Origin of the sequence: Ferruginibacter albus (assembly GCF_020042285.1) — a bacterium.
In the GTDB taxonomy this organism is placed as follows: Bacteria; Bacteroidota; Bacteroidia; order Chitinophagales; family Chitinophagaceae; genus Ferruginibacter; species Ferruginibacter albus.
In genome coordinates, this window is record NZ_CP083388.1 from 3,422,890 (window position 1) to 3,538,232 (window position 115,343).

General features: G+C 36.7%; 98 protein-coding genes (2 of these 98 only partly in view). 50 read left to right on the forward strand and 48 right to left on the reverse strand.

Annotated elements, in window-relative coordinates; genetic code table 11:
• From ileS to K9M53_RS14655, 3 genes are all read right to left on the reverse strand, one after another.
• Nucleotides 1-1,263: the 5' portion of an isoleucine--tRNA ligase gene (gene ileS, locus K9M53_RS14645; protein WP_224016310.1), read on the reverse strand. 2,094 nt of this gene lie to the left of the window's left edge; 1,263 of the gene's 3,357 nt are visible here — the first part of the coding sequence; the start codon lies at nt 1,261-1,263; the stop codon falls past the left edge of the window.
• Between the two features lie 664 nt (nt 1,264-1,927).
• Nucleotides 1,928-2,980 carry a 2-oxoacid:ferredoxin oxidoreductase subunit beta gene (locus tag K9M53_RS14650; RefSeq protein ID WP_224016312.1) on the reverse strand — a complete coding sequence of 351 codons (1,053 nt, stop codon included), beginning with the start codon at nt 2,978-2,980 and terminating at the stop codon, nt 1,928-1,930.
• 169 nt (nt 2,981-3,149) lie between these two features.
• Nucleotides 3,150-4,847 carry an N-acetylmuramoyl-L-alanine amidase gene (locus K9M53_RS14655; protein WP_224016315.1) on the reverse strand — a complete coding sequence of 566 codons (1,698 nt, stop codon included), beginning with the start codon at nt 4,845-4,847 and terminating at the stop codon, nt 3,150-3,152.
• Between the two features lie 197 nt (nt 4,848-5,044).
• Between K9M53_RS14655 and K9M53_RS14660 the strand changes: the two genes are divergently transcribed.
• The gene (locus K9M53_RS14660; protein WP_224016318.1) at nt 5,045-6,193 is read left to right on the forward strand and encodes a GAF domain-containing sensor histidine kinase; all 1,149 of its coding nucleotides are present in this window, start codon (nt 5,045-5,047) and stop codon (nt 6,191-6,193) included.
• Nucleotides 6,194-6,218: 25 nt separating this feature from the next.
• Here K9M53_RS14660 and K9M53_RS14665 read toward each other — a convergent pair whose 3' ends face one another.
• The 3 genes from K9M53_RS14665 to K9M53_RS14675 all read right to left on the reverse strand — a co-directional run bounded on the left by K9M53_RS14665 (nt 6,219) and on the right by K9M53_RS14675 (nt 9,231).
• The gene (locus tag K9M53_RS14665; RefSeq protein ID WP_224016320.1) at nt 6,219-6,743 is read right to left on the reverse strand and encodes a CPBP family intramembrane glutamic endopeptidase; all 525 of its coding nucleotides are present in this window, start codon (nt 6,741-6,743) and stop codon (nt 6,219-6,221) included.
• A gap of 208 nt (nt 6,744-6,951) precedes the next feature.
• Nucleotides 6,952-8,733 carry an acyl-CoA dehydrogenase family protein gene (locus K9M53_RS14670; RefSeq protein WP_224016323.1) on the reverse strand — a complete coding sequence of 594 codons (1,782 nt, stop codon included), beginning with the start codon at nt 8,731-8,733 and terminating at the stop codon, nt 6,952-6,954.
• Between the two features lie 57 nt (nt 8,734-8,790).
• The gene (locus tag K9M53_RS14675) at nt 8,791-9,231 is read right to left on the reverse strand and encodes a MarR family winged helix-turn-helix transcriptional regulator (protein WP_224016326.1); all 441 of its coding nucleotides are present in this window, start codon (nt 9,229-9,231) and stop codon (nt 8,791-8,793) included.
• A 137-nt stretch (nt 9,232-9,368) separates the two neighbouring features.
• Here K9M53_RS14675 and K9M53_RS14680 point away from each other — a divergent pair, with 137 nt between their 5' ends.
• Nucleotides 9,369-10,505 carry a glycosyltransferase gene (locus tag K9M53_RS14680; RefSeq protein WP_224016328.1) on the forward strand — a complete coding sequence of 379 codons (1,137 nt, stop codon included), beginning with the start codon at nt 9,369-9,371 and terminating at the stop codon, nt 10,503-10,505.
• A gap of 41 nt (nt 10,506-10,546) precedes the next feature.
• On the opposite strand, the gene K9M53_RS14685 is transcribed toward K9M53_RS14680, so the two are convergent.
• On the reverse strand, nt 10,547-11,203 hold the full coding sequence (locus tag K9M53_RS14685; RefSeq protein ID WP_224016330.1) for a DUF2490 domain-containing protein: 657 nt from the start codon (nt 11,201-11,203) through the stop codon (nt 10,547-10,549).
• Between the two features lie 70 nt (nt 11,204-11,273).
• On the opposite strand from K9M53_RS14685, the gene K9M53_RS14690 reads away from it, so the two are divergent.
• Nucleotides 11,274-12,371, forward strand: coding sequence for an ABC transporter permease (locus K9M53_RS14690; protein WP_224016333.1), 1,098 nt, complete (start codon nt 11,274-11,276; stop codon nt 12,369-12,371).
• Here the strand turns inward: K9M53_RS14690 and K9M53_RS14695 are convergent.
• Together K9M53_RS14695 and K9M53_RS14700 are read right to left on the reverse strand one after the other, a co-directional pair.
• Complete coding sequence (locus tag K9M53_RS14695; protein WP_224016335.1) at nt 12,368-12,844, reverse strand: Lrp/AsnC ligand binding domain-containing protein; 477 nt, start codon at nt 12,842-12,844, stop codon at nt 12,368-12,370. The genes K9M53_RS14690 and K9M53_RS14695 overlap by 4 nt on opposite strands.
• Nucleotides 12,845-13,213: 369 nt before the next feature.
• Nucleotides 13,214-13,945 carry a metallophosphoesterase gene (locus K9M53_RS14700; RefSeq protein WP_224016338.1) on the reverse strand — a complete coding sequence of 244 codons (732 nt, stop codon included), beginning with the start codon at nt 13,943-13,945 and terminating at the stop codon, nt 13,214-13,216.
• 171 nt (nt 13,946-14,116) lie between these two features.
• Here K9M53_RS14700 and trmB point away from each other — a divergent pair, with 171 nt between their 5' ends.
• Both trmB and K9M53_RS14710 read left to right on the forward strand, forming a co-directional pair.
• Nucleotides 14,117-14,824: a tRNA (guanosine(46)-N7)-methyltransferase TrmB gene (gene trmB, locus K9M53_RS14705; protein ID WP_224016341.1), complete on the forward strand. Its 708-nt coding sequence runs from the start codon at nt 14,117-14,119 to the stop codon at nt 14,822-14,824.
• Nucleotides 14,799-15,206: an MGMT family protein gene (locus tag K9M53_RS14710; protein ID WP_224016344.1), complete on the forward strand. Its 408-nt coding sequence runs from the start codon at nt 14,799-14,801 to the stop codon at nt 15,204-15,206. Before trmB ends, K9M53_RS14710 begins: the two co-directional genes overlap by 26 nt.
• Nucleotides 15,207-15,284: 78 nt before the next feature.
• Here the strand turns inward: K9M53_RS14710 and K9M53_RS14715 are convergent, their stop codons facing one another.
• Nucleotides 15,285-16,133 (reverse strand): polysaccharide deacetylase family protein, encoded by an 849-nt coding sequence (locus K9M53_RS14715; protein ID WP_224016346.1) that lies wholly within the window; start codon nt 16,131-16,133, stop codon nt 15,285-15,287.
• A gap of 274 nt (nt 16,134-16,407) precedes the next feature.
• Between K9M53_RS14715 and K9M53_RS14720 the strand changes: the two genes are divergently transcribed.
• The 12 genes from K9M53_RS14720 (at nt 16,408) to yidD (ending at nt 26,644) form a co-directional block, all read left to right on the forward strand.
• Nucleotides 16,408-17,184: an alpha/beta fold hydrolase gene (locus K9M53_RS14720; protein WP_224016348.1), complete on the forward strand. Its 777-nt coding sequence runs from the start codon at nt 16,408-16,410 to the stop codon at nt 17,182-17,184.
• A gap of 67 nt (nt 17,185-17,251) precedes the next feature.
• Nucleotides 17,252-17,914 (forward strand): CBS domain-containing protein, encoded by a 663-nt coding sequence (locus K9M53_RS14725; RefSeq protein ID WP_224016349.1) that lies wholly within the window; start codon nt 17,252-17,254, stop codon nt 17,912-17,914.
• Between the two features lie 125 nt (nt 17,915-18,039).
• Nucleotides 18,040-18,918, forward strand: a complete 879-nt coding sequence (locus tag K9M53_RS14730) for an NAD kinase (protein WP_224016351.1) — start codon at nt 18,040-18,042, stop codon at nt 18,916-18,918.
• A 90-nt stretch (nt 18,919-19,008) separates the two neighbouring features.
• Complete coding sequence (gene porG / locus K9M53_RS14735) at nt 19,009-19,869, forward strand: type IX secretion system protein PorG (RefSeq protein WP_224016353.1); 861 nt, start codon at nt 19,009-19,011, stop codon at nt 19,867-19,869.
• A gap of 87 nt (nt 19,870-19,956) precedes the next feature.
• Entirely contained in the window at nt 19,957-20,703 is a 747-nt protein-coding gene (locus K9M53_RS14740) for an isoprenyl transferase (RefSeq protein WP_224016355.1), read from the forward strand.
• Nucleotides 20,704-20,875: 172 nt separating this feature from the next.
• Nucleotides 20,876-23,608, forward strand: coding sequence for a BamA/OMP85 family outer membrane protein (locus K9M53_RS14745; protein WP_224016357.1), 2,733 nt, complete (start codon nt 20,876-20,878; stop codon nt 23,606-23,608).
• 25 nt (nt 23,609-23,633) lie between these two features.
• Nucleotides 23,634-24,146, forward strand: coding sequence for an OmpH family outer membrane protein (locus K9M53_RS14750; RefSeq protein WP_224016359.1), 513 nt, complete (start codon nt 23,634-23,636; stop codon nt 24,144-24,146).
• A 65-nt stretch (nt 24,147-24,211) separates the two neighbouring features.
• Nucleotides 24,212-24,751, forward strand: coding sequence for an OmpH family outer membrane protein (locus K9M53_RS14755; RefSeq protein WP_224016361.1), 540 nt, complete (start codon nt 24,212-24,214; stop codon nt 24,749-24,751).
• 67 nt (nt 24,752-24,818) lie between these two features.
• The gene (murI, locus tag K9M53_RS14760; protein WP_224016362.1) at nt 24,819-25,643 is read left to right on the forward strand and encodes a glutamate racemase; all 825 of its coding nucleotides are present in this window, start codon (nt 24,819-24,821) and stop codon (nt 25,641-25,643) included.
• A gap of 137 nt (nt 25,644-25,780) precedes the next feature.
• Complete coding sequence (rpmH, locus tag K9M53_RS14765) at nt 25,781-25,948, forward strand: 50S ribosomal protein L34 (RefSeq protein ID WP_224016364.1); 168 nt, start codon at nt 25,781-25,783, stop codon at nt 25,946-25,948.
• Nucleotides 25,949-26,022: 74 nt separating this feature from the next.
• Nucleotides 26,023-26,439, forward strand: a complete 417-nt coding sequence (gene rnpA / locus K9M53_RS14770; RefSeq protein WP_224016366.1) for a ribonuclease P protein component — start codon at nt 26,023-26,025, stop codon at nt 26,437-26,439.
• Nucleotides 26,414-26,644, forward strand: coding sequence for a membrane protein insertion efficiency factor YidD (yidD, locus tag K9M53_RS14775; protein ID WP_224016368.1), 231 nt, complete (start codon nt 26,414-26,416; stop codon nt 26,642-26,644). Before rnpA ends, yidD begins: the two co-directional genes overlap by 26 nt.
• Nucleotides 26,645-26,789: 145 nt before the next feature.
• Here the strand turns inward: yidD and K9M53_RS14780 are convergent, their stop codons facing one another.
• The 3 genes from K9M53_RS14780 to dusB form a co-directional block, all read right to left on the reverse strand.
• The gene (locus K9M53_RS14780) at nt 26,790-27,389 is read right to left on the reverse strand and encodes a superoxide dismutase (protein ID WP_224016370.1); all 600 of its coding nucleotides are present in this window, start codon (nt 27,387-27,389) and stop codon (nt 26,790-26,792) included.
• A 79-nt stretch (nt 27,390-27,468) separates the two neighbouring features.
• Nucleotides 27,469-27,906: a tRNA adenosine(34) deaminase TadA gene (gene tadA / locus K9M53_RS14785; protein ID WP_224016372.1), complete on the reverse strand. Its 438-nt coding sequence runs from the start codon at nt 27,904-27,906 to the stop codon at nt 27,469-27,471.
• 112 nt (nt 27,907-28,018) lie between these two features.
• Nucleotides 28,019-29,059 (reverse strand): tRNA dihydrouridine synthase DusB, encoded by a 1,041-nt coding sequence (gene dusB, locus K9M53_RS14790; protein ID WP_224016374.1) that lies wholly within the window; start codon nt 29,057-29,059, stop codon nt 28,019-28,021.
• A gap of 81 nt (nt 29,060-29,140) precedes the next feature.
• On the opposite strand from dusB, the gene K9M53_RS14795 reads away from it, so the two are divergent.
• The 3 genes from K9M53_RS14795 to K9M53_RS14805 all read left to right on the forward strand — a co-directional run bounded on the left by K9M53_RS14795 (nt 29,141) and on the right by K9M53_RS14805 (nt 32,267).
• Nucleotides 29,141-30,133 (forward strand): CPBP family intramembrane glutamic endopeptidase, encoded by a 993-nt coding sequence (locus K9M53_RS14795; protein WP_224016376.1) that lies wholly within the window; start codon nt 29,141-29,143, stop codon nt 30,131-30,133.
• Nucleotides 30,124-30,828 carry a phosphatidate cytidylyltransferase gene (locus K9M53_RS14800; protein ID WP_224016378.1) on the forward strand — a complete coding sequence of 235 codons (705 nt, stop codon included), beginning with the start codon at nt 30,124-30,126 and terminating at the stop codon, nt 30,826-30,828. The genes K9M53_RS14795 and K9M53_RS14800 overlap by 10 nt, the downstream gene beginning before the upstream one ends.
• A gap of 95 nt (nt 30,829-30,923) precedes the next feature.
• Nucleotides 30,924-32,267 (forward strand): Gfo/Idh/MocA family protein, encoded by a 1,344-nt coding sequence (locus K9M53_RS14805; protein WP_224016380.1) that lies wholly within the window; start codon nt 30,924-30,926, stop codon nt 32,265-32,267.
• Nucleotides 32,268-32,336: 69 nt separating this feature from the next.
• Here the strand turns inward: K9M53_RS14805 and K9M53_RS14810 are convergent, their stop codons facing one another.
• From K9M53_RS14810 to alaS, 6 genes are all read right to left on the reverse strand, one after another.
• Complete coding sequence (locus K9M53_RS14810; RefSeq protein WP_224016382.1) at nt 32,337-32,777, reverse strand: carboxymuconolactone decarboxylase family protein; 441 nt, start codon at nt 32,775-32,777, stop codon at nt 32,337-32,339.
• A 60-nt stretch (nt 32,778-32,837) separates the two neighbouring features.
• Nucleotides 32,838-33,413, reverse strand: a complete 576-nt coding sequence (locus tag K9M53_RS14815; protein WP_224016384.1) for a Crp/Fnr family transcriptional regulator — start codon at nt 33,411-33,413, stop codon at nt 32,838-32,840.
• A gap of 14 nt (nt 33,414-33,427) precedes the next feature.
• Nucleotides 33,428-34,558: a TlpA disulfide reductase family protein gene (locus K9M53_RS14820; protein WP_224016386.1), complete on the reverse strand. Its 1,131-nt coding sequence runs from the start codon at nt 34,556-34,558 to the stop codon at nt 33,428-33,430.
• Nucleotides 34,559-34,655: 97 nt separating this feature from the next.
• Nucleotides 34,656-36,221 carry an Asp-tRNA(Asn)/Glu-tRNA(Gln) amidotransferase subunit GatB gene (gatB, locus tag K9M53_RS14825; protein WP_224016388.1) on the reverse strand — a complete coding sequence of 522 codons (1,566 nt, stop codon included), beginning with the start codon at nt 36,219-36,221 and terminating at the stop codon, nt 34,656-34,658.
• Nucleotides 36,222-36,358: 137 nt separating this feature from the next.
• Nucleotides 36,359-37,378: a PDZ domain-containing protein gene (locus K9M53_RS14830; RefSeq protein ID WP_224016390.1), complete on the reverse strand. Its 1,020-nt coding sequence runs from the start codon at nt 37,376-37,378 to the stop codon at nt 36,359-36,361.
• A 202-nt stretch (nt 37,379-37,580) separates the two neighbouring features.
• Nucleotides 37,581-40,202: an alanine--tRNA ligase gene (gene alaS / locus K9M53_RS14835; RefSeq protein ID WP_224016393.1), complete on the reverse strand. Its 2,622-nt coding sequence runs from the start codon at nt 40,200-40,202 to the stop codon at nt 37,581-37,583.
• 238 nt (nt 40,203-40,440) lie between these two features.
• Between alaS and K9M53_RS14840 the strand changes: the two genes are divergently transcribed.
• From K9M53_RS14840 to K9M53_RS14850, 3 genes are all read left to right on the forward strand, one after another.
• Complete coding sequence (locus K9M53_RS14840; protein ID WP_224016395.1) at nt 40,441-41,412, forward strand: M23 family metallopeptidase; 972 nt, start codon at nt 40,441-40,443, stop codon at nt 41,410-41,412.
• A gap of 224 nt (nt 41,413-41,636) precedes the next feature.
• A complete protein-coding gene (locus tag K9M53_RS14845; protein ID WP_224016397.1) occupies nt 41,637-42,188 on the forward strand; it encodes a MerR family transcriptional regulator in 552 nt (183 codons plus the stop codon).
• 23 nt (nt 42,189-42,211) lie between these two features.
• Nucleotides 42,212-42,730, forward strand: coding sequence for a thioredoxin family protein (locus K9M53_RS14850; RefSeq protein WP_224016399.1), 519 nt, complete (start codon nt 42,212-42,214; stop codon nt 42,728-42,730).
• 99 nt (nt 42,731-42,829) lie between these two features.
• On the opposite strand, the gene K9M53_RS14855 is transcribed toward K9M53_RS14850, so the two are convergent.
• From K9M53_RS14855 to rsfS, 7 genes are all read right to left on the reverse strand, one after another.
• On the reverse strand, nt 42,830-43,930 hold the full coding sequence (locus K9M53_RS14855) for a mechanosensitive ion channel family protein (protein WP_224016401.1): 1,101 nt from the start codon (nt 43,928-43,930) through the stop codon (nt 42,830-42,832).
• Between the two features lie 19 nt (nt 43,931-43,949).
• Nucleotides 43,950-44,762, reverse strand: a complete 813-nt coding sequence (locus tag K9M53_RS14860; protein WP_224016403.1) for an NHL repeat-containing protein — start codon at nt 44,760-44,762, stop codon at nt 43,950-43,952.
• A complete protein-coding gene (locus tag K9M53_RS14865; RefSeq protein WP_224016405.1) occupies nt 44,759-45,511 on the reverse strand; it encodes a UDP-2,3-diacylglucosamine diphosphatase in 753 nt (250 codons plus the stop codon). Before K9M53_RS14865 ends, K9M53_RS14860 begins: the two co-directional genes overlap by 4 nt.
• A complete protein-coding gene (locus tag K9M53_RS14870; RefSeq protein ID WP_224016407.1) occupies nt 45,512-46,282 on the reverse strand; it encodes a nucleotidyltransferase domain-containing protein in 771 nt (256 codons plus the stop codon).
• Nucleotides 46,283-46,287: 5 nt separating this feature from the next.
• On the reverse strand, nt 46,288-46,908 hold the full coding sequence (locus tag K9M53_RS14875; RefSeq protein ID WP_224016409.1) for a LutC/YkgG family protein: 621 nt from the start codon (nt 46,906-46,908) through the stop codon (nt 46,288-46,290).
• A 10-nt stretch (nt 46,909-46,918) separates the two neighbouring features.
• A complete protein-coding gene (gene ftsH / locus K9M53_RS14880) occupies nt 46,919-49,006 on the reverse strand; it encodes an ATP-dependent zinc metalloprotease FtsH (RefSeq protein WP_224016411.1) in 2,088 nt (695 codons plus the stop codon).
• 61 nt (nt 49,007-49,067) lie between these two features.
• Nucleotides 49,068-49,472, reverse strand: a complete 405-nt coding sequence (gene rsfS / locus K9M53_RS14885) for a ribosome silencing factor (RefSeq protein WP_224016413.1) — start codon at nt 49,470-49,472, stop codon at nt 49,068-49,070.
• 116 nt (nt 49,473-49,588) lie between these two features.
• Here rsfS and K9M53_RS14890 point away from each other — a divergent pair, with 116 nt between their 5' ends.
• The 5 genes from K9M53_RS14890 (at nt 49,589) to K9M53_RS14910 (ending at nt 54,556) form a co-directional block, all read left to right on the forward strand.
• Entirely contained in the window at nt 49,589-50,335 is a 747-nt protein-coding gene (locus K9M53_RS14890) for a biotin--[acetyl-CoA-carboxylase] ligase (RefSeq protein ID WP_224016415.1), read from the forward strand.
• 70 nt (nt 50,336-50,405) lie between these two features.
• A complete protein-coding gene (locus K9M53_RS14895) occupies nt 50,406-51,785 on the forward strand; it encodes a LutB/LldF family L-lactate oxidation iron-sulfur protein (RefSeq protein WP_224016417.1) in 1,380 nt (459 codons plus the stop codon).
• A 22-nt stretch (nt 51,786-51,807) separates the two neighbouring features.
• Nucleotides 51,808-53,106, forward strand: a complete 1,299-nt coding sequence (locus K9M53_RS14900; protein ID WP_224016419.1) for a polysaccharide deacetylase family protein — start codon at nt 51,808-51,810, stop codon at nt 53,104-53,106.
• A gap of 40 nt (nt 53,107-53,146) precedes the next feature.
• Nucleotides 53,147-53,776, forward strand: coding sequence for a phosphatase PAP2 family protein (locus K9M53_RS14905; RefSeq protein ID WP_224016421.1), 630 nt, complete (start codon nt 53,147-53,149; stop codon nt 53,774-53,776).
• Nucleotides 53,777-53,806: 30 nt separating this feature from the next.
• A complete protein-coding gene (locus tag K9M53_RS14910) occupies nt 53,807-54,556 on the forward strand; it encodes a glycosyltransferase family 2 protein (RefSeq protein ID WP_224016423.1) in 750 nt (249 codons plus the stop codon).
• Nucleotides 54,557-54,617: 61 nt separating this feature from the next.
• On the opposite strand, the gene K9M53_RS14915 is transcribed toward K9M53_RS14910, so the two are convergent.
• From K9M53_RS14915 to K9M53_RS14940, 6 genes are all read right to left on the reverse strand, one after another.
• Entirely contained in the window at nt 54,618-56,090 is a 1,473-nt protein-coding gene (locus K9M53_RS14915) for an IPT/TIG domain-containing protein (protein WP_224016425.1), read from the reverse strand.
• A gap of 240 nt (nt 56,091-56,330) precedes the next feature.
• Nucleotides 56,331-57,710, reverse strand: a complete 1,380-nt coding sequence (locus K9M53_RS14920) for an alpha-amylase family glycosyl hydrolase (RefSeq protein ID WP_224016427.1) — start codon at nt 57,708-57,710, stop codon at nt 56,331-56,333.
• Between the two features lie 48 nt (nt 57,711-57,758).
• The gene (locus K9M53_RS14925; protein ID WP_224016429.1) at nt 57,759-58,862 is read right to left on the reverse strand and encodes a SusE domain-containing protein; all 1,104 of its coding nucleotides are present in this window, start codon (nt 58,860-58,862) and stop codon (nt 57,759-57,761) included.
• Nucleotides 58,863-58,885: 23 nt separating this feature from the next.
• The gene (locus tag K9M53_RS14930) at nt 58,886-60,487 is read right to left on the reverse strand and encodes a RagB/SusD family nutrient uptake outer membrane protein (RefSeq protein ID WP_224016431.1); all 1,602 of its coding nucleotides are present in this window, start codon (nt 60,485-60,487) and stop codon (nt 58,886-58,888) included.
• Nucleotides 60,488-60,505: 18 nt separating this feature from the next.
• Nucleotides 60,506-63,442: a SusC/RagA family TonB-linked outer membrane protein gene (locus tag K9M53_RS14935; RefSeq protein ID WP_224016433.1), complete on the reverse strand. Its 2,937-nt coding sequence runs from the start codon at nt 63,440-63,442 to the stop codon at nt 60,506-60,508.
• A 331-nt stretch (nt 63,443-63,773) separates the two neighbouring features.
• Nucleotides 63,774-65,441 (reverse strand): DUF6377 domain-containing protein, encoded by a 1,668-nt coding sequence (locus K9M53_RS14940; protein WP_224016435.1) that lies wholly within the window; start codon nt 65,439-65,441, stop codon nt 63,774-63,776.
• A gap of 108 nt (nt 65,442-65,549) precedes the next feature.
• Between K9M53_RS14940 and K9M53_RS14945 the strand changes: the two genes are divergently transcribed.
• Nucleotides 65,550-67,217, forward strand: coding sequence for an ArnT family glycosyltransferase (locus K9M53_RS14945; protein ID WP_224016436.1), 1,668 nt, complete (start codon nt 65,550-65,552; stop codon nt 67,215-67,217).
• 1 nt (nt 67,218) lies between these two features.
• Here K9M53_RS14945 and K9M53_RS14950 read toward each other — a convergent pair whose 3' ends face one another.
• The 4 genes from K9M53_RS14950 to K9M53_RS14965 all read right to left on the reverse strand — a co-directional run bounded on the left by K9M53_RS14950 (nt 67,219) and on the right by K9M53_RS14965 (nt 72,244).
• Nucleotides 67,219-67,614, reverse strand: a complete 396-nt coding sequence (locus tag K9M53_RS14950; RefSeq protein WP_224016438.1) for a hypothetical protein — start codon at nt 67,612-67,614, stop codon at nt 67,219-67,221.
• Nucleotides 67,615-67,715: 101 nt separating this feature from the next.
• Nucleotides 67,716-68,561, reverse strand: a complete 846-nt coding sequence (locus K9M53_RS14955; RefSeq protein ID WP_224016439.1) for a 2OG-Fe(II) oxygenase — start codon at nt 68,559-68,561, stop codon at nt 67,716-67,718.
• Nucleotides 68,562-68,597: 36 nt separating this feature from the next.
• Nucleotides 68,598-70,109 carry a bifunctional phosphoribosylaminoimidazolecarboxamide formyltransferase/IMP cyclohydrolase gene (gene purH, locus K9M53_RS14960; RefSeq protein ID WP_224016440.1) on the reverse strand — a complete coding sequence of 504 codons (1,512 nt, stop codon included), beginning with the start codon at nt 70,107-70,109 and terminating at the stop codon, nt 68,598-68,600.
• Nucleotides 70,110-70,159: 50 nt separating this feature from the next.
• Nucleotides 70,160-72,244, reverse strand: coding sequence for a ComEC/Rec2 family competence protein (locus K9M53_RS14965; RefSeq protein WP_224016442.1), 2,085 nt, complete (start codon nt 72,242-72,244; stop codon nt 70,160-70,162).
• Between the two features lie 360 nt (nt 72,245-72,604).
• On the opposite strand from K9M53_RS14965, the gene K9M53_RS14970 reads away from it, so the two are divergent.
• The 6 genes from K9M53_RS14970 (at nt 72,605) to K9M53_RS14995 (ending at nt 79,284) form a co-directional block, all read left to right on the forward strand.
• Complete coding sequence (locus K9M53_RS14970; protein WP_224016443.1) at nt 72,605-73,087, forward strand: hypothetical protein; 483 nt, start codon at nt 72,605-72,607, stop codon at nt 73,085-73,087.
• A 547-nt stretch (nt 73,088-73,634) separates the two neighbouring features.
• Nucleotides 73,635-75,359 carry a DUF262 domain-containing protein gene (locus tag K9M53_RS14975; protein ID WP_224016445.1) on the forward strand — a complete coding sequence of 575 codons (1,725 nt, stop codon included), beginning with the start codon at nt 73,635-73,637 and terminating at the stop codon, nt 75,357-75,359.
• Between the two features lies 1 nt (nt 75,360).
• Nucleotides 75,361-76,281: a protein kinase domain-containing protein gene (locus tag K9M53_RS14980; protein ID WP_224016446.1), complete on the forward strand. Its 921-nt coding sequence runs from the start codon at nt 75,361-75,363 to the stop codon at nt 76,279-76,281.
• A 286-nt stretch (nt 76,282-76,567) separates the two neighbouring features.
• Nucleotides 76,568-77,155, forward strand: coding sequence for a hypothetical protein (locus K9M53_RS14985; RefSeq protein WP_224016448.1), 588 nt, complete (start codon nt 76,568-76,570; stop codon nt 77,153-77,155).
• Nucleotides 77,156-77,318: 163 nt separating this feature from the next.
• Nucleotides 77,319-78,686, forward strand: a complete 1,368-nt coding sequence (locus K9M53_RS14990; RefSeq protein WP_224016450.1) for a glycine-rich domain-containing protein — start codon at nt 77,319-77,321, stop codon at nt 78,684-78,686.
• Nucleotides 78,687-78,861: 175 nt separating this feature from the next.
• Nucleotides 78,862-79,284, forward strand: coding sequence for a hypothetical protein (locus K9M53_RS14995; RefSeq protein ID WP_224016451.1), 423 nt, complete (start codon nt 78,862-78,864; stop codon nt 79,282-79,284).
• On the opposite strand, the gene K9M53_RS15000 is transcribed toward K9M53_RS14995, so the two are convergent.
• Together K9M53_RS15000 and carB are read right to left on the reverse strand one after the other, a co-directional pair.
• On the reverse strand, nt 79,285-79,734 hold the full coding sequence (locus tag K9M53_RS15000) for a hypothetical protein (RefSeq protein ID WP_224016453.1): 450 nt from the start codon (nt 79,732-79,734) through the stop codon (nt 79,285-79,287). It abuts the gene before it with no gap.
• A gap of 231 nt (nt 79,735-79,965) precedes the next feature.
• On the reverse strand, nt 79,966-82,809 hold the full coding sequence (gene carB, locus K9M53_RS15005; protein ID WP_224016455.1) for a carbamoyl-phosphate synthase large subunit: 2,844 nt from the start codon (nt 82,807-82,809) through the stop codon (nt 79,966-79,968).
• A gap of 242 nt (nt 82,810-83,051) precedes the next feature.
• Here carB and K9M53_RS15010 point away from each other — a divergent pair, with 242 nt between their 5' ends.
• The 4 genes from K9M53_RS15010 (at nt 83,052) to K9M53_RS15025 (ending at nt 89,928) form a co-directional block, all read left to right on the forward strand.
• On the forward strand, nt 83,052-87,257 hold the full coding sequence (locus tag K9M53_RS15010) for a gliding motility-associated C-terminal domain-containing protein (protein WP_224016456.1): 4,206 nt from the start codon (nt 83,052-83,054) through the stop codon (nt 87,255-87,257).
• A gap of 70 nt (nt 87,258-87,327) precedes the next feature.
• The gene (locus K9M53_RS15015; RefSeq protein ID WP_224016457.1) at nt 87,328-89,061 is read left to right on the forward strand and encodes a M23 family metallopeptidase; all 1,734 of its coding nucleotides are present in this window, start codon (nt 87,328-87,330) and stop codon (nt 89,059-89,061) included.
• Entirely contained in the window at nt 89,061-89,621 is a 561-nt protein-coding gene (gene bcp / locus K9M53_RS15020) for a thioredoxin-dependent thiol peroxidase (protein ID WP_224016459.1), read from the forward strand. Before K9M53_RS15015 ends, bcp begins: the two co-directional genes overlap by 1 nt.
• A 13-nt stretch (nt 89,622-89,634) precedes the next feature.
• The gene (locus K9M53_RS15025) at nt 89,635-89,928 is read left to right on the forward strand and encodes a DUF4157 domain-containing protein (RefSeq protein ID WP_224016460.1); all 294 of its coding nucleotides are present in this window, start codon (nt 89,635-89,637) and stop codon (nt 89,926-89,928) included.
• A gap of 60 nt (nt 89,929-89,988) precedes the next feature.
• Here K9M53_RS15025 and K9M53_RS15030 read toward each other — a convergent pair whose 3' ends face one another.
• From K9M53_RS15030 to K9M53_RS15040, 3 genes are all read right to left on the reverse strand, one after another.
• On the reverse strand, nt 89,989-92,706 hold the full coding sequence (locus K9M53_RS15030) for a PKD domain-containing protein (RefSeq protein WP_224016462.1): 2,718 nt from the start codon (nt 92,704-92,706) through the stop codon (nt 89,989-89,991).
• 110 nt (nt 92,707-92,816) lie between these two features.
• The gene (locus K9M53_RS15035) at nt 92,817-94,343 is read right to left on the reverse strand and encodes a D-alanyl-D-alanine carboxypeptidase (RefSeq protein ID WP_224016464.1); all 1,527 of its coding nucleotides are present in this window, start codon (nt 94,341-94,343) and stop codon (nt 92,817-92,819) included.
• A 27-nt stretch (nt 94,344-94,370) separates the two neighbouring features.
• The gene (locus K9M53_RS15040; protein ID WP_224016466.1) at nt 94,371-95,498 is read right to left on the reverse strand and encodes a formimidoylglutamase; all 1,128 of its coding nucleotides are present in this window, start codon (nt 95,496-95,498) and stop codon (nt 94,371-94,373) included.
• A 95-nt stretch (nt 95,499-95,593) separates the two neighbouring features.
• Between K9M53_RS15040 and pheS the strand changes: the two genes are divergently transcribed.
• From pheS to K9M53_RS15055, 3 genes are all read left to right on the forward strand, one after another.
• Entirely contained in the window at nt 95,594-96,625 is a 1,032-nt protein-coding gene (gene pheS, locus K9M53_RS15045) for a phenylalanine--tRNA ligase subunit alpha (RefSeq protein ID WP_224016468.1), read from the forward strand.
• Between the two features lie 91 nt (nt 96,626-96,716).
• On the forward strand, nt 96,717-97,685 hold the full coding sequence (locus K9M53_RS15050; protein ID WP_224016469.1) for an NAD-dependent epimerase/dehydratase family protein: 969 nt from the start codon (nt 96,717-96,719) through the stop codon (nt 97,683-97,685).
• Between the two features lie 49 nt (nt 97,686-97,734).
• Nucleotides 97,735-98,826, forward strand: coding sequence for a carboxypeptidase-like regulatory domain-containing protein (locus K9M53_RS15055; RefSeq protein WP_224016471.1), 1,092 nt, complete (start codon nt 97,735-97,737; stop codon nt 98,824-98,826).
• Between the two features lie 4 nt (nt 98,827-98,830).
• Here the strand turns inward: K9M53_RS15055 and K9M53_RS15060 are convergent, their stop codons facing one another.
• Nucleotides 98,831-99,772, reverse strand: a complete 942-nt coding sequence (locus K9M53_RS15060) for a UDP-3-O-(3-hydroxymyristoyl)glucosamine N-acyltransferase (protein WP_224016473.1) — start codon at nt 99,770-99,772, stop codon at nt 98,831-98,833.
• Nucleotides 99,773-100,197: 425 nt separating this feature from the next.
• On the opposite strand from K9M53_RS15060, the gene K9M53_RS15065 reads away from it, so the two are divergent.
• The 6 genes from K9M53_RS15065 (at nt 100,198) to K9M53_RS15090 (ending at nt 104,957) form a co-directional block, all read left to right on the forward strand.
• The gene (locus tag K9M53_RS15065; protein ID WP_224016475.1) at nt 100,198-100,785 is read left to right on the forward strand and encodes a pseudouridine synthase; all 588 of its coding nucleotides are present in this window, start codon (nt 100,198-100,200) and stop codon (nt 100,783-100,785) included.
• A gap of 52 nt (nt 100,786-100,837) precedes the next feature.
• Nucleotides 100,838-101,713, forward strand: a complete 876-nt coding sequence (locus K9M53_RS15070) for a YicC/YloC family endoribonuclease (protein ID WP_224016477.1) — start codon at nt 100,838-100,840, stop codon at nt 101,711-101,713.
• Nucleotides 101,714-101,723: 10 nt separating this feature from the next.
• Nucleotides 101,724-102,215, forward strand: coding sequence for a gliding motility lipoprotein GldH (locus K9M53_RS15075; RefSeq protein ID WP_224016479.1), 492 nt, complete (start codon nt 101,724-101,726; stop codon nt 102,213-102,215).
• Between the two features lie 67 nt (nt 102,216-102,282).
• A complete protein-coding gene (locus K9M53_RS15080; protein WP_224016481.1) occupies nt 102,283-103,260 on the forward strand; it encodes a sensor histidine kinase in 978 nt (325 codons plus the stop codon).
• An 8-nt stretch (nt 103,261-103,268) separates the two neighbouring features.
• Entirely contained in the window at nt 103,269-103,973 is a 705-nt protein-coding gene (locus K9M53_RS15085) for a response regulator transcription factor (RefSeq protein WP_224016482.1), read from the forward strand.
• 411 nt (nt 103,974-104,384) lie between these two features.
• Nucleotides 104,385-104,957: a L,D-transpeptidase family protein gene (locus K9M53_RS15090; RefSeq protein ID WP_224016484.1), complete on the forward strand. Its 573-nt coding sequence runs from the start codon at nt 104,385-104,387 to the stop codon at nt 104,955-104,957.
• 26 nt (nt 104,958-104,983) lie between these two features.
• Here K9M53_RS15090 and K9M53_RS15095 read toward each other — a convergent pair whose 3' ends face one another.
• From K9M53_RS15095 to K9M53_RS15115, 5 genes are all read right to left on the reverse strand, one after another.
• Nucleotides 104,984-106,216, reverse strand: a complete 1,233-nt coding sequence (locus K9M53_RS15095) for an S-adenosylmethionine:tRNA ribosyltransferase-isomerase (RefSeq protein WP_224016486.1) — start codon at nt 106,214-106,216, stop codon at nt 104,984-104,986.
• 9 nt (nt 106,217-106,225) lie between these two features.
• A complete protein-coding gene (locus K9M53_RS15100; RefSeq protein ID WP_224016488.1) occupies nt 106,226-107,173 on the reverse strand; it encodes an alpha/beta hydrolase in 948 nt (315 codons plus the stop codon).
• Nucleotides 107,174-107,187: 14 nt separating this feature from the next.
• A complete protein-coding gene (gene acs, locus K9M53_RS15105) occupies nt 107,188-109,089 on the reverse strand; it encodes an acetate--CoA ligase (RefSeq protein ID WP_224016489.1) in 1,902 nt (633 codons plus the stop codon).
• A gap of 205 nt (nt 109,090-109,294) precedes the next feature.
• On the reverse strand, nt 109,295-110,620 hold the full coding sequence (locus K9M53_RS15110) for an OmpA family protein (RefSeq protein WP_224016491.1): 1,326 nt from the start codon (nt 110,618-110,620) through the stop codon (nt 109,295-109,297).
• Between the two features lie 123 nt (nt 110,621-110,743).
• Entirely contained in the window at nt 110,744-112,426 is a 1,683-nt protein-coding gene (locus tag K9M53_RS15115; RefSeq protein WP_224016493.1) for a glycoside hydrolase family 3 protein, read from the reverse strand.
• A 124-nt stretch (nt 112,427-112,550) separates the two neighbouring features.
• Between K9M53_RS15115 and mutL the strand changes: the two genes are divergently transcribed.
• On the forward strand, nt 112,551-114,401 hold the full coding sequence (gene mutL, locus K9M53_RS15120) for a DNA mismatch repair endonuclease MutL (protein WP_224016495.1): 1,851 nt from the start codon (nt 112,551-112,553) through the stop codon (nt 114,399-114,401).
• A gap of 33 nt (nt 114,402-114,434) precedes the next feature.
• On the opposite strand, the gene K9M53_RS15125 is transcribed toward mutL, so the two are convergent.
• The gene (locus K9M53_RS15125; protein WP_224016497.1) at nt 114,435-115,133 is read right to left on the reverse strand and encodes an SDR family oxidoreductase; all 699 of its coding nucleotides are present in this window, start codon (nt 115,131-115,133) and stop codon (nt 114,435-114,437) included.
• A gap of 68 nt (nt 115,134-115,201) precedes the next feature.
• Between K9M53_RS15125 and K9M53_RS15130 the strand changes: the two genes are divergently transcribed.
• Nucleotides 115,202-115,343, forward strand: partial view of a YjjG family noncanonical pyrimidine nucleotidase gene (locus K9M53_RS15130; RefSeq protein WP_224016499.1) — the 5' end (the start) only. It continues 557 nt past the right edge of the window; 142 of the gene's 699 nt are visible here — the first part of the coding sequence; the start codon lies at nt 115,202-115,204; its stop codon lies beyond the right edge, outside the window.

Genomic DNA, 115,343 nt, shown 5'->3' on the forward strand with positions numbered 1-115,343 from the left:
TACACAGATGTCAACGTTTACGTCGACATAGTTCGGTTCATTACGATAATCTTTTACAAAGCGACCGCTGAATTCACCTACGCCATTTATAAATTTTCCTTCTTTGTCAACCAATATCAATATACCCAGGTTATTTTTCTTCCCTGCTTTAAAATCATCTGCACCAAATGCAGGAGCTGTATGTACAATCCCGGTACCATCTTCTGTAGTTACAAAATCGCCGGTAATAACACGGAAAGGGTTTCCTCCACTATGTTCTTTGGTATTGGCTTCATAAGGTAGTAATTGCTCATATTTACACTCTTCAATATCTTTTCCTTTAAAGGCTAATACAATTTTCCAGGGAAGAATTTTTGCTTTTTCGTTGTAATCCTCAAAACCAATATTCTCTCCTTCGGGCTTAAAATATTTGCCTAATAAGGCTTTTGCAAGAATTACATTAACCGGAAGATGTGTATAAGGGTTGAATGTGTTCACTAATACATAGTCAATATTAGGACCAACAGTTAACCCTAAATTAGAAGGCAATGTCCATGGAGTAGTCGTCCATGCCATAAAGAAAACCTCATCGCCGTTCACTGCATCATGCAAAAATTTGCTTTTTGCATCTTGCTCAGCACGGAACATCACAACAGCACTAGTATCTTTTACATCTTTGTAAGTACCCGGTTGGTTTAACTCGTGAGAGCTTAATCCCGTTCCTGCTGCAGGTGAATAAGGTTGTATGCTCACATCTTCATACAACAATCCTTTTTTATATAGTTCACTCAAGCACCACCAAAGTGATTCGATGTAATTGTTTTCAAATGTGATGTACGGGTCGTTCAAATCAACCCAGTAACCCATTTTTTTTGTGATATCATCCCACTTGTCTTTGTATTTTAAAACCTCTTTGCGACAAGTAGCATTGTATTCCTCTACGGATATTTTTTTACCAATATCTTCCTTTGTAATACCTAATAATTTTTCAACGCCTAATTCGACAGGTAAACCATGCGTATCCCAACCGCCTTTTCGCTTTACCTGGTAACCTTGCATAGTTTTATAGCGGCAAACCAGATCTTTTAATGTGCGGCTGATAACGTGATGAATACCTGGCATTCCATTAGCGCTTGGAGGGCCTTCATAAAAAACAAATGGAGTTTTTCCTTCTCTTAACTCGATACTTTTTTCAAAACTGTTATGTTTTGACCATTTTTCGAGTATTTCTTCACCTATTGACGGTAAATTAAGCTGTTGATATTCTTTATACTTTGCTGACATTAACTACTTTCTTGAATAAGGGTGCAAAGGTAAGGAAATAGGCTGTTGATGTATTCCTGCTTACAGTAAGTAAATCATCTTTTAAATTCAGGACTATTTAAAGTTGCAACATTAATTGAGCCGCCAATTTGCAATGCTTGAAAGCAAAAGTTATTATTTTACAGCAGTAATTATATTATAAAAAAATAGAAATCATGTAGTTATGCAAAATATTTTTTGCGTAATAAAGCATTTTGGCATAAAATTAGCTATTAAGAGGGTGCTAACGATTGCAATTTATTAAAGGCTGGTCTATGAAAAACACCTAAATTTCTAAGCTGTCTTAATAAATTCAAATAGCGCTAAGCTCCAAATACATTGAAAACCCACAATTGCAACGCTATTTTTTAATAGCTGCTGTTCCGTTTTAAGATCCTAAGTCTAATGTAATTGTGTTTGTATCTCCAATTCCCACCTTTAAAAACTTTAAACCAATATCACCGAAAATATTTTTTTAGAAACCTCCCTTTTTCAAGGTTTCAGCTAACACACTCACACATGAATTGAAAGCAACTCTTTTAGGGTTGCTTTCGTATTTTAATTCCATTAAGATTGGCATCAATAATAAAACTCAATAAAAAAGCCCCTTTGCGATCGGGGCTTTTTATTTAATTATTTAAAAGGATCAATTAATGACCCAGGTTTCATTACCTCTTAAAAGCTTATCCAAATTACCTTTCCCTTTTTTAGCAATGGCTTCTTCGATCTGCATTGCCATTACATCTTCATAACAAGCTCTGTCATTTTCATAGAACACACCAAACGGACGAGGCAAATGCCCTTCAATTCTTGGATCATCAAACATACGAACCAATATCTGTGCTTTATAAAAATCTCTCTCATCATGCACCCATAATTCGTCAATGCTGGCATCTTTTCCAATTTCTACCACTACAGGGTGGAAACCATCCAGCTTAATTCCTTTATTATTTTCTGCACCAAAAACCAATGGCTTACCTTGCTCTAAGAATAAGGTTTCATTTGCTTTAGTTCCTTTTTCGGTAAATACTTCAAACGCACCATCATTAAAGATGTTACAGTTTTGATATATTTCTAAAAGAGAAGCACCCCTGTGCTGTTGTGCACGAATTAACATTGCCTGCAGATGTTTAGGATCGCGATCCATGCTGCGTGCAATAAAGCTACCATCTGCGCCCAATGCCAGTGCCATCGGGTTAAATGGATGATCGATACTTCCCATTGGAGTACTCTTGGTTACCTTATTTTCTTCGGAAGTTGGCGAATACTGACCTTTTGTTAAACCATATATCTGGTTGTTAAAGATCAGCATGTTGATATCGAAATTTCTACGTAAAAAATGGATGGTATGGTTACCGCCGATACTTAAGCTATCTCCATCGCCGCTTACTACCCAAACGCTCAATTCAGGACGGGAAGCTTTTAAACCGCTGGCAATTGCTGCCGCACGACCATGAATGCTATGCATTCCGTAGGTATTCATATAATATGGAAAACGGCTGCTACAGCCAATTCCAGAAACTATTACAATATTTTCTTTTGGAATACCTAATGTAGGCATCACTTTTTGCACTTGAGCTAAAATAGAATAATCACCGCATCCGGGACACCAGCGAACTTCCTGGTCGGTAGCAAAATCTTTAGCGGTAAGAGGTTGTTTGACTGTTGTTTCAGCAGGAGCTGTTGCAATCGCACTCATAATAGGTCTTTATTTTTAAGAAACGCAAAGTTAGTAAGAATACAATATTTAATGAAGAAATAACGCTTTTTTGACTGTTATATTACGCAAACGTTGCCAACATGGTTGAGCCTAATTTCTCACAAAACAAAGAGCAGACAACATATAAACAACATCAGTGAGCCTTTATTTACTTACAGTTATTTAAAAAATCCTTAATGCCCAAAACCATTTTATCAACCATTTGCTGCTGAAAATTTTCATCTAATGCCTTTTCTTCTTCTGCAGGATTGCTTAAAAACAAGGTTTCTATTAATGCATTGGGATACTCTGTAGGGCTATTCAACATAAAATTAAAGGAGCCGGTATTACCATACTCTTTCAATCCTAATTCCAGCATTCGTTTGTAAATAAAATTACTTAATGGCTTAAACGAAATATAGCGATAGTATGTGCTTACACCACTAACATTTATCGGATCTTCCGATGAATTCAAATGAATGCTTAGCAACAGATCGGGCATGCTGTCCCGGTAAAAAAGTATACGTTGATGGTTGTCTACGTATTGTTCCTGGGTTCTTGTCATAATGACCTTTGCTCCTTCTTTTTGTAAAGCAGCTTGCAGTTTTAGTGCAATCGGCAATGTTATATCTTTTTCAAAAACGCCTGTTGCACCAACAGCTCCAGTATTTGTTCCCCCATGACCTGCATCTACAGCTATTGTTAAATTTTTTAATGCCAGGTTATCAGGCTGATGTTTTACCTGGATAACCAGGTCGTTGTAATTATTATAGTAGATACAATAACCCCATAATTGCTGGTGTTTTAATTCGATCGTAATACGATAAACATCATCTTCCATCTGTTCATAATAGACATTCTTAACCTCTTTTGCGCTTTCAAATTGCTTTATCCAGTTGGTGTTATTGGTAGCGCCAAAAACATCCACTACAATTTTTGAAGGATCAATTAATTGAAACGATTGATATGGCAGCCGTTTCGACAAGCTTACAGTTACATAATCAAACTTATCATCACCATATACTTTCCAGTTACCTGTAAGCGATCGAGGGACAAGCGTTCCGGCAGGCATAAAAGTTAATAAGTCTTCATCCGGTACATATGCTGTTCTTGTTTTAGATAATTGTACACGGTATTTATACCCGATCTTTCCGGTAATATTTAACAATATATTGCTATCTAAATAACCAATTTTGGAGCCCCCCAATCTATCACTTCCTAACCCAAACTCTATATAAGATAACCTTCCTTTTGTAACAGCAATATTAGAAGCAGGTGCAAAAACAGAAAATGTATCTTTTGTATAAGCCGATGATTTTCGATTATCCTTATCCGTTAGCACTACCGGAAATCGAAAGTTTTTAAAGCTGTCCGTAGCTTTAATCGTGTATTCACCCTGATAAATACCCGGCATTCCATTGGTCTGGGATGCGGGCAATTCATTTAAAACAGTGTTGCCTACCCTAACCGTACAATTAGGCAATGCTTTTACCTTAAATTGAATTTTATCTCCTGCCTGCAAACTCGAATTTCCTTCAGGAAAGCTTTGCACAGACGCAATGGTTAATGCTTTAACTGTATCTGCAGGCTTAGGTATAGAAAAGGAATAATGTATCTTTTTGTTTATTGTATTTCCTTTATTAGAAGCAGCAATGATAAAGTCACTATCTCCAACATTAAGATTTAATTGATAAGCAAAGCCGCCGGTGCTATAAACTTTTACAGGCGTATCATTAATAGTAATTGTACAACCCTTGCAAGTTGCGCCGGCAATAAATTGTTTTGAGTAGTTGGTATAGATGGTTTCTTTCGTAGGCTGCTGCAAACGGATAAATAATTTGCCTGCATCTTGAGCAATAGAGTTCAAACTTATTAGTAAACAAAAAAATAAAATGGGTTTTTGCATAAGTAAAGTTAGCAGAAAAGCCTATGAATACTATTGATATACAACCTCATTTTTAGTTAAAATACCGTCGACACCTTCGAAGTTCTTCTATATGGCAACTCGGAATAATCGTTGAAATTTGCATCTTAGTTTGACCCGAATCACAAAATAATCCGGAAATGAAAATAGCTCCCTTACCCATCAATGAGGAATTACGTTTAAAAGATCTTTACTCCTACAACATTCTTGATTCTGAAAAAGATCAAAACTTTGATGATCTTGCTCAATTAGCAGCCGATATCTGCAACTGTCCGATCGTTGGATTATCTTTTATTGACAAAGAGAGAATATGGGCAAAGGCTGCAGTAGGAATGGAAACAGCCAGCATAAGCCGTAATGTGGGCTTATGCGCTTATACAATTTTGCAAAATGAAGTATTGATCGTTAAAAATGCCCGTGTCGATAAACGGTTTTATAATAACCCATTAGTAATCGCCGGGCCAAAAATCGTTTTTTATGCAGGCGCCCCTATTGTCAGCTCTAATGGATTTGTATTAGGCGCTGTAGGTATTGTAGACACAAAGGTTCGGGAAGACTTTAACGAACAGCATGTTCATGCGCTTGAGCTAATTGCGAAACAGGTTTCTCTTTTATTAGAGCTAAGACTTAAAAATATGCAGATAAGTGAAACGGCGGAAAGGCAAATTGCCAACGAAAAACGGATCAAGCAATTAGCTATGAAAGATAAGGATAGTGTTAAAAGTTCTATTGCATATGAATTACATGAAAACCTGCTACAAACCCTTGCTGCTACTAAACTGTTTGTACAATCTTCCCAGGAAATAACAGATATGCAGCCTTATTTTCTGCAAAAGACAAAACAAAGCATAGAACAAATGATCAGCGAGGTAAAAGCTCTATCGAAATCTATTTCACCCACTACTCTTACTAATGCAGATTATTCTGATTATATAAGAGACTTTGCTAAACAATTCGGACAGGAACACGATATAAATGTACGCGTTGGCAAAGCGGATGCAATAAAAAACGCATTACAAAGCGTAGGACTCAACTTATTTCGTATTACGCAATATCAGTTAGAGATCGCTAAAAATTCGTTTGCTAAAAATATTTTTATTGCTGTTAAAAACGAAGATGGAATTACTTTGGATATTAACGATGATGGTGTTACCAAAAACGAGGGCAATATAGACAATATCAATTTGTATAATAAAATATTAACCCGTGCTGAAATTATAGAAGCCAAGATCAAACAAGCATCTTCTTCTTTTGGTAATTCATTACAAGTGAAAGTGGGGCTTATATAAGATGCAAAACCTTTCTTTATATAAATTATTTAGGCAGGTGGTAATGAGTTGAAACGTAAAGCAATGCCAGGTCCCAAAAGAAATGACAGAAAATAAGCACTTTGATATTCTTATATTTCCAATAAAAAGTGGCGAAAACAATTCCTATACAAAATGGACCTACAATATTTTTTACAGTTCCATAACCGATATGAATTGAAGCAAACAAAGCAGCGGAAACTAAAATTGCCGCAAAAGCATTTTTAAAAAGCATTTCCAGCCGAGGCTGTAAATATCCCCTAAACAAAAGCTCCTCAGTAATTCCTGCTGTTACTGCCGCAAACAATAAAAGCAAATTATTCCCTTTAAGCATATGCAATACTTCTTCAAGTTTGGCGCTATGCTCTTTTGTCTTCATTAATACTTGCAGAATAAGAATAACGATTGCAGGAAAGATGAGGTTAATCAATAAAATAACAAAAACGTATAAAAGGTATTTCGAGAACTTATATTTATTTTCTTGCCATAACAAGAATTTTTGTTTCTCAACTTTATCGGCATACAACCACATGGCACCGGCAACTAACCAACAATAGAACCGGGTAAGCCAAAATATGCTGCTATCGATTTTTTGTATTGATTTGGAAACACATAACGGGATGAAAAGCATTAATACAAGCAGCAATAAAATGCCGCCAACAATTACATAAGTTTTTTTACCAAGGGTAAAATTCATAGATTCTTTGTTTCAAAAAAGAAACGAATATATCTGAAAATCATCACCAGGCAAATCTTTCTGCTTCAATCAATTTATCCGCAATTCGCCTGCGGGCATCTTTACTGTTAAAAGATTCTGTTTTGGTAAAACGTTTTATCCCTAATAACATCATACGTTGTTCATCCCCCGAGGCAAAAGAATTAACAGCTTCCTTTGCATATTTACTAATATTATCAGCGGTATCGTATAAAAGCGTTTGCAACATATCAGACTGAACGGAAACATTATTCCCTAGTGCAGTTAATTTCTCTACCCTTAATAAAGCACTTTCTGCAACAAACGTTTCAATAGCCATATCAGCAATGTTCATGATGATCTCTTCTTCACTTTGCAAATTCATCATCAACTTTTGAACAGCAGCACCGGCAACCATTAAAATACATTTTTTAAAGTTGATGATCATTTTCCTTTCTTTAGTAAAAGCAGTCTCATCATCATTTCCAAATTCAGGAATGCTCATTAATTCTTTTGCAATTGCCGTGGCAGGACCCAATAAATTCAATTTGCCTTTCATTGCTCTCTTTAAGATCATATCCACTATCAGCAAACGATTAATTTCATTAGTACCTTCAAATATTCTATTAATACGACTATCCCTATAAGCACGACTAATAGCATATTCATCGCTAAACCCATTGCCTCCGTGAATCTGCACGCCTTCATCCACCACGTAATCCAGCGTTTCACTTCCATTCACTTTTAAAATGGCGCATTCTACTGCATATTCTTCCGCTGCGCCCAGTAATGCTTCATTAAATGGTTTGGCTGAATGTATCAATTCGTTCTCTTTATCATCTATCCATTTAGCAGTTCTGTACAATGCACTTTCTGATGCAAATATTTTTATAGCAGATGCTGCCAGCTTATGCTTGATGGCGCCAAAATTGGCAATAGCCGTTTTAAACTGTTCCCTTGCTTTTGCATATTGAACTGTTGTTTCCAATGCAGCCTTAGAGCCACCTAATGTTGCAGCACATAATTTTAATCTGCCAATATTTAAAATATTAAATGCTATGATATGCCCCTTTCCGATCTCTCCCAGTAAATTTTCAACAGGCACTTTACAATCCTGGAAATAGAGTTGTACTGTTGACGATCCTTTAATTCCCATTTTATGTTCTTCCTGTCCTTGAGTAAATCCTTCAAAGCCACGTTCAACAATGAAACAGGAAAATTTATCACCATCAATTTTTGCAAACACGGTATATACATCGGCAAAACCGCCATTGGTTATCCAACATTTTTGTCCATTCAATAAATAATATTTTCCATCGGCAGATAAAGCCGCTGTTGTTTTAGCACTTAATGCATCACTGCCGCTATTAGGTTCAGTTAAGCCATAAGCGCCTTTCCACTCGCCTGTCGCCAGTTTTGGAATATACTTTTGTTTTTGTGCTTCGGAACCAAAATATAAAATGGGCAATGTGCCGATTCCAGTGTGAGCAGCTAATGCAACACTAAACGAATTGCCACCACCCAATCCTTCATTTACCAATGTAGATGTAATAAAATCTTTCCCTAATCCATTCAACTCTTCAGGAACGGCAGTGCCTAACAATCCTTGTTCACCGGCTTTGTCCAATAAAGATTGCATTAAGCCCGGCTCCTGCTTATCGATCTTATCCATAACAGGAATTACTTCCGAGTGAAGAAATTGCAGGCACATTTCCTTCACCATTTTTTGTTCTTCGTTAAAATCTTCGGAGATAAAAGTTTCAGAGGCAGCGCTTTCTTTGATAAGCCATTCACCACCTTGTGTTGATGTAAGCGATGTTGTTTCCATAAAAAACTATTTTAATTGAGCAATCGATTTTCAGTTTTTACGGCAGTTATTCGGTAATTATCTTAAGTTCTCATATACAACCTGTAATACTTCTTTAGCTATTTCAATTTGTTGAGGTTTTACATTTTTTAATGCTTCGCCTAATGTTGAGGCTGCAATCGTCATTGTTTTTTCCTGCAATTGCTGCGCTTCTTTTGTAAGAAATATTTTATTGATACGTCGGTCATTTTTAGAAAGTGTTCGTTTCACCAATTTTTGTTTTTCTAAATTATCTACCAGCCTGGTGATACTGGGCTTATCTCTAAATGTACAGTCACATAATTGTTGCTGACTTAGTCCATCTTCTCTCCATAAATGATACAGAACACTCCATTGTTCAATAGTTATATCAATACCGGCTTGTTTAAAATTTTTCTGCAGCCTTCTGGCAATAGCAGTGGATGCTTTACCGGTCATAAAAGCATACAGTTCTCCGTTTGAAAAATAGTTGTTGGGCATATAGTTGTATAAGCAACTATTCAAATATAAAGCAAATTGTGTTTATTTTTAAAACAATAATTAAATATTTTTTCATTGTTGATTTTTAATGCAACATTCTTGTGCCGCTCAATTGTACCCCATACCTTTGAACATACATGTTAGCAGCTATTCTTCTTATTACAGTTATTTTTTTCTTAGGGTATGCAGTACTGATAGGCTATTATTACAAGGGTTGGAAACAATCAAAAGAAGTGATAATTACCAGTACACATTTTAGTGCATCCATTTCCGTTATTATACCTGCAAGAAATGAGGAAAATAATATTAAAGCTTGCCTCAACGCTGTTTTATCACAAAATTATCCCGCTCATTTATTTGAAGTAATTGTAGTAGATGATCATTCTGATGACAAGACCGCAGAGATAGTGCGATCATTCAATACTATACGACTGATATCATTAAAAGATTTTACAGGAAACGAAAAATTAAATTCTTATAAGAAAAAAGCGATCGAAACGGCTATCGCTCAAGCACAAGGTGATCTGATTGTAACAACTGATGCAGATTGCATTCCTTCAAAAAACTGGCTTTCTGCCATTGCATCGTTTTATGAACAAAAAAAATCAGCGTTTATAGCTGGGCCGGTTTGCTATTTCAATTCCGATAAACTAAATTTTATTGAAACCTTCGAGTCCCTCGATTTTATGAGTATGCAGGGAATAACTGCTGCATCTGTAAATCAAAAATTTCACAGTATGTGCAATGGTGCAAATCTGGCTTATGAAAAAAAAGCATTTATAGAAGTAGGCGGCTTTAAGGGAATTGACAATATTGCCAGCGGCGATGATATGCTTTTAATGCATAAAATTTATACCCGCTATCCAGACAGAGTAGATTATTTGAAATCGAAAGATGCTATTGTTGAAACACAACCCATGAGCACATTATCGGCTTTTTTTAACCAACGCATACGCTGGGCAAGCAAGGCAGATAAATATGATGATAAAAGAATTTTTTGGGTATTGTTGTTTGTGTATTTATTTAATTGCTGGTTTATTATATTATTCATCTATTCACTATTCACCATCCATTATTCACTATTACTTGGTTCATTAATTACAAAAACCGTTATTGAATTAGTGCTAATGATTCCAGTAACAAAGTTTTTTTCTCGCCAAAAACTATTGTGGTGGTTTCCAATAGCTCAACCTTTTCACATCCTGTATATAATCATTGCAGGTTGGCTCGGCAAATTCGGTAGCTATAAATGGAAAGACAGAAAAATAAAATAGAACGTTTTCTTCTTATTTCTTTTCTCTTTTGCATAAAAAAATTACAAATCAAAATTGTGAAAAGCAATCAGGTTAAATTGACCTCGTGAAGTATTTTCCTGTATTTGTGTCATTGCTCCCGCTTCCATTCTAAATCTATTACTGAATACATAACCCAATCCACCGTACAAGCGATTCCTGTCAAACACCGGTTTATCTGCGTGTAAAAAAATTTCGTTGTAAGCAGAAAAATAAACAGCCCCCTTTCCCATTTTCTTTTTATTTATCGGAACATTTGCCGATAAAAAATAACGGAACCGCATACGAAACCTGCTTGCTAAAAAACGTTCTTCAATACGATAACGATGTGATATGCTTACACGATTTATTTTTTGCTTTAACAACACTTGTTGATACAAACGATGTTCTGTTGTATGAGTTACTTTGCCTCCTGCATTATACACTCTGCCTGAAACAAAAGCATACCCTTGTGCAACACTTACATCAGGTGTTATATTATACATAGCTGCAGTACGAAGCAATAATTGTTCTCTGTCGTCAATAATATTATAGCTACGGTATTGAGCTTCCGTCCAGATACTCCATTTATCACTTATTTTCCCATTACCGAAATAAATAAGCCAGTTGCCAAATTTTGATTGTTGTGCGAACGTATGTGTTGCAGCAAGAAGTAATACAGCTAAAAGTATTTTTCTCATAGTCTTTTATTGATTTGCAAAAATGCTGCAAAGATTCTTTTAAATTCGTTAAAACTTATTTGTCATCTAAATGTCTTCGATTTTATTATTACCGGGATTATGGAAGCGCCTGAAAAAAAACAAAGGAGCTTTATTTGGTTTAATAATAATTATAGTTGCCGTATTGATGGCAATATTCGCTTATTACCTGGCTCCTGATTCTTCTCCTAACGCAGATCTGCAAACAGTAGAAATACAAGCCAAAAAACCAGGCTATCAGCAACTTTTCTTAAAAATTCCAGATATAAGAAATAACAATGCTAATTGGTTTCAATATTTATTATCCGGCAGACAAAACCAATACAGGTTAATTCCAATAACCGCTTATACTATTAAAGGAGATATAATAACTGTAAATAAATATGTTGATGAAGACACAACAGTTTTACAAACCTATTCTGTTAATCAACTCACTAATCATCATCCTGAAAAATTAAATCAAGAAAATATAATTACTAAAAAATATTGGTTAGGTACAGATAAATTTGGTCGTGATATTTTAAGCAGGCTAATTATTGGTACAAGAATAAGTTTGGCCGTGGGTTTAATTGCTGTACTTATTTCTCTTACTATCGGAATTATTTTAGGCGCTTTCGCCGGGTACTACCGTGGATGGATAGACGAAATTATCATGTGGCTGGTAAATGTAACCTGGAGTATACCAACTTTATTATTTGTATTTGCTATTACGCTGGCTTTAGGCAAGGGCTTCTGGCAAATATTTATTGCTGTTGGACTAACCATGTGGGTGAGTGTTGCACGTTTAGTACGTGGGCAGGTAATTGCTGTTAAAGAATTGGAATATGTTCAGGCAGCAAAAGTATTAGGCTTAAATGATGTTAGAATTATTGTAAAACATATCCTTCCTAATATACTAGGACCTGTAATGGTTATCGCAGCTGGAAATTTTGCAACAGCTATAATTATTGAAGCGGGACTGAGCTTTTTAGGCATCGGTATTCAGCCGCCACAACCTAGCTGGGGATTAATGATAAAAGAGAATTATAATTTCATTATTACGCACAATCCTTTGCTGGCACTTATTCCGGGATTTGCTATCATGTTACTAGTACTGGCGTTCAATTTGTTAGGGAATGGATTGAGAGATGCGTTGGACGTGCGGGCTTAATCTTCTTTTGGCGCTACCTGAACATTTCTGTAAAAGCTTTCTTCCAACGAAATAAAAGTTTCGGTGCGTTCAATCCCTTTTATTTTTTGTAAGGCATCATGTAACACGTAACGCAATTGAGTAATATCCTTGCAGACAATTTCAATGAACATACTATAGTTACCTGTTATATAATTAAGACGAACAATTTCCGGAATGCTTTGCAAATCCTTGGCAACAGAATCATACAAGGAGCTTTTTTCTAAATAAATACCAACAAATGCAGTAATATCATACCCTAATTGTTTGAGATCTACATTGAGTTTTGTACCTTTAACAATACCGAATTCCTGAAGTTTTTTAATGCGTACATGAATCGTTCCACCGCTGACAAATAACTTCTTCCCCAAATCAGCGTAGGATATTTCCGCAGTTTCCATCATTTCATGAATGATCTGTAGATCCAGTTTGTCGAGATTTAATTTTGATGCCATTTTACAAAGACAATTTCGTTGTGATTCAACAATAATGCTAATTTATTGAATAAATTCTATATTTACAAATTTTTTATTAAAATATTTTTAATGTACAGGCATTTTTATATAATTTTGTCTTATCAAAGTTCTTATTACATCTGCTGATGTAGAAAATTGTGGGGTGATGAAATCTTTGGCAGACATGCCCTCTTGTCTCGGGGGTGGAGATTACGGGATAAACTTAGTGTAGAGCCGACCGTCAGGCCGACCAGGATTGACCACTAAATCTTTGCACTATAGCTAACTGCTCCGTGGAGGTTCGACCCCTCCCCCTACAGCAAAAAGCCTTTGTGAAATTCACAAAGGCTTTTTTATTTCCAATAAGTTCTAGATATACCTGCCATGTTCATTTGGATAAAAACTAAACACAGGCTTGCTTTGCCAAAATTGTTTTGACTGAACATTGATTGCCGAAAGCTTTCCTTTAAAAGCGGCGCCGGTATCAATATTCCAAACATTATACGCCTGTATAGGAACATCTATTTTATACTTCACCGTAGGCGTGTGTCCAATATATATCTCGTTAAAAAGCTGTAACCGTTTAGGAAAAAAAGGAGAACTGACCGGCAAGCTTTTATCCATAGCGATCGCCATTTCCCAAAGTGTTCTATCCCATGTATAATTAGCCGGATACCGCTCATGCTGCGGACCTCTTAACGAGGAAAACCCTGCATGTATGAACAACTTATTATCATCATCTACATAATAATCCCGTAAGCGTTCCAAGAAATTAATATGTTGTTTCTTTTTTGTTTTCGTTATCCCAGCATAACTTTTTATAGTTGCTTCACCCCCACTCGAAAACCAAAGCTCATTTACAGTTCCTGTTTGCAACCATTCCAGGCACCATACATCATGATTGCCTTTAATGAATATGCAGGACTGTTTTGATTCCAACTCCATTAAAAAATCAATTACGCCTGAAGCTTCGCTCCAGCCATCTACATAATCTCCTAAAAAAATAATGGTATCTTCTTTTTGTAAAGGCATAACAGCCAAAAGTTCCTGCAATGCTTTTAATCCACCATGAATATCACCAATAGCAAATACTTGTCTCATAATTATTGTAAGCAATAGTTTTCAACTTAAATATGCTAACATCAATTTAAGAGAAAACAAGTTGATCAATTTACCTTAAATATTTTATATATATAATGCGAGAAAGATAGATGATATGCATTTCATTACCAAATTGTTTACTCATACGCAGAGGTTTTATATTTGCAGGTTATGGGTCAAAAAAAACTGCTGCGTTTTGCCGCAATAAAAACTTTTGCCAATGTTTTGGAATATCCTGAAGGAATGCAGGGACAATGGAATACTTTTTTTAAAAATGATCATCCTATTGTATTGGAGTTGGCTTGTGGCAGAGGAGAATATACCGTTAACCTTGCGAAATTATATACTGATAAAAACTTTATTGGCATAGATATCAAAGGAAACCGTATTTATATTGGTGCAAAAAAATGTTTGGATGAAAATATTACCAACGCTGCTTTTGTACGTACGCAAATAGAAAAATTACCGGATTATTTTTCGGTGAATGAAGTAGATGAAATATGGATAACTTTTCCTGATCCGCAATTAAGAACTTCCCGTGCAAAAAAACGCTTGACCCACCCACGCTTTTTACGTTTATATAAAAAACTTTTAAAGCCGGATGGCTTTATTCATTTAAAAACAGATTCTCCCGATCTGTATAATTTTACGAAGTTGGTAATAGAATTGTATCAATTAATATTAATTGATGATTGCGATGATGTATATGCAAAAAGCAATAATGAAGAATTAAAAATCAAAACTCATTATGAAGGATTGGACATTGCACAAAGCGATAAAATATTTTATCTTAAATTTAAATTGCCTGAGATCATTATTGATAAAGATGAAGCATTAACACAGTTATTACAGCATGAGCAAAGTAAAATTGAAGGATAAAAAAACACCGATCAAAAAAGCCATTGATCTTCCTGTTGAAGGGAAGGCAAAAGAATATTCTTTTTTTAAAGATGTATATGATGTAGTACGTCAAATTCCCAAAGGGAGGGTAACCTCATATGGTGCTATTGCTACTTATCTTGGAACAAAATTATCTGCCCGCATGGTAGGCTGGGCAATGAATGCAGCAGGTTTTGCCAAACCAAAAGTTCCTGCTCACCGGGTAGTTAACCGTAATGGAATGTTAACAGGTAAGCATCATTTTGCTACACCAACACTAATGGAAGAATTATTGAAAAAAGAAAAAATTGAAGTAAAGAAGGATACTGTTGTAAAATTTAAAGAACTGTTTTGGGATCCTGCAACAGAATTATCTATATAAATATAAAAAGCCACAGTTCTACAACTGTGGACTTAGCTTTTACGTAGAGTTTTAGATAGGCGTACGGATAACAATAATTTACTTCAATCCCGGATAATTAGAAATGATATCAAAATCATATTCATCTTTTGCTTTTAATTTTTTCACCAGGTCGCTTAATTGAGAAGAGTCATCTGCATCTGCGTAAACCTGGTCGTGCGCCAATAATACCAACTGATCGGGAGTTTTGGTTTTACCCTTTGCAAATACACTATCTATTTGTTGTAAAACTTCATCGCTGGTACTTTCAAGCTTTAAGTTCTTATCAAAGTGCCATTCAAGGTCCCATCCAATTGCAGTAAAACCTTTGCTTCGCAAACTATCCGCAGTTGCAGTACTTGCTTTAATATCGGTAGCAGTAATGTTTTCTGTTCGCCAGATATTTCTACCGGGAGTTCGTACTATTTTATCGGTTAAATGAAGACTATCGGCACATCGGATAAAATCCTTAACAGCAGAATCACTGCAAGTATAAAATTTTACATACCGATTGTTGAAGGCATGAGAGAAACTATGATTCTCCAATTCAATCATTTTACATTGAACAAGACTGTCAAAAGTAGTTGTTTGTTCCCTGCTTGCATATACATGTTCGCCAATAATGAACATGGTAATAGGAATTTGCTCCTTCTCTGCAATATGCATCACTTTACGGGTGCCTTTGTTAGGTCCATCGTCAAACGTTAAGTACAGCGTTTTGCGCTTTTTCTTTTTAGGCGCAGGCTTAACAGCAACTTTTACAGTAGTGTCTTCGTGTGAAATTTTAATTGGATGAACTGTAGTAGTTGTTTCATTCTCACGATAGTGACAGGCAGAAAGAACAACAGTAATAAAAATGTTTTTGAAGATGATTGAAGCGGCCTGCTCAGCTTCGGAACCTTGGTTCATAAATGTTTGGGTAAAATTTGGTACTATGAAGATATTATTGCAAACAGGTGTTTTGCAAGTTTTTGATGTTAAGAATTATGTAAAGCATGTTTGCAACAAACTGTACCATATTTTGTTCTTCATGGCAAACCTATTAGCAATTAAATGAATGTTGATGACTGGAATTGACTTTAGCAACACTTATTAATTTATTAATAATGCACTATAATTTTAAATAGACTTTTTTGCAGTAAATCAGTTATTTTGCAATCTATTGACATTGCTTTAAATCAGAATGAGTTACGAAATTAAACAAGACGGGAAATTTAAGTTTATTGAAGAGGGCGAAGGCGAGCCATTGTTATTACTTCATGGATTGTTTGGTGCATTAAGCAATTTTAAAGACCTGATTGAATATTTCAGCCGGTCTTATAAGGTAATTGTACCGATGTTACCGTTGCTGGAAATGGATCTGCTGCATACATCTGTTGGCGGTTTACAAAAGTTTGTTCAAAAATTTGTTGAGCATCGCAAGTATAATAACATTCATTTGTTAGGCAATTCATTGGGTGGGCACGTTGCGTTGGTGTATATTTTAAAACATCCCGAAAAAATAAAAACGCTGACCCTTACAGGAAGCTCTGGTTTATTTGAAAACGGCATGGGTGATACTTATCCCAAACGCGGCGACAAGGAATACATCCGTAAAAAAACTGAGCTTACGTTTTACGATCCTGCCATGGCAACTGATGAATTGGTGAATGAAGTATTTGAAATAACCAATAATCGTATAAAGGTTATCAAAATAATTGCCCTGGCAAAAAGCGCTATTCGCAATAACCTGGGTGATGAATTGAAAGAAATAAAACAACCTACCTGTCTCATTTGGGGTAATAACGATGGTATTACACCTCCATTTGTAGCAGAAGAATTTCATAAATTAATTCCTAATAGCGAGCTGCATTTTATCGATAAATGTGGTCATGCTCCTATGATGGAAGTGCCGCAAGAGTTCAATAAAGTGCTGGAGACTTTTTTGGCAAGCCATAAAAAAGAATTACCCGTAGTTTAACATATTTTTCTTTTTAATACTTTAAACAGGAGAATTGCGTTACTATCTTAGCAGTAACATTCTTATTATGTTAACCACAGATTTCATAAACAACTCAATACCTCGCTTACACCCGAACGACTCGGTAAATAAGGCATTGCAGCTGATGAATGATTTTAGGGTAGAGCATTTACCTGTTGTTTCCAACGAAAAATATTTAGGATTGGTTAGTGAAAACAATTTGCTGGAAGCAGAAGATGAAACCATTACATTGGAAACTTTACAGGAAAGTTTTTTGCTACAGTATGTAAATGAGAACGAACATTTTCTTTCTGCAGTAAGTTTCTCCAATCAATTTGATACTTCTATTGTACCGGTCATTAACGAAGAAAAAGAATTGACCGGCGTTATTACTACGGCTAATCTTTTAAAGTTATTAGGTAATTTTTCAGGAGCGGATGCAATCGCCGGGATCATTGTGCTGCAAATGGAACGGCACCAGTTTGCTATTTCAGAGATCAGCCGTATTGTTGAAAGCAACGATGCTACCATATTGCACCTCAATACTGTTATCCACCCCGATACTGGCATACTAACGGTTACGCTTCAGTTAAATAAAAAGGAAGTAGCTTCTATTGTTAACACCTTTGAACGGTATGAATATAATATAGTCGGCTACTTCGGTAATGAAAAATTTGAGAACGACATTCACAGTAACTTCCGCCATCTAATGAATTACCTCGACATTTAATTTCTATTTCACGTAACTAAACAAAGAATACAAGTACACAAAGCAAACCTTTGTTACATTATGTTTCATTGTGAACTTTGTGAAATAAACATATTTTTACGTTAAGATTCAGTATTTTACATTACATGCGTATAGCAATTTACAGTCGCGGAATAGAAAATAATCAGCATAACGATATGGCGTTGTTGTTGAAAGAATTGAATTCATATAAAGCAGAGCCGGTTTTCTCGCAAGATTTCTTCAACCAGTTTTATTCTGCCATCAATATAAAAGGTAAATATTCCACTTTTACCTCTGCAGACGATTTGAATGAATCCATTGATTGCCTTATCAGCCTTGGTGGTGATGGCACTTTGCTGGATACTGTTACCATGGTTAAAGATAAAGGCATCCCTGTATTAGGCATTAACTATGGACGCTTGGGATTTTTAGCAAATATTGGTAAAGAGGAATTACATTCTGCCATCCAGTCGTTAGTTGAGAGAACATATGTTTTAGATAAAAGAACATTGATTCACCTGGATGGTGATATTCCATTGTTCAATGGAATGCCCTATGCACTGAACGAATTTACGCTTCAGAAAAAAGATTCATCATCAATGATAAAGATTCATACTTATTTGAATGGTGAATTTCTAAACACTTATTGGGCTGATGGATTGATTGTTGCCACACCAACCGGCTCTACAGGTTATTCCTTAAGCTGTAATGGCCCCGTTGTTTTTCCTGAAAGCAAAAGTTTTGTAATTACACCTATTGCACCCCATAACTTAAACATACGTCCCATCGTAATTCCTGACGATAATATTATTTCATTTGAAGTAGAAGGAAGAACAGACAGCTATATTTGTACATTGGATAGTCGCAGGCAGGTTGTTCCAAAAGAAGCGCAGTTAGCAGTTAAAAAAGAGAGCTTCGAAATAAACCTTATCCGCTTAAACGAAAATAATTTCCTCCAAACACTTCGCAACAAATTAATGTGGGGAGCAGATAAAAGAAATTAAAATGTTGCAGGCTTGTTAATCTCTTTTATAACATGGCAACAATATTGCTATACATACGTTTTTGAGCAACAATGCGTTATTTTTGCAACCATGAAAAAGAAAACCATTATCATCCTTTTCGCCGTTGTGGTAGGTTTTAATGCCCATGCACAATTTGGCGAATTTTTACAGGGTGAATTTGGTTTTACTGCGGGCGTGTCGAATTATTTTGGCGATCTAAACCCCAGCTCCTCCTTTAGCCATCCGAAACCTGCAGTTGGTATCTTTTACTTAAAGCAATTTAATAATTACCTCGGCATGCGGGTAAGTGCACATTATACCCAATTAGGATACAGCGATATCTATAATAATAACAGTTTTCAAAGATTAAGAAACTTAAGCTTCAATACCGATATCTGGGAGCTGGCAGTGCATGGCGATTTCAATTTTTTTAAATTCGTTCCTGGAGATGATAAATATTTTTTCACTCCTTTTATATCTATTGGTGCCGGCATTTTTACGTATGATCCTTATGCCTATGTACAAGGCCGCAAAGTTTATCTTCGTCCACTCGGTACCGAAGGACAAAATATTAATTATAAAGATGCAGAAGGAAATGTTCGCTCTCCTTATGGCTCAATGGCCTTTTGTTTCCCTGTTGGTATTGGCATAAAATATAATATCAGCAACCGAACTAATCTTTCTTTTCAAATAACACATCGCCTTACTAATACTGATTATATTGATGATGTAAGTACCACTTATGTTGGTGCGGATAAATTTCCTACCCTACCCAATGGTCAACCTTCGGATGCGGGCTTATTACAAGACCGCAGCTATAATTATGGCACTCCTATTGGTGTTGAAGGGCGTCAAAGAGGCTGGAGCAAGCAAAAAGATCAATATATTATTGCAGAAATAGGGCTTTCTTTTACTTTTAGCGATTATCGTTGTCCTTCGGCAGAATATTAATGGCTAACCCTTTATTGCAACTAAATTTCATTACTTTTGCCCGCCAGAGTCAGGTGTAAAAGCCTGACCTGCTAATTTTTAGACTTAATGAGTTTGAAAGATTCTATAAATAAAGATCTTCTGCCATCGCACATCGCAATTATTATGGATGGCAATGGACGCTGGGCAAAAGAAAAAGGTGAAGACAGGCTATTTGGACATTTCCATGGAGTTGAGAGTGTGCGGGCTAATGTAGAAGGTTGCGCAGAATTGGGTGTACAATATCTTACTTTATACGCATTTAGCACCGAAAATTGGGACAGACCTGAATATGAAGTAAAAGGACTAATGGAATTATTGGTAGATACCATCCGTAAAGAAGTACCTACGCTTAACAAAAACAATATTAAGCTGCATGTAATTGGCGATATCAGCATGTTGCCCGGCAATGCTCAAAATGAGTTAGCAGAAGCAATAAATGAAACAAGCGCCAATACCGGCTTGAACCTGATAATGGCATTGAGTTACAGCAGCAAATGGGAAATACAACAAGCACTTAAGCAAATTGTAACAGAGGCGGCAGATGGAAGATTGACACCAGGTGATGTAACCCAGGAAACATTTAAAAATTACCTGGCTACCAAAAATTTTCCTGATCCCGAACTGATGATAAGAACCAGTGGCGAACATAGAATTAGTAATTTTTTATTATATCAACTGGCTTATGCAGAATTGTATTTTACAGATGTTCGCTGGCCTGATTTCAGAAAAGAAAATTTATACGAGGCTATCATAGATTTTCAAAACAGGGAGCGTCGTTTTGGTAAAACCAGTGACCAGGTACAGGCACAATAGTGAAAACGTGAGAGGTGAAACGTGAGAAATGAATACGTCAACATTAACAGCTCACTGCTTACGATTCACCCTTAAAGTTTTAAGTCATTGATTCTAAAAAAGCTAAACAATTTTCATTTAACAATTCGTTTTCATAATTGCAAGTAATTTGCCGACCGTAAAAAAACAGTTAATGCACCGGATCTACCAGAGTTTTATATTTATTATCATAGCATTTGTAAGTAGTAAGGCAACAGCTCAGATAGATTCGATACCACCAGCCTCCGCTTCTGTTAACCCTGCCTTGGTACACATTTTCGAATCACGAGTTCCTAAAGAATATGTTATTTCTGACATTGTTGTAACAGGAACAAAGGCTTTTGATAAAAATCTTATCATTTCTATTTCAGGTTTACAAGTTGGCGATAAAGTACAGATACCTGGTACCGATGTCTTCAGCAAAGCCATCAATAAGCTGTGGAATCAGAATTTAATTGCAGATGTGCAATTGTATTTTACCAATTTAGTTGGTAATAATTTAAGCATTGAAATTGATATTACTGAGCGCCCACGTTTAACCTCGGTAAAATTTGTTGGAGTTAAAAAAGGAGAAGCTGAAGACCTAACTACAAAATCAGCATTAACAAAAGGCAGAGTAGTTACCGAAAATATGAAGCTGAATGCTTTAGAAGCGATCCATAAGTTTTATGTAGAAAAAGGATATGGTAATGTAAGTGTGGAATTAAAAGAAGAAATGGACTCTTTAGCTAATTCGGAAACAATGACCTTTTACGTTAATAAAGGAGGCAAAGTAAAAGTTAACTCTGTTAATATTTCAGGAAACCATACCATCAGCTCTATCAAGCTAAAGAAACAAATGAAGGGAACAAAAGTGATGAACCGCATTACGCTTTACCCTGAAAAAATCGTAAATCCTTTTGGAGACTCAACTCAACCATCAACTTCATTTAAAGACTACGTAAAGAACTTGGATTTCTTATCTCCTCCAAAAACAAAAGAGATATTGGATCCATATCTTCATTTAAAACTTTTCAGCTCTGCCAAATTCAGTCAGAAAAAGTATGATGAAGACAGAGATAAAATAGTTGATTATTATAACTCACAAGGTTACAGAGATGTATCTATTATCGATACTGCCTCTAACAGAAATAAACAAGGCAACCTTAATTTATTTATAAAAGTAAATGAGGGAGGTAAATATTACTTTGGCAATATCAGCTGGAAAGGAAATACAAAATATGCCGATTCATTATTGTCTCAGTTCTTAGGTATAAGAAAAGGTGATATCTATAATGCTGAATTATTAAATAAGCGTTTAGGTAAAGAATTAACAGCAGAAGGTGGCGATATCAGCAGCTTGTATATGGATGACGGATACCTGTTTTTCCGTATCGATCCTGTTGAAACGGCAGTTTATAATGATACAATTGATTTTGAAATAAGAATCCAGGAAGGACCACAGGCAACTATTGGTAAAGTAGATATATCAGGAAACGAAAAAACAAAAGAATATGTTATCCGCAGAGAACTAAGAACAGTTCCCGGAGAAAAATTCAGTCGTGCCGATATTATCCGTACACAAAGAGAGCTATCCCAATTAGGATTTTTTAACCCTGAAAAGATAACACCGAACGTAGTACCGAATGCAGATAATGGAACCGTAGATATTGGTTGGCAGGTAGAAGAGAAATCGAGTGATCAGCTAGAGCTTTCTGCAGGCTGGGGTGGTGGTATTGGGTTAACCGGTACACTGGGCGTAACCTTTAATAACTTTTCCATCAATAATATTTTCAAAAAATCTACCTGGGACCCTTTGCCTTCTGGTGATGGACAACGTTTAAGCGCCCGTGTTCAATCTAACGGTAAAGCATATAGCTCTTACAGCTTTTCGTTTACCGAACCATGGTTAGGCGGCAAAAGAAGAAATTCATTAACTGTAGCATTATCCAGCACAAAATATTCAAATGCTGTAGATCCTTATGGTAATTATTGTTCTGCCTGTGCCGATACTTCTTTTATCAGAACAATGGGTGTATCAGTTTCATTAGGCAAACAATTAAAATGGCCGGATGATTATTTCTCTTTGATTTATTCATTAGAATACCAACGGTATGATCTAAAAAATTATTCCGGAATATTTTCAGGACTTAGCAATGGCAACTCCAATAACATCAATTTCAAGGTAACATTAGCACGTAATGCCACATTAGGAAATCCTATTTTCCCAATAGGCGGGTCTAACTTTTTCTTAAGCGGACAGTTTACATTGCCTTATTCTTTATTAGGCTGGACAAAAACTACAGCCAATCAATACGCATGGCCTGAGTTTCATAAATGGCGTTTTAACGGCGAATATTATGTACCTATTGGCCGAGGGCACGGAGCAGATAAAAATCAGCAGTTGATATTAAAGTTTGCTGCCAAATATGGCTTTATAGGTAAATACAATAGCAAATTGCAAGTATCTCCATTTGAGCGTTTTCAATTGGGCGATGCTGGTTTAAGTAATAGTTTTGCATTATTGGGATATGATATCATTGCTCAAAGAGGGTATCCTGTTTACTCCTCTTCTGATCCAAAAATAAACCCTGAGAATGTTACTCCGTCTCAATTCTTTACTATCTTTAACAAGTACACCATGGAGTTGCGTTATCCGTTTAGTACCAGTCCGACAAGCACCATTTACGGATTGGCATTTTTTGAAGCAGCAAATGGTTGGTACGATTTTAAAGATTATAATCCTTTTAAATTGCGTCGTTCCGTTGGTGTAGGTATGCGCTTTTTCTTACCAATGTTTGGTTTGCTAGGATTTGATTATGGTATTGGAATTGATAAGATCGGTCCGAATGTAGGTTTTACAGATGCTGCTAAATTTACATTCATGTTAGGCCAGGAACCAGAATAATTGAAGCTGATAAATATTTCTGTTTATGAAAAAATTATTAATTATTTCAATTGCGTTGTTGTCTTTTTGTTTTGTTGGCACCGCACAACGATATGCTGTTATCGACAGTAAATACATTTTAGATAAAGTTCCCGAATACAAACAGGCACAGGCAAAATTAGATTCCATTAGCGTACAATGGCAAAAAGAGATCGACTACAAACAATCTCAATTGGATAGTATGCTAAAAAGCTATGATGCAGAACAGGTGATGCTTAGCGATGAATTAAAGCAAAAACGGGAAGACGAATTATACAATCGCCAGAAAGCTTTAAGAGACCTACAAAAAAAGCGTTTTGGCTTTGAGGGCGATCTTTTTAAGAAAAGACAAGAACTGATAAAACCAATACAAGACAGAGTTTACTCTGCTATTCAAAAGCTGGCAGTGGAAAAATCCTTTGATTTTATTTTGGATAAAAGTGAAGGAATTACCGTTATATTTGCCGACCCAAAATTGGATAGAAGCGACGATGTATTAAAGAATTTAGGCATTAAATAAACTTACCTATACATAGATCGTCCATTACAAAACAAAAAATAATACGTAAATATTAAAATCAGGAAATGAAAAAACTATTCGTAGCAGGCGCATTGGTGTTAAGTGTATTTGGAGCATCTGCGCAAGGTAAAATTGGTTACATCAGTACAGAAGATTTAATATCGGCAATGCCTGAAGCTGCAGATGCCAATAGTAAATTACAGGATTATCAAAGTTCATTACAACAACAAGGCAATGAATATTTGCAGGAACTGAATGAAAAAGACAGCTTGTTTGTCAGAGATTCTATCAAACTATCTTCAGCAGCAAAAGAATTAAGAAGAAACGATTTGATCGCATTGTATCAAAAAGTTCAGAACTGGAATCAAACTTCACAACAGTTATTACAGGAAAAACAACAAACATTGTTGGCTCCTATACGTTCTAAAGCATTAGATGCCATTAAAGATGCAGCAAAAGATGGTGGCTACACTTACGTATTAGACGCAGCAGCATTAATTGTTAGTCCTCCGGGAGATGACATTTTACCATTGGTAAAAAAGAAATTAGGCATTAAAGATGTCCCGTCTACAAAAACACCGGTAACAAAGCCCATCGGACAATAATTAATTATAAATAATAATTATACAAAGCCATCTTATTAAAACAAGATGGCTTTATTATTTTTGATGAATGAAAGAATATCAGCCTATTGGTGTATTTGATAGCGGTTATGGTGGTTTAACAGTTTTAAAAGAAATTGTTGCAAAGCTTCCTGAATACGATTATTTGTATTTGGGTGATAATGCCCGTGCTCCTTATGGTCCCAGAAGCTTTGAAACTGTTTATCAATATACATTGGAATGTGTAGAGTGGTTTTTTAAACAAGGGTGTTCGTTGGTAGTGCTGGCCTGTAATACAGCTTCTGCCAAAGCGTTGCGAACAATACAGCAAAATGATCTTCCTAAGTTAGACGGCAGTAAAAGAGTGTTAGGCGTTATTCGCCCCACAACAGAAATTATTGGCAATTTTACCAAAACAAACGAGATTGGTATTCTGGGTACTAACGGTACTGTACAATCGAATTCCTATCCCATTGAAATAGCAAAGTTTTATCCAGACATAAAAGTCCACCAGGAAGCAGCTCCAACCTGGGTGCCATTAGTAGAGAACAATGAATACGACACTCCGGGAGCAGACTACTTTGTAGAAAAACACATTCGTAATTTATTAGCTCAATCACAAAATATCGATACGATTTTATTGGCTTGTACCCATTATCCTTTGTTGATCGATAAGATCAAAAAGTATGTGCCTGAAAAGTTAAGCATTGTTTCTCAGGGAAAAATTGTTGCGGATAGTTTGTCAGATTACCTGGAGCGTCATTCAGAGATAGAATCAAAATGCAGCAAAGGTGGAAAAATCTCATTTTATACCACCGATTCTACCCAAGATTTTGACAATCATGCAGCTGTTTTCTTCGGAAAACCAGTAAAATCAACCCATTTACATCTTTAAATCACAAAATTCTTAGTTATTAATTACCAATTTTTAATTAAAAACCCTACCTTTGCCGTCCTTTCACAAACAGCAGGGATGGTGCCCTGGTGGATGTAAACAGAAAAAATATTTTGTAAAAGGAAAAACTTAAAACAATGCCTGGTAAAAAAAGGACCTATCAACCTCATAAACGTCGCAGAAAAACAGTACATGGCTTTCGCAAGCGCATGCAAACTGCAGACGGACGTAAAGTATTATCTGCACGCCGCAGAAAAGGACGCAGGAAGCTAACTGTTTCAAGCGAACGTGGTACTAAAAAATAAACCCTAAATTCCCCTAAGGGGACTTTGAAATAAATTATAGCCCTCTTGCAGAGGGCTTTTTTAATTTTGCATAATTGGAAGAAAGAATACGATATACACTTAATAAGAACGAGCGACTTAAAAGTCGTAAAAAAATTGAGCATTTATTTAAAACAGGAAAGAGCATTAATGCTTTTCCCGTACGAATGCTTTATGTATTAAGTACAAATGAAACAAGCGATAATACATTACTGGCAGGATTTAGTGCAAGCACGAAAAATTTTAAAAAAGCAGTTGATCGTAACCGGATCAAACGCTTATTAAGAGAAGCTTATCGTTTACAAAAAACCGAGTTGGAAAAACAACTCAAATCTTCCAATAAAAACATATCGCTTTTTTTTATTTATAGCGGAACCGAATTGCCCGAATACAAGTTGATTTATGAAAAGGTGCAAACATTGATCAAGCGACTGCAAAAAAACTTTCATGAGAACAGTACTGCTACTTCTTAGCCTTCCTTTTATTGCATTGATAAAATTATATCAATGGATAATCTCTCCCTGGCTGGGAAGTAAATGCCGCTATACCCCTACCTGCTCTCATTATGGCATTGAAGCATTTAAAAAATACGGACCCATTAAAGGTTTTTGGTTAACTGTTAAACGGATTGCTCGATGTCATCCCTGGGGCGGACATGGGTATGATCCTGTACCGTAATAAAAAACTGCAACCATTTCTGATTGCAGTTATGAATTAAATAAAAAGAGGTATAACGGTATGCTGTACAAGAGAGTGATCCTTCGTGCCTCAGGATAAACTTCACGATGTTCAATAAAGAACAAATATTGATCACATCATTATCCTAAGCACCAAAACGTTCAGCTACTTTTGTCCAGTTCACTACATTCCAGAATGCAGCTAAATAATCGGCACGTTTGTTTTGATACTTTAAATAATACGCATGTTCCCAAACGTCAACACCCAAAATTGGTGTGCCTTTTACTTCAGCAACATCCATTAAAGGGTTGTCTTGATTAGGAGTAGAAGAGACTTCCAGCTTACCATCTTTCACAATTAACCAAGCCCACCCGCTACCAAAACGAGTCATTCCTGCTGCAGCAAATTTTTCTTTGAATGCATCGAATGAACCGAATGCAGCATTGACAGCATCCGCTAATTTTCCGGTTGGCGCACCGCCTGCATTGCCGGCTAAGCTATCCCAAAAGAAAGTATGATTCCAATGTCCACCACCGTTGTTACGTACAGCAGGACTAATACTTCCTGCAGCAGCCACCAACTCTTCCAACGATTTGTTTTCGTTTGGTGTGCCGGCAATGGCTTTGTTTAAATTATCAACATAAGCCTGGTGATGTTTATCGTGATGAATTTGCATGGTAGTAGTGTCGATATGCGGTTCCAATGCATCGTACGCATATGGAAGCGGCGCTAATGTAAATGCCATAGTTTGTATTTTTTAATTTATGATTGTTTAAATGGATAACAAATGTACAAGGTATTGGTTGAAAAAACTGTGCCGATTCTTATCTTCTCTCTTTAAAAAAATCTTTCATTAATTGCGCACATTCTTCTTTTAAAATGCCCTTTACAATTTCTGTTTTGGGATGAAAAGGATTATTCGGAGCAGTATTTTTTTTATAGCCGTTCTTTTCGTCATCAGCGCCATAAACAATTCTCCCGATTTTGCTCCAATATAAGGCACCGCTGCACATTAGGCAAGGCTCTACAGTTACATATAAAGTAGCTTCCGGTAAGTATTTGCTGCCTAAAAAATTAAATGCGGCAGTTAATGCAATGATCTCTGCATGAGCAGTACTATCAGTGAGTTTCTCCACCTGGTTATAACCTCTGCCGATTATTTTATTATTCATTACAACTACAGCACCTACAGGTACTTCGCCTTCTTCGTAAGCACGCTGCGCCTCTTTAAAAGCTTGTTGCATATAATGTTCGTCGGTCATGTAGTTGTGTAATTTATTGCACGAATTATTTTGGGACAATCATTAGTTCTATATTGAACATCGTGAAGTTTATCCTGAGACACGAAGGATCTCTCACTGCAACGGCATATCATTAATCAACAGAGCATTTCTCATGATAGTTAATAAGCTCTATAGGAAGTCTTTCAAATGTATAACCATTGTATGCTTTACTGATCTCTTCCAATACTTCATCAATCTCTTCTACCGTTTTTAATGTAACCAATTTATATCGAAATTCTTTTATGCCCGGTAATCCTTTTAAATAGTTTGTATAATGACGACGCATTTCATTTATGCCAACAACAGGTCCTTTCCAATCAACTGATTTGTATAAATGTTTTCTGCAAACATCAATACGCTCCTGTAACGTAGGCGGAGCCATTATCTGCTTTGTTTGAAAATAATGCTTCACTTCTCTAAATATCCACGGATAACCGATAGCAGCTCTTCCGATCATAATCCCGTCAACACCATAGCGGTTTTTATATTCCGATGCTTTTTGCGGGCTATCAATATCTCCATTACCAAAAACAGGAATATGAATACGTGGATTATTTTTCACTTTAGCGATCAATGTCCAGTCTGCTTCTCCTTTATATAGTTGGTTTCTTGTTCTGCCATGAATGGTGATCGCTTTTACTCCGATATCCTGTAAGCGCTCGGCCACTTCTTCAATATTTTTTGTTTCATCGTCCCAGCCCAACCTTGTTTTTATGGTAACAGGAAGCGTGGTGCCTTTAATAACGGCTTCGGTTAACCGAACCATTAACGGCACATCTTTTAATACGCCGGCTCCAGCGCCTTTTGACACTACTTTTTTTACCGGGCAGCCAAAATTTATATCTACCAGGTCCGGGTTAACGGTTTCGCATATCCGGGCGCTCATTTCCATAGCATCCTCATCTCCGCCAAATATTTGTATGCCAAAAGGACGTTCTTCTTCACTAAAATCCAGCTTATGCTTACTCTTAATGGCATCTCTTATCAACCCTTCGCTGCTAATAAATTCACTATACATCAGGTCTGCACCGTTTTCTTTACAAACGGCACGAAACGGCGGATCACTCACATCCTCCATAGGAGCTAATAATAAAGGAAATTCAGGCAGTTGTATATTACCGATAGAAGGCATGGTGCAAAAATAAAAACTAAAAACGGTTTTCCAGTTAACGTTAGGTATTAATGTAAATTGCAACCCTATTTGCAACCGATTATGCAGTATAAAAACAATAAAGGATATACCGGCTGGGCACAATTGGCTTTCCTGTTCCTTTTTATTGCAATAGGCATTGTATTGTGGCAATTCACGGCTTTTTTTTTAGAAAACAGGTTATTGGGCACCAACGGAGGATCGTATATTGATCGTTCAATAGCCATGTCGCAGGCATTAATGCGCCCTGAAAATGCTACCTATGCACAATTATTTCAAATAGGAGGCACTTTCTTTCTTTTATTTTTTCCTTCGCTTTTATTTATACTGGTATGTTATAAAAAGATGCTGTGGGGTGGATTCAGTAAGCATTTCTCATTTTTACAAGTTGTGATCGCTTTTTTTATTTTCATAACCGCTAATATTTTTGCCATTCCTTTTGAAAAAATCAGCAAAATTATATTGGCACACTTTCCATATTGGGATTCATTGGCAAAACAAGCAGAACATTTATATAATGAGCAGGTAACTACTTTAAGCATACTTAATACCTGGCCGCAGTTTCTTTTGGCCATATTTATTATGGCTTTTCTGCCAGCCTTATTCGAAGAATTTTTTTTTAGAGGAGTCATTCAGAATTTATTGGTTCGCTGGTTAAAAAAACCTGTAGTTGCAATTGTAATTGCATCGTTACTTTTTAGTCTTATACATGCCTCTTATTATTTATTTATAAGTCGATTTATTTTGGGGTATGTACTAGGCTTGCTTTTTTATCAATCTAAAAATATATGGGTAAACATATCGGCTCATTTTTTCAATAATTTAATAGTGGTTACACAGTTGTTTATCTTGAATATAAGCCATACTGCAGCCAAGCCTGATCTAGATGCAACGAATCCCTCGATACCAGCCTGGTCGCTTATTATTTCATTACCTGTTTTAATTGGCTTATTTATCCAGTTTAAAAAAGCAAGCCAATTAAAAAGACAAAACATTGAAGAAGAAGAAAATAAAGAAATCAATCTTGCTAATACAACACATCCTGCATGGCATTAAATATTCAAACTTTTAAAACCCGTTCACTGACTGCTATTATTTTTGTAATTGTAATGTTAGGCGGATTACTCATAAATCAATGGGGCTTTATTGCATTGTTTACTATCATTCATTTTGGCTGCTGGTACGAGTTTGTGAAGCTGATGAAAAAGATCAATACAGATAAATACATTGGCAATAGCTTTTTAGGACTGACCTATATAACCATACCTGTTTTAATGATGCTTTTTTTGGGTCTTTATAAGCCAAGTTATAGTTATGATAAAGGATATGAATCTTTTCAATATTCCTATCTTATTCCCTGCGCTATTATATTTTCAATATGGATAAATGACACCATGGCTTACATTGTTGGTTCCTTTATAGGCAAGACCCCTTTTTCAAAAATATCTCCTAAAAAAACATGGGAAGGAACATTGGGTGGAATTATTTTATGTGTGGTAGTTATCACTTTACTGGGATATGCTTTACCGCTAGCGCAATCTATAAAACCAATTCACTGGATCGTTATCTCATTGCTGTGCGCCATCGGCGGTACTGCCGGGGATCTGTTGGAAAGCAAAATAAAACGTATGGCTGATGTAAAAGACAGTGGCTCCATAATGCCCGGCCATGGTGGATTTTTAGACAGATTTGATTCTTTACTAATTGCTACTCCGTTGGTTTGGTTGTATGTGAATTTGTTTATGTTTTAAAGTATTCCTGTTACCTTCTCCGATAACGTTGCCGTACATTCTCATAAAATTTGTCCGGGATATTTTTATATTCGTAACAACTAAATCGATTGCTTATGTTTTCTCGTAGAAAATTTATTGCTACTGCCGGAACAACGCTTGCCGGCTCTTTATTACTAAAACCTTCTTTAGTAAATGCTGCTGAATTTTTTAACGGAACTAAAAAAAGATATGCCATGGTTGGCACCGGCGACAGAGGTACCAGCATGTGGGGAAAGGACGTAATGGACGCTTACCCTGACCTGGTAGAGTTTGTAGGGCTCTGTGATAAAAACAAAGGACGTGTTGAATATGCAAAAAAATATATGGGTGTGAGTTGTCCAACGTTTACAGATTTTGATGAGATGATGAAAACTACCAAGCCCGATATTTTAATTGTAACCACTATGTGCTCCACACACGATCAATTTATAATTCGTGGGATGGAATTGGGTGCGGATATCATTACTGAAAAACCGATGACAACGGATGAAACAAAATGCCAGGCAATACTCGATGCAGAAAAACGTACCGGCAAAAAAGTTACGGTAACATTTAATTATCGCTATTCTCCGCATCGTGCTAAAATATGGGAGTTGTTACGAGCAGGAGCTATTGGCAAGATGACATCAGTAGATTTTCATTGGTATCTCGATATTCATCACGGAGCAGATTATTTCCGTCGCTGGCACCGTTTGCGTGAAAACAGCGGAACATTGTTAGTACATAAAGCCACTCATCATTTCGATCTGCTGAATTGGTGGATCGACTCCGATCCTGTTGAAGTTTTTGGTTTTGGCGACCTGGAATTTTATGGAAAGAATCACTCTTTCCGATCTACCAATTGTCGTCCGTGCACCTATAAAGATCAGTGTAAATTTTATTTTGATGTTTCTAAAAAGCAGCGTTACGTTGACCTGTACGTAAATAACGAACAATACGATGGCTATTTGCGTGATGGTTGTGTATGGAAAGAAGACATCAATATTTTTGACAAGATGAACGCTTCGATAAAATATGCCAATAATGTTGAAGTAAGTTATTCATTAACTACCTACTCTCCATATGAAGGTTATCGCATTGCATTCAATGGTACAGAAGGCAGGCTGGAAGCATGGATCAAAGAAAGTAACCCGCCGGAAGAACAGGATTATGATGAGATAATGATCACTAAGAATTTTCAGAAGCCCGAGTTTATTCGTGTACCGAAAGGTGGTGGCGGACATGCTGGTGGAGATAAGCTTTTAAAAGATAAAGTATTTGGTGTTGACAAATCAGATGCATTGCGACAAACAGCCGGAACAAGAGATGGCGCTTTATCCTGTTTGATCGGAATTGCCACACGCAAAAGTATTGACAGTGGTAAGCCGGTGCGTATTGAAGACTTGACAACGATCAAGCCGCAGGAGAAAAAAATGTAAAATAGAAGAATAACAAAGTATTATTCTTCTATTCTTTCTAAGAAGTAATGTTCTACTAAATTACAGATCTTAGTTTTCAATTGGCTTATGTGTACTTACTGCTATTCTGTTCCAGGCATTTATTACAATGACCAACATGATTATTTCGCCAATTGTTTCAGCGCTGAAAAATTTTTCCGCCTGTTTATAAGTAGCATCTGTAACGCCTTTTTTACTAATAACGGTTACTTCTTCTGTAAGCGCTAACATTGCTTTTTCTTCTTCTGTAAAAAGGTCCGTTTCTCTCCAGGCGCTTAACAAGAATAAGCGTTGCTGAGTTTCTCCGCTTTTTAATGCATCTTTCCTGTGCATATTAATGCAAAATGCACAGGAGTTAATTTGCGAAGCTCTCACCATTATCAAATGTTTTTGAATAGTTGTCAAGGAAGACCTGTGTACTATGCCCGACAAGCCATATAATGCTTTCCACGCATCAGGCTGCGTTTGTTCAATATTTACTCTTTGTTCCATTTTATTGATTTTTATGGAGCAAAGCTATTGTGCACCTATAATGCAATTGCTTAAACAGGTTTAAGAAATTCGTTTGTTTCTTATTTCACTTAAATATTCGGGAGTAAATCCTAAGTAAGAAGCCAGCAGGTACTGAGGTATGCGTTGTACAAATTCAGGAAAGGATCTGCTGAAGTCATTATAGAGCTCTTCTCTTGAAAGGTCATACAGGAATTTAATTCTAAACTGAAATGCCGAATGTGCTCTTTGATGAATTAAACGAAAGTAACGTTCCATTTGCGGAAAACGTTGCAGCAACTCTTCCTGCCTCGAAAAATCAAGCGTTATTATTTCACACTTTTCAACTGCCTGTATATAAAAACCGGAAGGTTGCTGAGAAGAGAAAGAGGTGTAATCTGCCAGCCACCAGTTTTCTAATGCAAATTGTATGGTTTGTTCTATTCCTTTGTCATTAATAAAGAACATACGTAAGCAACCCTTGCTTACAAAATAATTGCTCTTGCAAATCTTACCCTCTGTTAATAAATTTTGTTTTTTGGAAACATTGATGATAGTGAAGTATTCTAACACTTCTGCATAATCCTTTTCATCGATCTCAACAAAGCGGGCGATATGATCCTTTAATTTTTGAAACATTGCAGAAAACTAAATTATTTTATAACCTCTGCCAGCTTCATCTCCAGTTCTTTTCCTGTTAAGCCTACCGCAATAATTTTTCCTTCCGGGCTCACCAAAACATTATACGGGATAGCATTAAATCCATATAAGCTCACGGCTTTACTGCTCCAGTTTTGCAGATCGCTGATATGCGTCCACGTTAGTTTATCTGCATTAATAGCATGTATCCATGCCTGCTTATCCTGGTCCAGCGATACCCCTAATACGGTAAAGCCTTTATCTTTATATTCATTATACGCTTTTACTACATTAGGATTTTCGCCACGACAAGGTCTGCACCAGCTTGCCCAAAAGTCTACCAGTACATATTTGCCACGCAGACTGCTTAAAGAAAATACTTTCCCGCTTGTATCAGGCAGGCTGATATTAGGAGCTATGCCACCGATATGAGGTGTTCTGTTGTATTGATCTATCAGTTGCCTGTATTGCTCCGCAATGGAAGTAACAGTAACATTTTTAGGAAAATGCCTTCCCATATTAACAACAGATTTTGCCAGATCATTAGGATCAAAATGACCAGTATAGCCTAATGCATATACTGCATTTATGGGATCGGAAACAGAATCAATAAAAGAGATCACATATTCCTTGTAGGCGTTATTTTTTTCATCGAAATTTTTTGATGCGACAGCAACAGCACTATCAGATGCGTTTTGTGTCTTTAATTGATGCACTTGTCCGTCTGCATCTTCCAACGCATTTCTAAACGAGTTTGATTTAATAAAGAAATTTTTCAAGATAGAATTGGCGTAAGAACCGAACGAAGTATTTTCAACAGTAGGATTATTATAATCTGTGGTAAAAACAATATTATTCGTATCGTTAATAAAAACAAAACCGTTGTTGTTCCTATTGTTTTCCAGCCGAATACGATACAAGCCTTCTTCCTGTGCCAATGCCGACAAACTGAATTTGCCATTTTTTATTTCAGCAGTATCTAGCACTTCCGGGTTTTGCTGGCTAAAAAATAATTGCTCGATATAAATTTTTTGATCTGGAGCGTTCTTTATTTCCCCTGTAATAGTGAGTTGTTGCTTACCTGATTTGCTTTTGCAGGATGACAGACAAAAGACGATCATCGCAAGCGTTAGAAGTTGTTTCATTACACTAATTTATTGTGAACAGTGAATGGTCAATAGTGAAAATATGAAGACCAAAATAATTGTAACAAAGATTGGCAATTCATTATTGACTATCCACTTAATTTAATTTCTCTGCCAGTAATTTATTTACCAACTGCATGTCGGCTTTACCTTTGCTGATCTTTTTTACTTCGCCGGCAAATAAACCGATCAATCCTTTTTTACCACTTTTATATTCTTTTACTTTATCAGGCATTTTGGCAATTACTTCATCTACCCAAACAGCAAGGTTATCAGCGTTGCTATCTTGTATAAGATTTAATTCGGTAGCTATTTGCAACGGCTCTTTGTTCGTTTCTTTCAGCAATGCTTCAAATATTCGGGTAGAAGCAATATTGAAGTTTACTTTTCCATCATCGATCAACTGTACCAATGCCGCAATTTGTTGCGGTTTTAACGCAAAGCCATTCAGTTCTATGTTGTGATGATTGAGATAAGACTTTACAGGTCCGATCAGCCAGTTCACTACTGCTTTATAATGATTGCTGTGCTTGATCGTTGCTTCAAAATAATCTACCATTGTTTTATCCTGGCAGATCATTTGTGCATCATAATCCGACAATTGAAAAACATCTTTATATTTTTTCTCCAATGCTTCGGGCAATGCCGGTAATGATTCTTTTACCTGCTGTAAAAATTCATCAGTAATATTGAACGGAGTCAGATCCGGCTCGGGGAAATAACGGTAATCATCTGCTTCTTCTTTGCTGCGTAAAGAGAACGTAGTATTGTTATCTGCATCAAAGCTTCTTGTTTCCTGTATTACTTTATTACCGCTTTCAACAATTTCTATCAGTCGTTTTATTTCAATATCAATGGCACGTTTTACATTACGGATGCTGTTCAAGTTCTTTACTTCTACTCTTGTTCCCAATTTAATATCGCCTTTTAAACGAACAGAAACGTTGGCATCGCAACGCAGACTGCCTTCTTCCATATTACCATCACATACTTCTACCCAACGCACGAGCTTTCTTAACTCCGTTAAATAAGCAAAAGCTTCATCGCTGCTATGCAGATCGGGTTCAGAAACTATTTCCAATAAAGGAACTCCTGCACGGTTCAAATCGATGGCAGTAAAATTTTCATCTACATCATGCAGGCTTTTACCGGCATCTTCTTCAATATGTATTCTGTTTAGTCGAATGTTTCTTTCTGTATCTTCTACCTTGATCTTTACATGTCCGTTCTTACAAATAGGTGTAGTATGCTGACTAACCTGGTAACCTTTCGGCAGATCAGGATAGAAATAATTTTTACGTGCAAAATAGTTTTGCTGTTCAATATCGCAGCGCAAGGTTAAGCCCAACTTAATGGCGTGTTCAATTGCCTGTTTATTCATCATCGGCAAAGTGCCGGGGTGCGCCAATGTTATGGGGCTTATATGTGTGTTGGGATCTCCGCCAAAAGCAGCGCTGTCGCCGCAGAAGAGTTTACTTTTTGTAAGTAGCTGGGCATGTACTTCCAGCCCTATTACCGCTTCGTATTTATCGTATTGTATCACGGCGCAAAGGTAAGCAATGAGGTATACAATTTCAGGCAAATTATAGCAATACAAATGATTCGCCTCTACAACCGGCGGGCTACGTAACCGCAACGGCGTTGATTTTACTTTTTGTTTCAAGACAAAAAGTTAAATGAAACCCTAAAGCAAAGAAAAAAGGCACCAGAGAACTGATGCCTGTATTATTCGCAAAGTTTGACAACCTTTAAAAATTATTAATAACGTAAAACAAAGCCAGGTTGCCAAACATAACGAGCTTATAAATTCGCCGTTTTTAGTTTACGTGGGATTTTTACGTCGAAGCTTATTTCTTTACCGCTTCGATTAATTTTAATATTGTAAGACATTTTCCCTTCTTCTGGATGTAACTGCTCTCTTGCCTCGTCGGTATTATCAATTTTTTCACCATCTATCTCCGTGATGATATCATCTTTTTTAATGCCTGCATTAGCAGCGGCAGAGCTATCTTCTACATTGATCACTTTTACCTTTCCATCTTCTGTGTCCTGAATTTTTATGCCGATCTTTTTACGTTGTGGCATCCCCATATCAGCCATATCGGGCATATCAGGCATATAAGGAATATCGTTTTCATCCATTTCATCCGGCGATGGTATGGAGAACGAACGCATCATCGGTGCATCAAAAGTAATGGTACGTGTTATTTTTTCTTTGTGTTCACCCAATTTGATCTTCATTGAATTTTCCTTACCTCCTCTTTTGTAATAAACTTTTATTTCCTGTTGTGGTTTTTTAGACCTGATAACAGATGATAATGTTTCAGGATTACTGATATAGTCATCATCCACTTTAGTAATGATGTCACCTTCTTTCAACCCTGCTTTTTCTGCAGCGCCGGAAGGTACCAGCTCATCGATCTTTACACCGTCTTTTACTTTATCAGTAGTTACTCCTAAAAAAGGATAGGAAGATGCTTTACCCAGTTGGTCATACATGTTCTTTAATCCCCAATCGCCACCATTCATGTTATTGAAATCGAGTGTCATGTTTCCATCACGTACCATCATTTTGCGCTTATTGATAGTAACATCTGCATCTTTAAAATCAGAAAGCGGTTTTCCATTAACTGTAATAGAATCGCCGTTGATCTGAACAGTTATGTTCATTTGCTTATCACCTTTATTGCAGATAACAATTTCTTCGCCGTGCTTATTTTTCGCCGGAGGTGGCGGAGCAGGTGCATCCGGTGGTGTATCCTGACCAAATAAGAACTGGCTGAAACCTATAATACACAAGCTTAATAATAACTTTCTCATATCTTATGATTTAATGTACGAAGAATTTAGTAGTTCAAAAATAGAAATAAATTTTGAATTACGAAATGTTTCGGAAATAAAATATTTGCTTTAACAAAATTTTAGAGAGAGAATATTTCACACAACGAAACAAAGAATACTAAGTGCACAAAGAAATAATCGTTGTTACGTTGTATTCATTGCGCACTTTGTGTGAAACACCTTATAATAACGATTTTACCTTTTCAATAACCGCTTTTAAATTACTTGTATCCTGTCCCCCGGCTGTAGCTAAATTCTTTTGTCCGCCGCCACCGCCTTTAATTAAAGGAGCAATATGTTCTTTAATGATCTTGCCAGCATCTAAGTTTTTTGCAGCAACAACAACATCGCTGATACCAACCGCCACAAATGGCTTACCATCTATATTGCTGCAAAGCACCGCCACATGATCGTGTATGTGGTTTTTAAGATCGAAGCATAATTTCTTTAATGCATCAGCATTGGGCACTTCTATTATGGAGCCGATGAAGGTTACATTATTAATGATCTCATCTTTCTGTAATAATTCATTACGAATTCCTACGAGTTGACGGGCTTCTAAATTTTCAATACGCTTTTTCAACTCTGCATTTTCCGATTGAAGATTTTCAATTGCTTTGGAAAGCTCTTTCGGGTTTTTGAGTGTTTCTTTTATTGTATTTAATACTCCGAAAGCTGCATCAATATATTCTTCTGCTGCTTTACCACAAACGGCTTCTACCCGGCGAACACCGGCAGCTACCGCACTTTCATGCTTGATTTTAAACAAGCCTAATTCTCCGGTGTTACCTACATGGGTACCACCGCAAAGCTCTACAGAATAAGCTGGATCAATGATCACAACACGAACCACATCCCCATATTTTTCGCCAAACAAAGCCATAGCACCGAGTTTTAATGCTTCTTCTTTTGGTAATTGTTTTATTACAACGGGAATGTTCTCTCTTATTTTTTCGTTCACTATTTTTTCTACTGCAATAATTTCTTCATCAGCCATTTTTGCAAAATGAGAAAAATCGAAACGTAGATGTTCTTCATTTACCAATGAACCTTTTTGCGCTACATGCGTACCTAATACTTTACGTAAAGCTGCATGTAATAAATGCGTAACACTATGATGAACGGTGATTGCCTTTCTTCTGTCCACATCAACTTTAGCAATTACTTCACCGCTTAATTCCGCCGGAACGGCATCAGCAAAATGAATGAATAAGTTATTTTCTTTCTTGGTATCATTAATTATTAATGGTGAATTATTAATGATTAACTGACCTGAATCTCCCACCTGTCCACCACTCTCTGCATAAAACGGAGTTTCAGCTAATACCAATTGATACGATTCTTTACCTTTTGCTTTTATTTTCCTGTAGCGTAAAATTTTTGTTTTTGTTTCCAATGAATCATAACCAATGAATTTCGATTCACTGCCTTCATTTATGATTATCCAATCTTCTGTATCCAATGCAGATGCAGAACGTCCTCCTTCTTGTTGGCCTTTTCTTTCTTCTTCGTAACCAATCTCATCAACACCCAATCCATTTTCTGTTGCAATCAATTTTGTAAGGTCAATAGGAAAGCCATAAGTATCATGTAATTTAAAAGCACTTTTACCATCAATTATTTTCGATGCTTTCGACGCTTCTATAACTTCCTGTATAAGCTTTAAACCTTTATCCAATGTTCTTAAAAACGCTTCTTCTTCTTCCTTAATTACTTTGCCAACAAAATCCTGTTGTTTTATCAATTCAGGAAAAACATTTTCGAATTGCTTCGCAATAACCGGTAATATTTGAAATAACAACGGTTGCTTATAATCCAAATAAGAATAATAATAACGCACTGCACGTCTTAAGATACGACGTATAACATAGCCTGCTCCTGTGTTTGAAGGTAGTTGTCCATCTGCAATGGTAAAAGAAATGGCACGAATATGATCTGCTAATACACGAAACGCAATGGCTTGTTTGCTGTCGCTGTAATCGTATTTTTTATTGGTAATGGTTTCTATTGCTGCGATGGTTCCGGTGAAAACATCCGTATCGTAATTGCTTTGCTTTTGTTGCAATACTCTTACCAAACGTTCAAAGCCCATCCCGGTGTCAACATGTTTTTCAGGTAGCAATTCTAAGCTTCCATCTTTTTTACGGTTGAATTGAATGAATACATTATTCCATATTTCAATTACCTGTGGGTGATCGTTATTTACCAATGTTTTTCCATCCACTTGTTTTCTTTCTTCATCCGTTCTGCAATCCACGTGTATTTCGGTGCAAGGTCCACATGGGCCGGTATCACCCATTTCCCAAAAATTATCTTTTTTATTGCCTAATAAAATCCTGTCTTCCGGTATCCATTTCTTCCATTCGTTCCAGGCTTCTTCGTCTTTCGGTAAATTTTCTTTTGCATCCCCTTCAAAAACGGTAACGTATAAACGAGATTTGTCTAGTTTCAATACTTCTGTCAATAATTCCCAGCTCCATTCAATGGCTTCTTTTTTAAAATAATCTCCAAAGCTCCAGTTGCCCAGCATTTCAAACATGGTATGATGATACGTGTCAACACCTACTTCTTCCAGATCGTTGTGCTTACCGCTTACCCGCAAACATTTTTGTGTATCGGCAATACGGGTATTGGGGGCTTTTTTGTTGCCTAAAAAGTAATCTTTAAACTGGTTCATGCCCGCATTGGTAAACAACAAAGTAGGATCATCTTTTAAAACAATAGGAGCCGAAGGCACAATGGCATGTCCTTTTGATTTAAAAAAATCGAGAAACTGTTGTCGTATTGCGGCGCTCGTCATCATAGCCATTCCTGTTTTTAGGTTGATTTTTGCGTTTTAAGAGTCTATATTTGTAACCTTTTTTAAGGGTGGGTGCAAAAGTAATTCTTTTATTGTTTGTGTGAATGAGGAAGGTTTCACACAAAGCGCACAAAGAAAACGACGAAACAACGATGATAACTTTGTGTACTTTGCATTCTTTGTTCCGTTGTGTGAAATTTTCGCTTAAAAAACTAATCTTATCCAATGAAGACCATCTTGCATGAAAAAAATAAAATATTACTATAACACCAATACGCTTCGATACGAAAAGCTGGTAACGCCTTTGCGGGTAAAGCTGTTGCGTGTGTTTGGTTTTTTTTCTGCATTGATCGTTAGCTGTGCCATTGTGATCTTTTTATACACCAAATTCTTCCCGAATCCTTCTGATATTGAACTGCATCACCGCTATGATAATCTGAAAGATGATTATACAGCGCTAAATGACCGTGTACAGCAGCTTCAACAGCAAATGGCGGAGCTGGAGCAGCGTGACAACAAAGTATATCGCTCCATTTTTGAAGCCACGCCACTACCGGATAGCGCAAGAGCCAAACTAATCGAAAAGAAAAAAGAAATTGAGAAAGTACAGGTAATGGCGGATGATGCACTGGGAACCGATATTGCCAAGACATTGAACAATTTGGCTGCACGTATTGCCTTTCAGCAAGACAGCTATACTGATATTGAAAAATTAATTAACAACCAGGGAGATAAACTGGCTTGTATCCCGGCAATACAACCGGTGAGCAATAAAGACCTTACCCGTATCGGCAGCGGTTTCGGTATGCGCATCCATCCCATTTATGGAATTGCAAAAATGCACTATGGCATCGATTTTACTTCGCCGCAAGGAACACCAATTTATGCTACCGGCAACGGTACAGTGATAACTGCCGGCGAAGGAACAGGTACAGGAAACCATGTGATCATTAATCATGGGTATGGGTATCAAACAGTTTATATGCACATGGTGCGCATTAAAGTTCATGTGGGACAAAGGGTAAAACGAGGCGAAGTAATTGGCTGGGTAGGCAGCACAGGTGCCAGTACCGGACCTCATTGCCATTACGAAGTACATATTGATGGAACTCCTGTTGACCCTGTTTACTTTTTCTATAATGATCTGAGCGCAGAACAATACGATCGTTTGCTGAAGATCGCTGCAACAGGCAGTGCAAAAAGCTTTGACTAGCTGCATTCTCCTAAAAGAGAAAGAAACTGAAAAATTAAAAAGGAGATCAGGTTTTTATATTTTATGTAATGAGCATTAGTTCCCTGTTTAAACATCGTTGTGTCACTCACTTCATCTGATTACTACTATTTAACTTTTATTAAACGTAGAATATAGATGCACATTGTATTCACAACTAATAAACCAATAAACAACTAAACAAATAAACCATTAACTTTAGGGTAATGCCACTTCAACAAATAGCTTTTGATTTTGATGCACCGCCGGTAGAAAAAGAACCGGAGAAAAAAGTTGTTGACAAAAAAGTGGAAGAGGAAAAAGCAAAAGTTGAAAGCGAAAAGCCGAAGGCAGAGACCAAAAAACAGGTTGTTGTTAAACAAAAAAAATCAACAAGAGGCAGAAAGAGCTTAAAGGAAATTGCCATTACAGCCGACCTGATAGAAGTACCCGAAGATGAGATCCTGTTTCAGAAAATGTATTATTCTATTGGAGATGTAGCGAGAATGTTTAAAGTAAACCAATCGCAGATACGTTTTTGGGAAAATGAGTTTACGGTATTAAAACCAAAGAAAAATGGTAAAGGCGACCGGTTATTCAGGCCGGAGGATATTAAGAACCTGCAGATGATCCACCACCTTGTCCGTGAAAAAAAATATACAATGGAGGGCGCCAAAGATTTTTTTAAGAATAATAAAAAGGCAGAAGAAAAATTCGCAGTGATAGAATCGCTTAAAAAGATCAAAGCTTTTTTAAATGAATTAAAAGCGAACCTTTAAGTGATAATAGCTGTTTTAAGCCTATGAAACTTTATATAACTTTCTTTTCTTTTTTACTTCTTTCTCTTACATCTCTGGCACAGGTTCAATATGAAATAAGTAAAGACCCCAAACATCCTGAAGTAAAAGTTTTAAAAGGAATCATCAGCAGATCAATTATTGAAAACGATACTTCTTTTCAGTGGTATGCTCCGAATAAGAATTTGTATACACCTGATGCTGCTGTTGTTGACGCTTTTAAACGTTCAAAAGACAGCCTCTCTTTTGTAGTGTTTGGTGGAACCTGGTGCGAAGACACGCAGTTTCTATTACCGAAATTCTTTAAGCTGTTAGAACTAAGCGGCATGCGAGATTCGTCTGTTAGCTTGTTTGGTGTTGACAGAAATAAACAAACTTTGGGCAATATCGCTGCTGCCTTTAATATTACCAACGTTCCTACATTTATTGTTATGAAAAACGGAAAAGAAATTGGTCGATTAGTGGAGTATGGAAAGACGGGTAAGTGGGATAAAGAGTTGGCAGATATTATTAGTGCGAATTGATTTCACGCAAAGATGCGAAGGAAATAAGACGAAAAGTTTTGTTTCTCACAGAGGCAAGGATATTTTGAATACGGCATTCTTTGTGCACTCTGTGAGACACTACTCTTCTTTATTCTCGTTGCTTATTATAATAGTACTTGTTTCTCCGGCTAACTGAATTGAATTTTCCTCTATCAGTTTTTTAATAGAAAAATTTATTTGTTGTTTGAATGTATCCACCTCTTCCTGCGTAAAGGTTTCAGTAAAATATTCTACACTTATCAATAAAGCAACCTTGCTCAATTCTTTAAAATATACAGTGGAGGAAATGATTTGAGCCCCATTAGATGCCAATAGCTTTTTTATAGCATCAATAAATGTTTGTGCTGTAACGGAATGAGTGGTTGGAGAGAGCTCAATATTTATCAGTGTCCTTCGCTGTGTGCGCATGCTTTGGTTATCTACCACCGAATCCACCATTTGTTTGTTAGGAACGGTTACCAAAGTTTTATCAGCAGTACGGATACGGGTGCTACGCAAACCTATCTTTTCTACCTTGCCTGTTATGTTATTAATTTTCACTACATCATCTGTAAAAAAAGGTTTATCAAAAAAGATGATGAAAGATGCTATTAAGTTCTCTAAACTTTCTTTGGCAGCCAATGCCAATGCAGCGCCGACAATACTTAACCCCGTTAATAAATTTCCAATGTGCTGGTTAAAACAGGCTTTTATGATCAATAAAATCCCAACAATCCCGATGATAACTTTTAAAAAATCCCTGAAGAAAATGATCAACTGGTTGTCTTTAACATCCGAGGCATGATGCGCCTGTTCTTTTAATGCTAATGCAACAAAATCTATCAATCGCAATAACAACCAGATAAATGCTACGATAATAATAGCAGTTCCGGTTCTTGTTATAATATCCTTAATAGAATGCCCATATATTTCATAATTGAGTTCAACAGGAAATTTTAATTTGTCTAAAGAGAAAACAGTAATGGCAATTACCAGTACCATTTCAATGGGAGCTATCACCAGGTCGATGAACGCTTTGCCATTTAATGTTTTCCAAATACGTTTGGATAATTTTAAAACAATAGAGGCAATATAGCGGGATATAATTCTTTTAAGAACAATGGCAGCGAGGATAGTGCCGCCTACCATTAGGTAGGCTTTTATGGTATTGTCGAGATATACATGATTTAATAACTCCATAGCCAAAGTTACTGTAACACTATTTTACAGAGAAAACATAAATTCCGTCTTGCTTTAAAACGTAGATCTTATTTATGCCTGCTTCTATCTGCAATGCATTATTAAAGCTCTCAGGCAGTGCATATTCTTTCAAATTTAATGAGCCCAATTGGTATTCATATACTTTAGTATCGGTAAACCCATAAATGCTTGTTTTCACCACGTCTATGTTTTTCCAATGCAAAAAAGAAAGCTTGTTCTTAAGCGAGCCATAGTAATCAAAAATATAAATGCCTTTATTGGGATCGTATAAATAAACAAAACCATCCCGGTCAATGATCTGCGTAGGTGAAGGAATAGAGTCAAACAATAAACGGAAATCGACTGTTTCTGAAATCACATTACCATCACCATCCATTTTTTTCAGTTTACTATCTCCCTCATCAAACAGCCATATATTATTGTCATAAGAAGTAGCAATGCTGTTTACATTAAACACGCCTTGCTTACGCAGGTTGATCGTATTGAGCGTATTTAAAAACCGATCTAAAACCAGCACTGAAGCAAAGTTTTTATAGAACAATAATAACTTTAAGGAATTGGATGCATCAATAGAAGATAGCTGCCCATGTCTTCTTACTTCATTAAACACACCAACAGAATCGCCGCTGCTGTTTATTTTAATAAGCTGATTGGAATTTGTAAGCGCATAAATATTGTCCAAATTATCAACGGTAAAATAGCTATAATCGCCGGGTATGGTTTTTACAAATTTAAATGAAGAATCATTCTGCGCTTTTGATAGCAGGGGTAAAAAAAAGAAAACAAATAATATTTTTTTTAGGTGATTCACTTTTTATAATATTTCAATTCAGTTGTATTGCCATCAAAAACTGCATAAGAGTCGTACCTGATCCAATCTCCTAAATTAATATAGCGGCTGTTATCGGGCAATGCAAAATCGATAGGTAAATGCCGATGCCCGAAAATAAAATAATCAAAATGTTCCTTTTGCAAGATCTCTTTACAATAGATGATCAACCATTCTTTGTCTTCTCCGTAAAATTTTTCTGCTTCAGCTGCGCCGGCCTCACGACTTCTATTGGATGAATAATTAGCAATCCCCATTCCTATCTGTGGCGGTAATATGCCAAACAGCCATTGGCAAATTTTATTTCTAAAGATCTTCTTTAAAAATTTATAGCCGTGATCGCCGGGACCTAGCCCATCGCCATGCCCTACATAAAATTTTTTATTGTTGAACTCAAACGTCTTAGGCTCAAAGTAAACAGGAATGTTTAATTCTTTTTGAAAATAATCTGTCATCCACATATCGTGATTACCCACAAAAAAATGAACAGGAATACCGCTATCAGTGATCTCTGCAAGCTTACCTAAAATACGAACGAATCCTTTAGGAACTACTTTTTTATACTCATACCAGAAATCGAACAGATCGCCAACAATGAATATTGCTGCGGCATCTTTTTTTATTTCATCCAAAAAATCAACGATCTTTTTTTCACGTTGCAAACTTGAAGCTGCATCGGGAGCGCCGAGGTGAAAATCGGAGAGAAAGTATATTTTTTTGTTGCCATTCATTTATGACCATGCTTGTTTTAAAACACTTCTAAATAGAAGATTTAATTCATAATTAGAAATTTTTGGTTCAAAACTAAACTCTTTAAGATATTTAGAAAAATAATCAATCCTATCAACTATATAATTATTAAGGATCTCTATTTTAGGTTCTTTATCTAATTCTTCTCCCTCTTTTTTTCGTGACAAAAGTTGATTAATAGCATTTTTCAACTCCCCATTTTCTACAACATTATTCAAATTAATTTCAAACTCCATAGGAGGCATTTTCTCATTTTTCTCTACCCATGCACAAGCTAATAAAGGACGTAAGACATAAAAATACTTCTTCACCTTCACCATGTCCTGTTGTAAATAATCTTTATAATTATTAACTGCCATACTCAAATAATGATACATGCACGACTTAGGGTTAAAATAAGTGCTACTTAAAGTTCTTGCTTGTTCAACAAAAGATGTTTGCTGATAATAGACAATTGGGCTAATTAGCCATTCAAATAAAGGAGGATTTGATTTTCGAAAAAGCTTTAAAGCTTTACGAAGTTCCCAGCCTGACAAATCAATATCATTAGGTAATATAAACTCTATATTTTCCTTTCTCTCATCTATAGATAAATACCAGTCTTGCACATGAACATAAATAAACCGAACATCCCAATCACTATCTTTCGATGCAAATCCCCAAGCTCTACTTCCAGATTCCACTGCATATAAAATTTTAATGGAATGTTTAACCTCAAGCTTTTTTAATTCTTCTATAATTTCATCATGCATAATATTTATGAAGATTTATCTATCAAAAACAAATAAACCTCTTTTGGCCCGTGTACGCCAACTACCAATGTTTTTTCAATATCAGCAGTTCGGCTTGGCCCGGTTGCAAAAGTTATTAATGAAGGAATATTGTTTTGATATTTTTCTTTCAATAATTGCAATGCTTCTTTAATATCGTACACTAACTGATCAGTATATGCAATGCAAATATGTACAGGCGCATAAACACTGGTTGTTCTTCCGCTTTGTTGTGCTGCACTCATTACAATAGAACCTGTTCTTGCAACTAAAAATTCACAACCGGTAACAGCAGCATCACTGCTTTCCAGGTTAATGGTATTACTGAAGGCATCGTTCCATTTATCCTCGTTGCAGTAGATTTTTGTCCATTGTTTTTCAGCAATTAATTGTTGCAGCTGTTCCTGCATATCTTTTTCATCTATGCAAAAAGCAAATCTTCCTTGCAGCTTGGTAAACTCCTGCGCAAATGTAATTTCCAGTTCATCTGCTGCAGGTTGAAAAACAGAATTATTCCCTTCGCTATCTATAAAAGGTAAAGGCGCCGGGTTACTCAGCGCCTTTCTTATTTTTTTTAAAATATTTTCTTTAGCAGGAGAAACTGTCATGCTTTATATTTTACAAAGGACTTTTATCATCATCAAAAATGGTTTTTTCCGGTGGTGCTTCAGTGATGCCATCCTTCATATCAATGTCCAATAATTTCTTTTCTCCAAACGGACGTTTACCGATCAATGCTTCCACATCACTTTGGAATAATACTTCTTTTTTTAATAATTCCTTAGCTAATGTTTCTACTTCCGATTTTTTGTCTGTTAATAATTTTTTTGTTTGCTGATAAGCACTCTCGATCAATTTACGTACTTCTTCATCGATCATTTTACCGGTTTCTTCACTATATGGTTTGGTAAAATAATTTTCCTGCTGTGGATCGTAGAAACTTATATTGCCTACTTTACTATTCATACCATACATGGTGATCATACCATAAGCGATCTTGGTAATTTGTTGCAAATCGTTGCTGGCTCCTGTGCTTATCTTTCCAAAGAAAATGTCTTCTGCAGCTCTTCCCCCTAGTGTCATACAAATCTGATCCATCAATTGATCCGTATTGTACAAGTATTGTTCTTTGGGTGTGTATTGCGCATAACCTAACGCAGCTGTACCTCTTGGCACAATGGTAACTTTTAATAACGGGTACGCATGTTCGAGGAACCATCCGCAGATGGCATGACCTGCTTCGTGATAAGCAATGATCTCTTTTTCTTCCGGAGATATAATCTTGTTCTTCTTTTCCAAACCACCGATCACCCTGTCGATCGCATCCTGGAAATCAGCCATATCAACCGCTTCTTTATTCTTGCGTGCTGCTATCAATGCTGCTTCGTTACATACGTTTGCAATATCAGCGCCCGCAAAACCAGGTGTTTGTTCTGCCAGTTTATGAATATCTAATGTCTGAGAAATTTTTATTGGTCCTAAGTGTACTTTAAAAATTGCTTCCCTGCCTTTCAGATCAGGACGATCGATAGATATTTGTCTATCAAATCTTCCGGGGCGTAGCAACGCACTGTCTAAAACATCAGGACGGTTGGTAGCAGCTAAAATGATAATCCCTAAATCAGTTCCAAAACCATCCATTTCAACAAGTAGTTGATTCAAGGTGTTTTCTCTTTCATCATTACTCATCATCATGTTCTTGCCACGTGCTCTACCAATTGCATCGATTTCATCAATGAAAATGATACAAGGAGCTTTTTCTCTTGCTTGTTTAAACAGATCACGAACACGACTAGCACCAACGCCCACAAACATTTCCACAAAATCACTACCGCTTAAACTAAAGAAAGGAACCTGAGCTTCACCCGCAACGGCTTTTGCCAATAAGGTTTTACCGGTTCCGGGAGGTCCGATCAATAAAGCACCTTTTGGAATTTTACCTCCAAGTGCTGTATATTTTTTGGGATTTTTAAGGAAGTCAACGATTTCCATTACTTCCACCTTTGCCTCATCCAAACCGGCAACATCTCCAAAGTTGATGTTCACACGGGTGGTTTTATCAAATAAAGTAGCTTTTGATTTTCCGATATTGAAAATACCGCCGGGTCCGCCGCCACCACTTGGTCCGCCAACCTTTCGCATCATCAATATAAATAGTAAGCCAATTAACAGGAAGGGGAGCAAATTCAAAATGATAGAATGGACGATATCGCCCTCTTCTCCCGCATCTGAAACAACATTGGCTGCAGTAGGATGTGCCTTGATAAAATCAGACATATCATTATTAAACCCTAATATGTCTGAAATATTAAAAACAAATTGAGGTGCCTGGGCTTTTTTAGCGTTCTCATAATCATTGTTATGACCATCTCTGTTGGTAGCCAAAATAGTTTTGTAAAAAGCTGGTTTGTTATTTAAGCTGTCTTTTTTTACAGACACTCTAACATACTTTATATTACCATTGGTGATCACTTTGTAGGCATCCACATCACCTTGTATCAACATTTGCTTAAATGCCTGAAGGTTGGTTTCTACGCTGCTTCCGCTTGTATCTCTAAACACCTGGTAAGCTATTAATGCAGCAAACGCAATAGCATATATCCAATAGATATTAAAACGGGGTTTGTTATTTTTTGCCTGGTTTTCATCTCCCGGAAGATTGGGTCCAAATTTTCTTCCGAGGTTAGGTTTATTCTCTGTTGCCATAAGTTCTTATTACAAATTTGTTTTTATATAGTTTAGCAGACGTATATCGATTGAATATATTTTAACTCTTGTGTTCCATCATCGGGGCATCGCTCCACATTTCTTCCAGCTGATAAAATTTTCTTGGTTCGGGAAGCATTACGTGTACTACCACATTCACGTAATCTATCAAGATCCACTGCAATGCTTGCCTGCCTTCGTGTTTGTATGGAATCTCAAGACATTTGCTTTTTACTTCTGCTTCAACTGAATCAGCAATTGCTTTTAATTGAATATTGTTATCAGCTTCGCAAATGATAAAAAAATCAGCAACAGCTTCGGGGATCTTACGGAGGTCAAGGCTTATAATGTTTTGTCCCTTTTTCTCCTGTATGGCATGTATGATGGTTTTTATGATCTTGCTGTTACGGGTTAAGCGGGTAACACTGCTTTTTTTTCGTGAATCCAATAATGTCAGTTTATTCAAATGCTAAAAATTTAGATTACAGATAACAAATATCATTAACTCTGTTTTGTTTTTTAATTGACAGACCTTAGCTTGCAATTAAACCCAAAAATACTACTTCTTTATTCAATCGCCTAATGCCTTTACACAGATACCCCATAACCATCTTAAGCAGCGTTGACAGCACAAATAATTATGCTATGGCACAGGTGCATGCAGGATTGGCCAAGCACGGGTTTGCCTGTTTTGCACATAAGCAAACTGCCGGAAGGGGACAAAGAGGGAAAAGCTGGCATACCGGCCATTCTCAAAATATTGCTTTAAGTGTGGTTATTGACCCGGGAAAATTAAAATTAAATAACCAGTTTTATCTGTCAGCTAGTGTAGCATTGGGCTGCTACGATCTTTTTTCAAAATATGCGGGTGATGAAACAAGCATTAAATGGGCAAACGATATATACTGGCAAAACAGGAAGGCAGGCGGTATTTTAATTGAGAACATCACTCGTGATAAAAGCTGGAAATGGTCTATAGCAGGGATCGGCATCAACATCAACCAGTCAAGATTTTCTAAAGAGCTGAAAAACCCCGTTTCTTTAAAACAAATAACAGGAAAAGATTTTGATATAGAAATAATGGCGAAAGAACTGCATAAAGCTGTTATGAAAAGAATTGATGAGCTGAATGCTGCCAACTATAAAAGTATCTTGACAGAATATAATGAGCACCTCTATAAATTAAACGAACCGGTACGTTTAAAAAAGAACAATGCCGTTTTTTCTACTGTTATAAAATCTGTATCTGCTAACGGAGAACTACATACGAAAGACACCCTGGAAAGACATTTTACCTTTGGGGAAGTGGAATGGATAATAAATGTGTAAGCGCATAGGTAATTTTATAATCTTAGATATAATTAAGTTTCCCTACGTAATTTTGTTATAGCACACCATTATGACAGAAGCCGCCGATTCCTTTACAGCAAAAAGCACTATAAAAGCCGCCGATCTGGAGCATCGACGCAAGATCAATTTTAATATTGGTAAATACAATGCTGCCGTTCCTAACGGAAAAGCGCAGTTCGCTGATCTGCATTTAGCAAGAGAAAGAGCCAAAAATATTAAGTGGCGTGCTATAGAAACATTAGATAAACAACTGGAAGATTTTGAGCTTAATTTTTCCAAACGCGGCGGCAAAGTGATCTGGGCCGAAACTGCAGAACAAGCCATCGAAGAGATTCTCACTATTTGCAAAGAAAAAAATTGTAAGACAGTAGTGAAAAGCAAAAGCATGGTTACGGAAGAAATTCACTTGAACGATGCCTTGCAACAAAATGGAATTGAAAGTATAGAAACAGACCTTGGAGAATACATACAACAGTTAGATGGAGAACCGCCTTATCATATTGTTACTCCTGCCATGCATAAAAGCAAGGAAGATATTGCCAAGCTTTTTGCCAATAAATTAGGCACCGATCCAAAACTAACACCCGAACAATTAACATTAGTTGCCCGAAAGATATTGCGTGAAAAATATACAAGAGCGGAAGTTGGTGTAACCGGCGCTAATTTTATCATCAGTGATATTGGTGGTATTGCCGTTACCGAAAATGAAGGCAATGCAAGATTAAGTTGCGCTTTTCCTAAAACGCATATTGTAATTGTGGGTATTGAAAAAATGATCCCTTCTGTTACTGATCTCGGATTGTTTTGGCCATTGCTTTCTACTTTTGGCACCGGGCAAAAAGTTACTGTTTACAATACCATTGTTACAGGACCAAAACAGGAAAATGAAACTGACGGGCCGGAAGAAATGTATGTGATATTGTTAGATAACGGAAGAACCAACATCTTACAAAATCCTAAACAAAGAGAAAGCTTGTATTGCATACGTTGCGGCGCCTGTTTAAATGCCTGCCCTGTCTATAAAAATATTGGTGGACATGCATATGGTGTTACCTACAGCGGACCGATCGGCAGTGTTATTACACCTCATTTAAAAGGAATAGATGATTATAAGCATTTAAGTTATGCCTCTTCCTTATGCGGTAACTGTACCGAAGTGTGTGCAGTTAAAATAAACCTGCATGAGTTATTGTTAGAAAATCGCCACGAATCGGTGGAAGAAGGCTTTACGAGCTTCAGTGAAAATACTGCGTGGAAATTATGGAAAATAGCAAGTCTTAAAAGAGGAATGATGAACATAGGCAACGGTAATATTAAAAATAAAGTAGTGAACGGATTATTTAAAGGATGGAAGAAACACAGAAGTGATCTGCATTTCAGCGGCAAAACCTTCAATCAATTGTGGAAAGAAAGGTTTAATGTAAAATGATCTTATTCAGCTAAACCAACTAATGGTATTACTATATTCCTCATCATCAACATCACGCCTGCAATACATCTGCAATTTTATTTTTAAAGAATTGCTGAATACCGATGTTGCCATTACAACGGATACTATCGAATTTGAAAACAATACCGGCGTTAAAATAAATTATAGCAACCGGGAATTTTCGTCTTCCTCCTTTACTCTTATACCTGCTGCCTTATTGTTTGAAACTGATATTAAAGAGCAACCAATTGAATGTTTTGAAACCAATAGCTATAAAGCTTTTTTTAAAACAATCGGTAATTTTTCGTTCGATATTTTTGCCGCATCTTTTTATTTATTGAGTCGATACGAAGAATACCTGCCTCATGAAAAAGATATGTATGGAAGATACTCTCATGAATCTTCATTAGCTTATAAAGAAGAATTTTTAAAGCTGCCGTTGATCAATATCTGGGTACAAGATTTTGCAAAAAACTTAAGATCTAAATTTTCACTTTTCTCGTTTCAATTTTCCCCTTTTACGTTTATTCCTACTTATGATATTGATATAGCTTATGCTTACAAAGGCAAAGGATTATTAAAAAATATCGGAGGATCAGTACGGTCATTTTTCACCTTTAAATTTTCGGCATTTAGCGAAAGGATAGCTGTTTTAGCAGGTATAAAAAAAGATCCTTACGATACATTTGAATGGCTGGATAAGCTGCATAAAAAATATAACTTAAGTCCTCTTTATTTTTTTCTGGTTGCCGAAAAAAATTATCTCTACGATAAAAACACGTTGCCTCATACCAAAATAATGAAGCAGTTGATAGCTGATCATGCAAAAAAATATCCCATCGGCATTCATCCTTCCTGGCAAAGCGGCGATGATCTTTCTTTACTAAAAAAAGAAATCAGCTTTTTGCAAGAGGTGTCCGGAAAAGAGATCAAAGAATGTCGGCGTCATTACCTGCGCTTTAATATTCCTGAAGGATATTATAAGTTACTTGACATCAATATGCTAAGCGATCATTCCATGGCATACGCCACAGTCAATGGATTCAGGGCTTCTATAGCTAACTCCTTTTATTGGTACGATCTTAAAAATGAAAAACAAACAGCCTTAAGAGTTCATCCTTTTTGTTATATGGAAGCCAACTCCTTATTTGAGCAAAAAGTTTCTGCCGAAGAAGCATTTACTGAAATGGTTTATTATGCCAATATTTGCAAACAGGTTGGCGGCACCATGGTAACATTATGGCACAACCATATGATAAGCAGCGAAAAAACATACAAAGGCTGGGCAGAAGCGTATGAAAAATTCTTAGCTACTTTGTAAATCATATTCATCGATCTAAATTAAAATCATAGTTTAACGAATGAAAAAAACAATTGCAGATAACTGTATTTTTTTTACCGGTTATATTGTATTTGTACTGTGTGTGGTTGTTTTTATAACTGCTTACAACAAGGTGGATGGATTTTTATTACTAAACAACTTTCATTGTAAACCGTTAACTGCTTTTTTAAATATTTATACCAATGCCGGCGATGGAGTTTTTTCTTTAGCATTGGTTCTTTTGTTTTTTCTTTTTAAAAACCGCTCTATTGCCATACAGATCTTATTATCGTTTTTATTGTCGGGAGCAATAGTACAGATAATAAAACACAGCTACACTATGCTACGTCCAAAAGCTTTATTGCTGCAAGAACACATTTCTTACTCATTGATCGATACCATACAATTAGCCGGCAATAACAGTTTCCCTTCAGGTCACGCTACCTCTGCATTTGCATTGGCAACCATATTGGCTATCAACATAAAAAACAAATGGTGGGGATTGTTGTTTTTACTATTCGCTATCAGCATTGCTTATTCAAGAGTGTATGTGGGAGATCATTTTCCCGTAGATACTTTAGGCGGCTCAATGGTGGGTGTTTTAACAGCTTTGTTGATCCATCAACTTACATTAAACAGGTTTTATATAAAGCGGCAAAACCTGCAATAATTCGTAGGTTTGCGCACTTGTTTTACTATTATGATCCTTGGAAAAAAAATCGTTATTGTATTACCTGCTTATAATGCAGCACTTACGTTACAACAAACGTATGCAGAAATCCCTTTTGATATTGTTGATGAAGTAGTATTGGTAGATGACAACAGTAAAGACGAAACTGTTATAGTCGGGCGTCAGTTAGGCATTCAGCATATAATAAAGCACGAACAAAATCGAGGCTATGGCGGTAATCAAAAAACCTGTTACAACAAAGCATTGGAATTGGGTGCTGATATTGTTATCATGCTGCATCCCGACTACCAATATACTCCCAAGCTGATACACTCAATGGCTTACCTGATTGCCAACGGCGTTTACCCGGTAGTGCTAGGCTCCCGCATCCTGGGCAATGGCGCTTTAAATGGCGGAATGCCTTTGTATAAATATGTTTCCAACCGGCTATTAACCTTATTTCAAAATTTGCTGTTGTGGCAAAAACTTTCAGAGTATCATACCGGTTATCGTGCATTTTCGGCAGAAGTATTAAAGCGGATCAATTATGAAGCCAACTCAGACGATTTTGTTTTTGACAATGAAATGTTGTCGCAAATCATGTACGCAGGTTACGAAATTGCCGAGATAACCTGTCCTACTAAATATTTTGAAGAAGCATCGAGCATTAATTTTAGCAGAAGTATAAAATATGGACTGGGTGTATTACGCACATCGGTGGTACATCGCTTATGTAAATGGAAGGTTCTAAAAAGAGAAATGTATAAAGTCAACAACTAATAACTAATAAGAAAAGGCTATCCCATATTGAGATAGCCTTTTTTCTTACTAAAAACTAAATTTATTTTCCTTGTAACCCTAACTGGTATAACTGACCAACTTCCTCATCGCTAAGAGGTGCTTTGAAAAATCTAACATCACTCATACCTGCTGTAATTCCATGTGCCCAATAAATGGACGAGGCTGCATCAGGGGTTCCGGTAGGACCACCCCAAGGTGAGCTTGCTCCAAAATCATCCGAGAAATGGAAGGTTCCAAAAGTAACCTTAACATCGCCGGCACCTGGCTTTGTATCAATATTTTCGCCGGAGGCTATAAGATTGTAATATAGATGATCGTCTAATTTTACTCCATTAACGTAAGTAGACATTGGTCTTGGATTAGGAGTATAGCCAAAAAATGTTTGTACTACATGTATCCATTTAGAACCGTCTCCTGCGCCTGCCACAGTTGCAGAAAAACGACTTGAATCATCTAAATGATCTGTACTCAATCCCTGATAATCGCCATATTGAATATTACGTCCATCAATTTGTCTGATCACACTACCAAACTCAAATACATCTGTAGCCGGATTATCGTTGGTATGCAATGTAAGTTGATAAGGTCCATATTGCCCCCCAACCTGAAGACTTGCAACACCAAACAGGGAAGTATATCTTCCGCCGGTTGCCGGATAAGTTGTTGCATTACTATTAGCAATTTTAACCCACATGCTAATAGAGTATTGATCTAAAGAGTTTTGCTGATTTAGATTTGAAATGGTTGGATATATTAAATAACCGGTAGAAAAATTAGCATAAGCCCCGAAAGGACCGCCGCTTCCACCATAAGTTACTGTTCCCCCGGTTTTTTCGGCAGAAGTGCTAGATACAGTTTCTTTACTATCAGTACGGAATGGCCAATAAGCCGCTAACCTGTCTGAAGCAACATCATTAGAACTTGCAGGCAAAGGCGCTGCAATCGTAAGCGTATTAGAAACAGAACCGGCACCTGTTGTAACTATAACAGTTTGAGCGCCCGTTGTAAGATCAGAAGGCACTGTTACGGTAAGGCTTGTAGCGCTTGTTGAAGTTACTGTAGCAGTTTTACCACCAATGGTAACTGTAGCGCCGCTAAGATTTGTACCTGTAATAGTAATCGTTCCACCAGCACTTACCGATGTTGGCGCAATAGCCGCAATAGTAGGCGTCGTTGGAGTAGCATCAACAATTGTAACCGTTTTTGAAACCGAGCCGCCACTTGTAGTAACTACAACAGTTTGAGCGCCCGTTGCAACTCCCGAAGGAATTGTTACCACAATGCTCGTTGCACTAGGGCTTGACACCGTAGCGCTTTTACCACCAATGGTAACTGTGGCACTGCTAAGGTTAGTACCTGTAATAGTAATCGTTTGTCCCACGCTGGCAGATGATGGGGATATTGTTGTAACAGTTGGAGCAGGCGCAGAAGGACTGTCGCTCTTACTACACGAAACCATGGCAAACACCGCCATAAAAAATACACTTAAACCAGCAAGCAAGATTTTTTTCATTTTGATTGATTTTTAAATAATAAAAAAGTTTTGAAAGTTTTAGGTTTATTAAGGATACAATCGTTACAGCACTCAAACTACATCATAATTTCTTATTTAAATTATTCACGAGCTATGTTTGCCAAACTTTATTTTTATAAGGTAGAATTTAAAAAATATTTTCTGTGTGTTTTGATACCGACTCTTGTTTTCTATAGCGTCATCGTTGTGAACTTGTTCTGTTTTACTCTTAATATATTCCTAATTTTTTAAAATATAGTATGAATACGGCGGCAATGAAATAGATGTTGAAAAACTAAGTTGTCCGTTATTCATTACATCATTCCATGTAGTACCGATCAAATCAGCAGGCAAAGGATAGTTAACAGTTGTGTTACGTAAATTAACCAACACTACAGCCTGTTGCGCTCCAGATACTTTTTTAAATGCGCAAACATCCGTGCTGCTATACGAAGTCAGATCGCCGCTCTTAATAGCATCACTGCTTTTTCTAAATGCAATTAGTTTTTTGTACAAACTTGTTATAGCAGGCTTAGGTGTCCAATCGATCGGCGTTCCTGTATTAAAATAATCGAGTCTTGTATTGTAATCTACTTCCTGTCCATTATAGATCATTGGCGTACCCTTCATACAACAAGCAACTACAAAAGATGCAAAGGCACCATCTGTTCCACCAAATAATTCATCGGGTGTTCCATCCAATAAGTCGTCATCATGATTAGTAGTGTAACGCATTACCTGCTGTGTTACACCCGAAGCGCCTGCATATTCATTTGTATTAACAGCATCCAATGTTTTAACCGAACTGTTCGACCCGAATATATTGTCTTTAAGTGTGGAATAAAACTGCATTCCGTATTTAAGCTGAAAGCCGGATGTAAAATGATCGCTGCGTGTACCTTCTGCCAACATCAATAGTTTATGGGTATTAATGCTCCGCAACGTATCAATAGCTTGTGCCCAAAAATCTGCCGGAATAAAATCTGCCGCATCGCAACGATAGCCATCAATATTTGCTGTATATATCCAATACTTCATAGCACGTATCATCGAGTTGCGCATATCAGAATTATCGTAGTTCAATTGTGCAACATCGGTCCAGCCGGTGTTTGGCGGAGAAATTATATTACCGCTGCCATCTTGTTTATACCATGCTTTATTGACGATCCATGGATTATCCCAACTGGTATGATCAGCCACCCAATCCATTATTACTGCCATGCCGCGTTGATGTGCTCCATCTATTACCGCACGCAGATCATCCAACGTACCCATTTGCGTAGCAACGCTTATATAATCTTTTACGCAATAAGGTGAGTTCACAGAACGATCAACACCAACAGGGTATACCGGCATTAAATAAATAACATTAACGCCTAAGTCTTTTATAGAATCCAAACGGTTTTTAACTCCCTGCAATGTTCCCCCATTAAAAGCACGAATATTTACTTCGTAAATAATAGCATCTTTTGCATCAGGCACTTGTGCAAATGGCGTACCGTATTGAGCGCTTGTATCTGTTGTTGGCGGCAACTCAACATAAGTGAAAGGTTCAAAATCATCTTTATGACAAGAGATCAATAACAACGAAAACAATGAACCAACAATCAACTTTTTCATATCAGGCATTTAAAAAATTAGGTTTATACAACTTTATAATGATGCTGTTTAATTTTTAACTATCGTGTACTTATATTTTTGAGAAACATGCAGATCAAGGGTTATAGTATATGTTCCATCTGCAGGTACTGTCATATTGTTTTGGGGATTGTACGGCAAAAAAGGATTGTCAACATACACCATATTATTGCTTCCATCTATTCCAAAATCTATTTTCCAGTCATGATTGGCTCTGAACTTAAAGGAACCGCCTTGTTTCATAAATAAGGTTGAGGTCCAAACCTGGTTTGCAGGATCGTAGCTCATATCCGTGTCTACAGTCCAGTTACCCGGTGAGGCATCACCAATAATTGACCAGGTAGTTTTTGTAGCGGTCCATGTATTAAGTCCCAGATCTGCAGTTACTTCATAATAACCTTCCTCTGGTACTGAAAGCCCGGCGGCATTACCGTCAGTACTAAATGTATTATTAGGCGCAGCCCCATAGTTGGTGTGATTCCAATCAGGAGCATCTGTATATTTAAAAAATTTATCCGCACCTGTTATATAAATATAGCCTTCATACTTTCCCGGTAAGCCTGCAACTTCTGCAATAGTGGGTGCTGTAGCCGGATCCCAATTTTGATAGCCTCCGGGCACATATAAAACCGAATTGCTCACAGTAACATAAGGCGTTGCGTTTATTACAAGTGTATTCGTATAAACTGTTCCCAAATCCGTCGCACTATTATTATTCGTTCTTACTTCAGCTATTATCCTAAATGCGATCGGTGATTCCGTATTTGCAGGAGCGCCTAATTTTTTCAATGCAGCATTCAGATCCATTCCCAAAAAATTGTACTGCATGGTAGTAGCATCCAATGAATAACTGACAGCCTTTTGCCATTTGTTACTTGTATCTTTTGCAAGATCCATTTGCAAGGTATAGGTCACTGCAGGTTGTTTTCCATAATCTGCCCGGATACAATTTAATGTAAGCACCGTATCGCTATCATTCGCTGCAGACAATACAACAGTTGTTTGCGTTGCAGACAATGCACCATCGGCAAAACTTCCTTGTTGCACGTTAAATTGTTCTCCTTCTTTATTGCATGATAAAAGCCCAAAATATACACTACACAATAAAGCAGTTATCTTTAAAAACTTATGCATCATAATCAGTTTAAAATAAAAAATTAATACCCGTTGTTTTGTTTAAGATTTGGATTAGCGATGATATCAGCAGACGGTATCGGGAAAAGATTTAAATGATCATCTACTCCAGCACCTGTTTGTACGCCTCCTTTCCATGGCCATAAATAACCGCTGCTTGTAAATTTTCCAAAACGGATCAGATCCGTTCGACGGCAACATTCCCAATACAATTCTCTTTGACGTTCATTTAAAACATCGTCCAATGTTATAGTTGTAAATCCATTTGTTGAATTTCCATATGCACGTTCACGCAAATCGTTCATGTATTCCAAAGCCTGATCCATTGTACCTCCAGAACCATTGCGTAAAACTGCCTCAGCATATATCAGGTACATTTCTGCCAATCTGAAAATTGGAAAATCTGTACTGCATAAAACACCATTTGGCGATTGTGGCGTATTACCTGTTGAAGTAAGATTAGAAAACTTATTGATGATAAGCCCTTGTGTAAAATCCAGTTCGTCATTTACATCCAGGCTACCGCTGCCAAACAATGCACGCTTATCATTTAAGCCGGAGTAATCACCAAATGCCAACGGAAGATTTTTAGTACTTCTGTTGCCCAGCCATCCTCCGCCGGGAATGCCTTTTGCAGCGCTTGACGGAGCATCATTGTTATTAGATGAGCAAATTAAAAAAGTAGTACCACCATAGTTCTGAGAACTCATTGCGTCGTAAGTAATAGGCAAGATAATTTCAGGATTGTTCACATTATTATCACTCATGAATAATGTTTTGTAAACAGGTTTTAATGAGTAGCCTGCATCAATTACTTTTTTAGCATACGTAATTGCATCAGTGCTTCTATCAGTTCCGGTGTAAATTTTTGCATTGATGTAGATGCGTGCCAACAATGCCCATGCTGCAGCCTGATCGGCTCTGCCATATTCATTTTGACGGGCAGGAACTAACTCTGCATCAATTTCAGTTAATTCCTTTTCAATGTAATTAAACAGGTCAGCCCGTTGAATTTGCGGAGGAATAAACTTTCCGATAGGATCTTTTTCTGTAACAAAAGGCGGATTGCCGAACAGGTCCATCAACACCCAATATTGATATGCACGTAAAAAACGAGCTTCTGCACGATATTGTTTAATGTTTGCTACATCTTGTGCAGAAAAACCATGCAAAGCAATTTTATCATCAGTGCTTTGACGAATGAATTCATTGCAAACAGTTATTTGATACAAGCTTCTTGCATACGATGCCTGGATAAATACATTGCTCGCTATCCAGTTCATGTTATGCAGGCTTTGCAACTGTCCATCATTCCAGGCGCAAATAGCGTTATCTGTAGTAAGCTCTTGTAAATTAAAATTAGAACGAATAAAATCGGTAGGCGCCTGATCGGTACCAAGTGCTGATAACGGCACATCGGAATTACCAACACCGGTGCTGCTTATTAAAGAATAGCTACCGTAAACCTTTGCCAATACCGATTTGTAGCCTTCCGGTGTACTATATACAATATCGGCGGTGTTGGAATTCGTTGGTTGCAGATCAAGATCTTTGGTGCATGAAGTAAACAGTAAAACTGTCAATCCAATTGCAATCATCCGACTATTTAAAAAATTATATTTCATATAACAGCTTCTTAATAATTAAAATTGAAGATTAACACCTAATACAAAAGTTCTTGGTCGCGGATACAAATTATCATCAATACCATTAAACTTTTCAGGATCTAGTCCTGTGTATTTTGTAATGGTAAATACGTTCTGACAATTCGCACTGATCTGTACATTGGCTTTGTCCTTTAAAATTTTTCCCAATGCATAAGAGATACCTAAATTATCCATCTTTAAAAAGGATGCATTTTGTATATAGTAATCAGATTTTGCTTGTGTATATAAGAACGATGTATTGTTTATTGAAGTGAGATTATTAGCCAGAAAGCCAAGACTATTGAAAATGCTGGCTTGTGTGGCACCGGTAGCAACATAATTATACATGTAATTGCCAATGTTGGCTCTTAATACTGTGCTTGCCGTCCATTTGCCATATGTAAACTGAGTAGAGAACCCCATTACATATGTTGGTGTTGGAGATTTATAATGATAGAAGTCTTTGTCATTGAAAACGCCATCGCCATTTGCATCTGCATATAAACCTTCTATAGCTTTGCCATTGGAAAACTCTTGTTTATATACATAAAAAGATTGAGCACTATAACCAACCGAATTTATTTTGATTCCCCCCCCTTCATCGATGGTTGTTCCGGCATACGATGGATCATTAGTGGCTGTTAAGTTGGTTATTTTATTATCATAGTAAGATGCATTGAAGCTCACTGACCAGTTATATTTTTTATTGCGAATAATATCAGCATTGATTGAAAATTCAACACCGCTGTTTTCTACATTGCCCACATTGGTTACAATACTGGTAGTAAAATTAGAACCCGCAGGTAACGGAACAAGATTCAATAGATCTTTCGTTTTTCTAAAATAATAATCAATGCTACCGGTTATGCGTGAGTTAAGAAACCCGAAGTCAATACCAATATTTGTAGAAGTAGTTTGCTCCCATTTAATATTGGCATCGTAAGCAGTAGGCGTACTCATTCCATAAAAACTATTGCCGAATTGAACAAAGGATGTGCTATCTCCCGGCGAAGAATAAACTGCCTGGTAAGGATAATTGTTGATACCATCCTGGTTGCCGGTAACGCCGTAGCTTAACCGCAATTTCAGATCAGATAATGTATGTTGGTTTTTCAAAAATTCTTCGTTATTAATACGCCATGTTAATGCCACAGATGGAAAAACGCCCCAACGATTAGCCGGTGAAAATTTAGAAGATCCATCCCGGCGTATAGAAGCCGCTAAAATATATTTCTCGTTATAGGTATAAATTAACCGGCTGTAATACGATATCAATGTATTCTCCGGCTTGTCAAAAGCAAAAGCGGGAATAGTATTTGGGATCGTATCTCCATTATATCTTACATTAGGATAATTATAGTTTGTTGAAAGATTATTATAGTATCCATATCCTGCAATAAGGTTGATATTACTTTTTATCTTCTTTAAGTCTTTTACATAGTTCAAATAAAACTCGCCTACTTTATTGCCAATAGAGTTGCTATACCTGTTTCGCTGACCGCTATCTAAATAATTTTGTGCAGCATACGCAGGAACATCTATATTACCTCTTCCACTGGCAACATCATACCCTAAGTTTAAGTTAGCATGTAAGTCAGGTAGAAAATGAAATTTATAATCAAACTGGATATTGCCATAACTACGCTGTACATGACTTATATTGCGATAAAGATTTAATAACTCTACAGGGTTTTTAGGCGCCAGCTTATTTAAAGTAAGCTGTTGAGTTATCGGGTCTAAATCAGACCATTCAAAATAATTACCAAAAGGTGAATTGGTGCGTACCGGTTGTGTGGGATCAAAATAAATAGCAGAAGAAATAGCCGCACCATTTCCAAAACGGGCTTTGCTTATAGCTCCTTTAAGGTTGATATCAATTTTTAAATGATTATCGAATAATTGCGGTGAAAGTGAAATTCCTCCGGAACCTCTTTCCAAATAATCTGTCAGTAACAAACCATTCTGGTTTAAAAATCCTGCCGAAATCCTGTAAGGAATATTTTTATATCGGCCTGCTATACTAATATTATTATCTGTACTGATCACATTATGATAGATCTCATCCTGCCAATCCGTATTTGATTTTCCTAAAAGATTTTTAAAGCGGGCACTTCCAAAAGAATCTACATAAGCTGTAAACTGCCCTGCAGACATTACATCTACTTTATTTGCCAATGTTGAATAGGATACCTGCGTATTAAAGGTGATCACCGGTTTTCTGCCGGTTCCTTTTTTGGTGGTGATCATAATTACACCGTTGGATGCGCGGGAACCATAGATAGCGCAGGAAGCCGCATCTTTCAATATGGTAAACGATTCTATGTCGTTCGGGTTAATTAAACTAAGCGAATTAGATGTACCATATATATTATTACCACTCAACGGCACACCGTCAATTACTATTAATGGATCGTTGCTGGCATTTAAGGAAGCGCCGCCTCTAATGCGTATTATACTTCCTGCTCCCGGTGAACCACCGTTGCTGGTAATGGTAACACCGGCTACTTTACCGGCTATTAATTGTTCGGGGGTAGTAATAGCGCCTTTTTGAAATTCACTTGACTTTACCGTGCTGATAGCACCGGTTACTTCTTTTTTCTTTTGAGTACCGTAACCAATTACTACCACATCGGTTAGTGTAAGGTCTGTTTTCTTCAATGTCACCTGCATATTCAATTGTGCAGGCATAGTAACAGCATCATATCCTACAAATGAAAAGGATAAGGACGTGCCGTCTTTTACCCTAAGTTGAAAATTACCGCTATTGTCGGTACTTGTTCCTTTTTTGCCGGATACTATAATAATAGAAACATTGGCAAGGGGTTGCCCTTTGTCATCGGTTACTTTCCCGCTTATGGAAATATCCTGTGCGGATACATGTAGAACCTGCAAGCAAAAAATCAAAGAAAGGAAGATCTTAGTCCTGAATATCATATAGCAATCAATTAATCGGTTAGCAGTAGTTTCGTTTTACCTCCTGCATTAAATTAAAATGTTACAACTGCGCTACCGCATAATAATAGACTAAGGCTTTTAGGATACAGTAGCAGCAGTTCTAACAAAAAGCAATCTCTTACTAAAATATAAAGTAAATTATCTTATGAGGGCTAGCCAAGTTTAATTAAGCTTATAAAGAAATTAGAATAGGTTTTCGCATGTAACTGATATTAATTAGTTGAATATTAATACATTAATTAATATTAAATAAAATAATAATGGAATGAATTTGGGTGGTTTTATAGCAATAATGTGTTATATTTTCAAGTTATAGTGCTCGTATTTTCATGATTTTATCATCGAAGTTCTCATTGGGAGTTAAAGATTTATGTTTGAGTTTTGTTTTATAGGCATAAATAGTTTTTACTGAATAATCCAGGATCCGGGCAATTTGTTCTGTATCCGTTACGCCCATCCTTATCAGTGCAAAAATCCTCAAATCGGTATTTAATAGTTCATTTTCTTTTAATTTGATAGCCGCCTCCGGATGCAATAAAGCATTTACTTCGTCCACAAAATGAGGAAAAAGCTTTAAAAAAAGCTTGTCAAAATTCTGCAGCAGCTCTTTTTTCTCTTTCTCAGGATCTATTTTATCTACAAAAAACCGGGCTTCATCATAATTCCTTTCCTTGATCTTACGCAAAAGGGTAGATTTAATTTTGTCCAGCTTGGCATACAATTGAGAATCTGTATTAAAAAAGTAAGCTATATATTCTTCTTTGATCTTATTAGCCTCTTCCTGTTTTTCATTGGCTTCTTCCAATTGTTTATTGGCATTTTCGAGTTCCTTATTGGTATGTTCTAATTGCTTATTGATCACCTGTTGCTGTTCATGCGATAAGGATAATAGCTGCTGTGCGATCTTTAAATTTTTATACTGCTTGAATACTATATATATAAGTACTGCTAATAATAGTCCAAGGATGGTTACTACAGATGCATATTTTATGAGGTTACGTTTTTGTTCTTCGATGCTGTTAATTCGTTCCCCTTCTATCAAAGGCAAAATAGAGTTGGTTTGAACCTTACGTTGTCTTGCGCCGTAAAATGCAGCGTTGGCAACTGCATTTTCAATACAGATGGCAGCCGTTTTTAGGTCGCCGATTTTATATAGTAACTCTGCCAGGTGAAAATTAGCTAAGGTTTCTTTAGTAGATGATCGGATATCAGCTTCTGTAGCCTTTACCAATAATTCAATTGTTTTATTAATATCGCCATGCTGCTGATAAATATTACTGAGTGTTGATGCTGCCAGCGCATATTGATGATAAGAAAGATGAGATTGTTGCAACAATGAACTGAAATAAGAATAAGCAGAATCACGCTTATTCTGCTTAAAATAACGAAGCCCTGTATAATAAGTTCTTTCAAAAGAACCGGCAGGGTAATATAAGATAGCAGAATCCAGATATACGGAACCGGCACTATCGTAATCAGCAGAATGATAGTTGTCATTGGCATAAGCGGCTACATCATAATAATATCTTGCCCAAAGCGTGTAATACTCTGCTTTTTTAAGCGTATCTGTAATTAGGTCTGCTGAAATATTTTGTAAGGAATCATAGGTTTCTTTATACAAGCCGGTAGATAAAAGAATGAAGCTTATCTTCATCTTAGCTGCCGCCAAATTATTGCCATTGCCGGTTTGCCTTGCTATCTCTAATAACTTATTGGCATATAAATACGCTGAATCGTATTTGAAGACCTTGTATTCTTCATATATTTTTTCTGTTGTTTCAAATATGACCTGCAAGCTGCCCGGGCTGGTATTTTGTAACTTTGTTCTAAGCTGATCAATTACTTCAATCTTATTTTTATCGTATTCATCGCTTTGGTGTATGGTGTTGACAAGATCCTGTATCAATGTATCCTGAGCAGATTGCGTAAATGCCGTTAACCCCAAAAAACAGAACAGTATTATTAATCCATATTTCATATTAACCTACTTTGCAGTTCCAAATCTATCACATAAATAGCTACAAGCTGCAAGGAATAAACGATATAAATAAAATAAGACTCTACTTTTGCAGCTTATTACTTACGTATGCAACTCAACAATAAAACGCTTGTTTTAATAATAGCTGCTATAGCAGCGTTTCTTTTTATTCCTTTTTTAGGTAAGGTCCATTTATTTGATTGGGATGAAATAAATTTTGCTGAGTGCGCCCGTGAAATGTTGAAAACACACGACTATACCCGTGTATATGTAAACTTTAAACCATTCTGGGAAAAGCCTCCTATGTTTTTCTGGCTGCAATCTACTGCCATGAGATGGTTTGGAATTAATGAGTTTGCGGCACGTCTTCCGAATGCCCTTTGCGGAATAGCTACTTTAATAACATTATTCTTATGCGGACAAAAATTGTATGATAAAAAGTTCGGGATACTTTGGGCTTTGGCATATGGCGGCTCCTTGTTTCCCAACATGTATTTCAAATCCGGCATTATTGATCCATGGTTTAATTTGTTTACTTTTTTATCTCTGTACTTTTTTATTCTTTATCATTGGCAGCGCAATGGCTTTGATAAAGTAGGTTTAAAAGGAAGGCCCATTCGAAATGTTATCTGGTCAGGAGTATTTATGGGATTGGCCATTCTTACCAAAGGGCAAGTAGCGTTGATGATGTTTCTATTATGCTTGGGTGTTTACTTTATTTACAATCGATTTAAGATATACTTTAACTGGGGATATGCAATACTGTTCCTGGTCGTTGCTTCATTGGTTACCTGCACCTGGTACGGTTACGAAACTTATAAGAACGGAACCTGGTTCATTACCGAATTCTTAAAATATCAATATCGGTTATTCACTACGCATGATGCAGGACAGAAAGGCTTTTTCGGCTATCATTATATTGTAATATTGATCGGGTGTTTTCCTGCATCCTTGTTAGCTATCCCTGCATTTTTTAAAACTCCTTATACAAAAAGATATGACAAGGACTTTAAAAAGTGGATGCTGATCTTATTTTGGGTAGTAACTATTTTATTTACAATTGTGCAATCCCGTATCATTCATTATTCCTCCTTAGCATGGTTTCCTGTAACATTTTTAGCTGCCTATACTGTTTACAAATGGCAATGGGGAAATTTGAAATATAAAAAGTATGTAGGTGTTTTGATCGCTGTATTAGGAAGCCTGGTTGCTTTATTAATATTATTGGTTGCTATAATTGGTTTGAATGTAAAAAAATTAGCGCCTTATGTGCATGATAAGTTTGCACAAGGCAATATGGAAGCAAACGTTAGCTGGAACGGCACAGAAGGTATTGTAGGCATTATATTGATCATTGCATTGATACTAGGAATACGCCTTTTAAATAGAGGCAATTATTACAAAGCGGCATGGACCTTTTTTGCAGGCACCGGCTTGGTGATCTTTTTAGCAGCTGCTATTATTGTTCCTAAAGTAGAACGCTATTCTCAAGGTGCTTCTGTTGATTTTTGTATTGAGCGGCAAGGCGAAGATTGTTATGTTGTTCCTTTAGGATATAAAAGCTATGTACAGCTTTTTTATACACAAAAAGAAAAGCCAACCAATGACAGTTCTTACAGTGAGCAATGGTTATTGAAAGGCAATATTGATAAGCCTGTTTATTTTATTTCCAAGGTTGACAGAGTAGATGGCTATATAAAAGATAACCCACAATTAAAAGAATTGTATAGAAAGAATGGGTTTGTGTTTTTGAAGAGAGAAATTTCAGGCAACTAGTTTATTTAATTAAAATCGTCAGAAAACTCCATGGCATCAACTCTCCTTTTTTGTTGTAAACGTACGCTTCTATAGTTACAAAATTGCCCGGCATTATCCATTTAGCAATATTGTTTTTAGTTTGAGCATCAATAGTATTTCCTACAGGCGTACCTAGTGTAGTTATTTCACTTGTATAATTACCCATTCCTGTTGTTATGCTAAGCGATCTTATTGTTGCCCACGAAAAATTGGTAGTTACCTTTTCCACTTTTAGCAATTGTTCTTTAGAAAGACGTATTATACTATCTGAACAATACGAATTATCTAAACAAAGTTTGAAATCTTTTGAAGTAAGTGTTTGTGAATAAGAACTTATAGTTGCTAAGAGAAACAGCACGAGCAGTATCTTTTTCATATATTTTAGTTAGTCCGAAGATAACTAACCGCTTTCGCTGTTACAAACAAGTGTTTATTGTTTTAACAGCAGTTTCTGAAAATAAAATGTTAGAAGAGATTTTATTTATTCTTCTTAGAAAACATTCGAAGTATCTTCCCCATGATCTTATCATTCGCTCCCAACTTGCCTTTGATCTCTGTATAAACAGCCACCATAAAGTTGTCTAGCTTAACCATGAATTTTTTATTGCCTTCACCCGGGCGGGCTTTATAGTAGGTGGCACGACGAAACGGCTTATCTTCTATTGTATAATAATATAAAGCGATAGAACGTCTGAATTTATCTTCAGGACAAGTCATCGGTTCAGGGTGACCATGATAAGAATCAGCATCTGTATTGAATATCACACAGCGATTAAACACCGGCAATACTTTTTCTTCACAGGCTTTCATTTCTCTATCCCACAATTCCAGTTTGCCCCCCCATTCTTCCTGCCAGTCTTTATTCAAATACACCAACACGTTTATTCTACGTTGCCAATTGCTATGACGAGGATGTACGGTAAAGTCTGCATGAATATTCAGGAAGCCACCTTTACCAGATTGATGAATGCCACCACCTTCCAGCGAATCATCTTTTTGCAGGTTATTGATGCCCGTTAGTTTTGATAAAAAACTTAAGAACTCCGGTGAATTTAATTCACCAATAGTTGATTGTATAGTTGGAGGTAACAGGTCGAATTTATTAAGTCCTTTCTTTTTCTCGTTGTAATGCGTATAGTTTATCCAGCCATCCGACTTTGTCAATTGATTGAACTCTTCCGAACATTCTTCTACTACAGCAGGATCTAAAAAGTTTTCGAGAACAATATGCGGATATGGATCAGCAGATTGATACCGCTTGCTTAATTCACCAAGCTGTGCAGTCCATTTATTATAATCGAATATTTGCGTAGTAGTCGGCATAATCTTAAATGTGCGTCAAAATTAATTGAAAACTAATTAATGTTTAAAATGACGCAATCCTGTAATAACCATTGCCAGGTTATTTTGTTTGCAGTATTCAATAGAATCGTTATCACGAATAGAGCCGCCGGGTTGAATAAATGCTGCAATACCCGCTGCATGTGCCATTTTCACGCAATCATCAAAAGGGAAAAAAGCATCGCTTGTCAATACCGCCCCATTCAGATCAAAGCTGAATTGTTTTGCTTTTTCAATTGATTGACGTAAAGAATCAACACGGGAAGTTTGCCCGCAACCTTTACCTACCAGTTGTTTATTCTTTACCAAAGCAATGGAGTTACTCTTTAAATGTTTGGCAACTATATTCGCAAAGCTCAGGTCTTCTTTTTCTGCAGCAGTAGTTTCCCTGCCGCCCGTTTCTTTCCATTCGGTGTAATTACCGATATCATTCTGTTGTACCAATACACCGTTCAATAAAGACTTGTATTGTGTAGTGCTTTCAGGTTGTTTTAATAACTGTAATAATATGCGATTCTTTTTCGACTTTAATATTTGTAACGCATCTTCATTAAAAGAAGGAGCGATCAATACTTCAAAAAATATTTCGCTGATGGCTTCTGCAGTTGCCTTATCAACAGCAGCATTGGTAATTAAGATGCCGCCAAAAGCGCTTTCAGGATCGCCCGCCAATGCAGCATCCCATGCTTCTTTAACAGTAGCTCTTGCTGCAACACCACACACATTCGTGTGCTTAATAATTGCGAACGTAACATCCTTTTGAGGCACATCTGCGATCAATTGCACTGCTGCATCCACATCCACCAAATTATTATACGATAATTCCTTTCCGTTCAATTGAGCAAACAGCTCATTCAGATCGCCATAGAAAGCAGCTGATTGATGCGGATTTTCACCGTAGCGCAATACTTTCTTTTCTTTATTGAAAGGTGTTTCAACAAGGGTTTGATTAAAGTAATTAGAGATAGCCGTATCGTAAGCCGTGCAAACATCAAATGCTTTTATAGCAAAGCTGCGACGTTGTTCTAAGCTGGTCTCGCCTTTTTGTTCTTTTAATAATTGCTCCAATAAAGCATATTCTTTTTTTGCAGCAACCACCACTACATCTGCATGATTTTTAGCAGCGCCACGGATCATAGATGGACCGCCGATATCTATTTTCTCAATGATCAATTTTTCATCAGTAGTCGATTTAACTGTTTCTTCAAACGGGTATAGATCAACAATAACCAGGTCAATTTCAGGAATGTTGTATTGCTTCATTTCCTGCACATGCGTTTCATCGTTCCTTTTTCCCAAAATACCACCAAACACAGCAGGGTGTAGCGTTTTCACTCTTCCACCTAAAATAGATGGATAAGTAGTTAACGACTCCACAGGAACACAAGGCACTTTCAGATCTTCTATGAATTTTTGCGTACCGCCGGTAGAGTAAATGGTTACTCCCAGGTTGTTCAGTTCTTTTACAATGTTCTCTAACCCGTCTTTATAAAAAACAGAAATTAATGCAGCTTGAATTTTTTTGTTCATACCCCAAACCCCTAAAGGGGCTTTTAAAGTTTATAATTATTAAAGAGTTTTTATTGTGTATCTAACACAAATGCCCCCTGTTGGGGAACCGAAAAGAAGCGCAAATGTAAATCTTCGCACTCTTTTTTCCATTTTTCAATTTTCCACAAACTATTAGAAGCATCGGCAACATATTGATCACAGCTGAAAACGCTTGCCAGTTGCGGGATTTGGATCTTTGGGTTTTTTGAAATTACTATTACATCTAATTTGATCTTCTGCAGTGGTGGTATAAATGAAAGTGTAGTATCTATTAATAAGATGCGCTTATCCTTGATCTGATAAAATCCATTTTGGGCAAACCCATCCGAAGCAGCATCTATCCTTTTATTCAACCGCATATAAATGCGGGAAGGCTTTAAATGAAAATTCTGCAGCAGTGCATTGGCAAGCAAGATAGCATCTCCTTTAAACCAATACCTGTTGCCGCTAATAAAATCTATTGCCCGGTATTTAGGAACATTATAAACGATCATCTTATCCTGTTGCATTGTTTTGTATTGGTTGTATGCCGATACCATAACAAAAAACAAAGTGCATACCAATGCCTTCAACAAAAATTTTGCATTCCTGCCCATTAGCCATGCACAAACAAAAATGATGATACCATACAATAACCAGGTAGATAGTACCGATGCGGATAAGTTATCGATCACCGAAAAGGAGAAGTGATTTATCCATATAATAAAATTATTCATCAGTGCCGTTAACCACCACACTGCTTTACCCAGGTAAGCACCTATCAATGTCACCTTATTAAATAGCACTAAAAATATTTCTGCAAATAAAATAATGGTTGAAAGTGGTATGGCAACAATATTCGCCAACAAGAACAGCACCGGAAACTGGTGGAAATAATAAATGCAAACAGGAAAAGTTAATAGCTGTGCCGATAAGGTAATGGCGATCATTTCCCATAATTTATCCAGCCATTTATTTTTTACATAGAACCAATTATAAATGGGCTTTTGAAAAAGTATAATGCTCAGCACAGCGCAATACGACAATTGAAAACCTACATCCCACAAAAAATACGGGTTATAACACAGCAATAAAAACGCGGATGCCGCTAACGAATTATAGACAGAAGCTTTTTTATTAATGCCGATACCAATGGTAATGCAGGTGAATACTACGGCGGAACGCAATACCGATGCAGAGGCACCGGTAAGCAATGAAAATATCCATAAGCAAATAAGGATGGCTATTACTTTAATAAATACCGAGCGCTTTATCAACGGCAAGCGACTGAACAACCAAAACAATACCACATAGATCAATCCTAAATGCATACCGGATATGGCAATGATATGCACTACGCCGGTATTGCTGTATGCCTGCACAATGTCTTTGTCCAGGTCGTTGGTATACCCGATCAACAGCGCTTCTGCAATACCTAGTTCATTTTTATTGTTGCCGATATTTTTTTGTAAGGCTGATAAAATGGTTGCTCTTGCTGAAAAGATAAATTGATCAAAGCGGTTAACGTCTTTATCTTTTACCAAAATCCAATCTTTGTTTTTAAGAAAGAGGGTATGGAATGTTTGCTGAAAAGCTGCATACCGTTGATAGTTGAACGCACCCGGGTTGCCGGAGTTTTTTATGGGTTGTAAATTTCCTTGTATCAATACCACATCACCATAATGCAAGGACAATGAATCGGCATCTTTTGAAAAATAAAGCAGGATCTTTCCTTTGGCGGCAATCGTTGTATCATTCCTGATCACGGACAATACATAGCCATCTGCTTTATAGGAGTTTGCCTTTTCAACCGGCGGCTCATTGATGCGTACCAGCAGGTGATCGTTGCTGTTATAATAATTGCCATACCAGCTTTCATGATGCCGTATATCTTTTACCCATGTAAGCAACAAGCCAAAGCCAATAAGCAATAGCTGAATAGCGATGCCCTGCAATAGCTGCAGCTTAAAACGTGTGCCAAGCGGCAACAGCCCGAAGGTGATATAATTAACCGCTGTACAACCAATGAAAACAAAGATTACCGGTAATGGAAACTGTATATACCATTGTACTATTATGCCTGCTGTTAAAGGAAGCAGTAAGCGAAGGAACGGAGCTGTTTTCCAGATGGGCATGGCTACAGGTTTGTATGCTAAAACTAACTACTGCCACTAAAAGAAAAAAGTAGATATAAATCAAGAATTAAGCGGGTGCTATTTTTTATTAACAAAGAAAAATGTAGATAGCTGTCTTAAATAACAAACTTACTCTGACATTCAACACAGCAACATATCTAAAAGCTGTCAGTCTGCTTGGCGAAGACGGTCCTATAAAAAACCCTACCAACTTTTCTATATCCGGAGCATCAGATAGTAAAAAGATATCTTATTTTTTATTCTAAAAATTAAGCTAGACATATATCAATATTTCAAAGTGATTGACTCTTTATTAAGAAAGAAAAATGTAGAATAGCAGCTTAAATAAATTCTACTGATATGAAGAAGTTAATCTCAAACCCACTTACAACAGAAGTGGCTGCCGACATTAGAACGGCTACTAATGATTCTATTGAAAAACTTAAACCCTTTCATGTGTCTCTTACCGACAAAGAAAAGATAGGAGTGCGTACGATGGCAGAAGGCAGGGAAGGTGTAGTGCGACTGCTATGCAAAATTGCATTACAACACACTGATAGCTTACCTCGAAACGAAGATCCTCAAGAAATGGTAACGTTATTAAAGTCTTATGAAGATGGAGGACAATCATTGCAGGCGGAAAAACAGTTGACAGAAATGTTAGAAGACACACAAACGGCTACAGGCATAGATTTAATGGCATTGTACGACCGTTATAACAAACATTTGCAGGCGGCCCGTACCGGCAATACTGCCCTGGATGCTGCTATGCGTGAAATGGATGAATATAATAGCCGTTTTGGAGGCAGCGGCGGTAATGAAGATACTCCGCCAACTAGCTAGAATAATGTGTTAAGCTATAACAAAGGATAGGTTTTTAACGCTATCCTTTTTTTATGCCTATTTCTGTAATAGCTACCACCTAATTGTTTATTAGGTACTACCTATTAAAAAGATAGGTATCACCTATTAATTTGATACCCTCTACCTATTTATTAATTAGGTAGCACTTGTTAAAAAGACAAGTACCACCTATTAAAATAATAGGTATCACCTTTCAATTTAATACCCTGCACCTATTTGTTAATTAGGTAATACCTATTAAAAAGATAGGTATAGCCTGGTAAAATATTAGGTGGTACCTGTTTAAATGAGAGCAAGAAGCTAATAAATTAAAAGGTGGAAGGATAAAATTTATAGAGTGCATGCCTTATTGAATGATATAAACAAATGGCGTTGCTATAACAGCAATAAAATATATATAGTAGTAAGGATGGAATATTAAAAGGCTATATTTTTTAGGAAATACCATATAATAACATAAATTTATGTGTTGTCAATAACCCTATTGATATCTCAATTATTCATAGACAATTAGATATATTATAAAATGGAGAATTCAATTTTTAGATCGATCACACTTGGTATAGGTCAATTAATTTCACAAAAGAAAAGATTCGGCGTACCTCTTTATCAGAGAAGCTATTCTTGGGGAAATTCCGAGGTAGATCAGTTTGTTGATGATATTACAAATGCCATTACTGAAGAATATACAAATTACTTTCTTGGATCTGTTCTTTTGACTGAACCTCAAGATGGAGTATGGGGAATATTAGATGGACAGCAAAGGTTAACAACAGCAAGCATTGTTTATTCTACAATAAGAACTTTGTTAAGTGAAAAAAATCAACATGCTGATTCAGAACAAATAGCAAATGAGTTTTTGGCTGTGCGTGCTTTAGGAGGTGAATACTACCCAAGATTATTGCTAAACGAAGAAAACCAAAACGTTTATAGGGATGCTGTCATTAATCAAAGCTCAGAAAAGAATATTGAGTTTTTAAAAAAAACATATGATAAAAACAAATCAAATTTACTCATTCTTCAAGCTGTTTTCAATTGCAGACGTAAAATAGAAGAATGGATTTCTTTCGATCATGAAACAGCTGTTAGAAAACTTTACAAACTATCTGAATATTTAGAAAAAAGAGTTTTAGTTGTTGTAATCGAAGTTGCTAATGAATCAGACGCTTATATTGCCTTCGAGACTTTAAATACAAGGGGACAAGATCTTTCTGCTTTAGACTTAGTTAAAAATTATATTTTTAGCAATACACCTAAAAGCCACCATAATGAAATAAGGATTTTATGGAGTGAAATGAAAGAAAACATTGGGGAAAATGAGGCGGATGATTTCTTGCGAATTTTCTGGATGGGTAATTACGGACTTATTCAAAAATCCAGACTTTATTTTAACTTAAAAAGGAAATTTAATTCGGCCCCGCTTGTTTTAAAATTATTGAACGAGTTGTGTTCCGGATCTAAAATATATGCAGCGATTGAAGATCCTAAAAACCATTTTTGGCAAAACTATAGTGACTACACAAGACACCTAATCGAAACTCTAAAAATTCTGAACAGCAAACAGACTCGCCCAATAATTTTTGCATGCTGGAATGCAAAAAATATTGATTCTTCTTTAATGGAAAATGTTCTTTGGTATTTGGTTGTTTTAACAGTACGATTTCAAACTATAGGGAAAAAACGCCAAGGAATTTTGGAAAAGCAATGTGCAAAAATTGCACAGGATATTTCTAATGCTGAAAAAATTGACCTTTCGTTACTAAGGCAAGATATTGACAAGATTCTTCCTAACGACGAGGAATTTTTGGCAGACTTTAAAAGATACCAAGAGGTGAGCATGAAACGGGCATTATACATCTTAAGTGCTATCGAATATTCAAAAGTATATGATTATGAATATCGGAATTCTTGGCAATTTGTTGATAAGGCCTTGGATTCTAGTTCAAATATTTCGGTTAGTAATATTTTGCCCAGAAAGCTAAGTCCCTCTTGGTTAAATGTAATTAGTGAAGATGATATTGATAGCCTTGGTATCACATCAAACATTTCAAACTTTATACTAACAACAAGATCATTTAATATCAAGCAAAGCAACAAAGAATTCAGTCATTTAAAAGATTTATCAAGAGAAAGTGAATTTTGGACTACACGAGAAATAGCTGATTTTGATTCGTGGGAATTAGATAGCTTTTCAAAACGACAAGATCAATTAAGAAACGTAGCAGTTAAAACCTGGAAGCTTAATAAATAATATGGTAGTAACATTAGGAAATGGTATTCGTATTGAAGCTTCTGATGGAGAGCAATACAGAATAATTCAATTTTTAGGTGCTGGGGGTAATTGTCAAGTGTATTTGGCTATTTCTACAAAAGGGAAATGGCAAGGAATATTATTTGCCGTTAAATTCTTTTTTAAAATAGAAGACTCAGAGCGTTTGCAACAGTTTGAAAAGGAAAAAAAATTCCTTTTCTCAATTTCTCACCCTTCTATAATGAAAATATATTCGGAAGGGAGTTATTATCTTACTTCGCTAGACAAAAAAATTCCTTTTGTAGTATGTGATTATTTCCCAGACAGATTAGATTGGAAAATAAGAAACAAAAAGCTTAGGCATAGTGAAAAATTAATTTATATAACCCAGCTATTATCTGCTATAGATTTCTTAGAAAAAAATTCTCCAAAAATTGTTCATAGGGATATCAAGCCTCAAAATATCTTTATAAAGGGATATACTTGTGTTTTAGGAGACTTTGGACTTATGAAAGATCTTTCCGATGGTATATGCTCTGATGAAGAAGATCTGTTTAAAAAGAGTAAGGGAGTAGGGATGCCTCGTTCTTATCGTACCCCAGACTTAGTAAAATATGCAAAAAAAGAAAAGATCTTAACAACAGCTTCTGACGTTTTTCAACTTGGTCTTGTTGCGGCTGAGATGTTTACTGGAGCTAATCTACTTAAGCCAACAGAAAAAGATTTATTAGAGGATATAAATTTAGATCCTCTTCGAGATGTTATTGGCCAAGAAGGAAAACTTATAAAAGATCTGATTCAAAAAATGTTAGTTATTGAATCAACAAATCGAGGTAAAATTTCAGAATTACTCGATGGCTTTGATGGTGCTCTTCGTGCTACAACAACTAAACAAATCGAAATAGACGGTTTTGCGTTCTGAAGAACAATCTTTTAGGTCATTCTTACTTCTATTGAAATTTAAGATTTAACTCAACTAGTGCAAGTCTTCCGACAGGATGACTTGGTGCCGATTAATACTTCCAGACTCCGTCTGGCATTCAGAGCACGGAAAGATGGGCATTCCTCATCAGTAGACCACACGAATAAATCTCAACATTAGTTCTTAAATTCAACAAAGCTCTATCCGTTAGCTATAATTTTTTTAGACACTCTAATAATCATATCTAAACCAATATTCATAAAAACCACCTTAGCGGCTTTACAACATGAGTACATTACAAAAAATATTATTTCTAATAATTGTTTTTGCTCTTTTAATTATTTTCTTAGCAATTAGAAATTTCGTTATTCATCCTTATTACAATAAAAGCAACATTACATATGCTGAGAATAGTTTAACGCAAAATCGCCAGAAGTATAAAACGCTAATAAACTATATGGAGAGTTTGGTAAAAGAAGATTCAATCTTTCTATTTGAAAATGTTAAAGAAGGAGTGATTTTTTCTGTGTTAGACTCAAACAAAGCGAAAAGCCAAGACCACGATACTTTTAATAAAAAGAAACATTATGTAACTCCTTCCGAAATTGTTCAAATTTTCAAGGAACTTAAAATTGATTATTTAAGTGTTAACTATACAGGTGAATTTCATTGCATCAAAATTCATACTGACTTGATAAATTATTCTATGTCTGGCAAAAATGTAGATCTTTATTACTTTCCCGATAAATATAAGTTTGGCTTTTTTAATAAAGACAATAATGAAAGCATGATGTTAGCAGCTTGGAAAAATGAGGGTAATAAAGTTTGGCTTTATCAAATTGACAGCAATTGGGTTATTAAGTCGGAAAAATGAACACAGAATTAAAACTACCGTTAACATGACGTCCAACTGGCGTAAGTCTTCCGCGATGAACATTCCCATCGACGGACCATACGAATAAATCTCAATATTAGTTCTTAAATTCAACTTTATATTTTTCAATCCGCAACAGATATCTATTACTCATCAAGACAACATGAACCAGGAACTTTGGAATAAAATACTAGCATTTGACTTTGACGATCCACCTAGCGAGTATGGATTTTCCATAAGGCTTGCCAATGAAAACTTTTGGACGAAAGAGTTCACAGATCAAGCTATTGTAGAATATAAGAAGTTTATGTATTTGGCTGCCACTTCCGACTTTATGGTTTCACCATCAGAAATTATTGACCAGGTCTGGCATCAACATTTAATTTTCACACAATCCTACCAGGACTTCTGCAGCATTTTAGGAAAACAAATTCAGCATATTCCTTCAACGCATAACAAGGAAGAATTTGAAAAATTCAGGCAGGCAAAAGAGCGAACAATAAAATTTTATGAAAGAGATTTTGGCAAACAACCCAAAAACATTTGGGCATACAATGATATGTTTGAAAGCCTCAATTTGGAGAAAGCAAAATTCAAATTGAGATCATTTTTAATTTTCGGAATTTTTGCATTTATCTGTCTTACAGTTCCGGCTTATTTTTTATTAAGACCAATCTATGTACAAATAGATAACCCGTATTTTATTTGGGGGCTTATTTTGTTAGCAGTTGTTTCACTTTTGACACTTGAATTTTATAACAAAGCGAAATTTAAAAAGATTATTTCCGGCTTTGATGAAACATCGTTTATTTATACTCTTCAACCTTTTGAACTGGTTTATTTAAAAACGCAAAAGCTTGCCAGCGTAATAAATGGAACGGTTAATGAACTGGTTGAAAATGGCGCTATAAAAATAAATGCAGGCAATAGCATTGAGCTTGCAAAGAGCAATGCAACAGTCAATAATTCACAGCTACAGGTTACTTCTGTATTATCAGAACTGGGAGCCACGTTCTACCCCGCTCTTTTAAGAAAATTAGCGACAAAGCCTATTTTCGGAAATATTGTAAACAGTATGGACGCTTTTAGAAAATACTTTAACAAGTCTAAAAAATTTGCACTTCTATTCTATACAAACCTTTCAGTTTTTACACTACTTATATTATTATCCTTTACAAGAATTGTAACAGGGGTTTTAAGAGACAAACCGGTTACACAAATAGTAATGGTGACAGTTGTTTTAGTTGTTATTGCAATTGCTTTTTTATATCGTCTGACAATGCAAATTTCAACAACAATAATTCCTGACTTGTACAAAAATAAAATTTTACCATCCGGACAAATTGAAGATAATTGGCAATGGAAATATTTTTTATCAGGCACAACAGTTCTGGCAACTTCATTTGCGCCCCTGGTAAATTATATTGACAGAAAAAGTAATGATAGAGGAAACTGTGCAACTTCTTGTGGTAGTAGTTGTGGAGGAGGCGGAAGTTCTTGCAGTAGCTGTGGGGGCTGCGGTAGTCATTAAAACCTTTTAAGCCTAATTGCTCTGTTGCTGATGGTGTAAGTTAGAGTTGTAACTTATCTCAAAATAGTGCTGAAATAATTCCACACTTTCAAATTTCCTGCTTCATTTCCCATTCATTTACCCAGTAATTTTTTCGGCATGTTTTTATTATACTATAAGTAAACACATAATAAACATGGCAAAGAAAAAGTCCTCATCAAAGAAAGCCTCTCCTAAAAACCCGTTTTTACATAAAGTAGCTGCAGGCATTGGCACCATTGCCGGTGAAATAGCTGTAGGTAAAGATCATTTGGTAGAAATGGCAGGTAATGTTATCGACTCTGTAAAAGAAAAGATGCACATGAATGGCAACGGAACAACAACTGCAACAGAAGCAGTAAAAGAAGTTGCTAAAAAAGCAGCGCCTAAAAAAATAGCAAAGGCTGTTAGCAAAAAAGCTGCTGCACCGGTTAAAGCAGTTAAGTCTGCTGCTAAAAAAGTGGCAGCTAAAGTTGTTGCAATAGCGCCCAAAAAAGCTGCTGTAAAAAAACAAAGCAAGCCGGTTGCTAAAAAAGCTGCTTCAAAAAAGAGCAGTAAAAAAGTTGCACGAAAAAAGTAATTACTCAATACTATCAATAGTATATAGATTACCATTCATCTCAACAGTATCTCCCTTACTCGCCTGCATTAATTTACTACCCAACGGCGATTGAGGTGACAGTGCTATAATAGCAATTCCATCTATTTCCGCTTTTCCCAATGCAACGCTTATAAAAAAATAACCTTTATTGGTTTTAATAAGGCTGCCGTTTACAATAGTAGGTGCAGCTATTACCGGGTCTATTTTTTCAAGTGCCGATTTTTGTGCTACTATCTCCTGCAGGTGATTGCGGGTGTTTGCCTGTTCTATTTGCAACATAGCCAGGGCTGTTTCGTGCTTATCGCCGGCAGTGCTTTTGGTTTCGTTGGCGCCGCTTTCTTTTAGATCTGCCAGGGTTTGTTGCAGCAAAGCAATCTTATCATTTAACAACTGTAAATAGTGGTGATATGCTTTTTGTTTTAGTGTCAAGGCTGGAGCAATTTTTATATCTCAATATAAGTAATAAAGTAAATTTTAAATCACCGCTTTTAGACATGTTTCTCCTTCCACAAGGCTTCGATAAACTCAGCCTGGCATTCAAACATATCTAAAAGCTGCCAGTCTGAGCTTGTCGAAGACCATACTATTTTAACTTATCAAGGCATAAAATAAAAAAGCTGCAATCAACTTGCAGCTTCATAATACTATATCAGTAATCTTTTACTTACTTAAGTGCATGCTTCTTTCCTTATACAACGTGCGGAAATAAGGATCACGCAGGTCTTTAATAAAGCGGATCGCTTCACCGGTACTTTTCATTTCAGGACCTAGCTCTTTATTTACACCCGGAAATTTATTGAAAGAGAAAACAGGTTCTTTAATAGCAAAGCCTTTTAGCTTTTTCTCAAACTTAAAGTCTTTTAGTTTGGCAGCACCCAACATTATTTTAGTAGCAATATTCAAATACGGAATTTGATATGCCTTTGCAATGAACGGTGTAGTACGACTTGCACGTGGATTCGCTTCGATCACGTATACATTGCCATCTTTAATAGCAAACTGTATATTGATAAGTCCTTTGATACTTAATTTACGTGCGATCTTTTCAGCATACTCTTCCATCGTTTGTACGATCAACGGAGACAGATTGAACTGCGGCAACACTGCATTGCTATCGCCGCTATGGATACCTGCCGGTTCAATATGTTCCATCACACCCATGATGTGAAATTGATCGCCATCGAAAATAGCATCTATCTCAGCTTCCTGGCAACGATCTAAAAAGTGATCGATCAAGATCTTATTGCCGGGCAAATGTTTTATCAAACTTAAAATTCCTTTTTCCAGCTCTTCATCATTCAACACAATACGCATACGTTGTCCGCCAATTACATAACTCGGGCGGATCAACACAGGATAACCTACTTCTTTTGCTACTTCGATCGCATCATCGGTGTTGTAAGCTGTTCCGTATTTTGGATAAGGAATGCCTAACTCTTTTAAGGTATCACTAAAGCGACCACGATCTTCCGCAATGTCCATGCTGTCGAAAGAAGTACCGATTATTTTTATTCCTTTCTGATGTAATTTTTTTGCCAGCTTTAAAGCGGTTTGTCCGCCCAACTGTACGATCACACCTTCCGGTTTTTCATGTTCGATGATCTCCCACAAATGTTCCCAGAACACGGGTTCAAAATATAATTTATCGGCAATGTCAAAATCAGTAGAAACTGTTTCGGGGTTACAGTTTACCATAATGGCTTCGTAGCCGGCTTCTTTAACTGCTAATATGCCGTGTACGCAACAGTAATCAAATTCAATACCCTGACCAATCCTGTTAGGTCCGCTGCCAAGTACAATTATTTTTTTCTTATCGGAAACTTTGCTTTCGTTGCTAAGCAGGCTGTTTTCGTTAACAGGCTTATTTTCAAATGTTGAATAGAAGTAAGGTGTTTTTGCTTCAAACTCAGCGGCACAAGTATCTACCATTTTGTACACTCTCGTTAAGCCCATTTTCTTTCTTCTCTCGTAGATGTCTTCCGCATTTTCTTCTTTCATGATGCGAACTATCTGTTCATCGCTGAAGCCTAATAGTTTTGCTTCTTTTAAAAGATCATCCGGCAATGATTTCAGGTCGTATTTCGCAATTTCTTTTTCGCAGTTACAGATCTTTTGAATTTGGTAAATGAACCAACGGTCGATACCCGTGCTTTCACAAATACGTTTAACACTGGCACCTGCCATCAATGCATCTTTAATTCTAAAGATCCTGTCCCATTTGGGGATTTTAATATAATCGATCAATGCATCGGTATGCATCAGGCTTTGTCCGTAATAGCCCAAACCAACCGCTTCATTTTCCAAGCTCTGACAAGCTTTTTGTACTGCTTCTGCAAAGCTTCTTCCAATACCCATTACCTCTCCCACCGATTTCATTTGAAAACCTAAGGTATCATCAGCACCTTTGAATTTATCGAAGTTCCAACGTGGAATTTTTACAATTACGTAATCCAATGCCGGTTCAAAGTATGCTGAAGTTGATTGAGTGATCTGGTTCTTTAATTCATCGAGGTTATAACCAATTGCCAGCTTAGCAGCAATTTTTGCAATGGGATAACCCGTAGCCTTAGACGCCAATGCAGAAGAACGACTTACACGTGGATTGATTTCTACCACGATCAATTCTTCTGTTTGAGGATTCATGGCAAACTGCACATTACAACCGCCGGCAAAGTTGCCAAGGTTGCGCATCATGCTGATGGCAGTGTTACGCATTAGTTGAAATGCAGTATCGCTCAACGTCATGGCAGGAGCCACTGTTACGGAATCACCGGTGTGAACACCCATTGGGTCAAAGTTCTCAACGGTACATATGATAGCAACATTATCTGCGTTGTCTCTTAATAATTCCAATTCATATTCTTTCCAACCCAATACCGCTTTTTCTACCAACACTTCATGAATGGGACTTGCCGTTAACGCTCTGTTCAATGCTTCATCCAACTCTTCTTTTTTAAACACTACGCCGCCACCACTACCGCCTAAGGTAAAAGATGGACGCAACACCAACGGAAATCCTATGTCTTGTGCAAATTCTTTTCCTTCTAAAAATGAATTGGCAATATGTGCAGGACAAACCGGTATTCCCATTTCGATCATCCACAACCTGAATTTTTCCCTGTCTTCAGCTTTATCAATTGCTTTAATGTCTACACCGATCAGGCGTACATTGTTTTTTTCCCAAATGCCCAGTTCATCTACTTCTTTACAAAGATTTAAAGCTGTTTGTCCACCCATGGTAGGCAAAACGGCATCAATATCATTTTCTTCCAATATTTGTTCAATGCTCTCCACCGTTAATGGCAACAGGTAAACCTTGTCTGCCATCATCGGATCGGTCATAATGGTAGCCGGGTTACTGTTGATAAGAATGGTTTTAATGCCTTCTTCACGAATACTTCTGGAAGCTTGCGTACCGGAATAATCAAATTCGCAGGCTTGTCCTATAACAATTGGTCCGGAACCGATGATGAGAACTGACTTAATGGAGTTGTCTTTTGGCATTGAATGAGGATGTGTTATTCGGGGTGCAAAATTAGGGGTTACGGGGGAGAAATGAGGATTGAATTTTTACTTTTTTGGGACAGGCTGAAGTGCTGCTATTGGGCCCGGGTTGTGTCACTCACTTGAACGGGTTATCACTATTGAGCATAGAAAGATACGGGTATAAAAAATTTATAAAAATTCATCGAAATATAATTTTCCATTAAGAGCAAGGAAGTTATATTGTGTTAAATATCACCTTATTGTACCACCTTAAAACGCCTTTTTTCTTTCTTTATTTTTTATTGCCCTTCTTTTCCTTTGCGCAGGTACAAATTGATTCTATTAAAACAACCATAAGCGATTGCGCAAATAATGGAAGCGTTACCATATACGCAAAAGGCACCACCGGGAACTTATTTTACAGCATTATTGCCGGTCCGGTAACACAGCCTGCACAGGTAAGCAATATATTCAATTCGCTTCCCCCGGGTACTAATTATATTGTAGGCGTATCCGATGGCATTAATAATTCTATACAAAATTTTACTATAACCGGCAGCTATACATCTCCTGATTTTACTGCTATAAGTACTTCGCCTTATTGTACCGGCGGTAATGATGGACGAATAATTGGCAACAGGGATGCAGGCACCGGGAAGCCTCCTTATACCTGGCAATTGATCGCTCCTGTTACATCCGCACAACAAGTAAGCGATACATTTCCCAATCTTTCGGCAGGCAATTATACAGTAAGACTTACGGATGGCTGTGGCAGCTTTAGAACCGGCGTTGTCACCATTTCGAATCCTGCTACAACATTTAATTTTTATGGACCTCCTCAAGTAGAGGGGGTAGGATGTGATTCAATATCCGTTTATACAACCTTACAATTTGATCCTGCTTCGCTAAGGCCTCCTTTTAGTTTTAAATATCAAACTAAAAACGGCACTTATACTCCCGCTGCAAGTGCAACAACAATTGATAGCAGCAATGTAAACAGCGGTTATATTTATATTTCGCACATTGTACCCGGACTAACATACGGAGATACTTTTAATATTGCTATTTACAATGCCTGCAGAGATAGCCAGCGATTGAGCTATTATGTGTTGCCTTATATTTTTGCTCCTTATTACAGTTTTGATAGCTGTGGTATTAATGCATATGCTTTGTATAGTTATTACGACAATTATAATTATTACCAGGGACTTAAAACTCCCGTTACTTATTCTTATACTGATTCAGCGACCAATGCGGTGGTAGATGCCGGCGTTCTTAAAAGCGATACAGCCGTTTTTCCATACCATCAGATCACACGAATAATATCTATAACTCCGGCACTTGTACAGGGCAGAACCTATAAACTAACGGTAAGGGATGGTTGTGGAAAACTGTTTGAGCAGAATTATACAATACCCTTTATAGCTCAACCGGCGATCATTGAAAAAGTAATTCTTTACAGTTCCTGCATAGATTCTACCGTTGGCACTTATCGGATTCATGCTGTAGGTTTTGGAGGAAGCGCCAAACTCATTTTACTTTCAGGACCTGCAAGTCTGGGAAGCACTAAGCTGGGCTTTTCTTATTCGGATATCTATAGTTACCCGGATACAATACCTGCCCCCGAATATATCTTTTTGGATAAGCTGGCAATAGGAACATATCAATATAAAATTATTGATACCTGTGGGCATGAAATTGCTGATTCTATAGTTATTGACAGTTCAATGGTTACCAGCTTGAGTAGAAGTGTTTCTTATAAAAAAGGTTGTTTAGGGCGCAACCAGATCTATTACTCGTTATCCAACGGTGGTTATTTTGATGGTGTTAATTTTCATTACGTAGGAGGAGCGGACGGCAATATAACCGTCAAAAATCTTCAAACCGGCGCAATAATGAAAAATTCAAAATTGAATGACCAATTTGGAGTTTTTGATTCTGCTTTAAATATTCCGTCGGGGAAATATGAGATAACATACAATTTTATGCAAGGAGGCTATGGAACACCAATGAATGATTCCATTACGAATTGCTGGACGATCAAAGACACAATTACGATCCCGCCTTATCAAACACCTACTATCAAAACCGGTAATTATTTAAAATGCCAAAACGGTATTAATATAGAATTACTGCCGGATAGTACTAAAGGGGTAGCGCCTTATCAATATGAGATCATTGCCGGCCCGCAAACTTTTCCTGAACAGGCATCTAATGTGTTCTCGGTTGCACAAGGCGGCATATATACAGCACGTATTTTTGATGTGTGCGGCAATGCTTCCACGGCGCAAATAACTATTACTCCTGTTGCATTTCCTCCAACCGGCACCATAGCCCCAAGCTGTAATAGTTCAAAATTATTTTATGGCTCGTCTGCTTATTTTTCTTATCAATGGACAACGCCCAACGGCGATATTTATGATGGTGATACACTTACAATAAGTCCTATTACACCTGCGGATACAGGCTTTTATTATGTTCGTAAGATCACCAATATTAATGGCTGTGCAGATACGTCTTACACATCTCATCATTTATCGTTGGTTGCTTCGGTTACGCAAACCATTCCTTTTTGCAAAGGAACCGATGTACACGTAGGAACGCATACCTATAATACACCCGGTATTTATGTTGATACGTTATCTAGAGTAAATACATTGGGATGTGATAGTGTGGTTACTACCTATTTATTGGTACTGCCTCAAAAAAAAGATACCAATAACGTTGGTATTTGCAGAGGCGGCAGTGTAAAGGTTGGGGCTAACGTGTATTCTGTTCCCGGCATATATGTAGATTCTGTTCAAAATGCGTATGGCTGTTTCGACCTCATTTATACCAACCTGTTCATACAGCAATCAATTGACACCTTCACTATTAGCATATGCCATCATGATAGTATTCAAGTTGGCACGCATGTTTATACTGCTCCCGGAACATATGCTGATACGCTTACATCTTACAAAGGATGCGATAGTGTTATTGTATTAAAGATTAAGCAGGCACCGATAGATGTAATCATTTCTGACGTAGTATCATATCGAACTATTTGCCAGGGCGACACTATCAGGGTTTTAAATGGCAATAAAAAGTATTTTGAGGCAGGCGTTTACCAGGATACAACTTACATCAATAGTCCCGGCGATTGTATAGATTATATTTTTACAGTAAATATTACTGTTTCTGCTTACAAAAAAGATTCGATCACAAAAAGGCTTTGTGCCGGACAAAGCTTTACGGTTGGCACACACACTTATAGTACAACAGGTATTTATAGAGATACGTTAACTACAACAAGCTGCGATAGTATAGTAACGTTAAACCTTACAATAGATGCATACAAGCGGGATTCTGTAACGCAAAATATCTGTAGCGGACAAAGCTTTTCGTTTAATGGAAAAGTTTATGGTCAAACGGGTGTTTACAGAGATACGCTTTCTACATCAACCTGTGATAGCATTGCAATACTGAATCTTATAGTGGGTGGTTATAAAAAAGATTCTGTTACGCAAAGCATTTGTGCAGGACAAAGTTTTTCTTTTAATGGAAACAGTTATACAAAAACAGGCATTTACAGAGATACACTTTCAACCTCTACCTGTGATAGCATTGCAATACTGAATCTTATAGTGGGTGGTTATAAAAAAGATTCTATTACACAAAGCATTTGTGCAGGACAAAGTTTTTCTTTTAATGGAACCAGCTATACAAAAGCCGGCATTTATAGAGATACACTTTCAACCTCTACCTGCGATAGTATTGCCGTACTAAATCTTATTGTTACAAATTATAAAAAGGATTCCATTACAAGATCGGTTTGTGCTGAAGAAAGTTATACATTTAACGGAAATGTATACACGCAAACAGGCATTTACCGCGATACATTTCCTGCGGCTCCCTGCGACAGCATCTCCATTCTTAATTTAACCATACTGCCCCAAGCATTTGTTGACATTATTCCCAGTGCTTTAAATGTAGATAGGAACGATACGATACAATTAAATGTAACACCTGCAGCCCGCTCTTATTTATGGACTGCCACCAATGCATTAATAAGCAATACCGGCATTAAAAATCCTTTTGCAACAATACCATCTTCTTCATGGATCTACGTTAAAACTGCCAGTACCATTGGTTCCTGTATTGCTGTTGATTCTGTTTTTATTACGGTCAATGATTCTGTACGCTGTAACGATAGTTACATTTACTTACCCAATGCATTTACTCCCAATGGAGATGGGTTAAATGATCTGTTCAGAATTCAATATAAAAATATCACACTAAAAGAGTTTCAGATATTCAATCGTTGGGGTGAACGGGTTTTTAAAACCTCTAACATTAAAGAAGCCTGGGATGGAAAACATAAGGGTGAAATTACCGCAGGTAATTATGTGTATTGGGTGTCTTATCATTCACGCTGCGACAATAACATAAAGCTTCTTAAAGGGAATATTATATTGATACGATAGGCTCTGGTCATTTGTTAATGCTCTTGCCGTTTGGATTTATATCTTAATTTTGAATTCAAACCCACTAACATTGAATTTCTACTATTCCAACTTACTAAGAAAGGTCTTTACTTGTTGCCTTGTTACCTTAATACCTTGCTATCTCTCTGCCCAAATCTTTCCTGCCAAAAATTACCCGCAGGGATATTTTCGCTGGCCATTAAATATTCCACCGGCTATTGTTGCCAACTTTGGAGAACTTCGTCCTAATCATTATCACATGGGGTTGGATTGCAGAACCAATGCACAGCAAAACTTGCCTGTTTATGCCACTGCAGATGGTTACATTGCCAAGGTAACCATTGATGCTACCGGCTTTGGAAGATCTATCCGCATTAATCATCCTAATGGGCTAACTACTTTATATGCACACTTGAATGATTTTAACCCTGCATTGGAAAAATATGTAACCGAACAACAATACAAAAGAGAGACATGGAAAATTGAGATAGATATTCCGGCTAATTTATTTCCTGTAAAAAAAGGAGACTTTATTGCCTACAGCGGCAGCACCGGTGGATCTCAAGGTCCGCATGTACATTTTGAGATAAGAGATACTAAAACAGACAAAGTATTGAATCCTTTTTTATTTGGCATGCCGATACCCGATGGTGTACCACCAATTATTCATCGCTTGTGTATGTACAACAGAAACAAAAGTGTGTATGAGCAATCCCCACGATTCATTACTATAACAAAAGCCGGCGGCATTTATACGGCACCGCTGGTAATAGCCAACAGCAGTAAAGTAAGTTTTGCTATTTCAGCAACGGATTCGCATACCGGTTCAACAAATCCTAATGGAATTTACCAGGCGGTTATATATGATAATGATGAGCCACTTTCCGGTTTTCAATTAGACAGCATTGATTATAGCGAAACACGCTATGTAAATGCACAAATAGATTATAAGCTGAAAACCAATGGCGGCCCTTTTGTACAACATCTATCAAGGTTGCCGGGTTATCCTGAAGGTGTTTACAAAGATATTAATGGCACAGGTGTTATTAATTTGAATGATGACGAAGTGCATCATATAAAAATTGAAGTAAAGGATGTGAATGGTAATACTTCTATTTTAAAATTTGATGTAAAGCGTGGCGAAGGAGTTGTTGAAAGTAAAGGTAATGCTGCGTATCAATCAAAAGAATTTGTGCCGGGCTTTGTAAATGTTTTTGAAAATAATGACATCAGCTTTTACATGCCGGAGAATTGTTTGTATGATTCTATCCCGTTTCATTTTAGTGAATTAGCTGCTGTAAGCCCGAACGCCGCATCGCCACAATTTCAATTAGAATATGGTTATGTGCCGGTGCATGATACGTTTATGGTAAAAATCAAACCAACTATTACTGTTGCCAATAAAGATAAAATAGTGATGCGGTGTGCATGGGGCGGTAAAGAAAGTTTTCAGAAAGCAGCATACGAGAATGGTTGGTATAAAGCAGGTTTTAGGGATTTTGGTTATTATCAATTACTGGTAGATAATACACCCCCTACTATTACACCGATCGGTTTTTATAATGGGATGAATTGCAGAGGACGCGGCAGTATCATGTTTTCTGTAAGAGATAACAGCAGTATTAAAAATGTGACCTTTAGAGCTGAATTGGATGGTAAATGGTTGCGGTTTACCAATGATAAGAACGCTGCTTTTATTTATAAGTTCGATTATCATTGTGCATCAGGGGTGCATGAATTAAAAATTATTGCAACAGATTGTGTAGGCAATGTTGCGGAGAAAGTATATAATTTTACCAGGTAGTGAAAGGAAAACTCAATATTAAATTTTATAAATTCATTGACAGCTTAATCAGCGGTATTAATATGGAACAGCATAAAACAAGTTTAAAAGAAAATAGCAAAGCACCTGCCTTTACAGGTAAAGATCAAAACGGGAATACTATTTCGTTAAAAGATTTTGAAGGAAAAAAAGTGGTCATCTATTTTTATCCCGAAGACGATACGCCTACCTGTACTGTACAGGCTTGCAACTTTCGTGATAACTATAGCTTACTGAAAAAGAATGGCATCGTGGTATTAGGTATTAGTCCTGATGAAGAAAAAAAGCATAAAAAATTTGAAGCCAAGTACGATCTGCCTTTTACATTGATTGCAGATCCGGATCATAAAATAATTGATAAGTATGATGTGTGGGGGCAAAAGCAATTATTCGGAAGAGAATACATGGGGCTGGTACGTACTACGTTTTTGATCGACGAAAAAGGAACGATCCGAAAAATATTTTTACGCCCTAACAGCAAAGAGCATACAGAAGAGATCATGGAGGCATGGAAAGAAATTGATCAATCAAAATCCAAATAACAATTTCCAGATTGTGGAGAATGTTACCATCAAAGAAAATTCATGGATCGCAAAGTTGGCGGCAAAGCGATTGAAAGTTTCTAAAGTGGCAATTGTAATTGGTAAAAAGATCCATCTCTATAATACTACTCAGCAAGAATTTTTAACAGACATCAAATGGGTAAGGCACGAATTGTGTCATGTGCAGCAGTTTAAGCAGCATGGCTTCTTTATATTCATCATTAAATACTTATTAGAAAACTTTCGCAAAGGCTATTATAATAATAAATTTGAAGTAGAAGCCAGGGCGGCAGAAAATGATCAGTGATATAAAAAAGACCCCTGCACAATTAAGTGCAGAGGCCATTATCCCCATTGTTATTCCTACTTACAATTTTTGAAACTTGGCGTAACAAGTTTTGTTTCCATAGATCAATTTTATTGTATAGCTGCCCGCTGTTAAAGCATCTGTTTTTACCGTTACAACATTATTACCCGCAATACCCGGTTGATTGCTTTGCGAAAGCAAAACACCCTGATCAGTATATAAATAGATATGAATGACTTCTGCTGAGGTTTGCTGCAGGTTGACACTTGCCGTTGTATGCACTGGATTCGGGTATGCATACAATTCGCAAGAAGATGCAATATTATCGATATGTATCGTGTTGCAATATTCTTTTACACAGCCATCCCCCACTGTAATATGCAGACAAACTCTATAGTAACCTGTATCTGTAAATGTATAGGTTGGATTATTTTGTTGAAGGGTTATTGGGGTCATAGCCGTGTTGGATAGGTCGGCGATCGTCCAGCTTTGTTGCGATACAGCTGCATTGGCTATCGTATAAAAATATATTTTGTTAGGCGTTGTTCCATCTTTATAATAATTGTAAGAAATTTTTACCGTATCACAACTGAGCTGCGTTGTTACTGCAATTGTTTTACAGGTGGTAGCTGCACAACTGGTATTTTTAAATGCCGTTAAACAAGCAACATAATTTCCTGCTATTGCATAACGATGCTTTGCCTGTGCCAATTGCAAACCTGCTCCATCGCCAAAAGTCCATGTGTATTGAATATTGCTGCCGATATAAGTCGGAGTGAAGTAATAAGATTGTCTATCCGTAGAAAGATAGTTATAGGTAAATAATGATAGATTTTTACACTCAGGAATAAGGGTCGGAATAATTATCGAATCGCACTTATAGGCTACACAGGTATTGTTCGTTTGCATACGCAGGCAAACATAATACGTACCGGGGTTTGTATATGTGTGCGATGCATTCCATGATGTAGCAGAAGCGCCATCGCCGAAATACCAGGTGACTGTTGCATTGGTTGTACTTACTACAGATGCATTGGTAAAATGTACTGTAGTTCCGGAATCTAGCTTCCAGGAATAGTTAGGTTGAATATTACAAGGAGTTATGATTGCAACTGTAATGTCTTTACAATATTCAGCAACACATGGAGCTGCGCCGGGTATTATTCTTTTTACATGAAGACAAACATGATAGGTGCCTGCATTCGCAAAAGTATGCAGAGGATCCTTGTCATAAGAAGTAGTACCATCACCGAATGTCCAAATAGTGGAATCCATATTGGAAATATTTCCAGTTACATTGGCAAACTGAATAACATTTGAATGTGTTGAATCTTTTATTGTGTTGGTATAATAAGCCTGCAAATTGCAAACACTTGTCGGGGCAATAATAATCGTTTTACAAATACTGGCAGCACAATAAGTAGTGTTTGAATTATACTTTTTAATGTACAGGCAAACGGTATATGTTCCGGGTTGACCAAAGCTGTGTTTAACACTTCTGTCGTGAGAGATTTTGCCATCACCCCAAACCCAGTAAGCGCTGTCTCCCGTAGCTAATGCAGGCGAAGTAATGGCAAAAGCATACGTATAGGGAATGGAAGAAGCGCTGTCCATTTTATAAGAATAATCTACAAGAAGATTACAAGGTGCAGAGATAGTAACTGTCCGGCAAAACTCGCTAACGCAAGGAGCAGCGCCGGGCATTGATCTTTTTACATGTAAACAAACATTGTAAACACCTGCATTGGCAAATGTATGATTGGGATTTACATCATATGATGTAGTGCCATCACCGAAAGTCCATATGGTGGAATCGGTTGATAGAATGCCTACAGTTTTGTTTGTAAAATGTACAAGATTAAAATGGGATGTGTCTGTTGTTGATGAAAAATTTGTCTTTAAATCACATGCAGGAACAGAAGCGACAGTTATGGTTTTGCAAAACTCACTAACACAAGGCGCTGCGCCTAAATTCATTCTTTTTTCAAGTAAACAAACATTGTAAGTGCCTCCGTTTATGAATAAATGACTTGGATCTCTATTGTAAGAAATGCTGCCATCACCAAATGTCCATATAGAAGAGTCGTTAGCTGACCAAACATTTGTAAAATTGAAAAAATGAAGAAGATTTGCTTTTGAAGTATCTATTGAATAAACAATATTAGCCTGCAAATCACAATTAACTGTAACCTGTACCTGGAAGCTCATGCAAGTATCACTTCCACAGGAAGCGGCACTATCTCTTTTAACCAACAAACAAACTTTGTACAATCCCGATGTTGGATAAACATGCGTAGCAGTAAAATCATTGGAAGTAGTACCATCGCCAAAATCCCAACGCACATAATGGATATCATTGGCAGTAGTAGATGTATTGGTAAAGTAAACTTTATTGGTTTGAACGGAATCTCTTTTATAAGTAAAAGAAGCTTTTAAATAACAAGGAGCATTATTAGGAATAAGCACCTCTTTTCTTATTGTATCAGAACATACAATTTGTGTGGTTTTCATTCGGGTAACTATATGCACTACTACATATGTTCCATAGTTGTTATAAAAATGAGAAGGAGCAACTACATTTACTGTATTGCTCCCGTCTCCAAAACTCCAGCTATGGTAAACAAATTGTGAATCATAATTAGCAACCGGTGTAAAACTTACATTATTGCCACTTAGCGTAAAGCCGAATTGCGCATTAGTGCAAGGGGCATTGGTTTGTGCAACGGCTCCGTAAAAAAACACAATAGCAAAAGCTATCAGCGTAAAGATCTTTTTCATACAATCGTTTTGGGTTAAAGGTTTTTGATATAATACGGGCTTAACACTGGGGTTGTATTATACAGATGCTTTACTAAAACGGAAATGTTGCCTGAAAAGAAAAAAATTATTTAATAGCGATCGCGGATATTCTCAAGAAACTGCTCAATAGCACGCTTCACATGTGTTGCATCTCCTTGAAAATTATTGACTAAGATGGAAAAGATAAGCAGTTTATTTTTTTTAGTGATGAGATAACCGGACAGTGAATTATTGTTACTCATGCTGCCGGTTTTGGCATAGATGAAGGAGCTGTCACTATGATAGTAATTTTTTAAAGTGCCTTCACCCCCGGTTGGAAGAATAACTTTTAACCGCTCCCAGCCAAATTCATTTTTCATTTTATTTAAGATGTAAATAAATGATTGTGGTGTAAACAAATTGTAGCGACTTAACCCGCTACCATCTACCCATCTGGGTTTTTGGGGAATATCTTTTAAGTCTGATTTTAATAAAGTGTCGATAATGTCTTCATCATTCATATAACCTAAATGCTCGTTGCTTACCATTAATAAAGTTTGCTCGGCAAAGAAGTTATCACTGCGATGCATCATGAGTTTAAAGAGAGAATCGGAGGGTTGAGAGTGGATAACAGATAAATTGCTGTCTTTGAAAGATTCCTGGTATTGGAATTCCTGTCGTTGAGATTCGAACGTTCCATCTTTAAGCAACACTTTATATCCAACTTGATCAAAGTGTTTATTTTTAAACTGTTGATTTAATATCGAAATAATTCTATCGCCTTCCGTATTTATAGGAATGTCCACTTGCTTTACTTTCTCTTTAGAAGGAATTACCCAAATAGCATCATCCGCCGGGGCTTTTTTTAATGTAAAATATCTACCGGTATCAATCAAGAGATTATAACGATCCCTGTAAAAATCATCAAAATAATTTCTATCTAAACCATAACCATAAAACCAATAGGGATTGAGTTTAAAATCAGCTGAAGTTTTCCATCTGAGATGAACATCGACTTGCCTATTTGCAATGATTCTATCTTTGTTAATAGAATCTTGCCAGATAAAGGTTAATAAATTGCCATGAACCGGCATGGCAGATCGTTCAGGGCAATAACTTTCTGCAAAATCGCCCCAGGACCAATATTCCGATCTGGCTGTGGCTTTCCAATTACTTTTATGTATGATGAGTCTATTATAGGGTAAGTTTTCTATAAAATTTTTTACAGGTTGATTGGTAAAATCGGGATGCATAAAAGTTGGATCCCCAGTGGGAATAATTCTGAATTCAAAGGAATCGTATTTAAGTGTGCTTGGTTTAATTGGTTCAATAATTTTATATCTTAATCCCACCAAACTATCTCCCAAATATTTCATTCCGGCATATAACGTAAACAATTTGGCATTACTTGCCGGTACAAAATATTTTGCAGCATCATAATTATATAAGTAAGAATTGGCAATAGGATCATAAACAGAAATGCCAATATGCCCAGTGCTCACAACAGAATCATTAATTAAAGAGTCGGCAAAGTTTTGTATTTGTGCAGAAGAAGGTGAGGAAATAATTAGGAATGCACAATTAATAATTAATAATTTTTTCAACTTACTAAACGTCTGTAAAAATTGAATCTTCATTATTAATTACTAATTATTAACTCTTAATTAAGTTCTTTCCTGCGCTCTCAACCATCTTTCAGGTATCATATTCCTGCTGGCATTAACATAATCGTTATAACTGCAGGCAATAAATTTTTTATTGGGTAATTGCATCCACCAGCGATTGCTTCTTTTGCTTTGCAGAAAAACAGTATCTACCTCTGCAAAAGCAGTATTATATTCATTAAAATATTCACGTTCTTCAATAGACACTTCTTGTTTGCTTTTATACTTACCATCTATAAAGTACCAGATCATTTGCGCAATTTGTTTAGCGGTCAGTTCATTTACATCCGATTGCACATCGTAACCATAAATACCAAAACTGCTGAGCATATCGCTCATGCCCGCATAACGCGTAAGCGTACAAGCCTCTTCACCCGTTAGTCCATTTGGGGAAATTTCATTAGCAGGTGCATCACTATGTTTTATAGCACTGATATCAAAACTCAATAAATTGGTATTCCGCAATACAGGTTCCATTTCATCAATATTATCTTTTACATGCCCCAGTCGAAAGCAATCAAAACGCAGCTTATCCATTCTTTCCAGCATCACCGGGTGAACAAAATAACTTTGAAAACCGATGTGGTTATAATGTTTAACAAGATTGGGTTCACTCGTCAGCATGTCCAATAAGAAGTTTTCACTGCGGATAGAGCTTTCACCTCGTAAGTCGATCATTGCATCAATGCAGGTAGCTTCTACTAATTGCTGAGCATCCCTATAAGCAAAATATTGAGCTAAGGTCAGATCGTGTGAACCACCTAAAATAATAACAGTTTTATTCAACTGTAATAATTCGCTTAATACGGTTTTAAATGCAGCATAACTATCAGTAATAGAAGCGCCGGTTTTAATGTTGCCGATATCTGCTATCTGCACATCATAATGCCAGTAATGCAATTGGTATAAATATTTACGAATGGCATCAGGACTATCCGTACGTGAATTAAAGATCCCGCTGCCTCTCGACTCGCCAATTCCCATTATCACGATATCTGCATTGGCAACATCAGGCATTTCGTGTTTATACGCATTTACATGCGTAGCCAACTGTCCGTCATTATAGCCAAAATCAATGTCAGATCCATAAAAGCTGATCGGTTCTAAAAAATCGTGCAAATCAAGCATTCCCAAATATTTCCAACAAACTTAACAAATAATAGTATCGGTTTTGTAAAAACGCAATTAACAACTGTGAATAACAAATCCGTACTTTTGCCGCCATGGAACAGCTTATTAAGCAAATAGAAGACTATAAACAAGAGATAAATAATTACGTGGCAGCCAATGCCGATGATGCAGAAACTTTCAGGATTAAATATCTCGGCACTAAAGGGTTGGTAAAATCGGTAATGGGCGAAATGAAAAATGTACCTGCCGATCAAAAAAAAGAATTCGGGCAATTGCTGAATGATTTCAAATTATTTACAGAAGCTAAATACGAAGAATTAAAAGAAACAACCGATAACGGGAAGGCCAACACTGAAAATACTATTGACATTTCATTACCTGCTGATACTTTACCGTTAGGTTCCCGCCATCCAATAAGTTTGGTGCGCAACAGAATTGTTTCCATCTTTCAGCGTTTAGGTTTTGCAGTAGCCGAAGGACCGGAAATTGAAGATGACTGGCACAATTTTACTGCATTGAATTTGCCGGAAAATCATCCTGCACGTGATATGCAGGACACTTTTTATATTAATCAAAATCCGGATTGGTTATTGCGTACACATACATCCAGTGTGCAGGTGCGTGAAATGGAAAAAGGCAAATTGCCCATCCGTATTATTTGCCCGGGTCGTGTATATCGTAACGAAACGATCAGCGCAAGAGCGCATTGCTTCTTTCACCAGGTAGAAGGTTTATATATCGCCGAAAATGTTTCCTTTGCAGATCTAAAACAAACGCTATACTTCTTTGTGCAGGAAATGTTTGGCGAATCGGTTAAAGTTCGTTTTCGCCCCAGCTATTTTCCATTTACAGAACCAAGTGCTGAAATGGATATCAGCTGTTTGATCTGTGGCGGTAAAGGCTGTAATGTTTGCAAGCACACAGGATGGGTAGAGATATTAGGGTGTGGCATGGTGCATCCAAACCTGTTGGAAAATTGTGGTATTGATAGTAATAAATACACAGGCTTTGCATTTGGCATGGGTGTTGAACGTATTACTATGTTGAAATACCAGATTAAAGATCTGCGTTTATTCAGCGAAAACGATTTACGGTTTTTGAAACAGTTTACAAGTGCAGTGTAATTTTTTGTGACGAACTTTTGTTCTTTATTCAACATCGTTGTGTCACTCTCTTGTGCTTTTCATTTCTATACTCATCTCTTATTAAGTAGTTATGGTTTTAGTTACCGGCGGTTCAGGTTTAATAGGAAAAGAACTGATAAAACTATTGCTCTTGCAAAACAAGACGGTAATTGCTACTTATAATAAAACACCTTTACCGGATTTCAATACTCCCCTGTTAACACAGATTCATTGTACTATTTTAGATGCTGCACAATTGGAAGAAATAATGCAGGAAGTAGAAGAGGTATATCATTGTGCTGCATTGGTAACATTTAATGCTGCAAGAGTAAAAGAGTTATACTCCATTAATGTAGAAGGTACAGCCAATGTTGTAAATGCAGCATTAAATACGGGCGTAAAAAAATTGGTGTATATAAGTTCCGTAGCAGCACTGGGGAAAAAAATAAACAACAGCACCATTGATGAAAAAATAAAATCTGCTGACCAGGATAAAAACAATCCATACGGCAAAAGTAAATACCTTGCCGAAATGGAAGTATGGCGTGGTATTGCAGAAGGATTAAATGCAGTAATTGTAAATCCTACCGTGGTGCTTGGTGCAGGCGACTGGAGTAAAGGTTCTACCAAAATATTTCAAACAGTTTATAATGAATTCCCCTGGTACAGCGATGGCGTAACAGGTTTTGTAGATGCGAGGGATGTTGCCAGGGCAATGATACAATTAATGAATAGCAGCATTACTAATGAACGTTTTATTGTAAGCGCAACCAATAAAAGCTATGAGGAAGTATTTACATTGATCGCTAAATCATTCAATAAAAAACCTCCCTACAAAAAAGTAACGCCATTTTTATCCTCACTGGTTTGGCGACTGGAAGCTTTTAAAAGTTATTTTACCGGCGCAGAACCATTGGTTACAAAAGACACAGCGGCAACTGCATTAAAGAAAGTGCATTATGATAACAGCAAGCTGCTAAAAGCCTTACCAACATTTCAATACACGCCATTAGAACAAACAATTATTGATACCTGCACAATATTTGCAACAAAGAATTAACATTCATTCTTGTAAATTCGTATTTATCCAATAGTCTCAACACACTTATATGAAAAAACTTTTTTTAGCATTTGTAACGTTGATCATTGCTTCCGTTGCATTTTCTCAATCCACTTATTTTTATGTAAAAGGCGTTGTTATTGATGCCCAAACAAAAGCACCATTACAGGCGGCATCTGTATTTGCAGAAAATACAACACAGGGTACTGTAACAGATGCGCAAGGAAATTTTGCTTTACAATTACCTTCGGGTGGTTATGATATAGCTATAACATTTACAGGTTACTCTACCGAAACAAGAAGGATATCCTCATCAGATGCAAGCAATAAACAATTAGAAATTAGCTTGAATAAAAAAGAAGAGTCGTTAGCTGCAGTTGCTGTTGTAGGCAGCAATGAAGTAAAAGATGGCTGGGAAAAATACGGCGAGCTTTTTACAAATGATTATATAGGCAAAACAAGGTTCAGCAGTGATTGCCATATTCTGAATCCGGATGTATTGAAATTCTATTATAGCAAAAGAAAGAATCGCTTAAAAGTTCTATCATCAACGCCTATTGAAATTCGCAATGACGCATTAGGCTATAATATTAAATATACGCTTGATTCTTTTACATACGACTATAACACACAAACAACAGTTTATACCGGCTCTCCTTTATTTGAAGAAATGAAACCTGAAACGGATGCACAGCTAACTAAATGGAAAGCAAACCGCATACAGGCATATCATGGCTCTATTCTACAATTCATGCGAAGTGTTTATAAAAAAACAATGCCAAATGAAGGCTTTGAAATTCAATTCATAGCTCCCAATGATGGCAACGATACTGCCATCAAACTGAAAGATTTTTATGGGGCATTAAATTATAAGTTGGATGATAGTGATAAAACTGTTGAAATAAAGCCAAACCAGCAAAATGTAGCGGTTATTTATAATAATGAACCGCCTGAGCAAAATTATTTATCGGCAAATGAAGATGCTCCTAAAAAGTACCAGCTTTCTTTTGTCGCTTTCAGCGAACCTATCACTATAGAATCAAATGGTTACTATTATGACCAGAATGATCTCACGATCACGGGTTATTGGGCATGGACAAAAGTAGCAGACATGTTGCCGTATGATTTTGTACCGGAGTAATAATTTACTTATTGACCTTCTCCCATAACTGCGGAATACGCTTTATCCAAACCAATTCACGTTTTTTCTCTCTTGCATCTTCGGCAGGATAGCCAAAATAAGTTTTATTGCCTTCCAACGATGACGGCACGCCACTTTGTGCCAATACTACCGCATTATCCCCAATGGTTAATGTTTTACTTACACCTACCTGCCCCCATAGTGTAACGCCAGCTCCAATTTCAACAGCGCCCGCAATACCAACCTGCGCCGCCAGTAAACAATTTTTTCCAATAACCGTATCATGGCCAATATGGATCATATTATCCATTTTGGTTCCCTGCCCAATTTTTGTATCATGACTAACGCCACGATCGATCGTACAGCTTGCGCCAATTTCTACATCGTTCTCAATCACTACTCTTCCGCAGCTCGGCATTTTTTTATACCAAACATCGCGGTCTTTTTTAGTATTATAATAAAAAGCGTTGCTGCCGATAACAGTGCCGGATTGTATAATTACATTGTCGCCAATAATACAATGCTCCAATATTGTTACGTTAGGATAGATGATGCAATTTTTTCCGATGATTACATTATCGCCAATAAAAACATTTGGATAAACAACCGTTCCTTCACCAACTGTTAATGAATCGCTGATTGATTTTTTCTCAGGAGTAAATGGACGAAAATGATTGATGATCTTACAATAAGCTTCAAAAGGATTGTCTGTTATTAACAATGCTTTTCCTTCCGGTACATCTACTTGTTTGTTGATGATGATAAAACTTGCAGCACTGTTAATACACTTGTCATAATACTTTGGATGATCTACAAATACCAGGTCACCTTTTTCAACTTTATGAATTTCATTAATGCCCGTTGCTTGTGCATTTTTATCACCAACCAATGTTGCATTTATAAAATTTGCCAGCCATTCAACAGAAACAGGAGAAGGAAACTGCATAATATTTTGTTTTAACGAAGTTAACAGAGTAATTGATAATTGCGTGATGAAGAGTTGATAATTGTTGCAAATCGTAAACTTACTTTCGCTTATCAATTATAAAACTATTAATCATCAATTCAATGAAACATAACAATATCAATACTCTTCATCAATGCTTATGTTTTAATTTTTAATCCGGCAGATAGTAATAGTAATTTTACAGTAGATGAAACTATAATTATTGAATGTTATTAACCTGCTCCTTATCCACAACGTAAATAAAAATGTGAATAAAATTTATGGTAAAAGATTCTTAGTTAGAAAAAATTCTTTTTAATATTGTGAAGGGAATTTATTCCCGGTACTTACTAACCCATCCATATAATGAAGCTCGACGGTAAAATGTCGGGCTTTCTTATTTTTATTAATTAATTACTTCAGCATTGAACAAGTACTTTATTATTTATAAACCATTTAATGTTTTATCACAATTCACTTCGCAGGAAGGAAAGCAAACATTGAAAGATCATTTTGATGTGCCAACAGATGTTTATCCTGTAGGAAGATTGGATTATGACAGTGAAGGTTTATTGATTCTTACCAACGATAAAAAATTAAATCACACATTATTAAACCCAACGTTTAAGCATGAGCGTGAGTATTGGGTACAGGTAGATGGCAACATAACAGAAGATGCAATTGCTATTTTAAAAAAAGGCGTAACGATTTCTGTAGATGGCAAACCACATCGCACGCTTCCCTGCAAGGCAAGCTTGTTTAAAGAAGAACCTTTAGTGCCTGTAAGAAACCCGCCAATACGATTTCGTAAAAACATTCCGGCGCCATGGATAAAACTTATGCTGGCAGAAGGCAAGAACCGGCAGGTTCGTAAAATGACCGCTGCCGTTGGCTTTCCAACGCTTCGACTTATTCGAAGACGCATAGAAAAAGTGGATATTGAAGGATTTAATCCCGGAGACATGCAGGTAGTTTCAGAACAGGAAATTTATAAATTACTGTTTGGAAAATAAACAGATAAACCAATAAACCAATAAACTATTAACTTGCAATAAATACATAGCGATGCTAAAATCAATGACAGGATTTGGAAGGGCAGAACAAACCGTGAATGATAAAACATTTTTGGTTGAAATAAAATCATTAAACGGAAAACAATTTGAGTTACAGTTAAAGTTGCCCCCATTATTAAAGCCGTATGAATTTGACATAAGAAATATTTTACAGGAACAATTGGTAAGAGGTAGTGTTGATTGCATGATCACCATTAAACAAAACGGAACATCCAAACCTGTTACTATTAATACCGATCTTATCAAAGCATATTATCAGCAGATTGAACAATTAGCGGGCGAATTAAAAATTGACACCAACTCTGTACTAAGCGCTTTGCTTCGTTTACCCGAAATAGTTACACCTACCAACGACATGTTAAACGAAAATGATTTTAATGAATTTAAAAAAGTATTGAACAATGCTTTAACAGAATTAAATAATCATCGTATAGAAGAAGGCGCCAGCCTGGAAAAAGATCTGATAAAACGTATTACTAATATTAATGCACAGGAAGAATCAATTATAAAGCTGGAGCCTAATCGTTTAAAAAAGATAAGAGAGAACATTGAGCAATTATTGCAGGAACATGTAGGAAAAGAAAATTATGATAATAACCGATTGGAGCAAGAACTGATTTATTATATAGAAAAGATAGACATTCATGAAGAGCAAGTTCGTTTAAAGCAACACTGTGAATATTTTAATACATTGCTGGCAGATAAAGATGAATCAAAAGGAAAAAAATTATCTTTTATTATACAGGAAATGGGACGTGAAATTAATACTACCGGCAGTAAGGCCTATGATGCTGACATTCAAAAATGCGTAGTGATAATGAAAGATGAATTGGAAAAAGCAAAAGAACAAGTATTGAACGTTTTATAAAAAAGTAAAAATGAAAAAGATCCGCTTTCACTTTTTGCCTCCAATTGCCTTCTTATCGTTGTTTTTCTTTGCTTTTTCTTCCTGCAACTACCATATAGATGTTTACGAAAAAACTGTGACGATACCTAAATACGAGTGGCAGTATAATCTTGTTCCTGCGTTTCAATTTAACATCAGCGATACATCGGCACAGTATAATATATATATAGCATTACGGCATACCGATGCGTATAATTATAATAATATATGCCTCAATGTCGGAATGCAGCCTCCCGGCGATACCATCCGTTATCAAAAAGTAGATCTGCCTTTGGGTAACGACGCAACAGGTTGGGAAGGTACGGGCATGGATGATATTTGGGAAGTGCGCAAGCTGATCACCAGCGGACCGGTAAAATTTAAAAAAGCCGGAGAATATAAATTCACAGCGGCACAGGTTATGCGTGAAAATCCATTAAAAAATGTAATGAATGTTGGTATCCGGGTGGAAAAAGTGGATTGATTACCGGAACATTACTATTGGTTATTTTCTTCATCCTTTTACCCATTATTAATTTTTAATTATTATAATGGCTCTTTCCTATTATAAAACAAAAAATCTTCGCATCATCTTTATTATATACTGGTTTTTGCTGGCATATATTATTGCGGCGTTGATTTGGTGGTTCATTGCGCTGAACCAGCAAAATCACCAAATGGCACAGTACAAGCTGGCACAACTAAAACACGACGCCCCCAATTACATACAAATTGTTGATGAGATACAGCTGATAGAAAAAAAGAAAACTGCACAATACATTGGCGAAGGCAGTATCTTTCTTTTGTTGTTATTAACAGGTGCCGTTTTTATTTACCGGGCAGTGCGCCGACAGTTCAAACAGGGCAGGCAGCAGCAACATTTTATGATGGCCGTTACGCATGAATTAAAAACACCCATTGCTGTAACCAAGCTCAATTTGGAAACTTTACAAAAACGAAAGCTGACAGAAGAACAACAACAACATCTTATTGCAAACACCATACAGGAAGCCAACCGTTTAAATGCACTTTGCAATAACATGCTGCTGGCCTCACAAATGGAAGCCGGCAGTTATACATCTACAAAAGAAGAAATTAATTTAAGCGAATTGGTAAATGAATGTGCCAATGATTTTATGATGCGTTTCTCTCAACGCATCATAATAGTAAATATTGAAAATGAGATATTCATTGATGGAGATAAATTATTATTACAGATGGCTGTTAATAATTTAATTGACAATGCGCTTAAATATTCGCCAAAAGCTTCAACAGTAGAGGTTTCTCTATCCAAAGAAAGAAACATAGCTTTTGTATCCATAAAAGATGAAGGCAAAGGAATTGATATGTCGGAAAAGCAAAAAGTATTTGATAAGTTCTATCGCATGGGCAAAACAGATGGCAAAGGAACGGGACTTGGCTTGTATCTTACCCAAAAAATAATAAGGCAACATAATGCCAATATCTTTGTTACTGATAATACACCAACAGGAAGTATTTTTACAATACGATTTAATCATAACAGTTAACTCTTTAAATGCCGGAAAAGAAAACATCTATATTATTAGTAGAAGACGAGGAAAATTTACAGGAAGCGCTTAAGTTGAACCTTGAGCTGGAAAGCTATGAAGTTACCAGTGTGTATGATGGCGCCGAAGCATTAAAGGCTGTTCAACAGGAACATTTTGACCTTATGATCCTGGATGTAATGCTTCCTGAATTAGACGGTATCAGCGTTTGCGAAAACATTCGTTTACAGAACAATGATATTCCTATACTAATGTTAAGCGCTAAAAACAGTAGTGCCGACAGGGTATTGGGTTTAAAAAAAGGCGCTGATGACTATTTGACCAAGCCATTTAATTTAGAAGAGCTATTGTTACGGGTAAGCAAACTCCTGGAAAAAAGCCGTCGTTCATCTACAAAGCAGCCATTGGCGCAGGTGTATATTTTTGGCAAAAACCAGGTTGATTTCAAAGCATCGGAATGTATCACCAAGGACGGAGAGAAAATAATGCTTACTAAAAAAGAAATGATGTTGCTGAAACTGCTTATAGAAAATAAAAATGAAGTAGTAACAAGAGAAAAAATATTACAGGCTGTTTGGGGTTATAACGTGTATCCTACTACACGTACCATCGATAATTTTGTTTTAAACTTTCGCAAGTATTTTGAAGAAGACAGCCGCAATCCAAAATATTTTCATTCTGTAAGAGGTGTGGGATATAAGTTTACGGAGTAGCAACACCTAGTGTCTGGCAAAAAGAAAGCCGGTAAAGGATAGGATTTCTGCATTTTAAAAAGTATATTCGTTTACTAAAGCCGTGATTTTATGCCAGTCAAAAGATCATTTGTAGCACTGTTATTTTTTGCATTTATTTCGGTTGGATTGCTATTGTTCTCTTTCTCGTTTAAGGCAACACAGGCGGAATATAAATGCAAGCTCAGGAAATGTTGCAGCGAAAGCAAAATAGCTCCTGTTACTCCTAAAAGTTTCTTTACCAACGGGGTTTTTCATCTTCCCGCATAATTGTATTTCAGTATTAAATACATTTGCAATCGTTAAATTTTTTTTAATGACACCATGTGAATTAAAAATTCATTAATCGGCATAAGGTTTGTTTAGTCATACAGCTACTTGAAAAATTTTATAATGAAAAACTTACGCCTTTTACCTCTTTTTTTGCTTCTTGGTTGTGTGGCATTTTTATCTTTTATGCCGGTACCGGGTGCTAAAAAAAGAACTACATCAAAAACAGTCGTTAAAGATAGCAGCGACGAAAATCCTTATTACATTGTCATTAATAAGTCAACATACGAATTAAAAGTGTACGATGATGAAGGTTGGTATGCTACCTACCCTGTAGTGTTTGGAAGTAAGGATCTTGGCGACAAAATGCGTGAAGGCGATAAAAGAACTCCCGATGGAAGCTTTAAAGTAATATTAAAAAAAGTAAATCCAAGTTGGGGACCTGAGTTATTATTAAATTATCCTAACGAAACTTCCGTTGCAAAATTCAATCAACGTAAGGCAAACGGATTGGTACCAAAAAATGCAAAGATCGGTGGTGGCATAGCTATTCACTCAACCCGTAAAGACGAGGAGTGGACAGTAGATAATTTTTATAACTGGACAGATGGTTGCATCTCTGTTAAATATTCCGAAATGCAGGATCTATACAGCTACATTCCCGTTGGCACACCCGTTACAATTGTAGAGAAATAAAAATTGGGCAAGTTTCAAATAAAATATTAGCCAATAAACAACAAGCTCCCATCTCCATAGCTTAAAAAACGAAAGTCGTTTTGCAACGCATAATTGTAAATATTTTTCCAATAATTTCCAACAGCGGCAGCAACCAATAATAATAATGTTGAGTTAGGCTGATGAAAATTAGTGATGATTGCTTTTGCAATTCGAAATTGATAACCCGGTGCAATTAGTATTTGCGTAGAAGTAATAAGATGTTCTTTACTATTCTTTTCCATCCATTGCAATAATGAAGATAAAGCTTCCTCCACCTGATAAGTACTTTCACTTAATGGACTTTCATATACATCCCATTGATAGATGGTCAGGTCTGCAGGTATTATTTCAGGATACAGAATTGTTTTAACGCCAAGCCAATACAGGCTTTCAATGGTTCGTAAAGAAGTGGTGCCGACAGCAACAACAGTATGATTTACGTTAGCAATCATATTCTTAATGGTATGCATTGTTACATCTATCCACTCAGAATGCATTTCATGCCCCTCCATTAAAGCAGCCTTTACAGGCTTAAATGTTCCGGCCCCTACGTGAAGCGTTGCGTAATCTGTTGCAATATTTTTTTGTACAAGCGATGAAAATATCTCCTTTGTAAAATGCAACCCTGCAGTTGGTGCAGCTACTGAACCTTGATATAAAGCATAAATGGTTTGGTATCTTTCTTTATCTCCTTCTTCGGGCTTACGTTTTATGTATGGCGGCAAAGGAGTTTCGCCAATTTGTTGTATGATTTCTACAAAACTAAAATGTACGGGCTGCCATGAAAATTCCGTCACGTAAGCATCCGATAATTTTTCAACTAACCGAACATTAATAATTACTTCTTCATTCTCAATTTTTAGTTTTTTTTCCAGGCTTCCTTCTTTCCACTTAGAAGCGCCGCCGATCATACATTTCCATTGTATGCTCTTTGTTTTTTGCATAACGGCGTTGTACTCTTTATTTTCTTCATATGGTTCTAAACAAAATATTTCTATAATGCCTCCCGTGGATTTTTGAAATACTATTCTTGCAGGAATAACTTTTGTATTATTAAAAACCAATAAGCTTTTTTCCGGAAGATGTGCAGCAATATTTTTATAGACATCTTCTTTAATTACGTTGTCTTTATAGACCAGCAATTTTGATTCATCTCTTTTCTCTAACGGGTAGGCAGCAATTCTTTCGTTGGGCAAGTTATATGTATAATCAGCAATGGAAATAGTTTTGGGATGCATGAAGCAAAGTTATTGCAATAGAAATGTTTTTATCTCTCGTTTCCATTTGGCATTTTCTTTAGCGCACAGCGATTCATGTGCACAACTATCATACACTACTAATCTTTTTCCGGCAGGAATAGCCGCATAAATATCATTTATCTCCTGTTCAGAAACACGAGGATCCTGTTTGCCCCATTGTAATAATACCGGGCAATCGATCTTTACTGCATATTCATCCGGACGCATATTAAATGCCCAAAATCCATGTTCCAAGCCTCCCCAAAAACAAAGTATTCCTGATAAAGGCTCCGGTGGCAAATGCATTATTTTCAATCGCCCTTCAGCGGCTTGCAATAAAGAGCCATAAGGCATTTCTAAAATTATCTTTTGAGGATGTACTCCCGTATCATGTACTGCCTTTATAATAGCAGCAGCGCCCATAGAAATTCCCCAAAGTATAATATTATGCTCACCTTTATTTACAATATAATTATACGCCAACGATACATCTTCCGATTCGTAATATCCAATCGTACAAGTATTGCCACCACTACTGCCATGTGCTCTAAAATCAATTAAAAAAGCATTGTAGCCCATTGCTAAAAACTCTTGTGCCTCTTCCATTACATCAGATTTATTAGCGCCATGTCCGTGAAATAAAAGAACTGTTCCTTTTGCTACGCTATCTGTTTTAAGATACCATCCCTCCAGGTCAATACTATCCTTTGTTTTTACATGAATTATTTTAAAAGTAAGATCCGGAATTATGCTGTTTGGTTTTTTAGAATAATTAATTCCAAACAATGCGCCTTTAATAATATCCCATTTTGATTTGTCTTCGATCTTCTTAGATGCAGTTTCTGTTTGCGCATCATAAAAATGTGTGAACTTATAAGCATTAAATGCCATTACAACATTCACCAAAATAAAAAGAACAATAAAAGTTCTTATTAAATATTTAAATAAGCGTTTCACTAAAATTTCTGGAGTTATAGTTTCCCATTTTTAATTTCCTCTACTACTGCAGGATCTAATAAAGTGGTGGTATCGCCAATATTCTGCATTTCACCTTCCGCGATCTTTCTTAAAATGCGTCGCATGATCTTTCCACTACGTGTTTTTGGTAATCCGCTTACAAACTGGATCTTATCAGGCTTCGCAATAGCACCGATAACTTTTGTAACAGTTTGCAAAATGCCGTTCCTTGTTGTATCCGTATTATCTGCCGAATTACTTAAAATAACATATGCATAGATCCCTTGCCCTTTTATATCATGAGGAAATCCAACTACGGCACTTTCTACAACACCGCTATGCATATTAATGGCATTCTCCACTTCAGCGGTTCCAATACGATGTCCGCTTACATTCAGCACATCGTCTACCCTTCCGGTTATGCGATAGTTGCCATCAGCATCCCGCAAACAGCCATCTCCCGTAAAATATAAATTATTGTAGGTAGCAAAATAATTTAAACGACATCTTTCATGATCGCCATAAGTAGTACGCAAGATGCCGGGCCATGGAAACTTTATACAAAGGTTTCCACTTGCATCATTTCCTTCTATTTCATTTCCTTTTTCATCTACCAAAACAGGCTGTACACCCGGTAATGGCAATGTAGCATACGATGGTTTTGAAGGTGTTACTCCGGCTAAGTTTGAGATCATGATACCACCGGTTTCAGTTTGCCACCAGGTGTCTACTATTGGACATTTCTTATGACCGATGTTTTCATCATACCAATGCCAGGCCTCTTCATTAATAGGCTCACCAACCGTACCTAGTATTTTTAATGAGCTTAGGTCTTTATTCTGTAATGGTTGTGTGCCATAACTCATTAAACTTCGTATTGCAGTTGGGGCTGTATATAAAATATCAACTTTGTGCTTATCTGTTATTTCCCAAAAACGCCCGGCATCAGGATATGTAGGAATGCCTTCAAACATCAATGTAGTTGCGCCGGCACTTAGCGGACCATATATAATATAGCTGTGCCCGGTTATCCAGCCAATATCAGCAGTACAAAAATGAATTTGTTTGGATTGATATTGAAATACATTTACAAAAGTATAGTTAGCCCAAATCATATAACCTGCACAAGTATGTACCACGCCTTTGGGTTTTCCTGTGGAACCAGATGTATATAGAATGAACAGCATGTCCTCTGCGTCCATCGTTTCTGCCGCACATTCATCAGATACATTTTTTATCTCATCATGCCACCAAACATCTCTGCCCGGTTGCATTACTACCGGAATTTTTGTTCTTTCATACACAATTACTTTTTTTACAAAGGCGCATGACAGCAATGCTTCATCGATAATTTTTTTTAAAGGAATGTCTTTTGCGCCCCGAAAAGCTCCGTCACAAGTAACAATGTAGTCCACTTTGGCATCTTGTAATCTATCCGAAATGCTTTGTGCACTAAACCCACCGAAAACTACTGAATGTATAGCACCAATACGAGCACAAGCCAACACAGCAATTGCCAGTTCAGGAATCATACCCATATAAATACAAACCCTGTCGCCTTTTTTAACGCCATTATTTTTTAATGCATTTGCAAAACGACAAACCCGTTGATGCAATTCTTTATAGGTAAGTATTCTATTTTGCTCTGCAGGATTATTGGGCTCCCAAATAATAGCAGGTTGATCTCCTAATATATCTAAATGCCTGTCTAAACAATTTTCTGTAATATTCAATTTAGCGCCTGAAAACCATTTTACCGAAGGTTCGGTAAAATTCCAATTTAATACCTTATCCCACTTTTTTTGCCAGTAAAAATTTTCTGCTATTCCACTCCAAAACGTTTCCGGATCCTCTATACTTTGTTTGTATTGATGATGATATTGTTCTAATGATCTTATTTGATAAGGATATGACATGATGATCGTTTTTTGAAAATTCAATTTCGGATTTTTTTTCGAACCACAATAGTTATAAAACACAGATCATTATGATATTTATAATTCACAAAGTCTTTATTTCAACAAACCAATAAGCTGCGTGATCATCGTTCTGTCTTTCTAAAACAAAAAAGCTGCCTCCATTCCGGAGACAGCTTTTTTTACATAGAGATAATCTTATCTATTAATAATAATGCAATTGAAGTTCTACTCTTCTGTTTTTCGTACGTCCAGCGGCAGTTTTATTGTCTGCAATTGGCTGCGTATCTCCAAAGCCTTGAGATTTTAAACGAGTTTCAGGAACACCTTTTTTCACTAAGTAATCGTAAACGGCTTTTGCACGAGCTTCACTTAATGTTTGGTTTTTATCAGGCTTACCGGTGTTATCTGTGTGTCCGTTAATGTCTAATTTCAAGTTAGGATCTGCCATTAAAGCTGATGCAACTGTATTTAGACCTGGATTTGATTTAGCTAATAATTTAGCGCTTCCTGTTGCAAAATAAATTTTGCTGGCAGCAACATCGATACGTTTTTTAACTTCTTCCTTAATTTCAGGACAACCTTTATTAGCGGCGGTACCAGCCAATGCAGGACATTTATCTTCTTCGTCATTTACACCGTCATTATCCGTATCAGGAATCGGGCATCCGTTATAACGTGCAACACCCGCTACCGTTATACATTTATCTTCTTCGTCGTTTACACCGTCATTATCCGTATCAGGAATCGGGCATCCGTTATAACGTGCTAAACCTGCAACAGAAGGACATTTATCATCTTTATCCGCAATACCGTCGTTATCTGTATCAGGGCATCCTTTTAAGGCTGCTGAACCTGCAACGTCAGGACAAGCATCTAAGCTATCCACTACGCCATCATTATCTTTATCAACTACAACCGGTGCTACTACAACAGGTGGTGGTGGAGTTTCATTTAAACGTGGTTTACCATAATTAATGGTTTGCAGGAATCCAAGTGAATAGAACCAGTTGTTATGCAAATAATCTTCGTTGAAACTTAAACGATAGTTTGTTTGCAATAAGATATATCCTTCGCTTGACAGGTTTAATTGTAAGCCTGCTCCCAATGGTGCATAAGGAGTTGCTTTACCCGGGTAAGTACCTATTCCCAAACCTGCAGACAGGAACGGAATCAATGTATGATTGTCGTTCATTGGACGAGCATGCAGCGATGCTTCAAATTCGCTGATATAATTGTTACTACTGCTGGCTTGTGCAGGAACACCTGCATCGCCTGAAAAAAGTCCTGTGTATCGAAGAGAAAGGTCGATCTTTTTACCTAATCCTTTCCAATACATAACAGAAATGCTTGGTTTTACTTTTTTAAAGGTGTAAGCTGAGGTTAATACAAAGTTTCCGGTGAAATCAGTAAGGTTACCACTGAATCCGATAGCAGAACCTTTTTTTGCCGATACAAAGCCCTGGGCATTTACTCCCTGGAAAGAAACGGCAAGGAGTGCTATTAAAAGTAGATTTTTAATGTTTATCATAACTTGTTTTTTTTACTAAGGTAATAAAGATATTTTTTAAGTGCAATTGGTTGCAAAAAATCAATTTTTTTGTATTGTTTTTTATTTCAACCCTTTTTAAGTCTTAAAATTAGTATTTCATTACTATCTCTTATAATATAATGAGGTAATAATTCCACAACCAAATTTTAGGTTATCGCATACCGTTACCGGTAATTTTCCTTTAAACGAGATTTTTCCTTGTAACAAGTCTATAGCAGTGTTTTGGGTCACATCGTCATCTTCATAACAGGCAATTAAATTACCTGCATTACACCAGTTTTTAATCACATAGGGATTGCCAAAAACAATTGTTATTGACCGTGAGTATTGTTGCAGTTGCTCCACAAAGGTATTAGATGCAGAATCAATGCCAAAATTATTTGCAGGAACCCGGTTATAGGCATGTATGCCAATTACAACTGACCTGTAGCGGGATTTTATTAACTGAACTAACGATAATATCCTGAGGGAATCCTGCTTATAATTAAAATAAAACACATCTGCATTGTAATCCTTTCGCATTCTTGCAGCAAAAGCATTATCCTTATTAATACCAATGCCAATATAAGCTACGTCGTATAAATTATTATTCTTTTCAGGAGAAAATGGAAAGAATACACTGTCTTTTTTATGTAATAAGGTAATGGCATTCTCAGCCACCAATCGCTTCATAGCAGGTATATCTTTATTAAGATCGGCAACAAGATTTACCGTGTCAATTGGCTTTTGCAGAACTGCTCTATATTGGTATTTTGCCATTAAAACTTTTTTACAATGCAGCTCAATATCATTCCATGACAATAAATTATTGGAAACAGCTTCCTTTATTTTTCCAATTGCCTGTGGCACATCACCAGGCAAGCAAAGCATATCGTTTCCTGCGATCAAAGCTTGTACAGAAGCATCTCCGTCAGGAAAATACTTTTTCACACCCTGCATTTCCAGTGCGTCCGTAAATGTTAGTCCCTGGTAATTTAATTTATTGCGTAACAGATTAGTAACATTATTTTTTGAGATAGAGGTAGCCCGATTTTTAGAACTATCAATAGCAGGAATATATAAATGAGCGATCATTATGCTTCCCACATTTGCCTGTACCATTTTTTTAAACGGGAACAATTCCAGCGAATCCAGTTGTGCCATTGACTTATTAATTACAGGCAAATCAAAATGCGAATCAACCGCTACATCGCCATGCCCGGGAAAATGTTTGGCACAGGCCATAACTCCAACATCCTGCATGCCTTTCATATATTGCACACCAAATTCCGCCACTTTGTATTTGTCTTCTCCAAAACTTCTGTCATTAATAACCGGGTTATCAGGGTTATTATTTATATCTACCACCGGCGCATAATTAACGGCAATGCCTATACGCTTACATTGTTCGCCTACAATTTTTCCGTATTCATATACAATGCATGGGTCCTGCATAGCACCCAGCATCATTTGCTTAGGCAAAGCCTGTACACTATCAAACATACGCATACCCACCCCCCATTCTGCATCAATGCACGTAAGAACAGGTGTTTTTGCTACACTTTGTAAATGATTTAAAATATTGGCTTGCTGTACGGGGTCGCCCTGGAAAAGGCAAACACTACCGATATTATATTTTCTTACCAATGAATCTACCTGTTTATCAAAAAAAACTGCTTTTTTATTTATAAAGTCATAGGTCGATAAACGAACAACCATTAATTGCGCAATGCGTTCCGAATCGGACAAAGAATTATAAACACTATCAACCCATGCAATTGCTGTGCTATTATTTGTAGAAGGCATATTGTTTTGTGCCGATATTTTAAAAGAACAGAGTAACAGTAAAACCACCCAAAAGCTTCGCATTTGGTTACCAGGATTTATAATGAAGAGGATGTGTTAATTTTGAGATTCAAATTTCATCGTTTTGCCTGATATAATAAAATTATTACCCGACAACATCGCTAACCAAATTGCAGCCGGCGAAGTAATTCAGCGCCCTGCCAGCGCTGTAAAGGAATTGCTGGAAAATGCCATTGATGCAGGCGCTACTGAAATAAATTTAATAGTGGCCGATGCGGGTAAATCATTGATACAGGTAATTGACAACGGCAAAGGCATGAGCGAAACCGATGCCCGCATGTGTTTTGAACGCCACGCCACTTCCAAAATAAAAAACATTGATGACCTGTTTCATATTAAAACCATGGGCTTTCGCGGAGAAGCATTGGCAAGTATTGCCGCTGTGGCACAGGTTGAGCTAAAAACAAAAAAAGAAGAAGAAACCACCGGCACTTATATTGAAATTGAAAACAGTGTTGTAATAAAGCAAGAACCTGTTGCCATGCAAAAAGGCACCAGCATTGCAATGAAAAACCTGTTTTTTAATGTTCCGGCCCGTAGAAATTTTTTAAAAAGTAATGCATCGGAATTACGCCATATTGTAGATGAGTTCATTCGTGTATCAATGGCTTTCCCTGATTTGTTCTTTTCTCTTACAAGCAATGGTCAGCAACTGTTTCATTTAGATAAAGGCACACTAAAGCAACGCATCATTCAACTATTAGGCAATACTTATTCATCTAAACTGGTAAGCGTTCAGGAGAATACGGATTACATGAATATTTACGGATTTGTAGGAAAGCCCGAAACTGCCAAGAAAACAAGAGGCGATCAATATTTCTTTGTGAACAATCGTTTTATTAAAAGCCCTTATTTGCACCATGCTATGATGGGCGCTTTTGATGAAATGATCGGGAAAGACAGCTTCCCGATGTATGTATTGTTTATTGACCTGGACCCATCGCAGATCGATATTAATGTACATCCTACCAAACAGGAAATAAAGTTTGAAGATGAAAAGATCGTGTATGCATTTATTCAAAGTGCAGTGAAACATGCATTGGCGCAATTTAGCATTACACCGACATTAGATTTTGAATTGGATGCTTCTATTCAACAATTAGATGCTATTAATAAGCCGTTCACTGAAGAAAAAAAAGCAGCAACCACCTCTTCTTCTTTATATCAAACATTTACTCAAAAAAACCAGGCGCATTTAATTGAAAGAAAAAGCGAGCTCAAGCACTGGAAAGAATTTTATGAACCCGAAACCAAGCCAGGATCTGAAAGTCAAAAGCCTGAAATCGACCCTTATAAAAGTGAAGAAGAAAAGCCATTTCAATCTTTAATAACCCAAATACAAAAACCGGAAGCAGAACATTTTTTACAGTTGCACAATACATATATCGTTTTACAAAACGATAAAGGCTTCATGGTCATTCATCAGCAAAATGCACATGAAAGAGTTTTGTATGAAAAATTTATTACTGCTATAGCAGGAAAACATATTGCTGTACAGCAAAGCTTATTCCCTGCAACGATCGATCTGGTTCCACAGGATGCTGTATTATTAAATGAATTACTTCCTGACCTGAAATTTTTAGGCTACCAGATCGAGCCATTTGGCAATAATTCTTTTGTTGTACAAGGTACTCCGGCGGATATAGAACAAGGAAACGAAAAAGTAATTATTGAAAGAGTACTGGAACAGTACAAACATTTCAGCAGCGATTTAAAATTCAATCAGCGGGAAAAATTATTACGTTCTCTTGCCTGGCAACAATCAGTAAAAGCAGGCACTGCACTCACAGAAAAAGAAATGAAAGTATTAATTGAAGATCTATTTGCCTGTAATGCTCCCAATATTACCCCTAACGGAAAACCTACATACACGGAGTTTAAGAAAAACGAAATGGATAAAATGTTTGGGAGATAAACACCTGGCAAATCCGTTTATTTTAAAACAATCTTATAAGTCGCCTAACTGCGGTCGTAATACAATATCTTCTGCCACAGCTGCAGGAGACAGCTTGGCTGCAACAACGATCATTTTAGCAACATCGTTTGCCTCCATTATACGTTTATTGCTATTATTATAATCGCCCCAGCTATCCGTTAGCACAGCACCCGGATAAACCGATGTAACTTTTATATTAAACGGCTTTAGCTCTTCACGAAGGTTTTTACTAAACCCCATCAATGCATATTTACTGATACTGTAACTGCCGCCATTATTATAAGCCTGCAACGCTGCAATAGAACAAATATTGAAAATATGCCCCCGTTTGGATTCGATCATTTTTGTAACAACGCTTCGTGTAACATGATAAGCACTATATAAGTTTGTTTCGACCATCGCTTCCAGCACACCATCATCTTCGTTGTAAATACTGCCCGGCAAAAAATTACCGGCATTATTTATCAATACATCAGGCGTTGCTTGTTCAATACACCAGTTACCAAAGGAAATAGCCTCCTTTTTAATAGAAAGGTCGAATGCTTTTGCCACAATATCTATATCAGGAAAAGACGATTTCATTTCTCTTACTGTTTGTAACAATTTTTTTTCGTCTTTTGAACACAAGATCAAATTAGCTCCTTCTACAGCAAAGGCTTCTGCTATTGCTCTTCCAATTCCTCTGCTGGCGCCGGTTATAACAACATTCATGGTATATAATTTTTAAACTGCCTATTGAATATCTTTGCAAATCTACAATCTGCAAACTGTAATCTGTAATGACAAAGTACAAACATATTTTCTTCGATCTTGACCATACATTGTGGGATTTTGATACCAATGCTAAAGAAGCGCTGACAGAATTGTATGCTTTTTTTGAATTGGATAAGAAAAACATTTCCCCTTTTGAAGATTTTTATC

Excerpts from the sequence above, each read along its gene's own strand:
- K9M53_RS14850 (WP_224016399.1), top strand. The coding sequence starts at position 42,212 with ATGAAACTTTATATAACTTTCTTTTCTTTTTTACTTCTTTCTCTTACA.
- K9M53_RS14695 (WP_224016335.1), bottom strand. The coding sequence starts at position 12,844 with ATGGCATCAAAATTAAATCTCGACAAACTGGATCTACAGATCATTCAT.
- K9M53_RS15050 (WP_224016469.1), top strand. The coding sequence starts at position 96,717 with ATGGTTTTAGTTACCGGCGGTTCAGGTTTAATAGGAAAAGAACTGATA.
- K9M53_RS14755 (WP_224016361.1), top strand. The coding sequence starts at position 24,212 with ATGAAAAAACTATTCGTAGCAGGCGCATTGGTGTTAAGTGTATTTGGA.
- dusB (WP_224016374.1), bottom strand. The coding sequence starts at position 29,059 with ATGCCTTCTATCGGTAATATACAACTGCCTGAATTTCCTTTATTATTA.
- K9M53_RS15110 (WP_224016491.1), bottom strand. The coding sequence starts at position 110,620 with ATGATAAACATTAAAAATCTACTTTTAATAGCACTCCTTGCCGTTTCT.
- K9M53_RS14870 (WP_224016407.1), bottom strand. The coding sequence starts at position 46,282 with ATGCATGATGAAATTATAGAAGAATTAAAAAAGCTTGAGGTTAAACAT.
- K9M53_RS14675 (WP_224016326.1), bottom strand. The coding sequence starts at position 9,231 with ATGCCCAACAACTATTTTTCAAACGGAGAACTGTATGCTTTTATGACC.
- alaS (WP_224016393.1), bottom strand. The coding sequence starts at position 40,202 with ATGATGACGAGCGCCGCAATACGACAACAGTTTCTCGATTTTTTTAAA.
- porG (WP_224016353.1), top strand. The coding sequence starts at position 19,009 with ATGAAAAAGAAAACCATTATCATCCTTTTCGCCGTTGTGGTAGGTTTT.
- K9M53_RS14925 (WP_224016429.1), bottom strand. The coding sequence starts at position 58,862 with ATGCATAAGTTTTTAAAGATAACTGCTTTATTGTGTAGTGTATATTTT.
- K9M53_RS14810 (WP_224016382.1), bottom strand. The coding sequence starts at position 32,777 with ATGGAACAAAGAGTAAATATTGAACAAACGCAGCCTGATGCGTGGAAA.
- pheS (WP_224016468.1), top strand. The coding sequence starts at position 95,594 with ATGGAACAGCTTATTAAGCAAATAGAAGACTATAAACAAGAGATAAAT.
- K9M53_RS14840 (WP_224016395.1), top strand. The coding sequence starts at position 40,441 with ATGAAAAAAATAAAATATTACTATAACACCAATACGCTTCGATACGAA.
- K9M53_RS14970 (WP_224016443.1), top strand. The coding sequence starts at position 72,605 with ATGAAGAAGTTAATCTCAAACCCACTTACAACAGAAGTGGCTGCCGAC.
- K9M53_RS14730 (WP_224016351.1), top strand. The coding sequence starts at position 18,040 with ATGCGTATAGCAATTTACAGTCGCGGAATAGAAAATAATCAGCATAAC.
- K9M53_RS14905 (WP_224016421.1), top strand. The coding sequence starts at position 53,147 with ATGAAAAAAACAATTGCAGATAACTGTATTTTTTTTACCGGTTATATT.
- K9M53_RS15095 (WP_224016486.1), bottom strand. The coding sequence starts at position 106,216 with ATGCATCCCAAAACTATTTCCATTGCTGATTATACATATAACTTGCCC.
- K9M53_RS14815 (WP_224016384.1), bottom strand. The coding sequence starts at position 33,413 with ATGTTTCAAAAATTAAAGGATCATATCGCCCGCTTTGTTGAGATCGAT.
- K9M53_RS14710 (WP_224016344.1), top strand. The coding sequence starts at position 14,799 with ATGAGCAAAGTAAAATTGAAGGATAAAAAAACACCGATCAAAAAAGCC.
- K9M53_RS15115 (WP_224016493.1), bottom strand. The coding sequence starts at position 112,426 with ATGCCTTCTACAAATAATAGCACAGCAATTGCATGGGTTGATAGTGTT.
- K9M53_RS14890 (WP_224016415.1), top strand. The coding sequence starts at position 49,589 with ATGCCTTTACACAGATACCCCATAACCATCTTAAGCAGCGTTGACAGC.
- K9M53_RS14975 (WP_224016445.1), top strand. The coding sequence starts at position 73,635 with ATGGAGAATTCAATTTTTAGATCGATCACACTTGGTATAGGTCAATTA.
- K9M53_RS14985 (WP_224016448.1), top strand. The coding sequence starts at position 76,568 with ATGAGTACATTACAAAAAATATTATTTCTAATAATTGTTTTTGCTCTT.
- K9M53_RS14915 (WP_224016425.1), bottom strand. The coding sequence starts at position 56,090 with ATGAAAAAAATCTTGCTTGCTGGTTTAAGTGTATTTTTTATGGCGGTG.
- yidD (WP_224016368.1), top strand. The coding sequence starts at position 26,414 with ATGAGAACAGTACTGCTACTTCTTAGCCTTCCTTTTATTGCATTGATA.
- K9M53_RS15055 (WP_224016471.1), top strand. The coding sequence starts at position 97,735 with ATGAAAAAACTTTTTTTAGCATTTGTAACGTTGATCATTGCTTCCGTT.
- K9M53_RS14685 (WP_224016330.1), bottom strand. The coding sequence starts at position 11,203 with ATGAGAAAAATACTTTTAGCTGTATTACTTCTTGCTGCAACACATACG.
- K9M53_RS14955 (WP_224016439.1), bottom strand. The coding sequence starts at position 68,561 with ATGCCGACTACTACGCAAATATTCGATTATAATAAATGGACTGCACAG.
- K9M53_RS14910 (WP_224016423.1), top strand. The coding sequence starts at position 53,807 with ATGATCCTTGGAAAAAAAATCGTTATTGTATTACCTGCTTATAATGCA.
- K9M53_RS15070 (WP_224016477.1), top strand. The coding sequence starts at position 100,838 with ATGCTAAAATCAATGACAGGATTTGGAAGGGCAGAACAAACCGTGAAT.
- K9M53_RS14980 (WP_224016446.1), top strand. The coding sequence starts at position 75,361 with ATGGTAGTAACATTAGGAAATGGTATTCGTATTGAAGCTTCTGATGGA.
- carB (WP_224016455.1), bottom strand. The coding sequence starts at position 82,809 with ATGCCAAAAGACAACTCCATTAAGTCAGTTCTCATCATCGGTTCCGGA.
- K9M53_RS14900 (WP_224016419.1), top strand. The coding sequence starts at position 51,808 with ATGGTATTACTATATTCCTCATCATCAACATCACGCCTGCAATACATC.
- K9M53_RS14715 (WP_224016346.1), bottom strand. The coding sequence starts at position 16,133 with ATGAACCAAGGTTCCGAAGCTGAGCAGGCCGCTTCAATCATCTTCAAA.
- K9M53_RS15040 (WP_224016466.1), bottom strand. The coding sequence starts at position 95,498 with ATGCTTGATTTGCACGATTTTTTAGAACCGATCAGCTTTTATGGATCT.
- ftsH (WP_224016411.1), bottom strand. The coding sequence starts at position 49,006 with ATGGCAACAGAGAATAAACCTAACCTCGGAAGAAAATTTGGACCCAAT.
- K9M53_RS14830 (WP_224016390.1), bottom strand. The coding sequence starts at position 37,378 with ATGAGAAAGTTATTATTAAGCTTGTGTATTATAGGTTTCAGCCAGTTC.
- K9M53_RS15075 (WP_224016479.1), top strand. The coding sequence starts at position 101,724 with ATGAAAAAGATCCGCTTTCACTTTTTGCCTCCAATTGCCTTCTTATCG.
- K9M53_RS14875 (WP_224016409.1), bottom strand. The coding sequence starts at position 46,908 with ATGACAGTTTCTCCTGCTAAAGAAAATATTTTAAAAAAAATAAGAAAG.
- K9M53_RS15125 (WP_224016497.1), bottom strand. The coding sequence starts at position 115,133 with ATGAATGTTGTTATAACCGGCGCCAGCAGAGGAATTGGAAGAGCAATA.
- K9M53_RS14660 (WP_224016318.1), top strand. The coding sequence starts at position 5,045 with ATGAAAATAGCTCCCTTACCCATCAATGAGGAATTACGTTTAAAAGAT.
- K9M53_RS14800 (WP_224016378.1), top strand. The coding sequence starts at position 30,124 with ATGGCATTAAATATTCAAACTTTTAAAACCCGTTCACTGACTGCTATT.
- acs (WP_224016489.1), bottom strand. The coding sequence starts at position 109,089 with ATGTCATATCCTTATCAAATAAGATCATTAGAACAATATCATCATCAA.
- K9M53_RS14690 (WP_224016333.1), top strand. The coding sequence starts at position 11,274 with ATGTCTTCGATTTTATTATTACCGGGATTATGGAAGCGCCTGAAAAAA.
- K9M53_RS14650 (WP_224016312.1), bottom strand. The coding sequence starts at position 2,980 with ATGAGTGCGATTGCAACAGCTCCTGCTGAAACAACAGTCAAACAACCT.
- K9M53_RS14750 (WP_224016359.1), top strand. The coding sequence starts at position 23,634 with ATGAAAAAATTATTAATTATTTCAATTGCGTTGTTGTCTTTTTGTTTT.
- K9M53_RS14995 (WP_224016451.1), top strand. The coding sequence starts at position 78,862 with ATGGCAAAGAAAAAGTCCTCATCAAAGAAAGCCTCTCCTAAAAACCCG.
- K9M53_RS14920 (WP_224016427.1), bottom strand. The coding sequence starts at position 57,710 with ATGAAAAAGTTGATTGTTGGTTCATTGTTTTCGTTGTTATTGATCTCT.
- K9M53_RS15080 (WP_224016481.1), top strand. The coding sequence starts at position 102,283 with ATGGCTCTTTCCTATTATAAAACAAAAAATCTTCGCATCATCTTTATT.
- K9M53_RS14865 (WP_224016405.1), bottom strand. The coding sequence starts at position 45,511 with ATGAATGGCAACAAAAAAATATACTTTCTCTCCGATTTTCACCTCGGC.
- K9M53_RS14670 (WP_224016323.1), bottom strand. The coding sequence starts at position 8,733 with ATGGAAACAACATCGCTTACATCAACACAAGGTGGTGAATGGCTTATC.
- K9M53_RS14720 (WP_224016348.1), top strand. The coding sequence starts at position 16,408 with ATGAGTTACGAAATTAAACAAGACGGGAAATTTAAGTTTATTGAAGAG.
- K9M53_RS14845 (WP_224016397.1), top strand. The coding sequence starts at position 41,637 with ATGCCACTTCAACAAATAGCTTTTGATTTTGATGCACCGCCGGTAGAA.
- K9M53_RS15085 (WP_224016482.1), top strand. The coding sequence starts at position 103,269 with ATGCCGGAAAAGAAAACATCTATATTATTAGTAGAAGACGAGGAAAAT.
- trmB (WP_224016341.1), top strand. The coding sequence starts at position 14,117 with ATGGGTCAAAAAAAACTGCTGCGTTTTGCCGCAATAAAAACTTTTGCC.
- K9M53_RS14950 (WP_224016438.1), bottom strand. The coding sequence starts at position 67,614 with ATGAAAAAGATACTGCTCGTGCTGTTTCTCTTAGCAACTATAAGTTCT.
- K9M53_RS14935 (WP_224016433.1), bottom strand. The coding sequence starts at position 63,442 with ATGATATTCAGGACTAAGATCTTCCTTTCTTTGATTTTTTGCTTGCAG.
- K9M53_RS14740 (WP_224016355.1), top strand. The coding sequence starts at position 19,957 with ATGAGTTTGAAAGATTCTATAAATAAAGATCTTCTGCCATCGCACATC.
- purH (WP_224016440.1), bottom strand. The coding sequence starts at position 70,109 with ATGAACAAAAAAATTCAAGCTGCATTAATTTCTGTTTTTTATAAAGAC.
- K9M53_RS14855 (WP_224016401.1), bottom strand. The coding sequence starts at position 43,930 with ATGGAGTTATTAAATCATGTATATCTCGACAATACCATAAAAGCCTAC.
- K9M53_RS14725 (WP_224016349.1), top strand. The coding sequence starts at position 17,252 with ATGTTAACCACAGATTTCATAAACAACTCAATACCTCGCTTACACCCG.
- K9M53_RS14930 (WP_224016431.1), bottom strand. The coding sequence starts at position 60,487 with ATGAAATATAATTTTTTAAATAGTCGGATGATTGCAATTGGATTGACA.
- K9M53_RS14990 (WP_224016450.1), top strand. The coding sequence starts at position 77,319 with ATGAACCAGGAACTTTGGAATAAAATACTAGCATTTGACTTTGACGAT.
- K9M53_RS14745 (WP_224016357.1), top strand. The coding sequence starts at position 20,876 with ATGCACCGGATCTACCAGAGTTTTATATTTATTATCATAGCATTTGTA.
- K9M53_RS14780 (WP_224016370.1), bottom strand. The coding sequence starts at position 27,389 with ATGGCATTTACATTAGCGCCGCTTCCATATGCGTACGATGCATTGGAA.
- K9M53_RS14895 (WP_224016417.1), top strand. The coding sequence starts at position 50,406 with ATGACAGAAGCCGCCGATTCCTTTACAGCAAAAAGCACTATAAAAGCC.
- K9M53_RS14805 (WP_224016380.1), top strand. The coding sequence starts at position 30,924 with ATGTTTTCTCGTAGAAAATTTATTGCTACTGCCGGAACAACGCTTGCC.
- rpmH (WP_224016364.1), top strand. The coding sequence starts at position 25,781 with ATGCCTGGTAAAAAAAGGACCTATCAACCTCATAAACGTCGCAGAAAA.
- tadA (WP_224016372.1), bottom strand. The coding sequence starts at position 27,906 with ATGACCGACGAACATTATATGCAACAAGCTTTTAAAGAGGCGCAGCGT.
- K9M53_RS14945 (WP_224016436.1), top strand. The coding sequence starts at position 65,550 with ATGCAACTCAACAATAAAACGCTTGTTTTAATAATAGCTGCTATAGCA.
- K9M53_RS14940 (WP_224016435.1), bottom strand. The coding sequence starts at position 65,441 with ATGAAATATGGATTAATAATACTGTTCTGTTTTTTGGGGTTAACGGCA.
- K9M53_RS14795 (WP_224016376.1), top strand. The coding sequence starts at position 29,141 with ATGCAGTATAAAAACAATAAAGGATATACCGGCTGGGCACAATTGGCT.
- K9M53_RS14665 (WP_224016320.1), bottom strand. The coding sequence starts at position 6,743 with ATGTGGTTGTATGCCGATAAAGTTGAGAAACAAAAATTCTTGTTATGG.
- K9M53_RS14965 (WP_224016442.1), bottom strand. The coding sequence starts at position 72,244 with ATGCCCATCTGGAAAACAGCTCCGTTCCTTCGCTTACTGCTTCCTTTA.
- K9M53_RS14820 (WP_224016386.1), bottom strand. The coding sequence starts at position 34,558 with ATGAAACAACTTCTAACGCTTGCGATGATCGTCTTTTGTCTGTCATCC.
- K9M53_RS15030 (WP_224016462.1), bottom strand. The coding sequence starts at position 92,706 with ATGAAAAAGATCTTTACGCTGATAGCTTTTGCTATTGTGTTTTTTTAC.
- K9M53_RS15090 (WP_224016484.1), top strand. The coding sequence starts at position 104,385 with ATGAAAAACTTACGCCTTTTACCTCTTTTTTTGCTTCTTGGTTGTGTG.
- K9M53_RS15060 (WP_224016473.1), bottom strand. The coding sequence starts at position 99,772 with ATGCAGTTTCCTTCTCCTGTTTCTGTTGAATGGCTGGCAAATTTTATA.
- K9M53_RS14680 (WP_224016328.1), top strand. The coding sequence starts at position 9,369 with ATGTTAGCAGCTATTCTTCTTATTACAGTTATTTTTTTCTTAGGGTAT.
- K9M53_RS15035 (WP_224016464.1), bottom strand. The coding sequence starts at position 94,343 with ATGAAGATTCAATTTTTACAGACGTTTAGTAAGTTGAAAAAATTATTA.
- murI (WP_224016362.1), top strand. The coding sequence starts at position 24,819 with ATGAAAGAATATCAGCCTATTGGTGTATTTGATAGCGGTTATGGTGGT.
- K9M53_RS14700 (WP_224016338.1), bottom strand. The coding sequence starts at position 13,945 with ATGAGACAAGTATTTGCTATTGGTGATATTCATGGTGGATTAAAAGCA.